The organism is Streptomyces diversicolor (genome assembly GCF_057537855.1).
Genome location: NZ_BAAJXA010000008.1, coordinates 169,275 through 284,617, shown reverse-complemented (window position 1 = coordinate 284,617; position 115,343 = coordinate 169,275). Strand labels below are relative to the sequence as shown.

General features: G+C 71.2%; 99 protein-coding genes, 3 tRNA genes and 2 pseudogenes (1 of these 104 only partly in view). 50 read left to right on the top strand and 54 right to left on the bottom strand.

The annotated features are described in order from the left end of the window. From AC27LF_RS12405 to pdhA, 5 genes are all read right to left on the bottom strand, one after another. Window positions 1-175, bottom strand: the start of a protein-coding gene (locus AC27LF_RS12405) for a molybdopterin molybdotransferase MoeA (RefSeq protein ID WP_479656999.1). Its footprint begins 1,196 nt before the window's first position; the window shows 175 of its 1,371 coding nt (coding positions 1-175); the start codon lies at window positions 173-175; the stop codon falls past the left edge of the window. Next, window positions 172-1,092, bottom strand: coding sequence for an NTP transferase domain-containing protein (locus tag AC27LF_RS12400; RefSeq protein ID WP_479656998.1), 921 nt, complete (start codon window positions 1,090-1,092; stop codon window positions 172-174). The genes AC27LF_RS12405 and AC27LF_RS12400 overlap by 4 nt, the downstream gene beginning before the upstream one ends. Window positions 1,093-1,294: 202 nt before the next feature. Beyond that, complete coding sequence (locus AC27LF_RS12395) at window positions 1,295-3,238, bottom strand: dihydrolipoamide acetyltransferase family protein (protein WP_479656996.1); 1,944 nt, start codon at window positions 3,236-3,238, stop codon at window positions 1,295-1,297. After that, window positions 3,238-4,242 (bottom strand): alpha-ketoacid dehydrogenase subunit beta, encoded by a 1,005-nt coding sequence (locus tag AC27LF_RS12390; protein ID WP_479656995.1) that lies wholly within the window; start codon window positions 4,240-4,242, stop codon window positions 3,238-3,240. Before AC27LF_RS12390 ends, AC27LF_RS12395 begins: the two co-directional genes overlap by 1 nt. Further along, the gene (gene pdhA, locus AC27LF_RS12385; RefSeq protein WP_479656994.1) at window positions 4,239-5,375 is read right to left on the bottom strand and encodes a pyruvate dehydrogenase (acetyl-transferring) E1 component subunit alpha; all 1,137 of its coding nucleotides are present in this window, start codon (window positions 5,373-5,375) and stop codon (window positions 4,239-4,241) included. The genes AC27LF_RS12390 and pdhA overlap by 4 nt, the downstream gene beginning before the upstream one ends. 176 nt (window positions 5,376-5,551) lie before the next feature. Here pdhA and AC27LF_RS12380 point away from each other — a divergent pair, with 176 nt between their 5' ends. Then, complete coding sequence (locus tag AC27LF_RS12380) at window positions 5,552-6,052, top strand: Lrp/AsnC family transcriptional regulator (RefSeq protein ID WP_479656993.1); 501 nt, start codon at window positions 5,552-5,554, stop codon at window positions 6,050-6,052. Window positions 6,053-6,054: 2 nt separating this feature from the next. On the opposite strand, the gene AC27LF_RS12375 is transcribed toward AC27LF_RS12380, so the two are convergent. Then, window positions 6,055-6,642, bottom strand: a complete 588-nt coding sequence (locus tag AC27LF_RS12375) for a TetR/AcrR family transcriptional regulator (protein WP_479656991.1) — start codon at window positions 6,640-6,642, stop codon at window positions 6,055-6,057. After that, window positions 6,639-8,156: a 3-hydroxyacyl-CoA dehydrogenase gene (locus AC27LF_RS12370; RefSeq protein ID WP_479656990.1), complete on the bottom strand. Its 1,518-nt coding sequence runs from the start codon at window positions 8,154-8,156 to the stop codon at window positions 6,639-6,641. The genes AC27LF_RS12375 and AC27LF_RS12370 overlap by 4 nt, the downstream gene beginning before the upstream one ends. Before the next feature lie 160 nt (window positions 8,157-8,316). On the opposite strand from AC27LF_RS12370, the gene paaN reads away from it, so the two are divergent. After that, a complete protein-coding gene (paaN, locus tag AC27LF_RS12365) occupies window positions 8,317-10,017 on the top strand; it encodes a phenylacetic acid degradation protein PaaN (RefSeq protein ID WP_479656989.1) in 1,701 nt (566 codons plus the stop codon). Here paaN and AC27LF_RS12360 read toward each other — a convergent pair. The 3 genes from AC27LF_RS12360 to AC27LF_RS12350 all read right to left on the bottom strand — a co-directional run bounded on the left by AC27LF_RS12360 (window position 10,014) and on the right by AC27LF_RS12350 (window position 13,042). Then, the gene (locus AC27LF_RS12360; RefSeq protein ID WP_479656988.1) at window positions 10,014-10,769 is read right to left on the bottom strand and encodes a TrmH family RNA methyltransferase; all 756 of its coding nucleotides are present in this window, start codon (window positions 10,767-10,769) and stop codon (window positions 10,014-10,016) included. The two genes, paaN and AC27LF_RS12360, sit on opposite strands and share 4 nt — an antisense overlap. A gap of 171 nt (window positions 10,770-10,940) precedes the next feature. After that, on the bottom strand, window positions 10,941-12,158 hold the full coding sequence (locus AC27LF_RS12355; protein ID WP_479656987.1) for an HTTM domain-containing protein: 1,218 nt from the start codon (window positions 12,156-12,158) through the stop codon (window positions 10,941-10,943). Next, complete coding sequence (locus AC27LF_RS12350) at window positions 12,155-13,042, bottom strand: DUF5819 family protein (protein ID WP_479657015.1); 888 nt, start codon at window positions 13,040-13,042, stop codon at window positions 12,155-12,157. Before AC27LF_RS12350 ends, AC27LF_RS12355 begins: the two co-directional genes overlap by 4 nt. 727 nt (window positions 13,043-13,769) lie before the next feature. Here AC27LF_RS12350 and paaA point away from each other — a divergent pair. The 6 genes from paaA to AC27LF_RS12320 all read left to right on the top strand — a co-directional run bounded on the left by paaA (window position 13,770) and on the right by AC27LF_RS12320 (window position 19,012). Next, the gene (paaA, locus tag AC27LF_RS12345; RefSeq protein ID WP_479656986.1) at window positions 13,770-14,798 is read left to right on the top strand and encodes a 1,2-phenylacetyl-CoA epoxidase subunit PaaA; all 1,029 of its coding nucleotides are present in this window, start codon (window positions 13,770-13,772) and stop codon (window positions 14,796-14,798) included. Then, the gene (gene paaB / locus AC27LF_RS12340) at window positions 14,795-15,082 is read left to right on the top strand and encodes a 1,2-phenylacetyl-CoA epoxidase subunit PaaB (RefSeq protein ID WP_404025283.1); all 288 of its coding nucleotides are present in this window, start codon (window positions 14,795-14,797) and stop codon (window positions 15,080-15,082) included. The genes paaA and paaB overlap by 4 nt, the downstream gene beginning before the upstream one ends. Beyond that, window positions 15,079-15,798, top strand: coding sequence for a 1,2-phenylacetyl-CoA epoxidase subunit PaaC (gene paaC / locus AC27LF_RS12335; protein WP_479656985.1), 720 nt, complete (start codon window positions 15,079-15,081; stop codon window positions 15,796-15,798). The genes paaB and paaC overlap by 4 nt, the downstream gene beginning before the upstream one ends. After that, window positions 15,792-16,397, top strand: coding sequence for a 1,2-phenylacetyl-CoA epoxidase subunit PaaD (gene paaD, locus AC27LF_RS12330; protein WP_479656984.1), 606 nt, complete (start codon window positions 15,792-15,794; stop codon window positions 16,395-16,397). The genes paaC and paaD overlap by 7 nt, the downstream gene beginning before the upstream one ends. Continuing rightward, a complete protein-coding gene (locus AC27LF_RS12325; protein ID WP_479656982.1) occupies window positions 16,397-17,461 on the top strand; it encodes a 2Fe-2S iron-sulfur cluster-binding protein in 1,065 nt (354 codons plus the stop codon). The genes paaD and AC27LF_RS12325 overlap by 1 nt, the downstream gene beginning before the upstream one ends. A gap of 417 nt (window positions 17,462-17,878) precedes the next feature. Beyond that, complete coding sequence (locus AC27LF_RS12320; RefSeq protein WP_479656981.1) at window positions 17,879-19,012, top strand: acyl-CoA dehydrogenase family protein; 1,134 nt, start codon at window positions 17,879-17,881, stop codon at window positions 19,010-19,012. Window positions 19,013-19,083: 71 nt separating this feature from the next. Here the strand turns inward: AC27LF_RS12320 and AC27LF_RS12315 are convergent, their stop codons facing one another. The 4 genes from AC27LF_RS12315 to AC27LF_RS12300 form a co-directional block, all read right to left on the bottom strand. Next, window positions 19,084-19,413, bottom strand: coding sequence for a rhodanese-like domain-containing protein (locus AC27LF_RS12315; RefSeq protein WP_479657014.1), 330 nt, complete (start codon window positions 19,411-19,413; stop codon window positions 19,084-19,086). Window positions 19,414-19,489: 76 nt separating this feature from the next. After that, window positions 19,490-20,302, bottom strand: coding sequence for a J domain-containing protein (locus AC27LF_RS12310; protein WP_479656980.1), 813 nt, complete (start codon window positions 20,300-20,302; stop codon window positions 19,490-19,492). A gap of 304 nt (window positions 20,303-20,606) precedes the next feature. Continuing rightward, window positions 20,607-22,106, bottom strand: a complete 1,500-nt coding sequence (locus tag AC27LF_RS12305; protein ID WP_479656979.1) for a DUF2252 domain-containing protein — start codon at window positions 22,104-22,106, stop codon at window positions 20,607-20,609. Between the two features lie 182 nt (window positions 22,107-22,288). Then, window positions 22,289-22,501 (bottom strand): type II toxin-antitoxin system RelE/ParE family toxin, encoded by a 213-nt coding sequence (locus AC27LF_RS12300; protein ID WP_479656978.1) that lies wholly within the window; start codon window positions 22,499-22,501, stop codon window positions 22,289-22,291. A gap of 205 nt (window positions 22,502-22,706) precedes the next feature. Between AC27LF_RS12300 and AC27LF_RS12295 the strand changes: the two genes are divergently transcribed. After that, on the top strand, window positions 22,707-23,300 hold the full coding sequence (locus AC27LF_RS12295) for a helix-turn-helix domain-containing protein (protein ID WP_479656977.1): 594 nt from the start codon (window positions 22,707-22,709) through the stop codon (window positions 23,298-23,300). 33 nt (window positions 23,301-23,333) lie between these two features. Beyond that, window positions 23,334-24,605, top strand: coding sequence for an MFS transporter (locus AC27LF_RS12290; protein ID WP_479656976.1), 1,272 nt, complete (start codon window positions 23,334-23,336; stop codon window positions 24,603-24,605). 523 nt (window positions 24,606-25,128) lie between these two features. Here the strand turns inward: AC27LF_RS12290 and AC27LF_RS12285 are convergent. Next, window positions 25,129-25,212: transfer RNA gene (locus tag AC27LF_RS12285), tRNA-Leu, on the bottom strand. 385 nt (window positions 25,213-25,597) lie between these two features. Here AC27LF_RS12285 and AC27LF_RS12280 point away from each other — a divergent pair. From AC27LF_RS12280 to pknB, 6 genes are all read left to right on the top strand, one after another. Further along, window positions 25,598-26,461 (top strand): FHA domain-containing protein, encoded by an 864-nt coding sequence (locus AC27LF_RS12280; protein WP_479656975.1) that lies wholly within the window; start codon window positions 25,598-25,600, stop codon window positions 26,459-26,461. A 10-nt stretch (window positions 26,462-26,471) separates the two neighbouring features. Further along, on the top strand, window positions 26,472-27,005 hold the full coding sequence (locus AC27LF_RS12275) for an FHA domain-containing protein FhaB/FipA (protein ID WP_479656974.1): 534 nt from the start codon (window positions 26,472-26,474) through the stop codon (window positions 27,003-27,005). A gap of 143 nt (window positions 27,006-27,148) precedes the next feature. Next, window positions 27,149-28,699, top strand: a complete 1,551-nt coding sequence (locus AC27LF_RS12270) for a Stp1/IreP family PP2C-type Ser/Thr phosphatase (RefSeq protein WP_479657013.1) — start codon at window positions 27,149-27,151, stop codon at window positions 28,697-28,699. Window positions 28,700-28,726: 27 nt separating this feature from the next. After that, on the top strand, window positions 28,727-30,166 hold the full coding sequence (locus AC27LF_RS12265; RefSeq protein ID WP_479656973.1) for an FtsW/RodA/SpoVE family cell cycle protein: 1,440 nt from the start codon (window positions 28,727-28,729) through the stop codon (window positions 30,164-30,166). Continuing rightward, on the top strand, window positions 30,163-31,653 hold the full coding sequence (locus AC27LF_RS12260; RefSeq protein WP_479656972.1) for a peptidoglycan D,D-transpeptidase FtsI family protein: 1,491 nt from the start codon (window positions 30,163-30,165) through the stop codon (window positions 31,651-31,653). Before AC27LF_RS12265 ends, AC27LF_RS12260 begins: the two co-directional genes overlap by 4 nt. A gap of 170 nt (window positions 31,654-31,823) precedes the next feature. Beyond that, the gene (gene pknB / locus AC27LF_RS12255; RefSeq protein ID WP_479656971.1) at window positions 31,824-33,818 is read left to right on the top strand and encodes a Stk1 family PASTA domain-containing Ser/Thr kinase; all 1,995 of its coding nucleotides are present in this window, start codon (window positions 31,824-31,826) and stop codon (window positions 33,816-33,818) included. A gap of 250 nt (window positions 33,819-34,068) precedes the next feature. Here the strand turns inward: pknB and AC27LF_RS12250 are convergent, their stop codons facing one another. Genes AC27LF_RS12250 through AC27LF_RS12225 form a run of 6 tightly spaced genes read right to left on the bottom strand, consistent with a single transcriptional unit; the run spans window position 34,069 to window position 38,247 of the window. Next, window positions 34,069-34,815 carry a class E sortase gene (locus AC27LF_RS12250; RefSeq protein WP_479656970.1) on the bottom strand — a complete coding sequence of 249 codons (747 nt, stop codon included), beginning with the start codon at window positions 34,813-34,815 and terminating at the stop codon, window positions 34,069-34,071. Window positions 34,816-34,829: 14 nt separating this feature from the next. Continuing rightward, complete coding sequence (locus AC27LF_RS12245) at window positions 34,830-35,897, bottom strand: class E sortase (RefSeq protein WP_479656969.1); 1,068 nt, start codon at window positions 35,895-35,897, stop codon at window positions 34,830-34,832. Continuing rightward, on the bottom strand, window positions 35,894-36,532 hold the full coding sequence (locus tag AC27LF_RS12240) for an aminodeoxychorismate/anthranilate synthase component II (RefSeq protein WP_479656968.1): 639 nt from the start codon (window positions 36,530-36,532) through the stop codon (window positions 35,894-35,896). The genes AC27LF_RS12245 and AC27LF_RS12240 overlap by 4 nt, the downstream gene beginning before the upstream one ends. Then, a complete protein-coding gene (locus AC27LF_RS12235; RefSeq protein ID WP_351731025.1) occupies window positions 36,529-36,690 on the bottom strand; it encodes a hypothetical protein in 162 nt (53 codons plus the stop codon). The genes AC27LF_RS12240 and AC27LF_RS12235 overlap by 4 nt, the downstream gene beginning before the upstream one ends. 51 nt (window positions 36,691-36,741) lie before the next feature. Further along, the gene (locus AC27LF_RS12230; RefSeq protein WP_479656967.1) at window positions 36,742-37,428 is read right to left on the bottom strand and encodes a class E sortase; all 687 of its coding nucleotides are present in this window, start codon (window positions 37,426-37,428) and stop codon (window positions 36,742-36,744) included. 30 nt (window positions 37,429-37,458) lie between these two features. Next, window positions 37,459-38,247, bottom strand: a complete 789-nt coding sequence (locus AC27LF_RS12225) for a DUF881 domain-containing protein (RefSeq protein ID WP_479656966.1) — start codon at window positions 38,245-38,247, stop codon at window positions 37,459-37,461. 141 nt (window positions 38,248-38,388) lie between these two features. Here AC27LF_RS12225 and crgA point away from each other — a divergent pair, with 141 nt between their 5' ends. Then, window positions 38,389-38,643: a cell division protein CrgA gene (gene crgA / locus AC27LF_RS12220; RefSeq protein WP_388705349.1), complete on the top strand. Its 255-nt coding sequence runs from the start codon at window positions 38,389-38,391 to the stop codon at window positions 38,641-38,643. Between the two features lie 295 nt (window positions 38,644-38,938). On the opposite strand, the gene AC27LF_RS12215 is transcribed toward crgA, so the two are convergent. Both AC27LF_RS12215 and AC27LF_RS12210 read right to left on the bottom strand, forming a co-directional pair. Next, window positions 38,939-39,829, bottom strand: a complete 891-nt coding sequence (locus AC27LF_RS12215) for a rhomboid family intramembrane serine protease (RefSeq protein ID WP_479656964.1) — start codon at window positions 39,827-39,829, stop codon at window positions 38,939-38,941. A 206-nt stretch (window positions 39,830-40,035) separates the two neighbouring features. Further along, a complete protein-coding gene (locus AC27LF_RS12210; protein WP_479656963.1) occupies window positions 40,036-40,569 on the bottom strand; it encodes a peptidylprolyl isomerase in 534 nt (177 codons plus the stop codon). Between the two features lie 345 nt (window positions 40,570-40,914). Between AC27LF_RS12210 and AC27LF_RS12205 the strand changes: the two genes are divergently transcribed. Next, on the top strand, window positions 40,915-41,619 hold the full coding sequence (locus tag AC27LF_RS12205; protein WP_479656962.1) for a DUF5324 family protein: 705 nt from the start codon (window positions 40,915-40,917) through the stop codon (window positions 41,617-41,619). A gap of 97 nt (window positions 41,620-41,716) precedes the next feature. Here the strand turns inward: AC27LF_RS12205 and AC27LF_RS12200 are convergent, their stop codons facing one another. Both AC27LF_RS12200 and AC27LF_RS12195 read right to left on the bottom strand, forming a co-directional pair. Further along, the gene (locus AC27LF_RS12200) at window positions 41,717-42,376 is read right to left on the bottom strand and encodes a response regulator transcription factor (protein ID WP_479656961.1); all 660 of its coding nucleotides are present in this window, start codon (window positions 42,374-42,376) and stop codon (window positions 41,717-41,719) included. A 143-nt stretch (window positions 42,377-42,519) separates the two neighbouring features. After that, window positions 42,520-43,914, bottom strand: a complete 1,395-nt coding sequence (locus AC27LF_RS12195) for a sensor histidine kinase (RefSeq protein ID WP_479656960.1) — start codon at window positions 43,912-43,914, stop codon at window positions 42,520-42,522. 176 nt (window positions 43,915-44,090) lie between these two features. Here AC27LF_RS12195 and AC27LF_RS12190 point away from each other — a divergent pair, with 176 nt between their 5' ends. The 3 genes from AC27LF_RS12190 to AC27LF_RS12180 are packed head-to-tail and all read left to right on the top strand — an operon-like array spanning window position 44,091 to window position 47,643. Continuing rightward, window positions 44,091-44,366 (top strand): hypothetical protein, encoded by a 276-nt coding sequence (locus AC27LF_RS12190; protein ID WP_479656959.1) that lies wholly within the window; start codon window positions 44,091-44,093, stop codon window positions 44,364-44,366. Beyond that, entirely contained in the window at window positions 44,363-45,121 is a 759-nt protein-coding gene (locus AC27LF_RS12185; RefSeq protein WP_479656958.1) for an ABC transporter ATP-binding protein, read from the top strand. Before AC27LF_RS12190 ends, AC27LF_RS12185 begins: the two co-directional genes overlap by 4 nt. A gap of 2 nt (window positions 45,122-45,123) precedes the next feature. Beyond that, the gene (locus AC27LF_RS12180) at window positions 45,124-47,643 is read left to right on the top strand and encodes an ABC transporter permease (protein WP_479656957.1); all 2,520 of its coding nucleotides are present in this window, start codon (window positions 45,124-45,126) and stop codon (window positions 47,641-47,643) included. A 540-nt stretch (window positions 47,644-48,183) separates the two neighbouring features. On the opposite strand, the gene AC27LF_RS12175 is transcribed toward AC27LF_RS12180, so the two are convergent. Continuing rightward, the gene (locus AC27LF_RS12175) at window positions 48,184-48,885 is read right to left on the bottom strand and encodes a collagen-like domain-containing protein (RefSeq protein WP_479656956.1); all 702 of its coding nucleotides are present in this window, start codon (window positions 48,883-48,885) and stop codon (window positions 48,184-48,186) included. A gap of 67 nt (window positions 48,886-48,952) precedes the next feature. Between AC27LF_RS12175 and AC27LF_RS12170 the strand changes: the two genes are divergently transcribed. Beyond that, on the top strand, window positions 48,953-49,363 hold the full coding sequence (locus AC27LF_RS12170) for an ArsR/SmtB family transcription factor (RefSeq protein ID WP_479656955.1): 411 nt from the start codon (window positions 48,953-48,955) through the stop codon (window positions 49,361-49,363). 118 nt (window positions 49,364-49,481) lie between these two features. Here AC27LF_RS12170 and AC27LF_RS12165 read toward each other — a convergent pair whose 3' ends face one another. Together AC27LF_RS12165 and AC27LF_RS12160 are read right to left on the bottom strand one after the other, a co-directional pair. Next, window positions 49,482-50,474, bottom strand: coding sequence for a PP2C family protein-serine/threonine phosphatase (locus AC27LF_RS12165; RefSeq protein ID WP_479657012.1), 993 nt, complete (start codon window positions 50,472-50,474; stop codon window positions 49,482-49,484). A gap of 151 nt (window positions 50,475-50,625) precedes the next feature. Next, complete coding sequence (locus tag AC27LF_RS12160) at window positions 50,626-52,068, bottom strand: hypothetical protein (protein ID WP_479656954.1); 1,443 nt, start codon at window positions 52,066-52,068, stop codon at window positions 50,626-50,628. A 336-nt stretch (window positions 52,069-52,404) separates the two neighbouring features. Between AC27LF_RS12160 and AC27LF_RS12155 the strand changes: the two genes are divergently transcribed. The 8 genes from AC27LF_RS12155 to AC27LF_RS12120 all read left to right on the top strand — a co-directional run bounded on the left by AC27LF_RS12155 (window position 52,405) and on the right by AC27LF_RS12120 (window position 57,998). After that, complete coding sequence (locus AC27LF_RS12155; protein ID WP_479656953.1) at window positions 52,405-53,952, top strand: serine/threonine-protein kinase; 1,548 nt, start codon at window positions 52,405-52,407, stop codon at window positions 53,950-53,952. A gap of 158 nt (window positions 53,953-54,110) precedes the next feature. Next, window positions 54,111-54,440, top strand: coding sequence for a hypothetical protein (locus tag AC27LF_RS12150; RefSeq protein WP_479656952.1), 330 nt, complete (start codon window positions 54,111-54,113; stop codon window positions 54,438-54,440). Window positions 54,441-54,766: 326 nt separating this feature from the next. Continuing rightward, window positions 54,767-54,982: a hypothetical protein gene (locus AC27LF_RS12145; protein WP_479656951.1), complete on the top strand. Its 216-nt coding sequence runs from the start codon at window positions 54,767-54,769 to the stop codon at window positions 54,980-54,982. A 166-nt stretch (window positions 54,983-55,148) separates the two neighbouring features. Next, entirely contained in the window at window positions 55,149-55,889 is a 741-nt protein-coding gene (locus AC27LF_RS12140) for a DUF6879 family protein (protein WP_479656950.1), read from the top strand. After that, window positions 55,886-56,734: a helix-turn-helix domain-containing protein gene (locus AC27LF_RS12135; protein WP_479656949.1), complete on the top strand. Its 849-nt coding sequence runs from the start codon at window positions 55,886-55,888 to the stop codon at window positions 56,732-56,734. The genes AC27LF_RS12140 and AC27LF_RS12135 overlap by 4 nt, the downstream gene beginning before the upstream one ends. Window positions 56,735-56,819: 85 nt before the next feature. Continuing rightward, a complete protein-coding gene (locus tag AC27LF_RS12130; protein WP_479656948.1) occupies window positions 56,820-57,284 on the top strand; it encodes a hypothetical protein in 465 nt (154 codons plus the stop codon). Next, the gene (locus AC27LF_RS12125) at window positions 57,281-57,610 is read left to right on the top strand and encodes a hypothetical protein (RefSeq protein ID WP_479656947.1); all 330 of its coding nucleotides are present in this window, start codon (window positions 57,281-57,283) and stop codon (window positions 57,608-57,610) included. The genes AC27LF_RS12130 and AC27LF_RS12125 overlap by 4 nt, the downstream gene beginning before the upstream one ends. 190 nt (window positions 57,611-57,800) lie before the next feature. Beyond that, a complete protein-coding gene (locus tag AC27LF_RS12120) occupies window positions 57,801-57,998 on the top strand; it encodes a hypothetical protein (protein ID WP_479656946.1) in 198 nt (65 codons plus the stop codon). Between the two features lie 502 nt (window positions 57,999-58,500). Here AC27LF_RS12120 and AC27LF_RS12115 read toward each other — a convergent pair. After that, a tRNA-Ala gene (locus AC27LF_RS12115) sits at window positions 58,501-58,573 on the bottom strand. Window positions 58,574-58,755: 182 nt separating this feature from the next. Here AC27LF_RS12115 and AC27LF_RS12110 point away from each other — a divergent pair. Next, window positions 58,756-59,304 (top strand): helix-turn-helix domain-containing protein, encoded by a 549-nt coding sequence (locus AC27LF_RS12110; RefSeq protein WP_404023661.1) that lies wholly within the window; start codon window positions 58,756-58,758, stop codon window positions 59,302-59,304. 174 nt (window positions 59,305-59,478) lie between these two features. After that, entirely contained in the window at window positions 59,479-61,782 is a 2,304-nt protein-coding gene (locus tag AC27LF_RS12105; RefSeq protein ID WP_479656945.1) for a serine/threonine protein kinase, read from the top strand. 103 nt (window positions 61,783-61,885) lie between these two features. Here AC27LF_RS12105 and AC27LF_RS12100 read toward each other — a convergent pair whose 3' ends face one another. Both AC27LF_RS12100 and AC27LF_RS12095 read right to left on the bottom strand, forming a co-directional pair. Beyond that, entirely contained in the window at window positions 61,886-63,190 is a 1,305-nt protein-coding gene (locus tag AC27LF_RS12100) for a hypothetical protein (protein ID WP_479656944.1), read from the bottom strand. A gap of 668 nt (window positions 63,191-63,858) precedes the next feature. Continuing rightward, on the bottom strand, window positions 63,859-63,987 hold the full coding sequence (locus tag AC27LF_RS12095) for a DLW-39 family protein (RefSeq protein WP_003999697.1): 129 nt from the start codon (window positions 63,985-63,987) through the stop codon (window positions 63,859-63,861). A gap of 349 nt (window positions 63,988-64,336) precedes the next feature. Between AC27LF_RS12095 and AC27LF_RS12090 the strand changes: the two genes are divergently transcribed. From AC27LF_RS12090 to AC27LF_RS12080, 3 genes are all read left to right on the top strand, one after another. Beyond that, window positions 64,337-64,681 (top strand): DUF6344 domain-containing protein, encoded by a 345-nt coding sequence (locus AC27LF_RS12090; protein ID WP_479656943.1) that lies wholly within the window; start codon window positions 64,337-64,339, stop codon window positions 64,679-64,681. Between the two features lie 364 nt (window positions 64,682-65,045). Then, window positions 65,046-65,834, top strand: a complete 789-nt coding sequence (locus AC27LF_RS12085; protein ID WP_479657011.1) for a GntR family transcriptional regulator — start codon at window positions 65,046-65,048, stop codon at window positions 65,832-65,834. Window positions 65,835-65,842: 8 nt separating this feature from the next. Next, window positions 65,843-66,631: a glycosyltransferase family 2 protein gene (locus AC27LF_RS12080; protein WP_479656942.1), complete on the top strand. Its 789-nt coding sequence runs from the start codon at window positions 65,843-65,845 to the stop codon at window positions 66,629-66,631. 131 nt (window positions 66,632-66,762) lie between these two features. Here the strand turns inward: AC27LF_RS12080 and AC27LF_RS12075 are convergent, their stop codons facing one another. Together AC27LF_RS12075 and AC27LF_RS12070 are read right to left on the bottom strand one after the other, a co-directional pair. After that, on the bottom strand, window positions 66,763-67,686 hold the full coding sequence (locus tag AC27LF_RS12075; RefSeq protein ID WP_479656941.1) for an FkbM family methyltransferase: 924 nt from the start codon (window positions 67,684-67,686) through the stop codon (window positions 66,763-66,765). Window positions 67,687-67,834: 148 nt separating this feature from the next. After that, window positions 67,835-68,347, bottom strand: a complete 513-nt coding sequence (locus tag AC27LF_RS12070; protein ID WP_479656940.1) for a hypothetical protein — start codon at window positions 68,345-68,347, stop codon at window positions 67,835-67,837. 595 nt (window positions 68,348-68,942) lie between these two features. On the opposite strand from AC27LF_RS12070, the pseudogene AC27LF_RS12065 reads away from it, so the two are divergent. Both AC27LF_RS12065 and AC27LF_RS12060 read left to right on the top strand, forming a co-directional pair. After that, a pseudogene (locus AC27LF_RS12065) lies at window positions 68,943-69,546 on the top strand (nSTAND1 domain-containing NTPase); the annotation flags it as partial. A 629-nt stretch (window positions 69,547-70,175) separates the two neighbouring features. After that, window positions 70,176-73,556, top strand: a pseudogene (locus AC27LF_RS12060) (WD40 repeat domain-containing protein); the annotation flags it as partial. A 260-nt stretch (window positions 73,557-73,816) separates the two neighbouring features. Here AC27LF_RS12060 and AC27LF_RS12055 read toward each other — a convergent pair. From AC27LF_RS12055 to dnaN, 9 genes are all read right to left on the bottom strand, one after another. After that, window positions 73,817-74,134: a hypothetical protein gene (locus AC27LF_RS12055; RefSeq protein ID WP_479656939.1), complete on the bottom strand. Its 318-nt coding sequence runs from the start codon at window positions 74,132-74,134 to the stop codon at window positions 73,817-73,819. A gap of 152 nt (window positions 74,135-74,286) precedes the next feature. Next, a tRNA-Ile gene (locus AC27LF_RS12050) sits at window positions 74,287-74,363 on the bottom strand. 134 nt (window positions 74,364-74,497) lie between these two features. Further along, window positions 74,498-75,316, bottom strand: coding sequence for a DUF3566 domain-containing protein (locus tag AC27LF_RS12045; protein WP_479656938.1), 819 nt, complete (start codon window positions 75,314-75,316; stop codon window positions 74,498-74,500). Window positions 75,317-75,334: 18 nt separating this feature from the next. Beyond that, window positions 75,335-77,932, bottom strand: coding sequence for a DNA gyrase subunit A (gyrA, locus tag AC27LF_RS12040; protein WP_479656937.1), 2,598 nt, complete (start codon window positions 77,930-77,932; stop codon window positions 75,335-75,337). Between the two features lie 42 nt (window positions 77,933-77,974). Then, window positions 77,975-80,038: a DNA topoisomerase (ATP-hydrolyzing) subunit B gene (gene gyrB / locus AC27LF_RS12035; protein ID WP_479656936.1), complete on the bottom strand. Its 2,064-nt coding sequence runs from the start codon at window positions 80,036-80,038 to the stop codon at window positions 77,975-77,977. Window positions 80,039-80,502: 464 nt separating this feature from the next. Next, the gene (locus tag AC27LF_RS12030; RefSeq protein ID WP_479656935.1) at window positions 80,503-81,045 is read right to left on the bottom strand and encodes a DciA family protein; all 543 of its coding nucleotides are present in this window, start codon (window positions 81,043-81,045) and stop codon (window positions 80,503-80,505) included. After that, window positions 81,042-82,199: a DNA replication/repair protein RecF gene (recF, locus tag AC27LF_RS12025; protein ID WP_479656934.1), complete on the bottom strand. Its 1,158-nt coding sequence runs from the start codon at window positions 82,197-82,199 to the stop codon at window positions 81,042-81,044. The genes AC27LF_RS12030 and recF overlap by 4 nt, the downstream gene beginning before the upstream one ends. Window positions 82,200-82,251: 52 nt before the next feature. Beyond that, the gene (gene gnd / locus AC27LF_RS12020) at window positions 82,252-83,127 is read right to left on the bottom strand and encodes a phosphogluconate dehydrogenase (NAD(+)-dependent, decarboxylating) (protein WP_479656933.1); all 876 of its coding nucleotides are present in this window, start codon (window positions 83,125-83,127) and stop codon (window positions 82,252-82,254) included. A gap of 143 nt (window positions 83,128-83,270) precedes the next feature. Then, window positions 83,271-84,401 (bottom strand): DNA polymerase III subunit beta, encoded by a 1,131-nt coding sequence (gene dnaN, locus AC27LF_RS12015; protein ID WP_479656932.1) that lies wholly within the window; start codon window positions 84,399-84,401, stop codon window positions 83,271-83,273. An 840-nt stretch (window positions 84,402-85,241) separates the two neighbouring features. Between dnaN and AC27LF_RS12010 the strand changes: the two genes are divergently transcribed. Continuing rightward, complete coding sequence (locus AC27LF_RS12010; RefSeq protein WP_479656931.1) at window positions 85,242-85,427, top strand: hypothetical protein; 186 nt, start codon at window positions 85,242-85,244, stop codon at window positions 85,425-85,427. A gap of 164 nt (window positions 85,428-85,591) precedes the next feature. Here AC27LF_RS12010 and dnaA read toward each other — a convergent pair whose 3' ends face one another. Next, window positions 85,592-87,532 carry a chromosomal replication initiator protein DnaA gene (dnaA, locus tag AC27LF_RS12005; protein WP_479656930.1) on the bottom strand — a complete coding sequence of 647 codons (1,941 nt, stop codon included), beginning with the start codon at window positions 87,530-87,532 and terminating at the stop codon, window positions 85,592-85,594. A gap of 375 nt (window positions 87,533-87,907) precedes the next feature. Between dnaA and rpmH the strand changes: the two genes are divergently transcribed. The 9 genes from rpmH to AC27LF_RS11960 all read left to right on the top strand — a co-directional run bounded on the left by rpmH (window position 87,908) and on the right by AC27LF_RS11960 (window position 94,860). Continuing rightward, window positions 87,908-88,045, top strand: coding sequence for a 50S ribosomal protein L34 (rpmH, locus tag AC27LF_RS12000; RefSeq protein ID WP_003956500.1), 138 nt, complete (start codon window positions 87,908-87,910; stop codon window positions 88,043-88,045). Between the two features lie 21 nt (window positions 88,046-88,066). Then, entirely contained in the window at window positions 88,067-88,438 is a 372-nt protein-coding gene (gene rnpA / locus AC27LF_RS11995) for a ribonuclease P protein component (RefSeq protein ID WP_479656929.1), read from the top strand. Next, a complete protein-coding gene (gene yidD, locus AC27LF_RS11990; protein WP_388705432.1) occupies window positions 88,435-88,800 on the top strand; it encodes a membrane protein insertion efficiency factor YidD in 366 nt (121 codons plus the stop codon). Before rnpA ends, yidD begins: the two co-directional genes overlap by 4 nt. A 3-nt stretch (window positions 88,801-88,803) precedes the next feature. After that, window positions 88,804-90,066, top strand: a complete 1,263-nt coding sequence (gene yidC / locus AC27LF_RS11985; protein WP_479656928.1) for a membrane protein insertase YidC — start codon at window positions 88,804-88,806, stop codon at window positions 90,064-90,066. A gap of 15 nt (window positions 90,067-90,081) precedes the next feature. After that, window positions 90,082-90,594: a Jag family protein gene (locus tag AC27LF_RS11980; RefSeq protein WP_479656927.1), complete on the top strand. Its 513-nt coding sequence runs from the start codon at window positions 90,082-90,084 to the stop codon at window positions 90,592-90,594. A gap of 114 nt (window positions 90,595-90,708) precedes the next feature. Beyond that, window positions 90,709-91,425 carry a 16S rRNA (guanine(527)-N(7))-methyltransferase RsmG gene (gene rsmG / locus AC27LF_RS11975; RefSeq protein WP_479656926.1) on the top strand — a complete coding sequence of 239 codons (717 nt, stop codon included), beginning with the start codon at window positions 90,709-90,711 and terminating at the stop codon, window positions 91,423-91,425. Between the two features lie 329 nt (window positions 91,426-91,754). Continuing rightward, window positions 91,755-92,828, top strand: a complete 1,074-nt coding sequence (locus AC27LF_RS11970) for a ParA family protein (RefSeq protein ID WP_404023907.1) — start codon at window positions 91,755-91,757, stop codon at window positions 92,826-92,828. Further along, window positions 92,825-93,925 (top strand): ParB/RepB/Spo0J family partition protein, encoded by a 1,101-nt coding sequence (locus AC27LF_RS11965; protein WP_479656925.1) that lies wholly within the window; start codon window positions 92,825-92,827, stop codon window positions 93,923-93,925. The genes AC27LF_RS11970 and AC27LF_RS11965 overlap by 4 nt, the downstream gene beginning before the upstream one ends. 317 nt (window positions 93,926-94,242) lie before the next feature. Continuing rightward, a complete protein-coding gene (locus AC27LF_RS11960) occupies window positions 94,243-94,860 on the top strand; it encodes a GNAT family N-acetyltransferase (RefSeq protein WP_479656924.1) in 618 nt (205 codons plus the stop codon). 156 nt (window positions 94,861-95,016) lie between these two features. Here AC27LF_RS11960 and trxA read toward each other — a convergent pair whose 3' ends face one another. From trxA to AC27LF_RS11925, 7 genes are all read right to left on the bottom strand, one after another. After that, on the bottom strand, window positions 95,017-95,349 hold the full coding sequence (gene trxA / locus AC27LF_RS11955; RefSeq protein ID WP_479656923.1) for a thioredoxin: 333 nt from the start codon (window positions 95,347-95,349) through the stop codon (window positions 95,017-95,019). A gap of 41 nt (window positions 95,350-95,390) precedes the next feature. Continuing rightward, a complete protein-coding gene (trxB, locus tag AC27LF_RS11950) occupies window positions 95,391-96,359 on the bottom strand; it encodes a thioredoxin-disulfide reductase (RefSeq protein ID WP_479656922.1) in 969 nt (322 codons plus the stop codon). Between the two features lie 191 nt (window positions 96,360-96,550). Beyond that, window positions 96,551-97,492, bottom strand: a complete 942-nt coding sequence (locus tag AC27LF_RS11945; protein WP_479656921.1) for an anti-sigma factor family protein — start codon at window positions 97,490-97,492, stop codon at window positions 96,551-96,553. Continuing rightward, window positions 97,489-98,214: an RNA polymerase sigma factor SigM gene (gene sigM / locus AC27LF_RS11940; RefSeq protein WP_479656920.1), complete on the bottom strand. Its 726-nt coding sequence runs from the start codon at window positions 98,212-98,214 to the stop codon at window positions 97,489-97,491. Before sigM ends, AC27LF_RS11945 begins: the two co-directional genes overlap by 4 nt. Before the next feature lie 26 nt (window positions 98,215-98,240). Next, window positions 98,241-99,965 carry a protein kinase family protein gene (locus AC27LF_RS11935; protein WP_479656919.1) on the bottom strand — a complete coding sequence of 575 codons (1,725 nt, stop codon included), beginning with the start codon at window positions 99,963-99,965 and terminating at the stop codon, window positions 98,241-98,243. A gap of 118 nt (window positions 99,966-100,083) precedes the next feature. Beyond that, window positions 100,084-102,564, bottom strand: a complete 2,481-nt coding sequence (gene murJ / locus AC27LF_RS11930) for a murein biosynthesis integral membrane protein MurJ (RefSeq protein WP_479656918.1) — start codon at window positions 102,562-102,564, stop codon at window positions 100,084-100,086. Window positions 102,565-102,610: 46 nt separating this feature from the next. Continuing rightward, complete coding sequence (locus AC27LF_RS11925; RefSeq protein ID WP_479656917.1) at window positions 102,611-104,995, bottom strand: DUF6049 family protein; 2,385 nt, start codon at window positions 104,993-104,995, stop codon at window positions 102,611-102,613. A 256-nt stretch (window positions 104,996-105,251) separates the two neighbouring features. On the opposite strand from AC27LF_RS11925, the gene AC27LF_RS11920 reads away from it, so the two are divergent. Then, entirely contained in the window at window positions 105,252-106,694 is a 1,443-nt protein-coding gene (locus AC27LF_RS11920) for a CCA tRNA nucleotidyltransferase (protein WP_479656916.1), read from the top strand. Between the two features lie 108 nt (window positions 106,695-106,802). On the opposite strand, the gene AC27LF_RS11915 is transcribed toward AC27LF_RS11920, so the two are convergent. The 4 genes from AC27LF_RS11915 to AC27LF_RS11900 all read right to left on the bottom strand — a co-directional run bounded on the left by AC27LF_RS11915 (window position 106,803) and on the right by AC27LF_RS11900 (window position 110,584). Further along, window positions 106,803-107,312 carry an LppU/SCO3897 family protein gene (locus tag AC27LF_RS11915; RefSeq protein WP_479656915.1) on the bottom strand — a complete coding sequence of 170 codons (510 nt, stop codon included), beginning with the start codon at window positions 107,310-107,312 and terminating at the stop codon, window positions 106,803-106,805. 97 nt (window positions 107,313-107,409) lie between these two features. Next, entirely contained in the window at window positions 107,410-108,687 is a 1,278-nt protein-coding gene (locus AC27LF_RS11910; RefSeq protein WP_479656914.1) for an MFS transporter, read from the bottom strand. Between the two features lie 87 nt (window positions 108,688-108,774). After that, window positions 108,775-109,857, bottom strand: a complete 1,083-nt coding sequence (locus AC27LF_RS11905) for an inositol-3-phosphate synthase (RefSeq protein WP_479656913.1) — start codon at window positions 109,855-109,857, stop codon at window positions 108,775-108,777. A 43-nt stretch (window positions 109,858-109,900) separates the two neighbouring features. Further along, window positions 109,901-110,584: a PadR family transcriptional regulator gene (locus tag AC27LF_RS11900; RefSeq protein ID WP_479656912.1), complete on the bottom strand. Its 684-nt coding sequence runs from the start codon at window positions 110,582-110,584 to the stop codon at window positions 109,901-109,903. A 364-nt stretch (window positions 110,585-110,948) separates the two neighbouring features. Between AC27LF_RS11900 and AC27LF_RS11895 the strand changes: the two genes are divergently transcribed. Together AC27LF_RS11895 and AC27LF_RS11890 are read left to right on the top strand one after the other, a co-directional pair. Then, window positions 110,949-113,609 carry a transglycosylase domain-containing protein gene (locus AC27LF_RS11895; protein ID WP_479656911.1) on the top strand — a complete coding sequence of 887 codons (2,661 nt, stop codon included), beginning with the start codon at window positions 110,949-110,951 and terminating at the stop codon, window positions 113,607-113,609. A gap of 129 nt (window positions 113,610-113,738) precedes the next feature. Then, window positions 113,739-115,247, top strand: a complete 1,509-nt coding sequence (locus tag AC27LF_RS11890; protein ID WP_479656910.1) for a glycosyltransferase family 87 protein — start codon at window positions 113,739-113,741, stop codon at window positions 115,245-115,247. Window positions 115,248-115,343: the final 96 nt, after the last annotated feature.

The following is a 115,343-nucleotide window of genomic DNA, read 5'->3' as shown; positions in this document are numbered from 1 at the left end:
CCCGGTGCCCGTCCGTCGGTGCGGGCGCGGGCGCCCGGCCCGCGGGGGTGGAGCCGCGGTCGCCGCCGGGCTCTCCGAGTGGCCTGTGCTCCCTCACGAGGGCAAGCGCCTCCTCGACGTCGAGGTCGTCGGTGTCCGCCGCGGGCCCGCCGGCCCGGATGCCATGGGCGGTCATCCGGCGTCGGGGCCCGGATCGGGCCGATCGGCGGGGCCCGCGTCCCCGGCCCGGGCGGCGTCGTCCTCTTGCTCCCAGCGCAGCGCCAGCGCGGCGGCCTTGCGGGCGGCGTCGGCGACCGCCTCGGGTCCGCCCTTGCCCTGCGCGGCGGCGTAGCCGACGAGGAAGGTGGTCAGCGGTGCGGCGGGGCGTGCCACCCCGTGGGCGGCGTCGCGGGCGAGATCGAGCAGGACGCCGGTGTCGACGTCCAGGTCGATGCCCAGCTCGTCCTTGACTGCGGAGATCCATTCATCCAACACGTGCTCATGCTCCCTGATCCGTGCCCTGGCCGTGGCGATGTCGTCCCAGGTGTCGCAGTCGAAGGACGCGAGCGGGTCCGGAACGCGGGTGAGGTCGAGCGCGCCGGTGAGCCGGCGCAGCGGCAGCCCGGCGAGACCGCCGTGGGCGGCGCCGAGCGCCGTCAGTTCGCGGCGCAGCGCGGCCGTGCGGTACGCGGCCACGAGCGGCTGGTCGCGGCCGTCCGCGTCGGTGAGCAGCGCGCCCTCGGCGCCGGTGCTGCGCAGAGCCGTCAACAGCCCGCTCACCGTGGTGACTTCGAGGAACGGCAGGTCGGCGGAGAGTACGACCGCGTGCTCCGCGTCGGTGTGCCGCAGCCCGGCGTCGAGCGCGGCGACCGGTCCGGCGCCGGCGGGCTCCTCGCGCGCCCAGCGCACCGGGCGCCCGGTGGGGCGGGGGTCGGCGACGACGACGGTCGTACGGGCCGTGACGCAGGCGGCGAGCACCCGGTCGAGCAGGGGCCGCCCGCCGACCCGCAGGCCGGGTTTGTCGGCCCCGCCGAGCCGCCGGGCGGCGCCGCCGGCCAGGACGACGGCGTCGTACGGCTCGGTCGTCCCGGCGGCGGGAGCGTTCTCGGTCACCCTCCGAGTATGCGTGCCGAGCTGATCACAGGGAACCGACGGGGGTTGGTCGCGGTCTCGGGGGTACGGGGGGTGGCCGTGGTCTCCGGGGGACGAAGGTGGTCGTGGTTGCAGGGGGTACCGGGGGTGGTCGTGGTCTCCGGCGAGTGCGGTCGTGCTCTCCGGGGGGCGCCCGTGTGGGCCCCGGTGGCCGCCCGCCCGGTCACAGCGTCCGCAGCAGTACCACGGGCTGCTCGACGCAGTCCGCCACCAGGCGCAGGAAGCCGCCCGCGGTGCCGCCGTCGCAGACCCGGTGGTCGAAGGTGAGCGAGAGCTGGACGACCTGCCGCACCGCCAGCTCGCCCTGGTGCACCCAGGGCTTGGCGGCGATGCGGCCGACGCCGAGCATGGCGGCCTCGGGGTGGTTGATGATCGGTGTGGAGCCGTCGACGCCGAACACTCCGTAGTTGTTCAACGTGAAGGTGCCGCCCGTGAGTTCCCGGGGGGTCAGCGTGCCGGACCGGGCGGCCTCGGTCAGCCGGGCGAACTCCGCGGTCAGCCCCTCGGCGTCCCGTTCATGCGCGTCGCGTACGACGGGTACGACCAGTCCGCGCTCGGTCTGCGCGGCGAACCCGAGGTGGACGCGGTCTAGGCGGACGATCTCCCGGGCCTCGGTGTCGATGGTGGAGTTCAGCTCGGGGAACCGGGCCAGGGCGGCGGTGCAGATCCGGGCGAGGAGCGCGAGCAGGGAGACCTTCGGGCCGCCCGCCGCGTTGATCGCCGCCCGCGCGGTCAGGAGTTCGGTCGCGTCGGCGTCCACCCAGCAGGTGGCGTCCGGGATCTCCCGGCGGCTGCGGGAGAGCTTGTCGGCGACGGCGCCGCGGACCCCCTTGAGCGGGATGCGGACGGCCGTGCCGGCCGATGCGGGAGCCGGTTCGGCGACGGGGGCGAACGGGGTGGCCGCTACGGCGGCCGACGCGACGGGTGCCCCAGCGGGCGCGGCGGGTCCAGCGGGCCCGGCAGGCGCGGCGGGTCCGGCGGGTCCGGCGGTGGGCATGGCGGGTCCAGCGGGCGCGGCAGGCGCGGCGGTGGGCACGGTTGCGGCGCGTCCGCCGGCCGTCGCGGCGGCCCGGAGTGCCCGCTCGACGTCCGCGCGCAGGATCAGCCCGTCGGGTCCCGAGCCGGTCAGCTCCCGCAGATCCACGCCGCCCTCCCGGGCGAGCCGGCGGACCAGGGGGGAGATCACGGGAACGGGGCCCTCGGCGGCACGCGCGGTTCCGCGCAGGCGAGCCGCGGCAGGACCGCCGCCCCCGGAACCGGCACCGGCACCGGATACCACCGGACCGACTCCCGTGACCCCACTCTGCTCCCGGGCCGCATCCTGATCCCGAGCCGGTTCCTGTGCACGGCCGGGCTCCTGAGGCCCGGCCTGGCCCTGAGATCGGAATGCGGTCGGCGCCGGGTCCTGCCCCGGGGCCGCGACCGGGGACGGACCCTGCACCTGGGCCGGACCGTGAGCCGGGGCCAGACCCTGCACCTCGACCGGACCCTGTGCCTGAACCGGACCGTGCTCCTCGGACTGGCCCTGCGCCTGGGCCAGGTCCTGCGCCGCGGCCGGACCGTGCTCCTGGGGCGGACCTTGTGTCTGCGCCGGACCCTGTGCCTGAACCGGACCGTGCGCCTGCGCAGGGGCCTGAGCCGGGGCCGGTCCTTGCGCCTGCCCCGGCGCGGGAGAGCCGTTCGCGGGGAGGCCCGTCCGGGCGCCCGCCGAACCGCGCGGCGCCTCGTCGCGCGCCGCCGCGCGGCCCGCCGTGGCCCCGCCGGGCGTCGGCCGTACCCGGCGCCGGCGCGCCGGGGGCGCCCCCGTGCCGTAGCCGACGAGCACGTTGCCCGAGCCCTCGGGCTCGCCGTCCGAGGAGTCGGGGCCCACGGCGACCGTCAACAGCGGCGCTCCCACGGGCAGTTCGGTGCCCTCCTCGCCGAAGCGGGCCGTGACCACACCGCCGTACGGGCACGGCACCTCGACCATCGCCTTGGCCGTCTCCACCTCGACGACCGGCTGGTCGACGGCGACCACGTCACCGACCTCGACGAGCCAGCGGACGATCTCGGCCTCGGTCAGCCCCTCCCCGAGGTCGGGGAGCTTGAACTCCAGCACCTGAGCCATCAGCCCTCGGCCTCCCACTGCAGCCGCGCCACCGCGTCCAGGATCCGGTCGACACCGGGCAGATGGTGCCGCTCCAGCATCGGCGGCGGATAGGGGATGTCGAATCCGGCCACGCGCAGCACCGGTGCCTCCAGATGGTGGAAGCACCGCTCCGTGACGCGCGCCGCGATCTCCCCGCCCGGTCCGCCGTACCCGCCCGACTCGTGCACCACCACCGCGCGCCCGGTCCGCCGGACCGACGCACAGACCGTCTCGTCGTCGAACGGCACCAGGGAGCGCAGGTCGACGACTTCGAGGTCCCAGCCCTCCGCCCGTGCCGCCTCGGCGGCCTCCAGGCAGACCGGCACGGACGGCCCGTACGTGATGAGCGTGGCGCTCCGGCCCGGACGGCGCACCACCGCGCGGCCGATCGGTTCGACGGCCGCCGGACGCTCCGGGTCCCAGGTGTCCTTCGCCCAGTAAAGCCGCTTGGGTTCGAGGAAGACGACCGGATCGTCGCAGGCGATGGCGGCGCGCAGCAGACCGTAGGCGTCGGCGACCGTCGCGGGCGTGACGACATGGAGCCCCGGAGTCGCCATGTAGTACGCCTCGGAGGAGTCGCTGTGGTGCTCGACGCCGCCGATGCCGCCGCCGTAGGGGATGCGCACGGTGATCGGCAGGGGCATCGCACCGCGGGTGCGGTTGCGCATCCGGGCCACGTGGCTGACCAGTTGCTCGAACGCCGGGTAGGCGAACGCGTCGAACTGCATCTCCACGACCGGACGCAGCCCGTACATCGCCATGCCGACGGCCGTGCCGAGGATGCCGGCCTCGGCCAGCGGGGTGTCGGTGCAGCGGTCCTCGCCGAACTCCCGGGCGAGCCCGTCGGTGACCCGGAAGACACCGCCGAGCGTGCCGACGTCCTCGCCCATGACGTGCACCGACGGGTCGGCGGCCAGCGCGTCGCGCAACGCGCGCGTGAGTGCCTGCGCCATGGTGGCGGGCTTGACGGCGACGGTGGTCATCGGTCACCGCCTTCCTGCCCGGCCGCAAGCTCCGCCGCCAACATGGCCTGCTGCTCGCGCAGTTGCCCGGTGGGTTCGGCGTAGACGTGGGCGAACAGGTCCATGGGGTCGAGTGCGGCGTCCTGGTTCATGCGGTCGCGCAGTCGCGCCGCCATCGCCTCGGCGTCTTCCCGGGCGGCCGCGATGCCGTCTTCGCCGAGCAGTCCGCGGCCGGTCAGCTCCCGTTCCAGCAGTAGTACGGGATCGTGGTCGCGCCAGGCCGCGACATCGGCGTCGGTGCGGTAGCGCGTCGCGTCGTCGGCGTTGGTGTGGGCGTCCATGCGGTAGGTGACCGCCTCGACGAGTGTCGGACCGCCGCCCTCGCGCGCGTGCCGTACGGCGTCGGCAAGGACCTCGTGCAGGGCGGCGGCGTCGTTGCCGTCGACCAGTCGGCCCGGCATGCCGTAGCCGACGGCCTTGTGGGCCAGGGAGGGCGCGGCGGTCTGCTTGGCGAGCGGTACGGAGATCGCGAAGCCGTTGTTCTGCACCAGGAAGACGACCGGTGCCTGCCAGACGGCGGCGAAGTTCAGGGCCTCGTGGAAGTCGCCCTCGCTGGTGCCGCCGTCGCCGACCATGGCGAGGGCGACCACGTCGTCGCCCTTGAGGCGGGCGGCGTGGGCGAGGCCGACGGCGTGCGGGAGCTGGGTGGCGAGCGGGGTGCTCAGCGGGGCCACACGGTGCTCGTAGGGGTCGTAGCCGGTGTGCCAGTCGCCGCGCAGCAGGGTGAGTGCTTCGACGGGGTCGACACCGCGGGCGACGACGGCGAGGGTGTCGCGGTAGCTGGGGAAGAGCCAGTCACGGTCCTTCAGGACCAGCGCGGCGGCGACCTCGCATGCCTCCTGGCCGGTGCTGGAGGGGTAGACCGCGAGCCGGCCCTGCTTGGTGAGGGCGGTGGCCTGGATGTTGTAGCGACGGCCGCGCACCAGCTGGGCGTACAGCCGCAGGAGCAGTTCGGGGTCGGCCTGCGCCGCCGCGTCGGTGCCGAGGACGCGGTAGGGCTCGGCGTCGGGCAGCAGCGGCGCGGGGTCCGTACGGGGCTGCCAGGCGGGCGGCGGCGATGGCCGGTACGCGCCCCGCTGCTCCATGACCGTCATGACGGCACCTCCTGGTGGGAAGCGGCTACGGGAGGCGTGTCGGCTGTGACCCGCCTCACCTACCGATTGTTCGGTCGTCGGCACATTTTGGCTACAGGCACCTCCAGGCTGTGGACAAACGGTTCTCCACAGCTTCAAATGAACGCACTGCGTCCATGCTGGGAAGGCAGGAGGACATGACACCTGAACAAATGGCCGAGGGCCCGGAGGCCGGTGCCGTACTGCCGCCCCCGCGCCCGCTGGACGCCATTGATCAGGACATCCTCCAGATCCTCCAGTCGGACGGCCGCGCGTCCATACGGTCCGTCGCCGAGCGCGTCCACGTCTCACGCGCCAACGCCTACGCCCGCATCAACCGTCTCGTCGAGGACGGCGTCATCCGCGGCTTCGGGGCCCGCGTCGACCACGAACGCGCCGGCCAGGGCACATCGGCCTACATCACCCTGAAGATCGTGCAGAACTCGTGGCGCACGGTGCGCGAGCAGCTGCGGGAGCTGCCCGGGGCCTCCCACATCGCGCTGGTGGGCGGCGACTTCGACGTGCTGCTTCTGGTGCACACGCCGGACAACAGGGCCCTGCGCGAGCTGGTGCTCACCCGGCTCCAGGCGATCCCGGAAGTGCTCAGCACGCGCACGCTGCTGGTGTTCGAGGAGGAGGATTTGGAGCCGAACGGCTGACGTCAGTCCCGGCGCAGCCCGGAGAACACCAGGCGCACCACCGCGTCGGCCACATCACGCTCCGTGGTGCCGCGCCCGTCGGGCCGGTACCACTCCGCGATCGAGTTGATCATCCCGAAGACCAGCCGGGTCGCGAGCCGCACCTCCACGTCCTCGCGCACGTCGCCGTCGGCGGCGGCGTCCTTCAGCAGTTCGGCCACCCGGTGGTCGAAGTCGCGGCGCCGCTCCAGGGCCCAGCGCTCGGTGGCGGTGTTGCCGCGCACCCGCAGCAGCAGCGTCACATAGGGCAGCTCGGCTATGAGGACCTCGACCATGCGCCGCACGACGTACTCCAGGCGGTCCGCGGCCCGTCCCACGCGCGCGTGCTCCTCGTCCAGGATGCCGAAGAGCCCGTCCAGGGCCCGGCTGACCGCGCGGCGCAGCAGCTCCTCCTTGCCGGCGACATGGTGGTAGATGGACGACTTGGAGATGCCGGCCGCCTTGGACAGGTGCTCCATCGACGTGCCGTCGTAGCCGCGCTCGTTGAACACCTGGACGGCCACCGAGAGCAGCGTCTCGGGGGTGTACGTGTCGCGCCTGGCGGTGGTCATGAGGTGCTGCCCTCCCGCTTGTCGGTGGCGTACGCATGGCGGTAGAGCGCGAGAGAGGGCGCGTAGCGGCCGGAGGGGTCGCGCAGATGCAGGTCGTCCAGCAGGTCGTAGGCCCAGCTGCGGCCGAGTCTGCGGCTCCATTCGAAGGGGCCGAGGGGGTAGTTGACGCCCAGGCGCATCGCGGTGTCGATGTCCTCCTCGGTGGCGACGCCCTTGGCCACGGCGTCGTGCGCCAGGTCGATGATGCGCGCCACCGTGCGGGCGACGATCATGCCCGGCACGTCACCGATGACGCTGACGTCCTTGCCGAGCGCCTGGAAGAGGCCGATGGCCTCGGCGAGGGTCTGCGGGGAGGTGTCCTGTGAGGCGGACAGCGCGATGCGGGTGGCCCTGCGGTAGTCGAGCGCGAGGTCGAAGTAGACGACGTCCCGGAACTCCACCGAGGTCTGCCCGTCGGCGAGGACCAGCTGACCGCCGCCGGGCAGCACCAGGCGGCTGCCGTGGTCCTCTTCCTCCTGGCGGACCTGGATGCCCGCCTCGCTGATCAGGGCGAGCAGGTCGGCCGCCGGTCCCAGGTCGCCCTCGGCGACGACGTACGCGGGCGCCTGCCGCGGCTCGGCGGTGTGCGGTTCGGGACGCTCGGCGTCCTCGGCGTAGTCGTACCAGCCGTGCCCCGACTTGCGGCCGAGCCGGCCGGACTCGACGAGGCGGCGCTGGGCCTGCGAGGGCGTGAAGCGCACGTCCTGGAAGAACGACTGCCACACGGAGTGCGTGACCGACTCGTTGACGTCCTGTCCGATGAGGTCGGTCAGTTCGAAGGCGCCCATCCGGAAGCCACCGCACTCGCGCAGGACGGCGTCGATGGTGGCGGGGTCGGCGGCCTGTGCCTCGTAGACCGCGAATGCCTCGGCGTAGAAGGGCCTGGCTATCCGGTTCACGATGAAACCCGGGGTGTCCGCTGAGGCCACCGGCGTCTTGCCCCAGGCGCGTGCGGTCTCGTACGCGCGCGTGGCCGAGGTGACGTCGGTGGCGAACCCGGAGACGACCTCGACCAGCGGCAGCAGCGGCGCCGGGTTGAAGAAGTGCAGACCCACGAGGCGCCCCGGGCTGCGCAGGGCGCCGGCGACGGCCGTCACCGACAGGGACGAGGTGTTGGTGGCGAGCAGGCAGTCGTCGGCGACGATGCCCTCCAGTTCGCGGAACAGGTCCTGCTTGGCGTCCAGCCGCTCCGGCACGGCCTCCACGACCAGCGTGCAGTCGGCGAGTGCGGCGAGGTCGTCGGCGGGCAGGAGGCGGGCGCGGGCCGCGTCCCGGTCGGCCCCGGTCAGCCGGTCCTTCGCCACGAGCCGGTCGAGCCGGGCGCCGATCGCCGCGGCCGCTTCCGCGGCCCGCCCGGGTACGGCGTCGTACAGCCGCACGGGGTGGCCCGCGACCAGCGCGACCTGGGCGATGCCCTGGCCCATGGTGCCGGTGCCGACGACGGCCACGGGGCTGCTGAGGTCGAGTGCTGTCATGTGCGCGATCCTCCCGCACGACGTTTTCCACAGATGCGGCGGACCCCCTTGTCCCGACCGATCGTTCGGTTACTCTAACTCTGACCGAGCGTCGCTGCCCACGTTTCCGCACAGGTCATGAGCTCGACGAGGAGTTCTTGAGACGAGGAGTTGGTCCCGCATGGCCGCCCAACCCACCGAGCACACACTGATCGCCAAGCACCGGCCCACCCTCGACCGGGCGCTGGAGGCGATCCGCACGCGCGCGTACTGGTCGCCGCACCCCGAACACCCCAAGGCGTACGGGGAAGGCGCCAGCCTGGGCGCCGCGGCGGGCAAGGCCGCCTTCGACGCCGTACGCGGCACCCGCCTCGACCTCGGCCAGCCCGGTACCGACGACTGGGTCGGCGGCGAAGTCTCCCCGTACGGCATCGAGTTGGGCGTGACCTACCCGCACCCCGACCTCGACACACTGCTGCCCGCGATGAAGGCCGGTCAGCGCGCCTGGCGGGACGCGGGCCCCGAGACGCGGGCCGCGGTCTGTCTGGAGATCCTGCAACGCATCAGCGACCGGACGCACGAGTTCGCGCACGCGGTGATGCACACCAGCGGCCAGGCGTTCATGATGGCGTTCCAGGCGGGCGGCCCGCACGCCCAGGACCGCGGCCTGGAGGCGGTGGCGTACGCGTACGCGGAACAGGTCCGCACGCCCGGCACGGCACAGTGGACCAAGCCCCAGGGCAAGCGCGACCCGCTGGAGCTGACCAAGCGGTTCACCGCGGTCCCGCGCGGCATCGCACTGGTCATCGGCTGCAACACCTTCCCCACCTGGAACGGCTACCCGGGTCTGTTCGCCTCCCTCGCCACCGGCAACGCGGTCCTGGTGAAGCCGCACCCGCGCGCGGTGCTGCCGCTCGCGCTCACCGTGGGGATCGCCCGCGACGTGCTGACGGAGGCGGGCTTCGACGCGAACCTGGTGGCACTGGCCGCCGAGCTGCCCGGCGAGGGCATCGCGAAGACCCTGGCCACCCGCCCGGAGATCAGGATCATCGACTACACGGGCTCCACCTCCTTCGGCGACTGGCTGGAGGCCAACGCCCGCCAGGCGCAGGTCTACACGGAGAAGGCGGGCGTCAACACGGTCATCGTGGAGTCGACCGACGCCTACAAGGGGATGCTGTCCAACCTGGCCTTCTCGCTGTCCCTGTACAGCGGCCAGATGTGCACCACCCCGCAGAACCTGCTCATCCCCCGGGACGGAATCCGCACCGACGAGGGCCCCAAGACCTTCGACGAGGTGGTCGCCGACCTCGCCCGCGCGGTCGACGGCCTGCTCGGGGACGACGCGCGCGCGAACGGCCTGCTCGGCGCCATCGTCAACCCGGACGTCAAGGCACGTCTGGAGGCCGCCGCCGGCCTCGGCGAGGTCGCCCTGGCCGCACGCGAGATCACCAACCCGGACTTTCCGAACGCGGTCGTGCGCACACCGGTGATCGTCAAACTGGACGGCGCCAAGCCGGACGACGAGGCCGCCTACATGAGCGAGTGCTTCGGGCCGGTCTCCTTCGCCGTCGCCGTCGACTCGCCGGCCGGCGCGGTCGAGCTACTGCGCCGCACGATCCGTGAGAAGGGCGCGATGACCGTCGGCGCGTACACGACCGACTCGCAGATCGAGGAGGCCGTCCAGGAGGTCTGTCTGGAGGAGGCGGCCCAGCTGTCCTTCAACCTCACCGGCGGGGTGTACGTCAACCAGACCGCCGCCTTCTCCGACTTCCACGGCTCGGGCGGCAACCCGGCGGCCAACGCGGCCCTGTGCGACGGCGCGTTCGTCGCGAACCGCTTCCGGATGGTGGAGGTGCGCCGGGAGGCCCGGGACCGCTAGGCGGAGCGGGGCGCGCCCCCGGTGGCGCTCCAGTGGTACAGCGTCATCGCCACGCTGGTGGCGAGGTTGTAGCTGGAGACCTGGGGGCGCATCGGCAGGGCCAGCAGCTGGTCGGCACGCGCGCGTACCGCGGCGGACAGCCCGCTGCGCTCCGACCCGAAGGCCAGCAGGGCGTCGTCCGGCAGCTTCGTACCCCGGATGTCCTCGCCCTCCGGGTCGAGGGCGAACAGCGGTCCGGGCGGCAGCTCCTCGACGGCCAGCCGCTCCACCACGGTCGCGAAGTGCAGGCCCGCCCCGCCGCGCACGACCGTGGGATGCCAGGGGTCGAGCGTGCCGGTGGTGACGACCCCGGTGGCCCCGAAACCGGCGGCGAGCCGGATCACGGCCCCCGCGTTGCCCAGGTTGCGCGGGTTGTCGAGCACCACGACGGGAGCCCGCCGGGGCGTGCGGGCGAGCGCCCGCAGACCGGCCTGCCGGGACGGCCGTACGGCCAGGGCGGCGACCGCGGTCGGATGCGGCCGGGCCACCAGGGACGCGTACGCCGGCCCCGGCACCTCGGCCAGCAGGGCGTCCAGGGCGTCCCGCACGTCCGGGGCCAGCTCCTGCGCCAGACCCAGCGCCGCCGCTCGGTCGGTGGTGACGGCCACCGGGACCTCGGCCCCGAAGCGGACGGCGTGCTTGAGGGCGTGGAAGCCGTCGAGCAGCACCGCGGAGCCGGCGTGCGCGCGCCACAGGGTCACGGGGTCGGTCATGCCGGAAGCCTACGCGGCACGACGCGACGCCTTCCGCGGCGCGGAACGCCGGCGCAAGCCCTCCGGTGTGCGCGGGCCCGCGAAGGGCAGGTCCCGCCCCCGGGACCGCCGAGAGGCGACCTCCCGCGCGTCCGGCCGCCGTGCCTGCGGCGGCCGGGGGTCGCCGAGGGCTCAGGGGTGCCGCACCCCGGCGGCAGGCTCCGGCTCGGGTTCCCGTTCCGTTCCGGTCGCCCGCGCGGCGGCACCGCCGCCGCTTCGGAGCCGGACCGGCCACACGCGTGCCACCCTGCCGCCGAGCCGGCGCAGGAACGGCGTCGGCAGGAAGACGGCGTCCGTCGCGATCATCGCCAGCGAGAAGAACGGCAGCCCCAGCACCACCGCGATCACCGCGTGCTCCGTCATCATCGCGGCCAGCAAGACGTTCTTGACCCGCCGGTTGAACAGCGTGAACGGGAAGGCGACCTGCACGATGACCGTGCCGTACGTCACCAGCATCACCACGGTGCCGTTCGCGGACAGCAGGTCGGCGAGCGCGGGCCAGGGCGAGAAGGAGTCGAGATGCAGCGGGTAGTAGACGGCGGTGCCGTCCTGCCAGCGCGAACCCTGGACCTTGTACCAGCCGGCCGTGGCGTAGATCAGACACGCCTCCGCCATGATCACGAACAGCGCGCCGTTGTGCACGACGTTGGCGATCACATCCAGCAGGATCCGCGACTCGCCGTCCGCCGCGAACCGCCCGACCAGCCACCACAGTGCCAGCGCCGCCCACACCGTCCACAGGAGGGCGGGCACCAGCCAGCCGCCGCCGAGCCGGCCGGCCAGGGTCACCGCGCCGAGCACCAGGCCGAACCCCGCCCACAGGACCGGTCCCGTACGGTCGTGGAACCGCTCCCCACGCGCGCGTGCCGCCTCGACGCGCGCCGCCCGCCGCGCGTCGAGGGACCACACCCGGCCGCAGCGCGTGAACACCAGGTATATCGACATCAGGTGCAGCACGTTGTCGCCGCCGTCGCCCATGAAGACGCTGCGGTTCTGCAGCGAGAGCACGCCGACCATGAACAGCACCGACGACGTGCGCGAGCGCCAGCCCAGCAGCAGCAGAACGCAGGACAGGACGGCGAGCAGATAGCAGATCTCGAACCAGATCCGCCCGTCCGACCACAGCAGCACCGTGAACGCCTCGTTGACCGAGGTCAGCTGCTGGGCGAGGTCCCAGCTCCAGGGGCCGTCGGGCCCGTACAACTCCTGGCGGTGCGGGAACTCGCGCAGCAGGAACAGCAGCCAGGTCGTGGAGAAGCCGATGCGGATGACGGCGGACTGATAGGGGCCGAGCGGGGATTCGGTGACACGGGCGATACCGCGCGAGACCGACAGGGCGAGACCGTTCACCGCACGCCTCCCGCGGCCTCGTCGGCCGTGACCGTCCACCACGGCAGCACCCGGTGGACCGGCGTGCCGGAGACCTTCTCGTCGCTCCACGCGGGCGGCGGCACATTGGTGGCGCGCGAGCGGACCTGGACGCGCTGGACGGTGCCCGCCCGGCCGGCCGCGTCCTCCCGGTACAGCCGCATCACCGCGATCCGCCGCACGTACTGCTCGGAGAGCGCGCCGCGCAGTCCCACGGGGCGGTTCTCACCGTCGTGCGTGGCGACGTAGAAGTCCCAGGCCCGGCGCAGTTCGTTCTGCTCGGTGTGGCTGGGCAGCAGGCTGCCATCGATGGCCGCGCCGTCCCGCGCGGACAGGTCGTACCAGCCGGTCGTCTCGATGTCGCCGTCGGCCGTGCGGACCTGCGCCCTGACCTGGACGGCGATGTTCTGCTGCAACGGGTCGGGCGCGAACAGCTTCCAGTTCTGCTCGAACTCCGGGTAGATCCATTCCTCGATCGCCTTGCCGTGCTGCTTCGTGACCGTGTTGGCGGGCGCGACGCTCAGGAACACCATGGCGAGGTGCACGCAGGCGGCGACGGCGACGACCGCCAGCGCCAGGGCGGCGCCGATCTGGTACGGCGGGGACAGCGCCCCGACACCGGTACGGCGCGCGACGGGCGCCGCGGGGCCGTCTCCGGCGGAGTGACCGACCCCCTGCCCGCCCGCCCCCGCCCGCGGCCGAACGACCACGGCGGCGGCCACGGGCCCGGACCCTTCCCCGGGTCCGGGTCGAGGCCCAGATTCGGGGGTCGGTCCGGGCCCGGGTTCGCGTTGGGGTCCGGAGGTTGGCTCAGGTCCAGGCCCGGCGTCAGGCCCGGGACCGGGGACGGGTTCGGGACCGGGGATGGGAACAGGGGCGGGCCCGGCGTCGGGTTCAGGCCCGGGGATGGGTTCGCGTTCGGGGATGGGTTCAGGTTCGGGAACAGGGGTGGGCCCGGCGTCGAGTTCAGGCCCAGGGCCGGATTCGGGCAGGGACTCGGATCCGGCCTCCGTCGTCACAGCAGACGCGGGCCGCGGCGGCTCGGCGGCAGAAGGTCCGGGCACGGACGGTGCGGGCAGCGCCGATCCGGGCGGCGCGGGCAGCGCGGATGCGGGCGGTGCGGATGCGGGCGGCGCGGCTCCCGGGCCGTTTGTCGCGGGGCCGCCGGGGCCGCGAGGCGCCTCAGGCGGTGGCGTCTCGTCCGACCCGTCCGGCCCCTGCGGGGCGTGCGAGTCCGTGTCGTACGCGTCCATTCCGCCCCGTTCCCGTACCGCTCCGTCGTCCGGCCGCCGGCGCGGCCCGCATGGCCCGCGAACCCTACTCGTCGGCGCCCGCACGGAACGGTACTCAGCCCCGCCCGCCGAGCGCAGCCCACAAGCACCGCTCGCGGACGTGGCCGTCACCACTCCCGCGCCCGGCGGGCGACCCGAGCGGCCCCGCCCGTGCCCGGGTCGCCCGGGTTGTCCACAGGCCGTCGCCGGGGTTGTCCACAGCGGTTGACACCTCACGGCGGCTCGCCCACCATGGAATCGCACGAACCGAACGATCGGTCGGTACCGGATTTCCGAAAGACGCCGAGGTCAGGGGGACCGCATGGCCACAGCAGCCGCGCACCGCACGGCCGGCACGGCGGCGTACGACGCCGAGGACACCGCCGGCACGGCCGCGTACGAGCGCGCCTTCGACGCCGCCGTGGCCGCGGACGAACGCATCGAACCCCGCGACTGGATGCCCGACGCCTACCGCGCGACGCTGGTCCGGCAGATCGCCCAGCACGCCCACTCCGAGATCATCGGCATGCAGCCCGAGGCCAACTGGATCACCCGCGCCCCCTCGCTGCGCCGCAAGGCCATCCTGATGGCCAAGGTCCAGGACGAGGCGGGCCACGGTCTGTACCTGTACAGCGCCGCGGAAACACTCGGCACCGGCCGCGAGGAACTGCTCGACAAGCTGCACAGCGGTCGCCAGAAGTACTCGTCCATCTTCAACTACCCCACGCTGACCTGGGCCGACGTCGGCGCCATCGGCTGGCTGGTGGACGGCGCGGCGATCACCAACCAGGTCCCCCTGTGCCGCTGCTCCTACGGTCCGTACGCGCGCGCGATGGTCCGCATCTGCAAGGAGGAGTCCTTCCACCAGCGCCAGGGGTACGAACTGCTGCTCGCCCTCAGCAACGGCACCCCTCAGCAGCACGCGATGGCCCAGGACGCGGTGGACCGCTGGTGGTGGCCGTCCCTGATGATGTTCGGACCGCCCGACGACGCGTCCCAGCACTCGGCGCAGTCGATGGCCTGGAAGATCAAGCGCCACTCGAACGACGAGCTGCGCCAGCGCTTCGTCGACATCTGCGTGCCCCAGGCGGCGTCCCTCGGCCTCACCCTCCCCGACCCGGACCTGCGCTGGAACGAGGAGCGGGGGCACCACGACTTCGGCGCGATCGACTGGACGGAGTTCTGGGAGGTCCTCAAGGGCAACGGCCCGTGCAACGAGCAGCGGATCACCCAGCGCCGCCGAGCCCATGACGAGGGCGCCTGGGTACGGGAGGCGGCAGCGGCCCACGCCGCCAAGCACAACGGCGCGGCGGCCGAGCACAACGGCGGAACAAGAGGAGCGCGGGCATGACCGACACCGACTGGCCCCTGTGGGAGGTCTTCGTGCGCTCCCGCCGCGGCCTCTCCCACACCCACGCCGGCAGCCTGCACGCCCCGGACGCGGAGCTGGCCCTGCGCAACGCCCGCGACCTGTACACCCGGCGCGGCGAGGGCGTCTCGATCTGGGTCGTCCCGGCGGCCGCGATCACCGCGTCCTCGCCCGACGAGAAGGACCCCTTCTTCGAGCCCGCCGCGGACAAGCCCTACCGGCACCCGACCTTCTACGACATCCCGGAAGGGGTGAAGCACCTGTGACCGCCACCGTGCCCACGGCCGCCGCGCTCGCGCTCGGCGACGACGCCCTGGTGCTCTCGCACCGCCTGGGGGAGTGGGCCGGCCATGCGCCCGTCCTGGAGGAGGAGGTCGCGCTCGCCAACATCGCGCTGGATCTGCTCGGCCAGGCCCGCGCGCTGCTGTCGATGGTCGGCGACGAGGACGAACTGGCGTACCTGCGCGAGGAACGCGCCTTCCGCAACCTCCAGTTGGTCGAGCAGCCGAACGGCGACTTCGCCCACACCATCGTCCGCCAGCTGTACTTCTCCACCTACCAGCACCTGCTGTACGCCGAACTGGCCACCGGCCAGGGCCCGTTCGCACCGCTCGCCGCCAAGGCCGTCAAGGAGGTCGCCTACCACCGCGACCACGCCGAACAGTGGACGCTGCGGCTCGGCGACGGCACTCAGGTCAGCCATGAGCGGATGACACGGGCCTGTGCGGCCCTGTGGCGGTTCACCGGCGAGATGTTCCAGCCGGTGCCGGGCCTGGACACCGATGGGGCGGTCATGGAGGCGGCCTGGCTGGAGTCGGTCGGTGACGTGCTGCGCCGGGCCACCCTGACGCTCCCCGAGGGGCCGCGCACCGGTGCCTGGTCGGCGGGCGCGGGCCGGCAGGGCCTGCACACCGAGCCGTTCGGGCGGATGCTCGCCGAGATGCAGCATCTGCACCGCAGCCATCCGGGGGCGTCATGGTGACGACGACGGCCACGCCGCTGGAGGCGGAACTCCTCGACCTCGCGGGCTCGGTGCCGGACCCCGAACTGCCGGTGCTCACCCTCCGGGAGCTGGGCGTGGTGCGCGCGGTGCATCTGCGGGGCGCGGACGCCGTCGAGGTGGAGCTGACCCCCACCTACACCGGCTGCCCGGCCATCGAGGCGATGTCCGTGGACATCGAGCGGGTGCTGCGCGGCCACGGCATGCGCCGGGTCACCGTGCGCACGGTACTCGCACCCGCCTGGTCGACCGACGACATCACGGACGAAGGACGGCGCAAACTGCGGGAGTTCGGCATCGCTCCCCCGCGTGTGCGACGCGACGCGGGTCCGGTCCCGCTCGCCCTCGGCCCGACCCGGACGCACGCCACCACATCCGAGGCACCGGCGGCACCGGCGGCGTCAGAGGCGCCAGCGGCGTCAGAGGTGCCGGCGGCGTCCGGTGTGCCCGAACCCGTCCGCTGCCCGCACTGCGGATCGGCCGACACCGAGCTGCTGAGCCGGTTCTCCTCGACCGCGTGCAAGGCACTGCGGCGCTGCCGGGCCTGCCGTGAACCGTTCGACCACTTCAAGGAGTTGTGATGGCCCGCTTCCACCCGCTCCCGGTGGCCGCGGTCGACCGCCTCACCGACGACTCCGTGGCCCTCACCCTCGCCGTCCCGCCCGGGCTGCGCGAGGAGTACCGGCACGCGCCCGGTCAGCATCTCGCCCTGCGCCGCCGGACCGACGGGCTGGACATCCGGCGGACCTACTCGATCTGCTCCCCCGCGCCCGCGCCCGACGACGAGGGCCCGTCCACCCTGCGGGTCGGCGTACGGCTCGTGGAGGGCGGCGCCTTCTCGACGTACGCGTTCAAGGAGATCGACGTCGGCGACGAGCTGGAGGTGATGACCCCGGCCGGGCGCTTCACCCTGGAGCCGGCCCCGGGGCGGTACGCGGCGATCGTCGGCGGCAGCGGCATCACCCCGGTGCTGTCGATCGTCTCGACGCTCCTGGCCCGCGAGCCGGAGGCCCGGTTCTGTCTGATACGCAGCGACCGCACGGCCGCCTCGACGATGTTCCTGGAGGAGGTCGCCGACCTGAAGGACCGCCATCCGCAGCGGCTGCACCTGGTGACGGTGCTCTCACGGGAGGAGCAGCAGGCGGGCCTGCCCTCCGGGCGGCTGGACCGGGAGCGGCTGAAGGGGCTGCTGCCCGCGCTGCTGCCGGTGGACGCGGTGGCCGGTTGGTTCCTGTGCGGGCCGTTCGGTCTGGTGCAGGGCGCCGAGCGGGCGCTGCGGGATCTCGGGGTGGACCGGGCGCGGATCCACGAGGAGATCTTCCATGTGGACGCGGGTGCGGCCCCGGCGGTGCCCGTCACGACCCCCGCGCACAGCACGGTCACCGCCCGGCTCGACGGTCGCGGCGGGACCTGGCCGGTCCGGGACGGGGAGTCGCTGCTGGAGACGGTCCTGCGCAACCGGCCCGACGCGCCCTACGCCTGCAAGGGCGGGGTGTGCGGGACCTGCCGGGCCTTCCTGGTCTCGGGCGAGGTCCGCATGGACCGCAACTTCGCCCTGGAGGCCGAGGAGACGACGGCCGGATACGTACTGGCCTGCCAGTCGCACCCGGTGACAGAGAAGGTGGAACTCGACTTCGACCGCTGAGCCCTCCGGGTCACCCCACCGGCACCAACCGCCTCAACCAGACGCACCCCAGGCACACGCCCCCGCCCAGACGCCAACCGACCAAGCACCGATACCGACCGGCCGCCGCCCCCAACCGAGCGCCGGTGCCCCGGGGCGCGGCCAGACCAACCCAACCGAACGCCCATCCCGACCGAGCGCGGCCCCCGACCGAGCACCCAACCCGGCCAGACGCCGACCCGGCCGAGCGCCGACCCCGACCGAGCACCAGCGCCTCGGGGTGCGGCCCTCGCCCGGCCCAACCGAGCCCCCACCCCGACCGGGCGCCCCTCCCCGTCAGGCGCCGCTCGCCGGGCCCGTTCCCTTATTCTAGAACCTGTTCTATGTTGACGGTCCGTCAGGAACGCGGGCGAGCGGAGCCGTCGGGAGGACAGGACCGTGGACTTCACCTTCACCGAGGAGCAGTTGGCGGCGGCCGAGGCGGCCGAGGGGGTGCTCGCCGGGGTGGCACCGGACGCCGTGCCGAGCCCCGCGCTCACCACGGGCGCCGTCGCCGAGGACTTCGACCGGCCGCTGTGGACCAGGCTGGCCGAGGCGGACCTGCTCAGCCTGCTGCTCGACGCGGAGTACGGCGGGGCGGGCCTGGACGCCATCGCCCTGTGCCTGGTGCTGCGGGAGTCCGCCAAGGTGCTGGCGCGAGTGCCCCTGCTGGAGCACAGCGCCGCCGCCGCGGCCGTACAGACCTACGGCGAAAGGGAGTTGGCGGCCGAGCTGCTGCCCCGCGCGGGGCGGGGCACCCTCGTGCTCACCGTCGCCGCGAGCGGGCGCAGCGGTCACGACCCGGCCGAACTGGCCGTCACCGCACGGCCGGACGGCGACGCCTGGGTGCTGGACGGGGTGCAGACGGCGGTGCCCTGGGCGTACGGCGCCGACCTCGTGGTGGTGCCCGCGCGCACCGAGGGCGGCCGGACCGTGCTCGCCCTGGTTCCCCGCGGCCATGCGGGCGTGGCCCTCGCCGAGCAGGTCTCCACCAGCGGGGAGCGGCTGGGCGAGCTGCGTCTGGAGTCCGCGCGGCTCGCCGCGGGCCACGTCATCGACGCCGACGGGGCGTGGGAGTGGCTGCGCGGGCTGCTGACCACCGGGACGTGCGCGCTGGCGCTGGGGCTGGGAGAGCGGGTCCTCGCGATGACGAGCGCGTACGCGAGCAAGCGGGAGCAGTTCGGGCACCCGATCGCGAGTTTCCAGGCCGTCGCCGTCCAGGCCGCCGACCGCTATATCGACCTGCGCGCCATGGAGGCCACGCTGTGGCAGGCCGCCTGGCGGATCGGCTCGGGGACACAGGGGCCGCTGCCCGCCGAGGGCGATATCGCCGTGGCCAAGATCTGGGCCTCGGAGGGCGTCCGCCGGGTGGTGCAGACGGCACAGCATCTGCACGGCGGCTTCGGCGCCGACACCGACTACGCCCTGCACCGCTACCACGCCTGGGCCAAGCAGCTGGAACTCTCGCTCGGCCCGGCCGCGGCGCACGAGGAGGCGCTGGGCGACCTGCTCGCCGCACACCCCCTGGGCTGAGACGCGCCACTGAGACGCGCCACTGAGACGCGGCGCTGAGACCCGCCGCGGGCCGGCCGGTGCGGCGCCGGCTACAGAACGTGCCCCGGCCGGCCCTCATCGGTGACGACAGGGCGGCCTGCGGCCTGCCAGACCTGCATGCCGCCGTCGACGTTCACGGCGTCGATGCCCTGCTGGACCAGATACATCGTGACCTGGGCAGAGCGGCCGCCGGAGCGGCAGATCACATGGATCCGGCCGTCCTGCGGGGCGGCCTCGGCCAGTTCCCCGTACCGGGCCACGAACTCGCTGATGGGGATGTGCAGCGCCCCCGCGGCGTGGCCCGCCTGCCACTCGTCGTCCTCGCGGACGTCCAGCAGGAAGTCGCCGTCCTTGAGGTCCGCGACCCCGACCGTGGGCACACCAGCTCCAAAACTCATGGCCTCGACGCTACCCGAAGGATGCCCGGCGCCGGGCAGCGCACCGGGGCGGACGGGGCTACCCCTGCGCCAGGAGTTCCGCCAGCTCCGCCTCCCGCCGGGCCACATCGCCCCGAAGCCGCTCGGCGATCTCGTCCAGCAGGGCGTCGGGGTCGTCGGGGGCCAGGCGGAGCATGGACGCGATCGCGCCGTCCTCCAGTTCGCGGGCGACCAGGGTGAGGAGTTCCTTGCGCTGGGCCAGCCACTCCAGGCGGGCGTAAAGCTCCTCGCTGCGGCTCGGGGGCCGCTCGGCGGGTGCCGGGCCCGCCGCCCACTCCGCGGCCAGCTCGCGCAGCAGCGCCTCGTCACCGCGGGCGTAGGCGGCGTTGACGCGGGTGATGAACTCCTCGCGCCGAGCCCGCTCGTCCTCCTGCTGCGCCAGATCGGGGTGGGCCTTGCGGGCCAGCTCGCGGTAGAGCTTGCGGGCCTCATCGCTGGGGCGCACCCGCTCGGGGGGCCGCACCGCCTGGTCGGTGAGCATCGCGGCGGCCTCCGGGAACAGGCCGTGCCCGTCCATCCAGCCGTGCAGCAGTTCCTCCACGCCGGGGATGGGCGTGACGCGGGCGCGCGCCTCCTGTGCGGCGCGCAGGTCCTCGGGGTCGCCGGTCCGGGCGGCCCTGGCCTCGGCGATCTGGGCGTCCAGCTCTTCCAGCCGGGCGTACATGGGGCCCAGCTTCTGCTCGTGCAGCCGGGAGAAGTTCTCGACCTCGACGCGGAAGGTCTCCACCGCGATCTCGAACTCGATCAGCGCTTGTTCGGCGGCCCGCACGGCCCGCTCCAACCGTTCCTCCGGCCGGGGCGCCTGGGACTGCTCAGCTTCCGGGGTCGTCACCGGGCCAGCCTAAGCGCTCCGCTGGATGCGCCGCGATGTGCCGTCGGTCGTCTGCGGCACCGTTGTGGCTGGTCGCGCAGTTCCCCGCGCCCCTTCGGGCGCTGTCGAACCGCAGCGGACTTCGCTGGACCTGCTCAGGCCACACCCCGAGCCCCTACGGGACCCGTGCACCGATCCCCCACGCACACCTCCCGCCCCGCTTCGTAACTCTGCGCTCCCACAGGCCCACTTACCGCGCGCACCCCGAAGGGCCCACCGCCTCCCGCGACGCATCCTGAACCGCCGCCCGTACGACCGCCGCCCGTCACACCCCGCTCTCCGCCGCGATCCGGCCCGACCGCACCGCCGTCACCAGTGCCGCGTGGTCCGCCTCGGTGCGGTCGGCGTAGGCGATCGCGAACTCGGCCACCGCCTCGTCCAGTTCCTCGCTCTTGCCGCAGTAGCCGGCGATCAGGCGCGGGTCGGCGCTGTGGGAGTGGGCACGGGCCAGCAGGGCGCCGGTCATCCGGCCGTAGTCGTCGATCTGGTCGGCGGCGAGCGCGGCCGGATCGACGCTGCCCTTGCGATTGCGGAACTGACGCACCTGGAAGGGGCGGCCGTCCACCGTCGTCCAGCCCAGCAGGATGTCGCTGACCACCTGCATCCGCTTCTGGCCGAGCACCACCCGGCGGCCCTCGTGGTCGACGGGCGGTGTCTCGAAGCCGGCCGTGGCCAGGTGCGGGACCAGCGCCGAGGGGCGGGCCTCCTTCACCTGGAGGACCAGCGGCTCACCGCGGTGGTCCAGCAGCAGGACGACATAGGAGCGGGTGCCCACGCTGCCCGTGCCGACCACCCGGAACGCCACGTCGTGCACCGCGTACCGGGCCAGCAGCGGCAGCCGGTCCTCGGAGAGAGTCGTCACATACGTCTCCAGGGACGCCGCCACCGCCGCCGCCTCGGCGTCCGGTATGCGCTGCAGCACCGGCGGCGCGTCCACGAACCGGCGCCCGCCCTCGTCGACGGCCTCGGTGGACCGCGCCGCGAACCGGCCGCTGGTGTTGGCGCGGGCCTTCTCCGAGACCCGCTCCAGGGTGCCCAGCAGATCGTGGGCGTCGGTGTGCGAGACCAGTTCCTCGTCCGCGATGGCGTTCCAGGCGTCCAGGACCGGCAGCTTGGCCAGCAGCCGCATGGTGCGCCGGTAGGCCCCCGCCGTGTCGTGCGCCGCCGCACGACAGGTGTCCTCATCCGCGCCCGCCTCCCGGCCGGCCAGCACCAGCGAGGCCGCGAGCCGCTTCAGATCCCACTCCCAGGGTCCGTGCACCGTCTCGTCGAAGTCGTTCAGGTCGATGACGAGGCCGCCGCGGGCGTCGCCGTAGAGCCCGAAATTGGCCGCGTGCGCGTCGCCGCAGAGCTGGGCGGCGATCCTGGTCATGGGCGTGCGCGCCAGGTCGTAGGCCATGAGGCCGGCCGAACCGCGCAGGAAGGCGAAGGGCGAGGCCACCATCCTGCCCACCCGTATCGGAACGAGGCCCGCGATGCGGTCCCGGTTGGACTCCTCGACCGCGCTCACCGCGTCCGGGCGGGCGCCGTCCAGGTCCAGGGCGCCGTGCGCGCGGCGCGGGACGCTCGCCCGCAGCGCCTTGCCCTCGGCCTTGGGCGACCCCTGCGCCGGCCAGCCGGCGAAGCCGCGCACCCGCGGAAGCCTGCGCCCGACCCCGACCGCCGTATCCGCCGGTTCGACCCCAACCCGGGCCGCCGCCGTACTCGCCGTCTCGCCCTCCGCCCCGGCCGCCGTACCCGCCGTTTCCACCCCTGCCTCGGTCATCGCGACCGCCTCCCCCGAGCACACACGAACATCAATTCGTGCCGACCGTACCGCCGGTGACCGCGACGCGTCAGACCCTGTGGACAACCGCCCGGCTGTGGACAACCGGCACAGCCTGTGGACAACGGACCCCCACGGCCCGCTGAGAGACTCATCACACCGCGAAGCCCCGCGCGGGACCTTCACAGAGCCCCGCACGGGGCACGACAGAAGACGCGTCCACGCACGACAAAGGGCCCATCGTGATCACGATGAACCCGGGGATACCAGGCTGCCCCCTGCCGCCCCGCCGCCTTGTTGCCGGCCACCAGGAAGATGGCCCGTCGCTCGGGGTCGAAGACGAAGAGCATCCGGATGCTCACCGTCCCGCCGCTACGCGGCCGCAGTTCCCGCATGTGCCGGTAGACGACTTCTCTCGATCGCTCCGACCGTCGGGCGGCGGAGAGCGGGGCCCACCTCCTGGAGCCGTTCCAGAGCGGCTGTCACGTGCAGGTGGCTGTCCGGGTCCTCCTTGGAACGACGCCTCAGCCGGTCCGCCTTCCGCCGCGCAACTCTGAAGGCATTATTGCGAAATTTCTGCTTCATATCTAGGGTGCGGGCATGCGACCGAAGCGCGAGCCTGAGCAGATCACCGACCTGTCGCGGTTGAGGGCATTCATGAACCCGCTCCGGATGCGGCTCTACCGGCTGCTGTACGCCGCGGGCACCGCGACCGCCTCTCAGCTCGCCGAGCATGTCGACGAGACGCCGTCACTGGTCAGCTACCACTTGCGCAAGCTGGCCGAGCACGGCTTCGTGACCCAGGCGAGCGGCCAGGGCTCCGACGGCCGCGAGCGGTGGTGGCAGGTGGCGTCCGAGGAGGGCTGGGGCTTCCGTGATTCGGACTTCGCTGACACGCCCGAGGGCGCCGCCGCCGTCGGGGCAGTGACCCGAGGGATCTTCGACACGCGCGTCGCCCAGTACCGCACGTATCTCGACCAGAAGTCCGCCTGGGGGAAGGCGTGGACCGATGCGGCCTTCAGCTCCGAGTGGCTGCTCGACCTCACCCCGGCGGAACTCGCCGAGATGAGCAATGAACTTGAGGCGCTGGCCCGGCGCTGGCGGGAGCGGGGCAAGGCCGCCAAGGCGACCGGTGACACCGAGGACCGCGAGCACGTGTCCGTGCACCTCTACGGCTTTCCCTTCCGGCCCTGACGCAGCCGGATTCCCGACGTACTGGAGCCCTCCATGGCCACCCCGGAGACAGTCCTGCCCGATCGCGCCACCACACCGGCTCACCGCGACGGCAACGTGCTGCGCTGGCTCACTGCGTACACCTCCTCCCTCATCGGCGACAGCGTGTACTTCGTCGCCCTGGGCTGGTCCGCCCAGAAAGCCGCCGGCCCTGCCGAAGTCGGCCTCGTCATGGCCTCCGGGGCGTTACCGCGAGCGTTGCTCATGCTCGGCGGGGGTGTTGTGGCCGACCGGTTCGACCCCCGCCGGGTGATTCTCGGCAGTGACGCACTGCGCTGCCTCCTCATCCTGGCGGTGGCCGCCGGAATCGCGCTGACGGCACCGGCTTTGTGGATCCTGGTCGCGGTGGCGCTCGTTTTCGGCGCCGTCGACGCGCTGTTCGTACCCGCTGTCGGTGCACTCCCGCCACGGATCACCAGCCCTGACCAGCTGGCCCGTGTCACGGGCATGCGCTCGCTGTCGATGCGCCTCAGCCAGATTGCGGGCCCGCCGATCGGCGGCCTGGCCATGGGACTCGGTGGACCCGCCGCCGCGTTCACTGTCGCCGGCCTCTTCATCGCGCTGTCCCTGCCGCTCCTGCTGACCATACGGATACGGTCCCTTGGGTCGCACGACGCCGTGCAGCCGGAGACCGGCACCGCGCGGCATGAACTGCTCGACGGCCTGCGCTACATCCGCCGCCACCGGCTCATCGGCCCGCTCGTCGCCGCCGGCGCCATCTGCGAACTGGGCCTCACCGGCACCCTCAACGTCGGCATGGTGCTCCTCAACGCCGAACGCGGCTGGGGTCCTTCCGGCTACGGCTGGATCGTCAGCAGCTTCAGTGCAGGAGCCGCGGCCAGCGCCGCGCTGCTCGCCATCGCCGGATGGCTGCCCCGTGCCGGTCTCATGCTGGCCGGGACACTGCTCGTGGGCTGCGCGGGCGCGGCAACCATTGCGCTGGTGCCGGCCCTTTGGCTCGCTGCGGTGCTGGCCGCAGTCATCGGGCTGTGTGCGGGGGTCTTCGGCAGCCTGGACAACGCCCTCATACAGACCGCGGCGGACCCGGCCTATCTCGGCCGAGTGACCTCCGTCGTCATGCTCACCATGGTCGGTCTCGCACCACTCAGCTACCCGCTGGTCGGCGCCGCCATCGGAGCCTGGGGATCCGCCCCCGTGTTCGTCGGCTGCGGCACCTTCGCCGGCCTGGGCGTGGTCATCGCCCTGGCCTCCGACGCGGTGCGGCACGCCGAATTGCCCCGACAGCAGCCGGGCATGAGCCTTTAAAGGTGCCGACCCGAACACTCTTCCCTATGGCGGCGAAGACTGGCAGCGCGTCTCCTTCCGGCTCCGTAACGGCGTCGAAGGCTTCAACGGCTTCGCCGAGGACGCACTCCACGACGCGATCGAGCAGCCCGGCACCCGCCGCATCCGCGGCATCCCCGCACAGACGATCCTGCTGGCTTTCCAGCTCGCCCACGCCAGCCGCCGCAAGATCGACCGCAGGCTCGCGACCCTTCCGCCCGACGGACACCCACCCCGCCGACGGCCCACCCGCCGGCGACCGACCAGAGCACAGGGCAGCTGGACCCCCACAGGCCACCTCACCACCAAGTGAGAGAGACCTCACACCGCCAGAAACATCACACAGAAATCAGCCCGGGGCCCCACCGTCCCGGGCCCGACCAGGCACGCCACCGCACCGCCGGATCCCTTGCACCACGACAACAAAGCGGAAGGCTCGTCATCGTGATCACGATGACGAGCCTTCCGTCAATGCTCGGCAGCACCTGACATCGGTGCTCCACTGTGCGCGAGGGGGGAGTTGAACCCCCACGCCCTTGCGGGCACTGGAACCTGAATCCAGCGCGTCTGCCTATTCCGCCACCCGCGCATTGGGTGTGTCCTCCGGCTCCGCCCCTTGGGGCCCGGCGCCGTCCGACATGCAGAAGATTAGCACGCCGGACAGGGTGGGTTCACATCACTTGTCGTCGGCCCTCCGCCGGCCCGCCACGCGTCCCACGGTGTGCCGGTTCGCGTATCAACCTCGTACCGGTCCAGGCCATCTCCCCAAGAGGTGGGCCGGGTCCGCAGCCGGGTGCGGGACACTTGTCTTCGCCCGCCTCTACGATCCTTGGCGGGAGGAGTTCGAAGGGTGGCCGCCCAGGGAACCGGCTCAGTGCCGGGGGGCGTGGATACGATCAGTAAGCAGTACCAGGCAGAGCAGTACGCGCAAGCAGTACGGCAGGGCAGTACGGCAACGAAGGAGGAGGTGCCCCATGGGAGTCCTGAAGAAGTTCGAGCAGCGTCTCGAAGGTCTGGTCAACGGCACCTTCGCCAAGGTGTTCAAGTCCGAGGTCCAGCCCGTGGAGATCGCCGGAGCACTCCAGCGCGAGTGCGACAACAACGCCACCATCTGGAACCGCGACCGGACCGTCGTCCCCAACGACTTCATCGTGGAACTGAGCGCCCCGGACTACGAGCGCCTGAGCCCCTACTCGGGCCAGCTCGGGGACGAGCTGGCCGGCATGGTGCGCGACTACGCCAAGCAGCAGCGTTACACGTTCATGGGACCGATCAAGGTCAACCTGGAGAAGGCGGACGACCTGGACACCGGCCTGTACCGGGTCCGCAGCCGTACGCTCGCCTCCTCCAGCAACCAGCAGGCCCCCGGGCCCGCCGCCCCGGCCGCCCGGCCCGGCACCGGCCCCGCGCCGGGCGGATACGGGTACCCGCAGCCCGCCCCGCCCGCTGGCGCGCCCCCCATGCCCAGCGCGCCGCCGCCCGGCGCCCGGCCCGGGGGCTACGGCTACCCGCAGCCCGCGGGCCAGCGGCCCCCGGCCGCCCCGGCGGGCAGCGGACGCACCCGCTACTGGATCGAGATCAACGGCACCCGCCATCAGATCTCCCGCCCGACGCTGGTGCTGGGCCGCAGCACCGACGCCGACGTGCGGATCGACGACCCCGGCGTCTCCCGCCGGCACTGTGAGATCCGGACCGGAACGCCCTCGACGATCCAGGATCTCGGCTCCACCAACGGCATCGTGGTGGACGGGCAGCACACCACCCGCGCTACGCTCCGCGACGGCTCGCGGATCGTCGTGGGCAGCACCACCATCATTTACCGGCAAGCCGAAGGGTGAAGCGGGGGCAATGTCAGAGCTGACCCTCACGGTCATGCGGCTGGGTTTCCTGGCCGTACTGTGGCTGTTCGTGATCGTGGCCGTGCAGGTCATCCGCAGCGACCTGTTCGGCACGCGCGTCACCCAGCGAGGATCGCGCAGGGACTCCGGACGCCCCCAGCAGGCCGCCCGGCAGCAGGCCCCCCGGCAGCAGACCGCGCCCCCGCAGCCGCGCGGCCAGCAGGGTGGCGGCGGCCGGCAGCGTCGCAACGCCCCCACGAAGCTGGTGGTGACCGAGGGCACGCTGACCGGCACCACCGTCGCGCTACAGGGCCAGACGATCACCCTGGGCCGTGCGCACGACTCCACGATCGTGCTGGACGACGACTACGCCTCCAGCCGCCATGCCAGGATCTACCCCGACCGCGACGGCCAGTGGATCGTCGAGGACCTCGGCTCCACCAACGGCACCTACCTGGACCGGTCCCGGCTGACGACTCCCACACCGATCCCGCTGGGCGCGCCGATCCGCATCGGCAAGACCGTCATCGAGCTGCGGAAGTAGTGCTACATCATGAGTGAGCGCGAGCGGAGCGAGCACGCGACGGCGGACCGCAGGGCGGCCTCCGGCGCGCTCCCGACCGGAGGGTGGGCAGTGTGGCTCGACACGACCGGCTGTACCCGGAGCAGCCGACGGGCGAGGTGCGCATGAGTCTGTCACTGCGCTTCGCCGCCGGATCGCACAAGGGCATGATCCGGGAGGGCAACGAGGACTCCGGTTACGCCGGTCCCCGGCTGCTCGCCATCGCCGACGGCATGGGCGGCCAGGCGGCCGGCGAGGTCGCCTCCTCCGAGGTGATCTCCACGCTGGTCACGCTCGACGACGACGTGCCCGGCTCCGACATCCTCACCTCCCTCGGCGCCGCCGTGCAGCGCGCCAACGACCAGCTGCGCGCCCTGGTCGAGGAGGACCCGCAGCTGGAGGGCATGGGCACCACGCTCACCGCCCTGCTGTGGACCGGCCAGCGCCTCGGCCTCGTACACGTCGGCGACTCCCGCGCCTATCTGCTGCGGGACGGGGTCCTCACCCAGATCACCCAGGACCACACCTGGGTGCAGCGGCTCGTCGACGAGGGCCGGATCACCGAGGAAGAGGCGACCACCCACCCGCAGCGCTCGCTGCTCATGCGCGCGCTCGGCAGCGGCGACCACGTCGAACCGGACCTGTCCATCCGCGAGGTCCGGGCCGGCGACCGCTATCTGATCTGCTCCGACGGCCTGTCCGGCGTCGTCTCCCACCAGACGATGGAGGAGACCCTCGCCAGCTACCAGGGCCCGCAGGAGACCGTGCAGGAACTGATCCAGCTCGCGCTGCGCGGCGGCGGCCCCGACAACATCACCGTCATCATCGCCGACGTACTCGACCTGGACACCGGGGACACCCTGGCCGGCCAGCTGTCCGACACCCCCGTGGTGGTCGGCGCGGTCGCCGAGAACCAGCACCACCTGCACGACAACGGCATCATGCAGACCCCGGCCGGCCGCGCCTCGCACCTCGGCCGCCAGGTGCCGGGCCAGGGCGGCGGCGAGTTCGGCCCGCCCGGCAGCGGCGACACCACCGGCTACGTCCCGGCCGGCGGCTTCGGCGACTACGGCGACGACGACTTCGTCAAGCCGCACAAGGGCCGCAGATGGCTCAAGCGCTCCCTGTACGGCGGTCTCGCCCTGGCCGTCATCGGCGGCGGCCTGTACGGCGGTTACCGCTGGACGCAGACCCAGTACTACGTCGGCGTCAAGGGCGAGCACGTCGCGCTGTACCAGGGCATCAGCCAGGACCTGGCCTGGGTGTCGCTGTCCAAGGTGGAGCAGGACCACCCCGAGATCGAACTCAAGTACCTGCCGCCCTACCAGCAGAAGCAGGTCAAGGCGACGATCGCCGAGGGCGGCCTGACGGACGCCCGGTCGAAGGTCCAGGAACTCGCCGTGCAGGCATCCGCCTGCAAGAAGGAGGCGCAGCGACAAGCCGCCGACAGCGAGAGCAACGCCAAGACGGGCCAGGGCGAGGCCGGGGGCACCACGGGAACCACGCGTGCCTCCCTCACGTCCAAGGCCTCGCAGACACCCGACCCGTCGGCTTCGGCCGGTACGACAGCGTCCCCGTCGAAGCCCCCGTCCACGACCCCGTCCGCGACCCCCAGCCCCGGCCCCACCCTCTCGGAGGATGAGCAGAAGGTCGTCTCGCTGTGCGGTAAGCAGTAGGCAAGCCGTGAGAGGCCCCGTCACACGATGAGCAGTACTTCCCACACGTCGACGCACCACACGTCCACGATCGGCTCCATCGGCGCGCCGAGCCGGCGCAACACCGAGCTGGCGCTGCTGGTGTTCGCCGTCGCCATCCCGGTGTTCGCCTACGCCAACGTGGGCCTGGCCATCAACGACCAGGTGCCGCCGGGCCTGCTCAGCTACGGCTGCGGGCTCGGCCTGCTCGCCGGCGTCGGCCACCTCGCCGTACGGAAGTTCGCGCCGTACGCCGACCCGCTGCTGCTGCCCCTGGCCACGCTCCTCAACGGCCTCGGCCTCGTCGTCATCTGGCGGCTCGACCAGTCGAAACTGCTCCAGTCGCTGCCCAACTACGTGACGGCCGCGCCCCGCCAGCTGCTGTACACCGCGATGGGCATCGCGCTGTTCATCGTCGTGCTGATCTTCCTCAAGGACCACCGCGTCCTGCAGCGCTACACCTACATCTCGATGTTCTGCGCGCTGGTCCTGCTGCTGCTGCCGCTGGTGCCCGGCCTCGGGGCCAACATCTACGGCGCCAAGATCTGGATCAGGGTCCCCGGCCTCGGCTCCCTCCAGCCCGGCGAGTTCGCGAAGATCGTCCTCGCTGTCTTCTTCGCCGGCTATCTGATGGTCAAGCGCGACGCCCTGGCCCTCGCCAGCCGCCGCTTCATGGGCCTGTACCTGCCGCGCGGCCGCGACCTCGGACCCATCCTGGTCGTCTGGGGGATCTCCATCCTCATCCTGGTCTTCGAGACCGACCTCGGCACCTCGCTGCTGTTCTTCGGAATGTTCGTCATCATGCTGTACGTCGCCACCGAGCGGACCAGCTGGATCGTCTTCGGTCTGCTGATGTCCGCGGCCGGCGCCGTCGGCGTGGCGAGCTTCGAACCGCACGTCCAGCAGCGCGTCCAGGCCTGGCTCGACCCGCTGAACGAGTACAAGCTCAGCCAGCAGGGCGTGGCCGGCCACTCCGAGCAGTCCATGCAGGCGCTGTGGGCCTTCGGTTCCGGCGGCACCCTCGGCAGCGGCCTCGGCCAGGGCCACTCCGACCTCATCCGGTTCGCCGCCAACTCCGACTTCATCCTCGCCACCTTCGGCGAGGAACTGGGCCTGGCCGGCGTCATGGCGATCCTGCTGCTGTACGGCCTGATCGTGGAGCGCGGCGTACGCACCGCCCTCGCCGCGCGCGACCCCTTCGGCAAGCTGCTCGCCGTCGGCCTCTCCGGCGCCTTCGCCCTCCAGGTCTTCGTCGTCGCCGGCGGCGTCATGGGCCTGATCCCGCTGACCGGTATGACCATGCCGTTCCTGGCGTACGGCGGCTCCTCCGTGATCGCCAACTGGGCCCTCATCGGCATCCTGATCCGGATCAGCGACACCGCGCGCCGCCCGGCCCCGACCCCCGCCAGCAACCCCGACGCCGAGATGACCCAGGTGGTCCGCCCGTGAACAAGCCCCTGCGCCGGATCGCGATCTTCTGCGGCCTTCTGGTCCTGACGCTGCTCATCCGGGACAACTGGCTCCAGTACGTCCAGGCCGACAGCCTGAAGAACGACACGTTGAACCGCCGGGTCACCATCGCCCGCTACTCCACGCCGCGCGGCGACATCATCGTCGACGGCAACCCCATCACCGGGTCCACCGCGACCAGCACGAGCGGTCTGAACGACCTGAAGTACAAGCGCACCTACAAGAACGGCCCGATGTGGGCGCCGGTCACCGGGTTCGCCTCGCAGGCCTTCGGCGCCAACCAGCTGGAGTCCATCGAGGACGGCATCCTCACCGGCAACGACGACCGGCTCTTCTTCCGCAACACCCTCGACATGATCACGGGCAAGCCGAAGCAGGGCGGCAACGTCGTCACCACGCTCAGCGGGGCCGCGCAGAAGGCCGCGTACGACGGTCTGAAGGCCCAGGGCGGCAAGGGCGCGGTCGCCGCCCTCGACCCGTCCACCGGCAAGATCCTGGCGCTGGCGTCCTACCCGTCGTACGACCCGTCGTCGTTCGCCGGGAACTCCACGGACACCGACACCAAGGCGTGGAACAAGCTGCTGAAGAAGAACAACGCGGACGACCCGATGCTGAACCGGGCGCTGCGCGAGACCTACCCGCCGGGCTCCACCTTCAAGGTGGTCACCGCCGCGGCCGCCCTGGAGAACGGGCTGTACACCTCGGCCGACGAGAAGACCAAGTCGCCGCTGCCGTGGATCATGCCGGGTACGACCACGCCGCTGAAGAACGAGGGCAACCTCCCCTGCAAGGACGCCACGATGCGCGAGGCGCTGCGGGTGTCCTGCAACACCGTCTTCGGCAAGATCGGCTCCGATCTCGGCAACGACAAGATGCTGGAGGAGGCGAAGAAGTTCGGCTTCGACGCCGAGCAGTTCACCCCGGTCCGCTCCAGCGCCTCCGTGTTCTCCGACAACATGGACCAGTCGCAGACCGCGCAGTCCTCGATCGGCCAGTTCAACACCGCGGCCACCCCGCTGCAGATGGCCATGGTCGCCTCGGCGGTCGCCAACGACGGCAAGCTGATGAAGCCGTACATGGTCGACAAGCTCCAGTCGTCGAACCTGGACACCATCGAGCAGACCGACCCCGAACAGCTGAGCCAGCCGCTGTCCTCCAAGAACGCACAGATCCTGCAATCGATGATGGAAACGGTCGTCAAGGACGGCACCGGTCGGAACGCGCAGATCGGCGGCGGGATCACCGTGGGCGGCAAGACCGGTACCGCCCAGCACGGCGTGGGCAACAGCGAGAACCCCTACGCCTGGTTCATCTCGTATGCCAAGCTCAGCGACGGCAGCTCGCCGGTCGCCGTGGCCGTGGTCATCGAGGACGAGAACGCCAACCGCGACGACATCTCCGGCGGCGGCCTCGCGGCGCCGATCGCGAAGAGCGTGATGGAGGCGGTCATCAACGCCAAGCAGTGACCCCGCTCACGTCCCCTTCACATCGGTGCACGTTGCGATACCGGTCCTGTATCGGGTCACGGGCTTGGCCAGGTCACACAGAGCGAGCCGGGTACGGTAGGCCCGGACGGCAGCCTCCGGCCGCACACACCGTGCCGGCCGGGACCGACGGAGAGGGCTGGTAGGTAGCTATGGAAGAGCCGCGTCGCCTCGGCGGCCGGTACGAGCTGGGCCAGGTGCTCGGCCGTGGTGGCATGGCGGAGGTCTACCTCGCGCATGACACCCGCCTCGGCCGCACCGTGGCGGTGAAGACGCTGCGCGCGGACCTCGCGCGCGATCCGTCCTTCCAGGCCCGGTTCCGCCGGGAGGCCCAGTCCGCCGCCTCGCTCAACCATCCCGCGATCGTCGCGGTCTACGACACGGGCGAGGACTACATCGACGGGGTCTCGATCCCGTACATCGTCATGGAGTACGTCGACGGCTCCACGCTCCGTGAGCTGCTGCACTCCGGCCGCAAGCTGCTGCCCGAGCGTGCCATGGAGATGACCATCGGCATCCTCCAGGGACTGGAGTACGCGCACCGCAACGGCATCGTCCACCGTGACATCAAGCCCGCCAACGTGATGCTGACCCGCAACGGTCAGGTCAAGGTCATGGACTTCGGCATCGCCCGTGCGATGGGGGACGCCGGCATGACGATGACGCAGACCGCGGCGGTCATCGGCACGGCGCAGTACCTGTCGCCCGAGCAGGCGAAGGGCGAGCAGGTGGACGCCCGGTCCGACCTGTATTCGACGGGCTGCCTGCTGTACGAGCTGCTGACGGTACGGCCGCCCTTCGTCGGGGACTCTCCGGTGGCCGTGGCCTACCAGCACGTGCGGGAGGAACCGCAGCCGCCGAGCGTCTTCGACCCCGAGATCACGCCCGAGATGGACGCGATCGTGCTGAAGGCGCTGGTCAAGGACCCGAACTACCGCTACCAGTCCGCGGACGAGATGCGTGCCGACATCGAGGCGTGCCTCGACGGCCAGCCGGTCGCTGCGACGGCGGCGATGGGTGCCGTCGGCTACGGCGGCTACCCGGACGACCAGCCGACGACGGCACTGCGCGCGGACGCCGGGGCGGGCGCCACGACGATGCTGCCGCCGATGAACCCGGACGACGGCGGCTACGGCTACGACGACCGTCCCGACCGGCGCCGGCAGCAGAAGAAGAACAACACCTCGACGATCCTCCTCGTGATCGCGGGCATCCTGGTCCTGATCGGCGCGATCCTGATCGGGATGTGGGCGTTCCCAGGGAACAAGGCGGGTGACGGCAAGGTCCCCACGCCGAACTTCGTCGGACAGAGCCAGCAGACCGCGCAGAAGATGGCGGAGAACGTCGGTCTGACGGTGACCACGTCCAAGAAGCCCTGCGAGGACCAGCCCAAGGGCAAGGTCTGCTCGCAGAACCCGGACCCCGAGACGAAGGTCGACAAGGGTTCCGAGGTCAGCCTGGTCATCTCGACGGGCGCGCCGAAGGTCGCGGTGCCCAACGTCATCAACAAGGACGTCGACACGGCCACGCAGCAGCTCGAAGACAAGGGCTTCAAGGTCAAGACGACGGAGACGGAATCGCAGCAGACCGAGGGAACGGTCCTCAGCCAGAACCCCGACCCCGGTACGGAACTGGAGAAGGCTTCCACGGTGACCCTTGAGGTCGCCAAGGCAGTGGCGAAGTCGACCGTGCCCGATGTCGTCGGCAAGACCTGCGACGAGGCGAAGGCCGAGATGACGGGCAACGACCTGGTCGGCAACTGCGTCGAGACGCCCGTGACGGACGCCTCCCAGGACGGCAAGGTCATCTCGACCAACCCGCAGGCCAACCAGCAGGTCGACAAGAACTCGCAGGTGACGATCACCGTCGGCAAGCTGCAGCAGCAGAAGACGGCGGTGCCGGACGTCCGCGGGCGGACCGTGGCCGAGGCCCGGCAGATACTGAACGCGCAGGGCTTCACCAACATCCAGTTCGCGGGCGGCAGCGACCAGAGCGACAACGCGCGGGTCGTCGCACAGGACCCCAAGGAGAACCAGCAGGTCGACGACCCCGCGGGCACGCAGATCACGCTGACCACCCTGGGCGCCGGCGGCAACAACAACAACGGCGGCGGCAACGGCGGCATCTTCGGCGGCCGCAACGGCTGACCCGCCCCGGCAACGAGTGGGCCCCTACCGGAAACCCCCGGCAGGGGCCCACTCGTTCGTGCCCCGACCCGCCCCGCTTCCTGCCGACTCCCCATCCACGGGCTCGCTCCTGCACGGCGCGCGCCGCGGGCCGACCCGGCTCTTTCGGGCCGCCCCGGGCTTCGGCGACGCACCCTCGCGCGGCACGTGGCCGGGCGGCTCATGCCGCCGCAGACGACCGACGGCACAACGCGGCACATCCGGCAGAGCGCTAGCGGAGTTCCTTCGGCGGCGTGCGCTTGCTGTCGACCTTGTCCACGCGGACCAGTTCGCCCCAGACCACGTAGCGGTAGCGGCTTGTGTAGACGGGGGTGCAGGTGGTCAGGGTGATGTAGCGGCCCGGCTTCTTCTTGCCGGATTCCTCGGGGGCCTTGTCGAGGACCTCGACGTTGTACTTCGACGTCTCCGGGAGGACGGCGTAGGTCTTGTATACGTACCACCGGTCCTTCGTCTCGAAGACGATCGGGTCGCCCTTCTTCACCTTGTCGATGTTGTGGAACTTGGCGCCGTGGCCGTCGCGGTGGGCGGCGAGGGTGAAGTTGCCCTCCTTGCCGGACATGGGGAGCGTGGCCTTGACGGGATCGGTGTAGTAGCCGGCCACACCGTCGTTGAGGACCTTCTCCGAGGTGCCCTTCTCGACCAGCACCTCGCCGTTCTTCATCGCGGGCACATGCAGGAAGCCGATGCCGTCCTTGGTGTCCAGCGCCCCGGGCCCGGTGTCCTCGGCCCAGTGGTCGCGGACCTTGTCGGACTGCCGGTGGGCCGCGCGGTCGGCGACGACGTTCGTCCACCACAGGGAGTAGACGACGAACAAGGCGAGCACCAGACCCGCCGTGATGAGGAGTTCACCGAGGACGCTGATCGCGCCGGCGATCAGGCCCGACGTCCGTCGCCGCGGTCCCGGCGCCGAGCCGGGCGCGGACGTCTGCCCTTCGATGTCGTCTGCGGTCGCTGACACTGTTTCATCTGCCCTTACTGGACGAGTGCATCCGGCTTGCCCTTGCTGCGCGGCCGTTCCTCGACCATCTTGCCCCAGACGATCAACCGGTACTTGCTGGTGAACTCCGGTGTACAGGTGGTCAGCGTGATGTAGCGGCCCGGCTCGGTGAACCCCGAGTCCTTCGGGACCGCATCGAGCACGCCCGTGTTCGACGGCGGCGTCACCGGCAGGATCGACGCGACCTTGTACACGAAGTACTCCTCCTGCGTCTCGACCACGACCGCGTCGCCGGACTTCAGCTTGTTGATGTACCGGAACGGTTCCCCGTGCGTGTTGCGGTGGCCCGCGAGCCCGAAGTTGCCCGTCTTGGCGGACGGCATCGCGGTCTTCAGCGGCTCCTGGCCGTAGTGCCCGACCATGCCCTTGTCGAGGACCTTCTTGTTGCTGACGCCCTCGGCGATCGGCACGACCACGTCCAGTTCGGGGATGTGCAGGATGGCGAAGCCCTGCCCCGGCTCGAACTCGCCCGGTGCGCGCTTTCCGTTCGCCCAGTCCTGTTGCAGGTCGCTGGCCTCCTTGCCGGCCTGCGCATGCGCCCGCACGTTCGTCCACCACAGCTGGTAGGTGACGAACAGCAGCATCAGCACCCCGGTGGTGATGAACACCTCGCCTATCGCCCGGCTCGCGACGACCGCCGGGCCGGGCCTGCGCAGCCGCGCCTGCCGCCGTGCCTCGACCCGGGACAGCGGCGCCCTGGGTTCGCTCCCCTCGGTCGCCGGCTCGGTCACCCTGCCGCCGCCGCCATGACGCCCGCCACGCCGCTTGGCGGCCTTTCTGCGGGCCGCACGGCCGCCCGGCGCGGGTCCAGGTGGGGATGAGGCCGAAGAGGCGCCAGAGGCCGGTCCAGCGACGGTCGTGGAGGCGTCGGCGGCCGGCGGCGGATCCGGGATCCGCAGGGCGACCGTCTCCTCGTCGATGGGGGGAAGGTAGGCCGTCTCGTCCGTTGTCGGCCCTGGCCGGTCCCCGAGCGCGCCGGAAGCCCCGTACGACTGGTCCTCGTACGAGGCGCCGGACTCGCGTTCCGGGCGCAGCGCGGTCACGCCGTGGCCCTGCCCACCACCGGGGCGAGCCCCGCCGACCTCGCCACCGCCGCCTGGTCCCCGCACTCCGCCAGCCAGTTGGCCAGCATCCGGTGGCCGTGCTCGGTCAGCACCGACTCGGGGTGGAACTGCACGCCCTCGACGGGCAGTTCCCGGTGGCGCAGGCCCATGATGATGCCATCGTGCGTGCGGGCCGTGACCTCCAGCTCCGGCGGGACGGTGGCCGGCTCGGCGGCCAGCGAGTGGTAGCGGGTCGCCGTGAAGGGCGAGGGCAGCCCGGCGAAGACGCCCTTGCCGTCGTGCTCGACCGGGGAGGTCTTGCCGTGCAGCAGCTCGGGGGCGCGGTCCACGACGCCGCCGTACGCCACCTGCATCGACTGCATGCCGAGGCAGACGCCGAAGACCGGGACGCCGGTGGCGGCGCAGTGGCGCACCATCTCGACGCAGACCCCGGCCTCTTCGGGGGTGCCGGGACCCGGTGACAGCAGGACGCCGTCGAAACGGTCCTGGGCGTGCGCCGTCGACACCTCGTCGTTGCGCAGCACCTCGCACTCGGCGCCCAGCTGGTACAGGTACTGGACGAGGTTGAAGACGAAGCTGTCGTAGTTGTCGACGACGAGAATCCGCGCACTCACTGGTTGTCCACCGTCACATCGTTGAAGGGCAGCAGCGGTTCGGCCCAGGGAAAGACGTACTGGAACAGGATGTAGACCACGGCCAGGACCAGCACGAGGGAGACCAGCGCCTTCACCCACGTGTTGCCCGGCAGATGCCGCCAGATCCAGCCGTACATGCCGTCCCTTCCGTAGCGCCACGGCACCTACTCACGCCGTACGGCACCAGACTAACGGCGCAGTGCCCTCGGTTTGCCTGCCTCCACAGGCTGGGTGGAATCGAGGTGCGCCCAGACGATCAGCCGGTGGCTGTGGCCCCATTCCGGTTCGCAGGTGGTCAGCGTCAGATAGCGGCCCGGACGCGTGTACCCGGACATACGTGGCACAGGATCGATCACCTCAACGGCCGTCGGGACGGTTTTGTAGGGCCCTTTGTCGATCCGATACGTGAACCAGGTGGTTCCGTCCGTGAGCACCACCGCGTCGCCGGGCCGCAGCGCGGGAAAGTCCTTGAACGGATCGCCGTAGGTGCGCCGATGGCCCGCGACCGAGAAATTGCCCCGCTGGCCCAGCCGGGCGGTGCGCGCGTAGTGGCCCAGCCCCTTCTTCAGCAGGTCGGTGCCGGTGCCCTCAAGCACCGGCTTGTTCCACGTGAAACCGAACCGCGGGATGTACATGATCGCGAAGGCCCTGCCGGGCCGGTACGGCGTGGGCGTGGCGGGGCCGCCGGCGGCGCCGGCGCCGGGCGGCTCGCGCACGCTCCCCCGCGACCACTGCTGCTGAAGCCGCTCGACCTGGTCGCTCATGAGGCCGTCGGCCTTCACCCCGGTCCAGAACAGCACATACGCGACGAACAGTACGATCAGGGCGCCGATGGTGATGCACAGCTCACTGACGGTCCTCACGATCACGCGCACCGGCAGCTCCTGTACGGACGCCCCTACGTGCTAGTCGACGGGTTTCGCGTAGTGCAGGTCCACTGTGCCCGAGTAACCCGGCAGCGTCACCGTGCCGTCGTCGGTGACTTTCCACCCGAGGCCGTACACGTTCACGTACACCATGTAGTTCTGGATGGCCGGCGAATCCGCGAGCGCCTTCTGCAGCTTCTCCGGGTCGCCGACCGCGGTGATCGTGTACGGCGGCGAGTAGACGCGGCCCTGGAGGATCAGCGTGTTGCCCACACAGCGCACGGCGCTGGTGGAGATCAGCCGCTGGTCCATCACCTTGATGCCCTCGGCCCCGCCCTGCCACAGGGCGTTCACCACGGCTTGCAGGTCCTGCTGGTGGATGACCAGGTAGTCGGGCTGCGGCTCAGGGTAGCCGGGGAGCTTCGCGGTGGCGTTGGGCGGGGCGTCGTTGAGCGTCACCGTGACCGCCTTGCCGGTGAGCTTGTGGGTGCCCGTGCTCTTCTCCAGCCCGGACAGCTTCTCGTCCTGCGCCCTGCTGCTGCCGTCGTCGCGCTCGGCCAGCGCCTCGATCTCGTCGCGCGCGCCCGCGTTGCCCTCGTCCAGCTCCTTGTTCTTGCGGCTGCGCTCCTGGATCAGGTCGGACAGCTTCAGCAAGGAGGCGTCGGTGCGGATGTCGGTGCCCTTGGCCGTGTCGAAGCTGGTGAAGAAGATGAGCCCGGCGAGGGCGAAGACGCCCACCGTGAGGATCCGCACCGGCCGGAAGGAAGCGTGGCGAACCGGCGGGGAACCCGTTGATCCCGTCCCGGGGGAGTCGGCAGAATTGCTCAACGTACCCTTATCTCCTTCGGCGCCGCGGAAGCACTACGCTAACGGACGCCCGGGGGAGCGCTCAGTGTCCCCTTGTACGCTGCCCTGAGCCCGATCCAGTTCCCTGCGCGGCCACGCAGCGCATCGACAGGAGAGACCCTCGTGCCGAAGTCACGTATCCGCAAGAAGGCCGACTACACGCCGCCGCCGGCGAAGCAGGCGGCCGCCATCAAGCTGAACAGCCGCGCCTGGGTCGCACCCGTGATGCTGGCCATGTTCCTGATCGGCCTGGCCTGGATCGTCGTCTTCTACGTGACCGACGGCTCACTGCCCGTCGATTCCCTGGACAACTGGAACATCGTGGTCGGTTTCGGCTTTATCGCCGCCGGGTTCGGTGTCTCCACCCAGTGGAAGTAGCGGCCGCTTTCCGGTGAACACGGCTCTGCCCAGAGCTATCCGCTGAGTTATCCACAGGCCTGGGGTCGTTTCCACATCCCCCTGGGGAAAAGACGACGATCTGTGGATAACTCATCGAGTGTTGACGCCGGTGTGACTGGCCTACTGGTCGCCGCAAACCTGTTCGCCCCCTGTCCGACCTGGGAAAACACACCCGAGCGACAGGGGGAACAGCTGTTCCCGCACACTGTGCACAAGATCCGGCACGCGCTGTGGACAACGGTTCGGTATCGGCCGAGCGGAAGGTCCCTCCCGATCAGGTCAGCTGGGCCGTTCTGATCACCGTCAGGACCACGACCACCACCAGCACCAGGGCGCAGGTGCCGTACTGGATCAGCGCCCGGTTCTTCCGGGGGGCGTGGATCATGGCGTAACCGGTGACGACGCCGGCGACCAGGCCGCCGATGTGCGCCTGCCAGGCGATGTTGAAGCCCGGGCTGAAGGTGAAGATCAGGTTGATCACCAGCAGGGCGATGACCGGGCGCATGTCGTAGTTGAGCCGGCGCAGCAGCACGGCCGTGGCGCCGAACAGCCCGAAGATCGCTCCGGAGGCGCCCACCACGGCCTTGTTGGGCGCGGTGAGGAGATAGCAGAGCGCGCTGCCGGCCAGCCCGGAGACGAAGTAGAGCGCCAGATAGCGGGCACGGCCGAGGGCCGCCTCCAGAGGGCCGCCGATCCACCACAGGCTGAGCATGTTGAACAGGATGTGGATGACGCTGCCGTGCAGGAACATCGAGGTCAGCAGGCGGTAGTACTGGCCTTCCGCGACGCCCTCGACCGGCCCGAAGAACTGGTAGGAGGCCTGGCCGATCAGCTCGAACTGGTTGGTGAACCGATTGCCGACGGCCTGCTGGACCAGGAAGGCGGCCAGGTTGAGGCCGATCAGGACCTTGGTGACCAGCCGGGGATCGGCCGTCAGGGTGCCGCCCGCGAGGGTGCGGGGCTGGGCGGCGGCCGGGGGGTGCCCGGTGCCGGAACCGCCGCGCACGCAGTCGGGGCACTGGAAGCCCACGGACGCGCTGACCATGCACTCCGGGCAGATCGGGCGCTCACAGCGGGTGCAGCGGATGCCGGTCTCGCGGTCCGGGTGCCGGTAGCACACGGGCACGCTCCGGGCGTCCTGCGCGCGGCCTGTGGCCTGGTCCATGGGGTCCCCTCGGTCGATCCTGGGCACTACACCGCCCCGCCCATCCTTACGGACGAGCGGGGCGTTTGGTTCCCTGCGGGAGGAACCGCCGAGCTCCCGGGAAGCGCGGCGCCGCCGGGAAGCTCGCGAAGCCGCCGGGCGGCGCGGGTCCGCCGGGGCGCGGGGCGCGACCGGGGAGCGCGGGGCTCCCGGGAAGCGGGGCGGTCTCAGCCCTCGCGCTTGTCGATGACGACCGACTCCAGCACGACGTCGTTGACCGGCCGGTCGTTCGGCCGGCTGGTCGGGACACCGGCGATGGCGTCCACGACCTTCTGGCTGGCCGGGTCGGTGACCTCGCCGAAGATGGTGTGCTTGCGGTTCAGCCAGGTGGTCGGGCCGACCGTGATGAAGAACTGCGAGCCGTTGGTGTTCGGGCCGGCGTTGGCCATGGCCAGCAGGTACGGCTTGTTGAAGGACAGGTCCGGGTGGAACTCGTCCTCGAACTCATAACCGGGGCCGCCGATGCCGGTGCCCAGCGGGTCGCCGCCCTGGATCATGAAGCCGCTGATGACCCGGTGGAAGATCGTGCCGTCGTAGAGCTTGTCCTGGCTCGTGGCGCCGGTCTCCGGGTGCTTCCACGCCCGCTCGCCCTGTGCGAGTTCGACGAAGTTCTTGACCGTCTTGGGCGCGTGGTTCGGAAAGAGCCGGACCTCGATGTCGCCGTGGTTGGTCTTCAGGGTGGCGTAAAGCTGCTCGGCCACGATCTGCCTTCCGTTGTCTGCTTGTGACTCCCCCGATCCTCGCACGGCACGGCCCCCGCGTCGCCCGACGGCCGTGGGCGGGTCCGCATCCGCACGGAATCGCTTGCGAGAAATGCGGAAAAATCAGCCGTCTCCCCCCGGGCCGGAAGCGTTCGACGGCGATCCATGGCATTGTCGACGGAAAGCCCCCATTGACCGGAATCCGCGATTCGCCCGCTCTTGTCCGTTGATCGGGTGGATCGGCACCCGTATGCCCGCCCCGCATGCCACACGACGCGCGGGCAGGCATGATCCTGAAAAGGGTGGAAAGTCGAAATACCGTACGCCACCGAGGAGGAGGATCCCGTGACCCGCATCGACAGCGTGCGCGCCGCGACCGGCTCGGCGAAGGACAGCGTGCTGCACGCCGCGGAAGTGGTGGCGCCCTACGCCGACACGGCCAAGGAGCGTGCCGCGTACTACGCACAAGAGGCACGCGTACGGCTCGCGCCCGTGATGTCGCAGGCCGCCGAACAGGCCCGCGTCCAGTACGACGCCCGGCTGGTTCCGCGCCTGGAACAGGCGCGTTCCCATGTGCCGCCGAGGGTGGACCAGGCGGCGCACGACGCGGCCGCCCGTACCCGCAGGGCGGCCCGGCAGGCCGCCGCATACTCGCGGCCGAAGATCGAGCATGCCGCCGCCGTGGCGGGGCCGGTCCGTGAAGAGGCCGCCGCACGCAGCGCCGCCGCGCTGGCCGCGCTGCGCGGCCAGGTCTCGCCCCAGGAGATCCAGCAGCTGATCCGCAGGCATGAGCGCCGGGCGAAGGCGGGCCGGGTGGCGAAGGCGCTGGCCGTGGTCGGCGTCCTGGCCGGTGGCGCCTTCGCCGTCTGGAAGTGGTGGGACAAGCAGGCCAACCCCGACTGGCTGGTGGAGCCGCCCGCCGCGACCGACGTCCCCGAGCCGGACCGGCTGAGTTCGGTGGACGGCAGTCCCGATGCCTCGGTCCTGGACCCCGAGGTACAGGCCAAGGAGGCCGAGGGGCGCGCCACCAGGGACGACGAGCAGCCCTGACGCCCGGCATCAAGCCGTTCGGCCGTCGTGGGCGGGAGACCTCCGTGGGTCTCCCGCCCACGCCCGTGTTTCACGTGAAACATCCGAATGGGGGCGGTCAGGCCCGCCGACGGGATTCCTCCAGATAGTGCAGTACGGCGGCCACCCGCCGGTCGACCCGGTCGGTGGGGGCGAGATCGAGCTTCGCGAAGATGCTGCGGATGTGCTTGTGGACGGCGCCCTCGGTGACGACGAGCCGCTCGGCGATGGCACCATTGCCCAGCCCTTCCGCCATCAGGGCCAGCACCTCCCGCTCGCGGGGGCTCAGCCGCTCCAGCCGGGTGTCCTGACGGGAGCGGGTGAAGAGCTGGGCGACCACCTCGGGGTCGATGGCGGTGCCGCCGCCGGCCACCCGTCCCAGCGCGTCCAGGAACTCCTCGACCCGTCCGACCCGCTCCTTCAGCAGATAGCCGAGACCGCCCACCCCGCCGGTGAGCAGTTCGGTGGCGAAGGACTGCTCGACATAGGCGGACAGCACGAGGACGGCCAGGTCGGGCCGTCTGCGCCGGGCCTCGACGGCCGCCCGGATGCCCTCGTCGGTGTGCGTGGGCGGCATCCGTACGTCGAGGATCGCGACGTCGGGCTTGTGCCGGTCGATGGCGTCGAGCACGCCGTCGGGGGTGTCAGCGGTGGCCACCACGTCCAGGGACTCCGCGCGCAGCAGGAGGGCCAGCCCCTCGCGCAGCAGCGGGTCATCCTCGGCTATCACGATCCGCATGTCACGATCCGCCCGTCACGATCCACAGGTCACTGTCCGGCCGGCCCGGTCCACGGCGTTACGCCCCCGCCTCACGAGCCACCGCCCCGAGCCGGCGGTCCGTCCTGCACGGTCCGCGCGTCGTCCATGGGCGGGACCGGCGGTCAGGCGCCGGCGGGCAGGTCCACTTCGAGGACGGTGGGTCCGCCCGGCGGGCTGGCCACGGTGAGCGTACCGTCATGCGCGGCGACGCGGCGCCGGATGCCGCTGAGTCCTGAGCCGCCGTCCTCGTCCGCGCCGCCCCGGCCGTCGTCCTCGATCCGCAGGACCAGCCGTCCGCCCCGGCCGCGCACCGTCACCGCCGCCGACGCGGCTCCGCTGTGCTTGGCGATGTTGGTCAGCGCCTCGGCCACGACGAAGTAGGCGGTGGCCTCCACGGACGCGGCGCAGCGCTGCGGCGCCTCGACATCGATGCGGCAGGGCACGGCGCAGTTCGCGGCGAGACCGGACAGTGCCCCGGCGAGACCGCGGTCGGCGAGCACGGGCGGCAGGATGCTCCGGGAGACCGTGCGCAGCTCCGCCAGCGCCTGCTCGGCGGCGGACTGCGCGCGTTCCAGAAGCTCCTCGGCGCCGGACGGGTCGCGGGCGACCATGCGGCGGGCGGCCCCCAGCAGCACGGTCACGGTGACGATCCGGTTCTGGGTGCCGTCGTGCAACGAGCGCTCGATGCGGCGCAGTTCGGTGGCGTGGGCGTCGAGCGCGGCGGCGCGCGTCGCGGTCAGTTCGGCGACGCGCAGGGACAGGTCGGTGTCCGGGCCGACGGCGAGCAGGCTCCGGCCGGGCCGGGCCTGCAGCCGGGCCATGCCGGGTGTCAGACCCACGATGACGGCGACCCAGGCCACGCCGAGGAGGGCCACGGAGGCGGCCGCCGTCCAGGAGTGCGCGACCCCGAACCCCAGCGACGTACTCGTCACGCCGTCCGGGACCAGACGCCACCACAGCGGAAAGGTGGCGTCCCGCACGGCGGCGAGGGGCAGCAGGATCGCGAACCAGCCCAGCAGCAGGCCGAGGGTGCCGTGCCGGACGAGCCAGCGCAGCTCACGGCGCGTGGTGGGATCGCCGAGCGCCGCGCGCAGCCCGCCCGGGGGTGCGTCGGGGGCCATGACCTCGGGACCCCAGCGGCCCAGCCGCTCGCGTTCCCGGCCGGCGAGGCGGTGCAGCGCGCGCAGCGCACCGGTGCCGAGGAGCAGCCCCACGCCGACCGGCGCGGTGACCGCGCTGAGCACGAGCCACAGCAGCACGCCCAGCGCGAGCACGGCCGTGCCGAACCCGCCGACGAGCTGTTCGAGCGCGCCGAGCGCGGCCCGGACGGTCCGTACGGCGTCTTCTTTCAGCCCGGTCCCGCCGGTGTCGCCGCCCGGGGCCGTGTCGCCGGAGTCGCCGCCCGGAGCCGTCCCGGCGGTGCCGCCGCCTGCGCCGCCCGGGGTCGTGTCCCCTCGTGGGCCGCCCGGGGGCATGTCACCGCGGGCACCGCCCGGGGGCGTGTCACCGCCAGGCATGGCATTCGCTGTGGTGGTGCGGTCCGTTCCCATCCCTGCCTCCCCGCTCGCCGCCGACCCTACGACGCCACCGGGCGGGACGGCGGGCCCGCGGGCGGAAAGTACAGCCTGCTGTACCCGCGACCGGGCGGCTCACGGGATCGGCCCGGGGTGCCCTCGCTCCGTAGCGTCCCGGAGTGACGGAAACCGATGAGCGCGTCCACCCGGAGGAGCCCCGCATGCCGGACAACGACCCCTACCGCCTCACCCAGGCCCCGGCCCACGAGGGCGGCCCGCGCCCCGTGTCGCCCCGGGTCGGCCGGACCCTGCTGTGGTTGCTGCTGGTGCTGAGCGCCGCCGCCAACACGGTGACCTCGATGGCCGGTGTCACCGTCGTGAGCCTGGCCTGCGGCCTGGTCACCGCGGCCTGTGTGATCGGCCTCGTCGTGCTGCGGCTGCGGGGCCGGCGATGACCACCGCCGCCGGTCCGGCCGCCCGCGCCACACTGGGCACCCCCGCCATCGCACTGGAGCACGTGACGAAGACGTACGACGGTGGCGTCCGCGCCCTCGACGACGTCTCGCTCACCGTCGGCCACGGCACCTTCCTCGCCGTGATGGGACCGTCCGGCTCCGGCAAGAGCACCCTCATGCACTGCGCCGCCGGGCTCGACACCCCGACCACGGGCAGCGTCCGCATCGACGGCCGGGAGACGGCCGGTCTGAACGAGACCCGCCGCACCGAACTGCGCCGAGACCGCGTCGGCTTCGTCTTCCAGGCATACAACCTGATCCCGTCGCTGAGCATCGAGGACAACATCACGCTGCCGCTGCGGCTGGCCGGCCGGCGCCCCGACCGGGACTGGCTGCGGATCCTGGTCGAGCGGGTCGGGCTGACCGACCGGCTCGGTCACCGCCCGGCGGAGCTCTCCGGCGGCCAGCAGCAGCGGGCCGCCGTGGTGCGGGCGCTCGCGGCCCGGCCCGCCGTCGTCTTCGCCGACGAACCGACCGGGGCGCTGGACCTGCGCAGCGCCCACCAGGTGCTGGACCTGCTGCGCGAACTGGTCGACGAACTGGGCCAGACGGTCGTGATGGTCACCCACGACCCGGCCGCCGCGGCCCGCGCGCACCGGGCGCTGGTGATGGCCGACGGCCGGGTCGTGGACGCCCTGGAGGCCCCCGCCGCACCCGAACTCGCCGACCGCCTCGTCACGTTGGGAGAGCGGTAGCCATGCTGCACCTCGCGGTCCGTATGGCCGCCCACCGGATCGCCGCCCTGCTGGCCGTGGCGTGCGCCGTGCTGGGCGGCGGGGCGCTGGTCACCGCCACGGGGGTGCTGGCCGAGACCGGTCTGCGCTCGCATCTGCCCCCGGGCCGGCTCGCCGGCGCGGACCTGGTGGTCGGCGCCGACCAGGAGTTCCACCCGCAGGGCGACCTGCCGATCGCCCTGCCGGAGCGGGCCAGGGTCCCGTCGGCGCTCGTGGACCGGCTGGCCGGGCTGCCGGGTGTCACGAAGACGGTCGGTGACATCGCCTTCCCCGTCTCGCTCGTCGACACCCACGGCGGGGTCCTGCCGGCCGCGGACCCCGGACCCGCGGGGCACGGCTGGTCCTCGACCGGGCTGCTCGCGAACGCGCGGGTCGAGGGCAGGGCGCCGACCGGCCCCACCGAGGTCGCCGTCTCCGCCGGACTCGCCACGGCGGCCGGGGTCGGCGTCGGTGACCGGGTGCGGGTCCTCGCGGCCGACCGGCCCGCCGCCGCCTACCGGGTCTCGGCGGTGGTGACCGCGCCGGGCGCCGGGGTCTACGTCGCCGACGCCACGGCCGTACGCCTGTCGGGCCGTACGGGAAGCGTGGACCTGGTCGGGCTGACCACCGAGCCGGGTGCGCGCGACCGAGTCGCCGACGCCGTGCGCGAGCGGGTCGCGGGCAGCGGGCTGAAGGTCCGTACCGGAGCGGACGTGGGCGCCGCCGTGTCGCCGGGCGCGGACGCCTCACGCTCGCTGCTGATCCTGCTCGCCGGCTCGCTCTCCGGGATCGTTCTCCTTGTCACCGGGTTCGTCACCGCGGGCGCGCTGGGCGTGTGCGTCGCCGGGCAGCGCCGCGACCTGGCGCTGATGCGGGCGGTGGGAGCCACCCCGAAACAGATCCGCAGGCTGGCCGCCGCCCAGTCGACGGTGGTCGCCGCGGTGGCCCTGGCGCCCGGAGTGGGCCTCGGCTATCTGCTCGCCGGGCGGTTCCGGGACCTGCTGACCGACCGCGGCGTGCTGGCCGCGGACCTCCCGCTCGCCATCGGCCCGCTGCCCGCACTCGCCACGGTGCTGCTGATGCTCGCCGTGGTCCGGCTGTCCGCCCGAGCGGCGGCCTGGCGGACCTCGCGGATGGCGGCCACGGAGGCGGTCGCCGAGTCGCGCAGCGAGCCGCGCCGGCCCTCCCGGGCGCGGACCCACACCGGTCTGCTGCTGATCGCCGCCGCGTGCGTGATGTCGGCGCTGCCGCTGCTGTCGCGGACCGTGCTCGGCGCCGGCGCGACCTCCCTCGCCGGCATCGTCTCGGCGATCGGCCTGGCGCTCGCCGGTCCCGCCCTGGTCACCCGCGCCGGGTCGGCGGCGGTACGGCTGCTGCGGCCGGGCACCGCCGCGCCGACCTGGCTGGCGCTGGCCAACATCCGCGCCTACGCCCAGCGGGTCGCCGGCGTGGTCAGCCCGCTCGCCATGGCGGTCGTGTTCGTGCTGACGTACACCCTGACGCAGACCACCGTGCTCGCCGCCACCGACGCCGACACCCGCGACGGCACCCTCGGCCAGTACCGGCTGAGCGCGCCGGGCCAGGGTCCGGTGGCGGCCGGAACGCTCGACGCCGTACGGCGGCTGCCGGGGGTGCGGGCGGCGGCGCCGGTCGGCTCGACCACGGCGGTGTGGCAGTTCCAGCAGTTCGGCGAACCGGCGGCGGAAGCCGAGCCGGCACTGGTCCTGGCCCCGGACGCGGCCGGCGTGCTGGATCTCGACGTGACCGAGGGCGACCTGTCCGCGCTCACCGGGCGGACCGTCGCCGTCAGCTCCGAGGCAGCCCGCTCCCGCGGGGCCGGGCGCGGCGAGCGGGTGCGGCTGGTCCTCGGTGACGGCACGCCGGTCGACGCCCGGGTGGTCGCCGTGTACGACCGCGGGCTCGGCTTCGGCTCGGTGGTCCTCTCCCGGGACCTGGCCGCCGGGCACACCACGACGGGGCCGCAGCAGAGCGTCCTGGTGCGCACCGACGGCACGGCCGAGGCCGACCGCACCCTCGCGGCGTTCGCCGCGTCCCGGCCCGGGCTGATGCTCACCGGGAGCGGCGCGGCGGACGGCGGCGACGACACCCCGCCCGAGGTGTGGATCAACCTGGCGACCATCGTCGTCCTGCTCGGCTATCTGCTGCTCAGCATCGCGAACAAGCTCGTCGCCGCCACCGCGCAGCGGCGCACCGAGATCGCCGCGCTGCGCCTGGTCGGTACGACGCCCCGGCAGATCCGGGCGATGATGCGCCGTGAGGCCGCGGTGATCGCCGCGGCGGCGATCACCGCCGGTGTGCTGCTCTCGGTGGTTCCGCTCGCCCTGCTGGGCCAGGGCTTCCTCGGCCGCCCCTGGCCGGCGGGCCCTCTGTGGCTGCTGCCCGCGGCCGCGGTCACGGTCGCGGCGACGGCCTTCCTCACCGTAGAACTCCCCACCCGCCGCACCCTCCACCACGCCCCCGCCGAAACACTCCGCACGGCGTGACGACGACCGGGGACGGCGCGCGGCGGCGGCACGCGCCGACCGCCGCGCGGTACCGGGGCGACAGCCGCGGAGGTGATCAGCGCGGCAGCCGCGGGGGAGTCGGGGTGGCTGCCGCGGGGGGGGTTGGTGGGGCTGGCGCGCGGAAACCACGGGCGCGGGGCCAGGGGGCGGCGGGGGTGGCAGGCGCGGGGAGGAGGGTGCCGACGCGCACGACGCACGGAACTTCCGTGGGGTGGACGGGAGCACGGGTTCGGGTCGACAGCGGCAGGGGGCGGCGGGGAGGGGTGGCTGTAGAGGCAGGGAAGCGCGGTACGGCAGTTGTGGCGACGGAGGCGGGGACGAACGGCGCCGACGCTTCCGACGCGCGGCACCCCACCGAGTGGGCAGGAGCACGGGCGGCAGCGGCCGGAGCGGCGGGGCCGAGGCCGCAAAGGCAGCAGGCACGGGGGCGGAGGGGCCTGGCGCGCAGGCGCAGGGACGCGGGGCGGCAGGGGCCGGGGCCGAGGAGGCGCGGGGGCGGCGAGGCGCGGGGCGGGGCGGTCAGATGTCTTGTGCGGTGCGGAGGTACGGGCCTGGCTCGCCGTCCAGGCCCGCCACGCGCCGCGGACCCACCTCACCGTCGGGGCCCATCTCACGTCGCGGACCCACCTCGCCGTCGGGGTACGTCGCGCCGTCGGGGCCCGTTTCGCGTCGCGGGGCCACCTCGCCGTCGGGGTACGTCGCGCCGTCGGGGCCCGTTTCGCGTCGCGGGGCCACCTCGCCGTCGGGGGTTTCCTCGTTGGTCGGGGGTGGTGAGGTAGGGCTGCTGGTGGCCGAGGGGAGTTCGTCCGGGAGGTCGACCGACTGCTCCACCGTCGTTCCCGACTCGCCGGACGGGCCGCCCGCGGCGCCGGGGCGAACCGCCACCAGGATCAGCGCGGTCACCGCGACGGCGCCGAGCACGCGGCCGACCCGGTGGGCCCTGGCCCGTCCGTTCAACTCGTGCCAGGCCGGACGGGGACGCGGCTCGTCCCGCTGCCACAGCTCACCGACCGCCGACGCCGACGCGGACTCCCGGAACGGCGCCGGTGCCGGTGCCGACACGGTCATCCGCTCCCGCGCGGACGGCTCCCTGGGCGCACCGGAGACATGGATCGCGCCCTCGCTGTCCCGGAGGAACTTGTCCCACACCTCGTCCGGAACGGACGGCAGGCCGGCGGAATCCTCGGACGACCCCTCGCCGCCCGGCTGCTCAGTGGTCACGTGTCGGCTCCGATGTGCGGGTACCTCTCCAACGCCGTCGATGCGCGGCAGCGGTTAGCATACTTGCATGAGAGCGCAAGTAGCGTCCTGGGACGAGGAGCGGGCCGAACGGTCGGTGGCCGTGCTCAAGGCCGTCGCCGACCCGTCCCGCCACCGGCTGCTGTGGGCGCTGACCGAGCGGGAACTGCCGGTCGGCCGTCTCGCCGAGCTGATCGGCGCTCAGGTCGCGGCCACCTCCCAGCACCTGGCGAAGCTGCGCACGCTGGGCCTGGTGGCCTCCCGGCGCGAGGGCACGCGCATCTACTACCGGGCCGCGGGGCCACGGGTACGGGCGCTCCTGGAGAGCGCGGTCCTGGCGGCCGACGAGGCCGCCCTCGCGGACCCCGCCGCGTTCCCGGAGCCCGCCCGGCCCCCGGAGCCGGCCCGCCGGAAGTCCCGCGCCACAGCCCGAGCCCACCGCCCCGCCACAGAACACTGACCACCACAGACACAGCCCCGCCACAGAACACCGCCCCACCCGCGAGCCGTACCCGCTCCCCGGCCTGGCCCGCCGCCCCCGACCGCCGGTTCGCCACCGCGGCCGGCCCGCGACCGCGTCACCGGTAGCGCAGCAGCAGCATGGCGGCGTCGTCCTGGAGGGGACCGCTGACATGCTGCAACAGGTCCTGCCGCAGGGTCTCCAGGGCCGCCTCGGCATCCCGCTCCTTGAGCAGGTGGGCCCGGTCAGGCAGCGGATAGAAGCGCCCGTCCGCATCCCGTGCCTCGGTCACCCCGTCGGTGTACAGCAGCAGTTGGTCCCCCGGTAGAAAGTCCGCGTGGAAGGGCTCCGGCGGCTCCGCACCGTGCGCGCCGAGGCCCAGCGGCAGCGCGTACGCGGGCGGCTCAGGAAGGTCCACCGTGCCCTCGACGCGGATCAGCATGGGAGCCGGGTGCCCGAAGTTCAGGAACGTGACCCGCTCGTCGCTCACCTCGGCCAGGATCGCGGTGACGAACTTCTCACCGTCCAACTGCCGGTCGACGGCCCGCTCCAGCCGTCGTCCCACCCGCACCAGGTCCGCCTCGTCCGGCGCCGCCTCACGGAACGCGCCCAGGACCACGGCGGCGGTCTCCACCGCCTCCAGCCCCTTGCCCTGCACGTCCCCCACGATCACCCGGACCCCGCCGGGGAAGGCGACCACCTCGTACAGATCGCCGCCGATACGGGCCTCGGCGACCGCGGACATGTACGAGACCGCCACCCGCAGATGCCCGGCCAGCCGCGGCACCGGCTTGAGCAGCACCCGCTGGGCCGCCTCCGCGATCGAACGGAAGCTGTCCAGCTGCGCCTCGCGCCGCTCCCGCATGGACACGGCGACCAGCCCGGCCACCGTGACCCCGACGACGGAGGCGATGGCCATATAGCCGCGCCGGGCGTCGATCAGGTCGTTGTACCAGCCAAGGCCGGCGGAGAGGAGCAGGGCTATCACGCCGATGCAGGCGGTGCGCCGCCAGCCGCCCACGAGCGGAGCGAAGGCGGGCCCCACCGAGATCAGCGGCAGGAACCCCAGTGACGGGCTGGTGGCGAGGTCGGCGACGGCGACCGCCGCCATCGTGGCGAACGGCAGCACGGCCAGCACCGTCAGACCGCGGCTCTGGGCGGGCTCGTCCTTCTCCGGCACCGGGCGCTCCCTCCCCCTCCACGCTTGACGCCGAGCAGGATCATCGTGACAGACCTGTGCATCCGCCTCCAGGGTGCAGAACTCAATTCAGGATCGGCCCGCACCGCCCGTCGTGCACGGAGCCGGAAGCTCCGGGAGGTTCCACTGACGCGGCGGGGGCCGACGGGGAGGCAGGGGGCGGGGGTGCGCTTGTGGGGGACATCGCAGGGGGCGCATCAGTGTCCGCTGGGGGCGCGGAGACTGCGGATGGATTCAACTCGGGGGCAGACGGGGGCGTAGGAGAGCCGTCGGAGGCGCACAAGCCATCGGAGTTGCGCGAGCGGTCGGAGTTGCGCGAGCGGTCGGAGGCGCGCGAGCCCTCCGGGATGCGCGAGCCGTCCGGGATGCGCGAGCCCTCCGGCGTACGCGAGCGCGGCTCGCCACTGCCGACGCACGCTGCCGCATCCGCGAACGCGCCCCCGCCGCCGGACGCCTCGGCGCTCACCCCGACAGCCCCACTGGACGCCTGCGCCTCCGCCCCGGCAGCCCCGCCGGGAGACGCGACGGGCCGGTCCCCAGCGGCCACTTCACCCCCGACAACCCCGGCCTCAACGACCCCTCCCTCAGCGGCCACATCCTCGAACGCACCCCCGCCACCGGACGCCTCCACACCCACCCCGACAGCCCCGCCGGGGGGCACGACGGGCCCGTCCCCAGCAGCCACATCACCCCCATCGCCACTGGCCCCAACGACCCCGGTCCCAACGCCCTCGCCCCCAGCGGTCGTATCCGGCCCGTCGGGCCCGCGTCGGCCCGACGGGCGCCGGAAGGGGAAGCGGGGGACGAGCCAGTGGGGCCGGTGGCCGTGCAGGAGGCCGAGGACGATCGCCGCGGCGACGGCGATCAGATGCTCGCGGCCCGCCAGGTTGGGTACGGCGATCGACTCCCACACCATCGACCCGCCGGTCAGCGTGAACACCACGGGGGCGCGCCGGACGACCGAGAGGTAGGTGAACAGGCCCACCACCGCGGCGGACGGCCCGGTGTCGAGCACCTGCCCGGCCTCGGGCGGCAGCCCCAGCCCCCACCAGCCCGGCCCGAGCGCGATCATCACCCGTACGGTCAGGGTGCCGGCCAGCGTCGTCGCGTACGCCACCGCCAGGGTGCGGGCCCGCCCCAGCGCCAGTTCGGCCAGTGCGAACGCGAGGAACAGCTGGGTGATGCCCGCCCAGACCGGCAGGTCCAGGGCCGGTACGTACAGGGACACCGGCGTACGCAGCAGGGCCAGCCACAGCGGCAGGTCGGCGGTGACGCCGCCCACCCGCCACACCACCAGCGCACCCGCCGGCCGCTGCGCGAGGTCATGGAAGAAGATCACGCCGAACGCGGCCAGGAACGCCAGCGAGAGCGCGAACGGCCCGCGCCGCCGAAGCTGCCGCAGCGGTTCGACGACGATGCCCTGCCACTCGCCGCGCAGCGTACGGCCCGCGAACACCACCGCGCGCAGCAGCAGGCCCCGCGGTCGCCGGTGCCCGTCCTCGCTCACGAAGGCCCGCGGTGCGTCATGATCGGTTCGCCCCCACCCGTAATGACCCCCCGTCACCCATTCCAGACGCCATCGTATAGATCGTCCGAGCCGTACGGCCGGTTCGGGCCCCAGGCGGCCCCGAAGCGGTCCGCCGGATGCCGCCGGCGACGGAGCCGGGACCGGACGGCCGGCACCGCCAAGTAGGCTGAAGCCGCTGCGGCACCCCCACCAACACCGCCCCACGCACAGGGTGTTGGCCTGCGGCGATCAGGAGTCGGCCAACGGCGTGAGGATGAAGCACAGGTGCTGATAGCGGGTCGGTATCGACCGCACACCGCCCTCGGGCGGGGAGCGATGGGCGAGGTCTGGCGGGCACGGGACGAGATGCTCGGTACGGACGTGGCGATCAAGTTCCTGCTGGCCCAGAGCTCCGACGCCACCGCCACCGCCCGTTTCCGGCTGGAGGCACAGACCGCGGGCCGGCTCGACCACCCCCATGTGGTGGGCGTCCTGGACTTCGGCGCTCATGAGGGACGGCTGTTCCTGGTGATGGAACTGGTCGACGGCGACAGCCTCGCGCACGTGCTGTCCACCGAGGGCACGCTGCCCCCGGAGCGGGTGGCCCGTATCGCCGCCGAGGCCGCGGCCGGGCTCGCCGCCGCCCATCAACAGGGCATCGTGCACCGGGACATCAAGCCGGGGAACCTGCTGCTCGCCGCCGACGGCAGCCTGAAGATCGGCGACTTCGGCATCGCCCGCTTCATGGACGACCCGGCGGCCGGGCTCACCGCGACCGGCCAGATCGTCGGCACCAGCCTGTACCTGGCCCCGGAGCGCGCCCTCGGCCGGCCCGCCGGGCCGCCGTCGGACGTGTACTCGCTGGGCTGTGTGCTCTACCAACTCCTCATCGGACGGCCGCCGTTCGAGGCCGACACGGCGGTCGCGATCCTGCACCACCACCTCGACAGCGCGCCCACCCCGCCCCGTGAGCTCGGCGTCGACATGCCGCCCGCGCTGGAGAACTACCTGCTCGGCATGCTCGCCAAGCAGCCGGAGGCACGGCCGGCCGCGCCCCAGGTCGCCGAGTGGTTCGCCGTCGACTCCTGGCGCGGCCACCGCGAACCGCTCCCGCCCGCCGCGCCCGGGAGCGCCGGCGGGCACGCGTCCGGCCGGAGCGGGCCGGCACCCGGTTTCGGTTCCGGCACCGGTGCCGGCGCCGGCGCCGCGGCCGGGTCGAGGCCCCCGTCCGCGGCCGGCCGAGGGCCCGCGGGCGCGGTAGGCCAGCCGGCGCCCGGCCGGGCCGGACGCGGCGACACAGGGGCAGGTGGACGAACCGGCGCCGGCGCGGCCGGACGCGACGGCCCTGGTGCGGCCGGACGCGGCGGCGCCGATTCGATCGGACGCGGAGCCGGTGCGGCCGGACGGGCGGGCGCCCGCGGCGCGGACCAGGCGCGGTATCTGCCCGGCGAGCCGGGCCCGGCGACCACCTACGCGCTGCCGAACTCCGGCGCACACGCCTCCGCGCCGCACCGGGGACGCGCCCGCCGCCAACCCGCACTGCGCCACGTCGTAGCACGCAGCCCGAAACTGGTGGGCGCGATCGCCGCGACGGTGCTCTTCGTGGCCGCCCTGCTGATCGGCATGACCTTGTTCGCACCGGACTCCGGATCGGCGGAGACCTCGGGTCCCGACGCACCGCACAGCTCGGCTCCCGCCCCGTCGTCCGCCACCGAGTCCACCCCCGCCGACTCGATATCCACCGACATGGGCGCCTCCGATCCCGTCTCCGCCGGCACCCCGGACGGCGACGGCGGCCCCGACGGACAGCCCGAGAAGAAGCCGGAACCGAAGAAGCCGGAGCAGAAGGACCCGAAGAAGAAGCACGACGAGGACGAAGACTGACCCGGCGGCCACGCGCCGCCATATCGTCACACTTGACCCCATCGGCACCCAAGATTCACATCTCCGCCGCAATACGGGCACGCGACGGCTAGGATCCCCCACGGGGTGAGCCCGGACGTCCGTCTGGCGCGCTGCCGCCACGCCTACGGAGTGCCCGTATGAACACCACCATCGGCTGCGCCCTGCTCGGGATGTGCACCGTGCTCGTATGGCCGCCCGCGCTGGCCACGCTGCTGGGCTGGGAACCGCCCCTGCCGCACCGCGGTGACGGTTCGGCCAGGCTGCTGGCCATGGCCGCCTCGACCGGCCACGCCGCCCTGCTGGCCGGTGTCGCACCCCGCCTGGCCGCGGCACCCGCCACCGTCACCACGGCCTGCTCCTACACCGCGGCCTTCCTGACGATCACCGCGGCGACCCTGTGCGTCGCCTACGAACGAACCCCCGCCAAGCAACCCCAAGAAGACCCTCCGCCGCCCACCACCTCCTAGTAAGCCCCTACCGAAGACGCCACCCTCAGGCGTCCGCCGCACAACCGACTGCAAGGCGTTCTGCACATCACGGAATCGCTTCAGCACGCGCAAGGAGCAACCGCCCAGCGTCTGCGGTCCAAGGCGCCGCCATTGCGGCACCGGCAAGAGCGGAGCCCGGCACCAGAGCGGGTTGACACCAGCGACCGCGCGTGGGCCCAAGCCGTGGGCAATCCGTCGCGGCTGTCCGGCGAGAACGAGGGACAAGACGGGCGACACCCTCACCGACGACCAGCTCGACCGCGACGCCGAGGCACCTACTGCGCGGCACGGTCACGACCAGGTTCGTGAGGGTCGAGGGCTCGCTGGCCGTGCTAGTCGAGCAGTCGAACCGCAACAAGGAAGACGTCCGCCAGCTGCGCGCCGACACGGACCGGGACATCGGCGAACTGCGCACGGACGTCGAGGCGTTGAAGCGGTACCGGTGGCCGCTGACGGCGGTCGGCGCGCTGACCGGGGTGGTCGGTGCGGCGACGGGCGCCGCCGCACTGTTCCTCCGCTGACCTCTTGCCTGAACCCCGGCCTGTGCCTCCCGACTAGGGAAGGCACGGGCCGATTGCGCGCAATCCACAGCCGCGCCACTCCTCGCGCAATCTGCTGCAATCCACGAGCGCACTCAGACCAGGAGCGCGCATCCTGGACGTCCAACCCGGCGACACGGAGGGCGACATGACGCTCAGGTTCCTCGGCACCACCAGCGACGATGGTGACTGCCCGACCCTGTACGAGATCCCCGAGACGGACGAGATCCTTGTCCAAGGCGACCGAGAGACCGACCCCGAGCACGTCGCCCAGCTGCGGGACGTGAAGCCGACCGAGACCTTCGTCCGCGTGCCCCGCAGCCTCTTGACCCGTTACGCCCCCACCACCGAGGCCCCGACGCTCCAGCCGTTCGCATCGATCAGCCACCTGTTCCAGGAGTTCCGGCACACCGCATGGCGGCTGGAGACCCGCCGCGGCTACGCCTCCGACCGGCACAGCCCCAAGTGGGCACGCTGGAAGGCAGGGGAGGACATCGCCGCCGAGCCGGCCAACACGTGGCGCGCGAACGTCGCCGAGCAGACAGCGGTCGGAAAGCGGTTCGAGCGCGTTCGGATCGTCGATGACCCGGCCACGGAGGGGCAGCAGTTTCTACTCGCGAGCGCCCCGGGGAACGTCTCGGCGGGCGAGGACATCCGGAACCTGACCCGCGCTGAGGCCGAGCAGCTGCGTCTGCCGGACTTCGACTTCTGGCTCTTCGACTCGAAGATCCTCGCGCGGTTCGCGTTCGACGAGGACGACACCACCCTTGGCGTGTACGTGAGCGAGGACCCCGCCGAGGTGCTTGCCGCTTGTCAGGCCCGGGACGCCGCGTGGCACCACGCCGTACCTACTGCGGGGTTCGCCGAGCGGGTACGTTCCACCATGTGACCACCGACTTCCAGACCGCCCGGGAAGCCCTCGGCGCGCGTCTGCGCACACTGCGCGCCGAGGCTGGCTTGGAAGGGAAAGACCTCGCAGCCGTACTGGGTTGGCAGACGTCGAAGGTGTCCCGTCTCCAGAACGGGAAGCAGACTCCGACGCGCGAGGACCTGACGGCGTGGGCGCATGGCGTCGGGCGCCCGAACGTCGTGACCGAGCTGCACGGCCTGCTGGCCGGGCTCGGCATGAAGGACCGGCACCGATCCTGGCAGCGGCAGTTGGCCGGCGGGCACCGCGGCCGACAGGAGATCGCTGTCCGGCAGACGGAGAGCACGAGAGAGATCCGCGGCTTGGAGGTGTCGCGGGTCCCCGGCTTGTTCCAGACACCCGAGTACGCGCGGGCGATCTTCGATGCCAACGCCGCTTTCCGGCAGATCCGGCCCACGACGGACGCCGCGGTCGAGGCACGGATGCGCCGCCAAGCAGCTCTCTACGATCCAGAGAAGTCGTTCCGCTTCCTGCTGTGCGAGGCCGCCCTGTACCACCGGCCGTGCCCCACGGACGTGATGGCCGCACAGCTCGATCGCCTCTACAACCTGGTAGGGCAGAAGCGCATCGAGCTGGGTGTCATCCCCTTCACTGCGCAACTGCGCCGGACGCCGGCGCACGGGTTCTGGATCTACGATCGCCGCCTCGTCATCGTCGAGACGATCAGCGAGGAACTGTGGCTGACCGGCGACGAGGACGTTCACTTGTATGAACGGGCGTGGGAATGGCTCGCTGAGGCGGCCGAAGAAGGGCCGTCGGCACGGCGGTTGATCGGGCGAGCAAGGGCGTCTCTGGACCTCACCTGAGCAATTCCCGCAACCCGAGTATGGGCTTGCGCAATTGCGCGCAATCGGCAAGCAGCGCTGCAATCGCCCTGCATACGGTGCGGTCATGGCCCAACCGATGCGCTTCGCCGCACTGTACGGGGCCGGGGATGCGTGGCTCGCCGACTGCTCCACGCGACCGGACCTCGTCCATCAGGCATGGGAGATCGGTGCCCTTGCGCCGATACGGTCCGGCCGCGGATGGCTCGCCGCGGAATGCCGCCTCGTGACCGGCTTGCAGGCCCTCAGCCGCATCCGCGAGGAGCACCGCGGCCCGGTCCTCGCCGACCCCGGGGTGGACCGGACATGGTGGCTGCTGCCCCTGGACGCAGCCGACGAACTGGCGGACGTACGGCAGGTGACCGTGCATCCGCCCCGTACCCCGCTGCACTGCCCGCCGGCAGGCCGGCAGGTCTGCGGCCGGTTCTGGCTCACCCACCCGGACGGGTCGGGGCGGCTGACCAGTCCCGACGTGCTCGCCGCCGCGCTCGGGCCGGGCGGCCGACAGATCCCGGCAGAGGTGCTGAGATGACCGCACGGACAACGCTGCTGGGGGCGGTCCACCTGCTGCCGCTCCCTCCGATCCGCAAGCTCACCGAGGCGCAGGTGTGCGGGCGGGCGTGCATCTGGTGCGCTACCGGCCTGACGGCCGGCACTGTGGTGGGGCTCGGCGCCCGACGACGGCCCGGCACCGAGAGCGGCGCCAGCTGGTACCCGCGCGGCTGCCCGCCGTGCGTGCGCGCCGAGGGCCGCCGGGTCGCCACCCTCCACACCCGCACCTGCTCCGCATGCCGGGCCGGCCGCGGATGCTCGGCCCGTGCCGAGTTACTGAGTCTTGCCAACTGGGGCCAGCGATGACCGCGCAGGCAGCCGCTGGCAGGCGGGGCCTGTGCTCGTGGTGCCGCCGGTTCGTCGGCGACATCCGGCTGATCCAGATTGACGACGCAGGCTCGGGCTCGGCCACGCGTGGTCTGTACGCCTGCGGCCCGTGCCGGGAAGTCCACCGCCTGATCCCGCTCGCCGAGCGTGACCCACAGGGAGAACCTTGATGCCGCAGAGGAGCACGGCTGAGCGGAAGGCCGAAGCGCAGCAGTCGGGCGGCCGGGCCGCGGGCTACTGCTGGCTGGAGCACCCCAGGGGCCGCCGGTTCTGCACCCGGCGCCCGCACGCCGACCAACAACACATCGACCACTACCGCGGCCGGAGATCGAGCACAGACACCCAGGGCACCTCGTGGGTGGAGTAGAGCCTCCAGCGTCGGCGAGGGCGAACCGCCGGCGCTGGAGATGTGAACGGGCCGCCTCCGTCCCTCGCGGGGGCGGCTCCGCTGTGCTGAGCGCCGTGAGCCGTGCTCGGCCCGTGTGCGGATGACGGCCGGCGTACCTGTGTCCGCCGGCGGTCATCCTCCGCTCTGACTCGGTCAGAGCGAGCCGCCCCACCCCCTGGCCGGGGTGGGGCGGTCTACGTTTGTCGGACGACCCCCGTCGGCGGATGCGGCGGGGGTCGCCGCCTGCGGGCCGGGTCTCCCCACCCGGGGGCCGCAGGAAGTGACGAGCCTGTGTCTGGCGCGAGTGTGGGAGTCACGCCGCCCTCGTCTCGCTTGCACCCTAGGACGATGAGCGCACTGATCACGTCCCCCCAGACAGGTGATGGACAAACCATGATCGTTGGGGGTTGTGGACCCTATGCGGACTCTGATCATGGAAATGCCCTCCGAGAACTGGCCTCGGAGGGCATCTGACCTGCGGTGGAGCCTAGGGGAGTCGAACCCCTGACATCTGCCATGCAAAGACAGCGCTCTACCAACTGAGCTAAGGCCCCTTGCGAGTGGCGGCCGGCCCGAGTGGTGCACTCGGGTGGGCGCCGCAGACCAGAGTACCGGGTCATCCCGGGGATCTCGCAAAAAAGCTGGGGGTCCCTCCAAACGACCACGCTCCGTAAGATGCTCGGCGTGGTTCGCGACAGCGAACCACGTTCTTGGGGAAGCGATGGGGAGACGCAACATGGACGCCGCACAGCAGGAAGCCACCGCAAGAGCGCGGGAGCTGCAGCGGAACTGGTACGGGGAGCCGTTGGGGGCGCTCTTCCGTAAGCTCATAGATGATCTCGGGCTCAACCAGGCCCGGCTCGCGGCGGTACTGGGACTGTCCGCGCCGATGCTGTCGCAGCTGATGAGCGGCCAGCGCGCGAAGATCGGCAATCCCGCGGTGGTCCAGCGGGTGCAGTTGCTGCAGGACCTGGCGGCACAGGTCGCGGACGGCAGTGTCAGCGCGGCCGAGGCGACCGACCGCATGGACGAGATCAAGAAGTCGCAGGGGGGCTCCGTGCTCAACAACACCACGCAGACGACGAGCAGTTCGGGCGCGCCGACGGTCAAGCGGGTGGTCCGCGAGATCCAGTCGCTGCTGCGCTCGGTGGCCGCCGCCGGGGACATCATCGAGGCCGCCGACACCCTCGCCCCGACCCACCCGGAACTGGCAGAGTTCCTGCGGGTGTACGGCGCGGGCCGCACCTCCGACGCCGTCGCGCACTACCAGTCCCACCAGAGCTGACCCCCCGGCCCGTCCGACGGAGGGGGTCCGACGGACGGGCCGACGCCTGAGGGGGAGCGCCCAAGGGCACGACAAGGGGTCGTATCACTCATCTCGGGGGTAGCAAGGGGGCAGGGGGACAAGGGGTAAGGGGGGCCGACGGGTCAGGCGCAGGGGGAGGAGCGACGGACAGCCATGGGTGAGGTCTTCGCCGGCCGGTACGAACTGGCCGACCCGATCGGACGCGGAGGCGTCGGCGCCGTCTGGCGCGCGTGGGATCACCGTCGTCGCCGTTATGTCGCCGCCAAGGTGCTCCAGCAACGCGACGCCCACTCACTCCTGCGGTTCGTACGGGAACAGGCCCTGCGGATCGATCACCCCCATGTGCTCGCGCCGGCCAGTTGGGCCGCGGACGACGACAAGGTCCTGTTCACCATGGACCTGGTCGCCGGCGGCTCGCTGGTCCATCTGGTCGGTGACTACGGCCCCTTGCCGCCCTCGTTCGTGTGCACGCTGCTCGACCAACTCCTGTCCGGACTCGCCGCGGTGCACGAGGAGGGAGTCGTGCACCGTGACATCAAGCCCGCCAACATCCTGCTGGAGGCCACCGGCACCGGTCGTCCGCGGCTGCGCCTGTCCGATTTCGGCATCGCGATGCGGCTGGGCGAACCGCGCCTGACCGAGACCAATCTCGTGGTGGGAACGCCGGGTTATCTCGCGCCCGAGCAGATGCTGGGCGCGGAACCCGACTTCCCGGCCGACCTGTTCGCCGTGGGTCTGGTCGCCCTGTATCTGCTGGAGGGAGCCAAACCCGACGCGAAGGCCCTCGTCCAGCACTTCGCCGAACACGGGACACCCGGGGCGCCCAAAGGCATCCCCGATCCGCTCTGGCAGGTGGTGGCCACGCTGCTGCAACCGGATCCGGAGGCCCGTTTCCGCACGGCCACGGGGGCCCGCAAAGCGCTCTTCTCGGCCACGGAACTCCTGCCTGAGCCCGGCCTCGACGACGAGGTGATCGAGGTCTTCGACCAACTCGGCCCGCTCCCGCCGGGGTTCGGTCCCGATGGACCTTTACGAACGGCCTCGGGCGTGGACACCCAGGTGGATTCGGGGGCGCGACCCGGCCCGCCGGGGCCCGCCGAAACGGGCACCGTGTCCGGAGGGTGGGTGACCGGGGTCGCGGGGGCAGGGGTTGCGCGGCCGGGCGCTGCCGGGTCCGACGGCGCGTCGGGCGCGCAGGACGTCTCTTCGCCGGCGAACGGCTTCCCCGAGCAGGTTCCACCCAAGGTCTCCGCTCGGCCCGACCCGAGCGACACGGATTCCGTCCCCGGCACACCGGCCGCCCCCACAGGCCCGCCCTACCTCGCCTCCGACTTCATCCCCTCCGATTACCTCCCTTCTGACGCCGGTCCCAGCGATTCCGACCTTGGCAATTCCCGCCCCGGAAACGCCGACCCTCGCGACCCCGGTCCCAGCGGCTCCGGTCCCGGCAACACCGGCCCCGACAACTCCGGCCCTGGCAACACCGGCCCCGACAACTCCGGCCCTGACAAAACCGGTCCCGGCAACTCCGGCCCTCGCGATTCCGGCTCTGGCGGCTCCGGTCTCGGCGGCTCCCGCTCTGGCGACCCGGGCTCTGGCGATTCCCGTCGGGCCTTCCCCGGTCCCACGGCCTCCGTCCCCCGCCCGTCCGACAACTTCCCTACCGGTACGCCACCTTCCGACACCCCTCCTTCCGGTAGCTCTCCTTCCGGCAACTCCCCTTCCGGCCCCGGCCTCTCCGCCAACTCCCCCTCCAACAGCTCCCCTTCCGCCCCTGCCCGTTCCACAACGCCCGCTTCCGCCAGCTCTCGCGCTCCCGAAGCCGTCGTGCCCGTGGATCCCCAAGCGGGCAGCGGTCCGCAGCCGTTCACCATGTCGGACACGGGGAGCTTCCATCTGCCGCCTCCGCAGCCCGCGGGGCCGCACGGCACGGGGACGGACACAGCCGGAACACCGATCTCCCAGACCCACCCCCCACACCAGACCCACCAGGCCGACCAGTCCCGAAACGACCCTCAACGCGAGCGGCACCAAGCGCACGACCGGCACCAGCCACTGCATGCTCCCCAGCCCCACCACTCCGACGAACCCCCCACCGCGACCGCGCCCACCCACGGGCATGTCTCCCCCCACGACCCCGCCCACAGCCCCACCCATGCCCTGTCCTCCCCCCGTCCACAGGCCCCCTGGAACCCCGCACAGGCGCCGCTGCCTCCGATACGGCCGCGGCGCGTCGACGCCTCTACTGCTTCATACACCGCTCAGAGCCCGCAGGTTCCGCATCCCGCACAGGCGAATTCACCGTCGGCGCCGCCCGCACCCCGCCGGACCGCCCGTCGCACCCACCGCGCCCACCGCACCCGCCGCCCCGGCCCCCCGGCGAAGGCCGCGCTACCGATCCTGCTCCTGGCGCTGGCCTGCTACGCCGTGGGTTTCTGGGCGCTGACCCGCATCTGAGCGCCGACCCGCCGCCGAGCGGCCACCGCCCATACCCCGTGCGCCGACCCGCCGTCGAGCCGCTACCGCCCATACCCCCGTGCCCCGACCCGCCGCCGAGCCGCTACCGCCCATACCCCCGTGCCCCGACCCGCCGCCGAGCGACCACCGTCCATACCCCGAGCGCCAGCAGCAGCGCGCTCCCCGCGCCGATGCCGCCCACCGCCAGGACTCGCATCCCGGTGTCCTCGCCCCCGGCGCTCCGCCCCGTCACGGCCGCCTCCCGGTCCTGTGCCGTGACCTCGAACAGATCGCGCGGCTCGGACTGCCCGGCGTACCCGGGCCCGGCGTGCGGGGTGCCGGTGACGCGCACCCGCAGCGTCACCCCGAAGGGCCCCTGGCCGAATGTGCCGGCCATCCCCTCGCTGAGGTGCACGACGAGGTAGTACGCCCCGGCGAAACGCATGCCGCGCACCGCGTCGAGCACGGCGTACCGGTTGCGGTACTCCACGGGCGGCAGGGGGCTGAGTACGGCCGCCTTCTGGCTGCCGTTGTAGCTGAGGGCCGCGTCGTCGACGTAACCGCGGACGGGATTGTGCAGCGCCAGGTCGAGGGCTCCGCTGACATAGCCGCCGGCCCCGTTCGAACTGCCCAGTTCCGCGGTGGCGTGCACCTGCTGGCCCCAGTCGACCGGCACCTTGTAGTAGAGGGTCTGCCCGGGCCTCATGTCCGTCTGCCAGACGCCTTGTCCGAGCGCGCGTGCCGTGACGAAGCCCGCTCCGCCGGCGCGGCGCCGGGGCTCACCGGTGACCGGCTCGGGCGAGGCGGAGTCCCAGACCTCGGGCGCGCTCGTGGCCCCGGCCCGCCGAGGACGCGGCTCGGCGACCGGTGCCAGCTCCAGGTCCCAGGCACCCGACGCGGACACGCCACCCGAACCCGGTACGCCCGCCGTGCCCGCCGGTTCGAGGCGCTCGACCAGTACGTAATACGTGCCCGCTCCCTGGCACAGGGAGCCGCCCACCTGGCGCATCCCCAGGGCCGTGACCGGCCGCGGGCTCAGTCCCGCCCCGAACCGCGCGGACGCATAGGAACAGGAGCCGCCGTTGGCGTCCTGCACCGACACCCTGATGCCGTCGCTGGCGGAGACGGCGGCACCTGCGGGGGGTACGGCGGTCACGGGGACGTACGCGGTCGTCGTCGCCCGGAGCTCCACGCGGTAGTAGAGCCTGCCGTCGCGGGGGAGGGAACTCCGGTACGTCTCGCCCGGCTTCAGCCCCGGGGCGTCCACGGTGCCCGCCGCTCCGGCGACGGTCCTGGCCCCTTCCGCGAAGGCGTACCCGCCAGAGGCCCCGGCCACCGAGCCGGCGGCCCCGGCCTGTGAGCCCGCGGCCACCGCCGACCGGCCCGGCACCAGCAAGGCGCCCAGCATCACCGCCGTCCCCGCGACCGCGACCGCGACGGGCAGCCGACGGCTCCGCCGGGCCGCCCCGGGCCACCACCCCGCCGTACACCAGCTCGCGATACGCCACCTCGCCGTACGCCACCGCCCGGAGCGCGCCGAGAACACCGCACGCCCTTCTCTACGCCACCCCGTGCGCCGCCCCATCCCGTGTCACCCCTCCTCGTCCCACGCGCGGCGGGGCACCCCCTGCAGATTCCCCACCAAGGCACCTCACGGAAAACCGCGCAGCCGCCTCACGCAGACGCCCTGCGCAGCCACCCGGCGCAAGCGCCCCGCGCAGGCACTCCGTACAGGCACTCCGTACAGGCACCCACAAAGAAGTCCGCCACCGCCCTATACAGCCCGAAACCGCGTTCCGCTCGCCGAGAACCACCGACAGCCGCCTGCGCCAACGGTGGCCGCGCCCCCCACGGCCGTGCGCCGCATGTCGTCGGGCCATGTCGTCGCGCCATACCGGACCGTGGCCCATCCTGCCCCGCGCACGCCCGGGTCATCCCGGCAATCCGTGCGGCCGTCCGAAACACCCCGCTCGACGCCCCGCTCGCGAGTGGCCCTACCGCCTCAGCGGCGCCCCAGCAACACAAAACCCCGACCGCAGGGGCGGTCGGGGCCTGATCGGTTTCCGTTGTCTGTACTCACGAACCCGTGGGCACGGAGTCAGTCGCCTCCGTCCACAGATCCTGCTCGGCGCGATCCGCCTGGATCTGGCGGTACACGAGGAGCCCGCCGATGGCGGCCAGTGCGACCAGGAGCAGCTTCTTCACCGCGCGACCTCGTCTTTCCTTGACGTAGGGGACCTCTGGCGCCCGACTATACACACCGCCCGATATCGGTCGGTGACCTGCGCCGGGCCCCCAACTCCCGCCCTCAAGAGCGCATTGGCCACGGGCGGTGGCGTCCCGACCGGAGGGTCGTCACACCCCCACACACGGTTACTTTGCTCCCTCTTCACCAATCAAGATCCGCGTTTGGGAGATTTTCTTCCGCTTTGCACCCATCCGAGTGGTGTTCATCTGAACATCGCCGCGCCATGTGCGTGGGTCCACCACTTCGCGACGCTCATACACATCATGAGGAAAGTACGCAAATCGCCCAACCCGAAAGTGAGGGGTCATGGCCAGGAACAACAAGGTCATGAATCTGTGGACCGTCATCGTCACCGCCTTCCTCGCCCTGTTCGCGGCGCTCGGACTCGCCTCCCCGGCCACGGCCGCGGCCGCCCCGCGGACCGAGACCCCGCAGAAGAGCAGCGCGCCTGCTCCGAGGCCGGCGACGCACCCCTGGTCCTGGTCCCGCTCCTGGTCCTGGTCCGAAGCCAGAGCGCTGCCCCCCACGATGAAGCAACGGATCCGGGCCGAGGCCCACGGCACATCTCCCAGTTGCCGCCACAGCCCCCTCGAAGACACCACGGCGGAGATCCTGAACGGCCTGGGAGCCCCGGCACCGCTCACCTGCTGACCCGGCGCCCCTCCACCGCTGCCGCCGGAACCTGACGGGATCCGACGGAACCCGACGGAACCCGACCAAAACAGACCGGAATCCGACCGGCGCGCCCGACCGGAACCCGGCACCCAGCGGCACAGCGGCACAGCGGCAGCAGCACGCAGGACGTGCGGCACCGAAGACCCAGCGTGAGCACCACAGCAAGACAGCAACACAGCAACACAGCAACACCTGATGGCGAACTTGCGTACAGCTCCACATCAGCGCGAGTCCCCCGGCCTCCCCCGGCCGGGGGCCTTCGCATGCCTGTTTCCCACCGCCCGGCCCCAAGTCGTAAGGACCTCTTCAGGAGTCGTAGCCTGGTGACGAGGTGACTCCTGTGCCCAAGGCGTACGAAGTGATCGCGGACGACATCCGCCGGTCCATCCGCGAGGGCGGGCGCGAGCCCGGCGAGCGCCTGCCGTCCGAGGCGGACCTGGCGCGGCACTACAGACGCAGCGTGCCCACGATCCAGAACGCGCTGCGGGTTCTGAACGAGGAAGGTCTCATCGACAAGCGGCACGGCAGCGGCACCTTCGTCCGGTGTCCGCGCACCCGGGCGGTCCGTGACAACCGCCGGCACCAGTGGGAGAAGCGCCGGGTTCGCGCACCGGAGGCCGAGCGGGCACAGACCGGCGCGACCGAGCACGACACCGGTCTTGACCTGCGGGATCTCGTCTTCTACGCCAGATACCGGGAGATCAAGGCGCCCCAGTACCTCGCGGACGCGTTCGGCGTCCCCGAGCACACCGTCCTGCTGGAACGCACCTACCGGACCCGCCACGCCGCCGAGACCGCCCCGTTCAACCTGGTCACCTCCTATCTCGTGCGCGACATGATCGCCGTGAACCCGGATCTGCTGGACGACCGCAACGAGCCGTGGCCGGGCGGCACGCAGCACCAGCTGTACACCGCGGGCATCGAGGTGGGCCGGGTCGAGGAGCGCTTCACCGCCCGCCCGCCGACGCCGGAGGAGGCCGAGGAGCTGGAGCTGCCGCCGGGTACGTCGGTGATCCTGCTGCGGAAGACGTCGTACGACATCGAGGACCGCGTCGTGGACATCACCCATGTCACCCTTCCCGGCGACCGCACGGAGCTACGCTTCACCACGTCCCTGGAAAGGTGGTGAGGGCCGCCGTGCGCCGGCGCGTCAGCATCGTCACCGCGGTTCACGCGCCGTCGGCCCCGTTCCTGGCGGAGGCCCACGAGTCGCTGTGCGCGCAGCACCTGCCCGACGGCTGGACCTGGCAGTGGGTGATCCAGCAGGACGGGGAGACGGACGACGTCCGTCCGTACGTCCCCGACGACGCGCGGGTGACCTTCCGGCAGGGGCGGCCGGGCGGCCCCGGAGTGGCCCGCACGATGGCGCTCGCGCACGCCGACGGCGCGTACGTGAAGGTCCTGGACGCCGACGACCAGCTCACCCCGGGCGCCCTCGCCCGCGACCTGGCCGTCCTCGAAGGAGACCGGGGCATCGGCTGGACGACCTCCCGGGTGCTGGACCTCATGCCGGACGGCTCCACGGTGGGCTTCCCCGCAGACCCCGACGACGGGCCGATCGAGCGCGGTGTCGTGACGGAGTACTGGGCGCGCAACGATTTCCGTGCCCAGGTCCACCCGGCGACGCTGTGCGTACGGCGTGACCTCCTGGTCGCGCTGGGCGGCTGGATGGCGCTGCCGGCCTCCGAGGACACCGGGCTGCTGCTCGCCCTGAACTCGGTGAGCCGCGGCTGGTTCTCCCGGCAGGTGGGGCTTCTCTACCGCAAGTGGGAGGGCCAGGTCACGGGCCAGGCCCCGCACGTCGACCCGGCCGAGCGGGACGCGCGGACGGCCGTTGTCGCGGCCAGGGCGCGGGCGCTGGCACGCTTCGGATGGCACGCTCCGCTGACCGGCTCGACCGGCTCACCCGCTCCGGCGGCCGACTGACATCCCCCTGGGCCCGCGCCCCTCGACCGCCGGCCCTCAGCCCCCGGCCCGCCACGCATCGGGCCTGCACATCGCCACCGCAAGGGTCAGGGCAGCGCCACCGCAAGGTCAGAGCAGCGTCACCGCAAGGGTCACGGCAGCGTCTCCGCGTCCACCCGGGAGAAGATCAGATCGCATTCGGCCCGCACGGGCCCGCGCCAGCGAACGGGCACGCCCGCCGTGCCGCTCAGCGCGGACGGGTAGCTCCCGGGCGCGTAGTCGTTGGCCAGCCGATAGACGTGAAAGCCCGCGTCGGTCATCGTCCCGAGCAGTTCGCCGGCCGAGTCACCGAGCCGGGCCATGCGCTCGGGGGTCACCTCGACGCTGATCTCCGCGTCGGGCCGCAGCCTGTCCAGCAGGGGCGCGAGGCCGCGGACGACGCCGCCTTCCGCGCCCTCGACATCGATCTTGATCACCCGGGCGCTCGCGATCTCCGCCGGTTCGAGCAGTTCCGGCAGCGGCCGGGCCTCGATCTCGAAGGTGGACTCCGCGGGTCCGTCGTAGGGAACGATGCTGTTCGCCCCCATGTTGCGGGAACTGGCCAGCACGAAGGTCAGGGTCTTGTGGCCGTCGGAGACCGCGGAGTTGACGGCACGGATGTTCCGGCAGTCGTTCAGCGCGCGCTGGTGCAGCAGGCGGCGGTGGAACGCGGGCGACGCCTCGATCGCCACGACCCTCCCCCGGTCGCCGACGAGCCGTGACGCCAGGACGCTGAAGACGCCCACGTTCGCCCCTACGTCGACGAAGCCGTCCCCCGGCTTCAGCCGGCGCCGCAGCCAGCTCGTCATGTGCGGCTCCCACACCCCGAACAGATACACATAGCGCTGGATGAGGTCCTGGGTGTCCACCGCGAACCGTGCGCCGGAACGGGTCGTCACGACGCGCCAGCGTGGATGGTCCCGCAGATACGGGTTCAGCCAGCGTGCGGCGAGGGCCGCCTTGCCGAACGAGCCCGGTGCGTCGCGCACATACCGGCGGCCGAGCGTGACCAGCAGCTCCGACAGGGGATGACTCACACGACGTCACTGCCCCGCGAACGGCACGGCGAACCGGCCTCGGGGCGTGCGGCCCATGCGGCCTGTGCGACCCATGCGGCCCCTTCGGTACCCGATGCCGCGGCTGCCCCTGTGCTCCCCGGCTGCCTCTCGCCCTGTGCCGCGGCGGCTACCTCCCGGCGCCCGCGGTCGCGAGCCAGTGGGCGACCCTGCGCAGGGTGGTCTCGTCAACTCGCTCCACCAGGGCCTGGACGGCGGTCAGATCGTCCGGCGTGAGGTCGTAGAGGCCCGCTCGGCCCAGTCCCGCCATGAGCACCTGGTGCCGCCGGTCGTCCATGCGCTCGGCGAGCTTGCTCGGCTCCGAGGGCTTGCTCGGCTCCAAGGACGCGGCCGGCTGCTCCTCGGCGGTTGCGGCGGGCTGCTGTGCGGCCCGACCGGATGTCGTCGGGGCGGCGGAGCGTTCGAAGCGGTGCCAGGCGCCGTCCCGCGGCCCCCACAGGGCGACGGTCGGCTCGCCCCCGCGCGCCCGTACGGTCTGCGTCATCTCGCCCACGGCGTGCACCACGGGGGAGCGGTGGGACGACTCGGCGCCGACCCGCCATGACGCCGAGTCCGGCTCGTAGAACATCGCGACCCAGCGTGGCGTACCCGGCGGCTCCGGGCTCCGCAGACGTGTGTCCACCGCACTCACCCCTTCGGAAGCGACCCGACGGCGACCATAACTGACGTACCGTCAGATTCACAGGGGTGTGGCGAGGTCGCACCGGGGCGTTCCCGCCGCCGGGCCCGGGACCCGCCGCCCGGCACTGGTCCCTCCCCACGTGGAGACCAGTGCCGGACGTCGCGGGCGGTGTCGATCCGCACCGCATCGGCGTCGCGGTGCGGATCGAGGAAGAGGCGTCGCGGCCCCGAGGTCACCGCGACGGCTGCCGGAAGAAGGCTCGCGAAGCGCGTCCTCCGGGCGTTCGGGTCCGGACGTCGCGGCTGCCCGTCCGGGCGTACGCCATCGTTTCCTGACTCCGACGGAAGCTGACCGAGAACTCTGACGGAAGCTGACCGAGAACATGCGGCGCCATGAGCCGACTCTCCGAAGCTCTGGGGTGCTGACCTGTCCGGACGACGCGCGGACGGCCTGTAACGGGTCCGCTACTGCGTCGCGATCCTGCCATCTGCGGCGCCCAGCCACGAGGCTACGGCGCCCGACGCACGGCATCGCCGCAGGTCAGCCATATAGGGTGAGTTTTCCGGTCCGGACGTTCACAGGCGGGGAGTAAGGGGTGGAGACCTTGAGTTCCGACTCAGGGGCACGCACGGCCTTCGCGGAACGTCTCGCGCTGCTGTACAAGGAAGCGGGCAATCCTCCCCTCAAGCGCGTCGCCGAGGCCGTCGTCCGGTTGCAGCGGGTCGACGAGCGCGGCCGGCCCGTCCGGGTGTCCGCGCAGCGCATCAGCGACTGGCGACGGGCCAAGAACGTGCCCGCCCAGTTCGGTGCCCTCGCCGCGGTGCTGCATGTGCTGGTACCCGACGCCCGGCGCGCACGGCCGGCTCCGGTCTACCCCGGCCTGTACGACCTGGTCGAGTGGCAGCGCCTGTGGGAGCGCGCGGTGGCCGACCCGGTCGCCGACCGCCCGGCGTCCCCGGACGAGACGGACGGCGCCTCCGGGGAGGCCGCGGCCGTGCCCGGAGTATGCCCGTACCGGGGGCTCGCCGCCTACCGGGGGGAGGACGCCCGCTGGTTCTTCGGCCGGGAGCGGAGCACGCGGGCCCTCATCGACCAGCTCCGCGCTGCGGAACGGACCGGCGGCCTGGTCATGCTCGTCGGCGCCTCGGGAGCGGGAAAGTCCTCCCTCCTGAACGCGGGCCTCACCCCGGCCCTGCGCGAGACCCCACCAAACGAAAGCGACCGGACCGCAAGCGGCCCACTCGGAACCGACTCGGGCGCAAGCGGCACGGTCCGAAGTATGGCGGGCGCAAACGCCCCAGGGACGGGCGGCTCGGGCGCAAGCACCGCGGCCGTAAGCGGCGCGGGCGCAAGCGGCGCGGGCGCAAGCGGCGCGGGCGGAGCCGCTGTGGGCGCAAGGGCCTCCGATGGAAGCGGCTCGGACGTGGGCACTGCGGGCACGAGCGACCCGGGCGACGCACACGTCCGGCCGCGCGGGGAAGGCCACCCCCGCGACCCCGGCCAACCGCATGCGAAGACTCCGACGACCCCGACGCTCGGCGAAGACCACCCCCACGCGGACACCCAACCCCCAAGGAGCGCGGGGAACTGGGCGATCGACCACCAACAACCCGCACCCGGCCAACCACCGCCCCCACCTCAAGGGGCGCGGGGAACTGCGCGACCGGTCACAAACAACCCGCACCCGACCCCACCGAGCCCCCACCCCCATCCCCACCCCCCTGCCCAAGACCAACCCAACGGCCAGACCCGACCCCCCGCTCAAGACCAACCCCTCACGGAACCCCGACCCCCCGCCCAAGACCCACACCCAGCCGACCGCCCCCGGCGGCTGGTGCTCTCGCTCGTGCCGGGAAGCGACCCCCTCGCGGAACTGACCCGCCGCATCCCCGAGCTGACCCCGCTCCTGCCGGCCGCGGCGCACCCCGCGCGGGCGCCCGAGGAGCCCGGTGACCCAAGGTTCGCCCAGGCGGTCGGCGAGGCCGTCGCCGCCTGGGCGGAGCGCGAGGCACCCGGCACCGCCCGCCCGGTGGTCGTCGTGGACCAGTTCGAGGAGGCGTTCACCCTCTGCGCCCACGAGACGGACCGGCGCGCCTTCATCCGCGTCCTGCACGCCGCCTGCACCCCCGCCGGACCGGACGCCCCGGCCCCCGTACTCGTCGTCCTCGGCATACGCGCCGACTTCTACGAGCAGTGCCTCGGCTATCCCGAACTGGCCGACGCGCTCCAGCACCGGCACATGGTGCTCGGCCCGCTGACCGCCACCGAGCTGCGCGAGGCCGTGACCGGCCCGGCCAAGGCGGTGGGCCTGGAACTCGAACCGGGCCTCGCCGAGCTGATCCTCCGCGAGGTCAGCGCGGACGGCCCCCGCGGCGCGCACGACGCGGGCGTCCTCCCGCTCCTCTCCCACGCGCTGCTCGCCACCTGGCAGCGGCGCAAGGCGGGCAGGCTCACGCTGGCCGGCTACCGCGCGGCGGGCGGCATCCAGGGCGCGGTGGCGGCGACCGCCGAGCGCGCCTGGTCCGGCCTCGACCCGGAGGCGCGTACGGCGGCCCGGCTGCTGCTGCTCAGGCTGGTCCGGCTGGGCGAGGACACCCAGGCCACCCGCAGGCGGGGCACGCGGCGCCAGCTGGCCGAGGAGTCGACGGACCCGGACGGTACGGAGGAATCGCTCGAAGCGCTCGTCCGCGCCCGGCTGGTGACGCTCGACGCGGACACCGTCGAGATCACCCATGAGGCGCTGCTGCACGCCTGGCCGCGGCTGCGTGACTGGATCGACGAGGACCGGCAGGGCAATCTGCTGCGCCAGCGCCTGGAGGAGGACGGCCGGGCCTGGGAGGGCTCGAACCGCGACGCGTCGCTGCTCTACCGGGGTTCCCGGCTGGAGCAGGCCCGCGCCTGGGCGGCGTCCGCCGGTGACACCTCCCTGACCCGGAGCGCGGCGGAGTTCCTGGCCGCCTCGGTCAGGCTGCGCAAGCGCACGGTGCGGATCAGCAGGGGCGCGGTGTCGGCCCTGGTGGTCCTCGCGGTCCTGGCGGTCGGCTCGGCGGTGATCGCCTGGCAGCAGCGCAACGACGCGGTGTTCGAGCAGGTGGTCGCCGAGGCCGATCGCGTCCAGTACACGGATCCGTCGCTGTCCGCCCAGCTCGATCTCGTGGCGCACCGCCTCCGGCCGGGCGACGAGGGCGCCAACAACCGGCTGATCTCGATCGTGAACGCCCCGCTGGCCACGCCGCTGCTCGGCCACACCGGCGCCGTCTACCTCACCTCGTTCAGCCCGAAGGGCGATGTCCTGGCCACCGCCAGCTACGACCGGACCGTACGGCTGTGGGACGTGACGGACCGGACCCGCCCCAGGCCGCTCGGCAAGCCCCTCACCGGCCACTCCAGCTGGGTGAGCAGCGCCGTCTTCAGCCCGGACGGCCGCACGCTCGCCAGCGCCTCCGACGACGGCACCGTACGCCTGTGGAACGTCACCTCCCCGCGCCGCCCGCGGGCGCTCGGCACCCCGCTGAACGGGCACGACGGCACCGTCTACCTGGTCGCCTTCAGCCCGGACGGCCGGACCCTGGCCGCGGCCACCGACCGGCACGTCGTACGGCTGTGGGACGTACGCGACCCGGGCCGGCCGAAGCCGCTGGGCGCCCTGACGGGGCACACCCACGCCGTCCGTTCCGTGGCCTTCGGCCCCGGCGGACGGACGCTGGCCGCGGGCGCGGACGACGGCTCGATCAGGCTGTGGGACATGACCGATCCGCGCCGGCCGGCCCGGCTCGGCACGCCGCTGACGGGGCACACCACGACGGTGCACTCCGTGGCGTTCAGCCCGGACGGGCGCACCCTCGCCAGCGGCAGCGCGGACGACACCGTACGCCTTTGGGACGTGGCCGATCCGCGCCGCGCGGCGCCGCTCGGCACCCCGCTCACCGGGCACACCGGCCCCGTGTGGTCGGTGGCCTTCAGCCCGGACGGCACCGTGCTCGCCGCGGCCAGCGCGGACAGCACCGCAACCCTGTGGAACGTCAGTGACCCGGCCTATCCGTCCCAGGTCGGCGAGCCCCTGTCCGGCGGCAGCGGCGAGATGTACGCGCTGGGGTTCAGCCCCGACGGGCGGACCCTCGCCACCGGCAGCGGCGACAGCAAGGTCCGGCTGTGGGCGCTGCCGACCTCGGACATGATCGGCCGCATCGGCGCGTTCCGGCGGGACGGGCATGTGCTGGCCACGGCCGCACGCGACGGAAAGGTCCGGCTGTGGAACATCGCCGACCCGGGCCGGCCCACGCTGCTGTCCGAGCCCTTCATGCCGGGCGACGGCGACGTGCGCACCCTGGCGTTCTCCTCCGACGGCCGTGTCCTCGCGGTGCGGATGGGAAACCGCTCGCTACAGCTGTGGAACGTCTCCGACCCCTACCGGCCCGTCCCCTACGGCGCGCCGCTCACCCTGCGGACCCGCTTCACCGGCCCCAACGCCCTGGGCTTCACGCCGGACGGACGCACCTTGGCCACGGCCTACGACGACCGCACCATCCGCCTGTGGGACGTCAGCGACCCGGCCGACCCGGTGCCGCTCGGCAAGCCCCTCACCGGCCACAAGGGCTACGTCAACTCCCTCGTGTTCGCCCCCGACGGCCGCACCCTGGCCAGCGGCAGCGCGGACGGCACCGTACGGCTGTGGAACGTGGCCGACCCGCGTCGCGCCGCGCCCGTCGGCGGCCCCCTGGCGGGGCACCTCGGCCCGGTCAACACGCTCGCCTACAGCCCCGACGGCCGGACCCTGGCCAGCGGCAGCGACGACGACACGGTACGGCTGTGGGACATCGGCGACCCCGGCGGGCCCACCGCGCTGGACACGCCGCTCACCGGCCACACCGAGGCGGTCGTCTCGCTGACGTTCAGCCAGAACGGCGACACCCTGGCCAGCGGCGGCAACGACAACACCGTACGGCTGTGGGACGTCGCGCACCCGTCCCAGGCGTCCCCGATCGGCCAGTCGCTGAGCCCGAACGCCAAGACCGGCAACTTCCTCGCGTTCAGCCCCAACAGCCGCATGCTGGGAGTGTCGAGCGGCGCCGACACCGTACGGCTGTGGAACCTGGACGTCGACCGGGCCATCCGCCACATCTGCGCGACGACCCGGGGGGTGCTGACCCGGGAGAAGTGGCACGAGTACCTGCCGCGGCTCTCGTACGACCCCCCGTGCGACCGCTGACGACCCCACAGGGGCGCGTGATACAGATCACAGCTCCCGCCCGCTGTCCAACAGTTGGCTCCCGCGGACCGACCACCCTTGTTACCCTTGGCCATAGCTCGACCGCTGACGCATCCCCCGTCGCCAGCGGTCGAGCCCTCCCGAACCCCCACCGCCCAAAGCCGCCCAGCGTGACGGCACCGCAAGGACGCCCCCTCGGCGAGCGGGGCCGGCAAAGGGTCCGGTCGGCAGCGGAGTCCTCCCGGGGCCCGCTGGGCGGGTCATGCTTCTTCCAGGGCCTGGCCGAATTCGCGCAGCACTTTGCCATGGCGGCTGCGGGCCAGTTCATGCCCGACCCCTATGGCGAGCGCGACCGGCCACTCGATGAGTTCGAGCGCCGTGAGGAAGCCGAGCCCCGCGAGGAAAGCGAGCTGGTCCTTGGGCGGCAGTTCGACCCGCAGGTCGCCCACGCGGACGGACACCGAATTGTCCGAGACGACGTGCTCGGCTGCGGCGCGCGCCCCATGGGACCTCTTGATCGGAACCGGCGCGCCGGCCCGCGCGGCGCCGGGATCTGTCCTGCTTGCTTGCGCGGTCATGTCTCGTTCCGTTTCATCGGCCGGTGCCGGGCATCCGCTCGATGTCCCTCTTCGCCCCTCTTCCACGCTAGCCCCATACGCCCCGCTGCCCCACTCCGGGAATTCACCCAACACAAAGACCCCCAACCATGATCGGTTGAGGGTCTTCTCACTGGTGGGGCTAACAGGATTTGAACCTGTGGCCTCATCCTTATCAGGGATGCGCTCTAACCAACTGAGCTATAGCCCCGCCGCGCTCTGCGGTGTGTGTCCCGCGCGCTGACTCCTGAAGATTAGCGCACGACCGGGGCAGTCCCAAAATCGGTTGTCGCAGGCCGCACGGCAGAGGTTTGGCAGGCGTCACGGCGCGGTAGGCCACCCGCCCTACTCGTCCTCCGCCAGCGTCAGCTCCACACCCCCGACGAAGCCGGCGGAGAGGTTGTAGATGAACGCGCCGAGCGTGGCCAGCGCCGTCGCGAGGACGACGTCGATGACCGCGATGATCGTCGTGAACATCAGCACATGCGGAAGCGACAGGAAGGCTTGCAGGTCAAAGCCGTTCGCCTCGTTCGATCCCGTCGCCTCCGAGATGGTGCCGCCGACGGTCGAGAAGACGCCCATCGCGTCCAGGACCATCCACAGCACCGCGGACGCGACGATCGTGCAGATGCCGAGTGCGATGGAGAGCAGAAAGCTGACCTTCATCACCGACCACGGGTCGGCCTTGGCCACGCGCAGCCGCGCCTTGCGGGTGCGGGGCGTGGTGCGCGCGCCGGTGCGCGGCCGGCGCACGGCTCCGGCTCCCGACCCGGACGCGGTCTGCGCCGGGTAGGCCTGCGGCGGGTGGTAGGGCCCGGCGGGCTGCTGCTGCCGTCGCTCGCCCGGCAGCGGCGAGGCACCGTGCGCCTCCCCTGCCGGGGGCTGGGCCGACTGCTGGGCGCCGGGAGCGGCCGGGCCCGCTCCAGCGCCGTAGTGCTGGGTCTGCGGGCCTCGGGTGTCCGTCACAGTTCCCCCCTGGGATCCATGAGAGTCGGGCGAGTGCGGGTCGGTCGCGGGCGACTTGACCGGCTTCAGATTGGTCGTGTGCGGATCCGTCGCGTTCGCGCCGCCCGCGGCGGAGCCACGGCCGCCGTCGCCCGTCCCCTTACCGGAATCGTTGCCGGTCGGGGTACCGACCGAACCGGCGCCCGTGGCTCCGCTCACGATGACACACTCCTCGTGCTACTCGGCCGAGGGCGCCTCACCCTCGTCCGTGCCGGCGGTCGCGGCGTCCTCGGCGATCTCGTCCACGGCCACGTCACCGTCGACTTCCTCCGCCTCGCGCCCCGCCTCGGCGTTACGTGCGATACCGACGACGGCATCGCGCTTGCCCAGGTTGATCAGTTGGACGCCCATGGTGTCACGGCCCGTCTCCCTGACCTCGCTGACTCGCGTACGAATCACACCGCCGGACAGGGTGATGGCGAGGATCTCGTCACTCTCCTCGACGATCAGCGCGCCGACGAGCGAGCCGCGGTCCTCCACGATCTTGGCGGCCTTGATGCCGAGGCCACCGCGGCCCTGGACGCGGTACTCGTCGACGGCGGTCCGCTTCGCGTACCCACCGTCCGTGGCAGTGAACACGAACGTACCGGGTCGAACAACATTCATCGACAGAAGCTCGTCGCCCTCGCGGAAGCTCATGCCCTTGACGCCCGAGGTGGCCCGGCCCATCGGCCGCAGGGTGTCGTCCGAGGCGGTGAACCTGATCGATTGCGCCTTCTTGCTGATCAGAAGCAGATCGTCGTCCGACGACACCAGCTCGGCCCCGATCAGTTCGTCGTCGGACCCGTCCTCCCGCTCCCGCAGGTTGATCGCGATGACACCGCCGGAGCGGGGCGAATCGTAATCCTTCAGAGGCGTCTTCTTGACCAGACCCGCCTTGGTGGCGAGGACCAGATACGGCGCCGCCTCGTAGTCGCGGATCGCCAGGATCTCGGCGATCGACTCGTCCGGCTGGAACGCCAGCAGGTTCGCGACATGCTGCCCGCGCGCGTCCCGGCCGGCGTCCGGCAGTTCGTACGCCTTGGCCCGGTACACCCGGCCCTTGTTGGTGAAGAACAGCAGCCAGTGGTGCGTGGTGGAGACGAAGAAGTGGTCGACGATGTCGTCTTCCTTCAGCTTCGTGCCGCGCACGCCCTTGCCGCCGCGCTTCTGCGCCCGGTAGTCGTCCGTCTTCGTGCGCTTGACATAGCCGCCGCGCGAGACGGTGACGACGATGTCCTCCTCGGCGATCAGGTCCTCGATGGACATGTCGCCGTCGTAGGGCACCAGCATGGTCTTGCGGTCGTCGCCGTACTTCTCGACGATCGCCGCCAGTTCCTCGCTGACGATGCCGCGCTGGCGGACCGGCGAGGCAAGGATCTCGTTGTACTCGTTGATCTTCGCCTGGAGTTCGTCGTGCTCCTGGACGATCTTCTGGCGCTCCAGGGCGGCCAGTCGGCGCAGCTGCATCTCAAGGATGGCGTTCGCCTGGATCTCGTCGATCTCCAGGAGATCCATCAGGCCGCTGCGGGCCACCTCGACGGTCGCACTGCGCCGGATCAGCGCGATGACCTCGTCGATGGCGTCCAGGGCCTTCAGCAGGCCACGCAGGATGTGCGCCCGCTCCTCCGCCTTGCGCAGCCGGAAGCGGGTACGGCGGACGACGACCTCGATCTGGTGCGTCACCCAGTGCCGGATGAACGCGTCCAGGGACAGGGTCCGCGGCACGCCGTCGACCAGCGCCAGCATGTTGGCGCCGAAGTTCGTCTGCAGGTCGGTGTGCTTGTACAGGTTGTTCAGGACGACCTTGGCGACCGCGTCCCGCTTGAGGACGATCACCAGGCGCTGGCCGGTGCGCGAGGACGTCTCGTCACGCACGTCCGCGATGCCGCCGACCTTGCCGTCCTTCACCAGGTCGGCGATCTTCTGCGCCAGGTTGTCCGGGTTGACCTGGTACGGCAGCTCGGTGACCACCAGGCACTGGCGGTTCTGGATCTCCTCGACCTCGACGACCGCGCGCATGGTGATCGAGCCGCGCCCGGTGCGGTACGCCTCCTCGATGCCCTTGCGGCCCACCACCAGGGCGCCGGTCGGGAAGTCCGGGCCCTTGATGCGCTCGATGAGCGCGTCGAGCAGTTCCTCGTGCGAGGCGTCCGGGTTCTCCAGGCACCACTGGGCGCCGGCCGCGACCTCGCGCAGGTTGTGCGGCGGGATGTTGGTCGCCATGCCGACCGCGATGCCCGCCGAGCCGTTGATCAGCAGGTTCGGGAAGCGCGAGGGCAGGACGGTGGGCTCCTGGGAGCGGCCGTCGTAGTTGTCCGTGAAGTCGACGGTCTCCTCGTCGATGTCGCGGACCATCTCCATCGACAGCGGCGCCATCTTGCACTCGGTGTAGCGCATGGCGGCCGCCGGGTCGTTGCCCGGGGAGCCGAAGTTGCCGTTGGAGTCGACGAGCGGCATGCGCATCGCCCACGGCTGGGCCAGGCGGACCAGCGCGTCGTAGATCGAACTGTCGCCGTGGGGGTGGTAGTTGCCCATGACGTCGCCGACGACGCGGGCGCACTTGTAGAAGCCGCGTTCGGGCCGGTAGCCGCCGTCGTACATGGCGTACAGGACGCGGCGGTGGACGGGCTTGAGACCGTCGCGGACGTCGGGCAGCGCGCGGGACACGATGACGGACATCGCGTAGTCCAGGTACGAGCGCTGCATCTCCGTCTCAAGCCCGACGGGCTCGATGCGCATGGTGGTGTCGCCGCCCTCGGCCTCGGGCGTGACTGGGGTGTTCTCGTCGGCCATTGCTGGTGAAGATCCTTCCCGGTGCGGTCAGCTGAGACCGACTCAGATGTCGAGGAAGCGGACGTCCTTGGCGTTGCGCTGGATGAACTGGCGGCGGGCCTCGACGTCCTCGCCCATCAGGACCGAGAACAGGTCGTCGGCCTGGGCGGCGTCGTCGAGGGTGACCTTGCCGAGGACCCGGTGGTCGATGTCCATCGTCGTCACGCGCAGTTCCTCGGCGTTCATCTCGCCGAGGCCCTTGAAGCGCTGGATCGAGTCCTCCTTGATGCGCTTGCCGCGCTGGCGGCCCAGCTCGATGAGGGCGTCGCGCTCGCGGTCGGAGTACGCGTACTCGGCGTCCTCACGGCCCCACTTGATCTTGTAGAGCGGGGGCCGGGAGAGATACACATGGCCGCGCTCCACGAGGTCCCGCATGAAGCGGAAGAGGAAGGTCAGCAGCAGGGTGTTGATGTGCTGGCCGTCGACGTCGGCGTCCGCCATCAGGATGATCTTGTGATAGCGGAGCTTGTCGATGTCGAAGTCCTCGTGCACGCCCGTGCCGAAGGCGGAGATCAGCGCCTGGATCTCCTGGTTCTGAAGGATCTTGTCGATCCTGGCCTTCTCGACGTTGAGGATCTTGCCGCGGATCGGAAGGATCGCCTGGTACTGCGGGTTGCGGCCGGACTTGGCCGAACCGCCGGCGGAGTCGCCCTCGACGATGAAGATCTCGCACTTGGCCGGGTCGTTCGACTGGCAGTCCGCCAGTTTACCCGGCAGGGACGCGGTCTCCAGCAGGCCCTTGCGGCGGGTCAGGTCGCGGGCCTTGCGGGCCGCCACGCGCGCGGTGGCCGCCTGGATGCCCTTGCGGATGATGTCCGAGGCTTCGTTGGGGTTGCGGTCCAGCCAGTCGTTGAGGTGTTCGTAGACGGCCTTCTGCACGAAGGTCTTGGCCTCCGTGTTGCCCAGCTTGGTCTTCGTCTGTCCCTCGAACTGCGGCTCGCTCAGCTTGACCGAGATGATCGCGGTCAGGCCCTCGCGGATGTCGTCGCCCGTGAGGTTGTCGTCCTTCTCGCGCAGCAGCTTCTTGTCGCGCGCGTACTTGTTGATCAGCGAGGTCAGGGCCGCCCGGAAGCCCTCCTCGTGGGTGCCGCCCTCATGGGTGTGGATGATGTTGGCGAAGGAGTACACGCCCTCGCTGTAGCCGCTGTTCCACTGCATCGCGACCTCAAGGGACAGGCTCTTGTCCTTGTCCTCGGCCTCCAGGTCGATGACGGTGGGGTGCACCACGTCTCCCTTGCGGGAGTTGAGGTACTTCACGAAGTCGACGATGCCGCCCTCGTAGTGGTACGTGACCGACTTGACCTCGTCCTTCTCGTCGGCGCCCGCCTCGTCGGCGCCCGAGGTGGCCTTCGCCGACTCGCGCTCGTCGGTGAGCCGGATGGTCAGGCCCTTGTTGAGGAACGCCATCTCCTGGAAGCGCCGCGAGAGCGTCTCGAAGGAGTAGTCGGTGGTCTCGAAGATGTCCGGGTCGGCCCAGAAGGTGACCGAGGTGCCGGTCTCGTCGGTCTGCTCGTGCTCGGCGAGCGGGGCCGTCGGCACGCCCATCTTGTAGTCCTGCGTCCACCGCCGGCCGTCGGTCCTGACCTCGACCGACACCTTGCTCGACAGGGCGTTGACGACGGAGACGCCGACGCCGTGCAGACCGCCGGAGACCGCGTAGCCGCCGCCGCCGAACTTGCCGCCCGCGTGCAGCACGGTCAGCACGACCTCGACGGCCGGCTTGCCCTCGGAGGGGACGATGCCGACCGGGATGCCACGGCCGTTGTCGACGACGCGGACGCCGCCGTCGGCCAGGATCGTCACGTCGATCGTGTCCGCGTGCCCGGCCAGCGCCTCGTCGACCGAGTTGTCGACGACCTCGTACACCAGGTGGTGCAGACCGCGCTCGCCGGTCGAGCCGATGTACATACCGGGTCGCTTGCGAACCGCGTCCAGACCCTCAAGCACGGTGATCGCGCTGGCGTCGTACGAGGCGGTGACCTCGCCGTTCGCGCCGGCGTCGGTGGACGGGATGTTCTCGTTGGGGTTGCCGGAATCGGCCACGAAGCGCCCTTTCTGGCACAGCACGAGCCAGGCTCCTGGGGGTGCCCCCTCCGGGGGAGGGTTGCCGGAGCGGCTGCGGCATGTTGCGTTGGTAAGCCTTGATTCAGCGTTGCTCAGCTTTTTCCCGGACGGTCCCCACGTTCGGGGGCGGGATCGGCTCCAGTCTACCGGTAGCGCCGACAGTGATGGGGGTTTGCCGGTACCTGAGTCCCCATGTGCCGCCCTCAACCGGTCTCGGCCGGGTCCCGATATACGGAAGGGGGCTCCAAGAGGCTCACAGCGCCACTCAGCGCTTCCGGCTGTCAACCCCTGGCTACTCCAGGGTCAGCTCGCCACACACGTCCGCGCGCGATACCCCGTCGGACCTCCTCACGGGAGCCCGACACAGGCTCCCCACCAGCAAAGATGTGAGGTCGGTCACCTGATCGGCCCGCCCGTCGCGGCCCCGCCCGACGGGCCTGTGAGCGTCCCCCTCGGTGAGGAGCCGGTCACCCATAGGTGTCGCCGGGGCCCGTGCTGCCCGGGGCGCGCAGGGGGCCGTAGCGACGGGCGGTGCCGCCCGGACCGTGCACCTTGATCAGCTTCACGGTGCCGTGCCCCAGGTCTTCGTTGAGGCGGGCGACCAGCGTCGGCGCGAGCAGCCGCAGCTGCGTCGCCCACGCCGTGGAGTCGCACTGCACGGACAGGACGCGCTCGTCCTCGTCGTAGCGCTGCGGCACGCAGTGCTTGGCGAGGTCGTCGCCGACGATCTGCGGCCAGCGGCCCATGACCCCGCCCACCGCGGCGGGCGCCTCCCAGCCGCGCTCGGTGATCAACCGCTTGATGGCGGCGCCCAGCGCCATCGGGTCGCGGCCGTCGGCGCGCGCGCCGGAGCGCAGCCCCCCGCGCCGCGCCTGCTTCTTCTGCCGCGCCGCGTCCCCACGCGCGCGTGCCGCCTCCTTCGCCGCGCGCAGCGCCACGCGCGCGAGGTCGACGCCCGAGGGCTCGGGGGACCGCTGGGGCCGCGCCGGGGCCGGCTCGTCGGTGCTCATACGCGCTCCACCCTCCCGTCGGACACCGCGTACCGGGCCCCGGACAGGACGTCCGGTACGTCGTCGTCGACCGCGGCGGTCACCAGGACCTGCTCGCCGGGCGCGACCAGTTCGGCCAGCCGCTCCCGCCGCCGGGCGTCCAGCTCGGCGAAGACGTCGTCCAGGACCAGCACCGGTTCGTTGCCCTCCGAGCGGAGCAGGTCGTACGAGGCCAGACGCAGCGCCAGCGCACAGGACCAGGACTCGCCGTGCGAGGCGTAGCCCTTGGCGGGCAGCCGGCCGAGTTTGAGGATCACGTCGTCCCGGTGCGGCCCGACGAGGGTCACGCCCCGCTCGATCTCCTGCTTGCGCGCCTCGGCGAGCGCGGCCGTCAACTGCCCGTACAGCTCCTCGCGCGTGTGGGCCTCGCCGGGCGCGGACGGCTTGTACTCCAGGGCCACGGGACCGCCCCCGGGGGCCAGTTGCTCGTACGCCTTGTCGGCCAGCGGCTCGATCGCGGCGATCAGGTCGAGGCGCTGGGCGAGCAGTTCGGCGCCCGCGCGCGCGAGGTGCTGGTCCCAGACGTCGAGCGTGGACAGGTCCGCCCCCAGGCTCGAATTCGCTCGCCCGGGAGGTGCCCCCACCCGGCCGCCGTGCCTGCGGGCCAGCGCGGCCGATTTCAACAGGGTGTTGCGCTGCTTGAGGACCCGCTCGTAGTCGGAGCGCACGCCGGCCATGCGCGGCGCGCGGGCGGTGATCAGCTCGTCCAGGAAGCGGCGCCGCTCCCCGGGGTCGCCCTTGACCAGCGCCAGGTCCTCGGGCGCGAACAGCACGGTCCGTACGATGCCCAGCACGTCCCGGGGCCGGACCTGCGCGGACCGGTTGACGCGGGCGCGGTTGGCCTTGCCGGGGTTCAGCTCCAGCTCGACCAGTTGCTGCCGCTCGCCCTGTCTGACCTGGGCCCGGATGATCGCGCGCTCGGCCCCCACGCGGACCAGGGGGGCGTCCGAGGCGACGCGGTGGCTGCCGAGGGTGGCGAGATAGCCGATCGCCTCGACGAGGTTCGTCTTGCCCTGCCCGTTGGGGCCGACGAAGGCGGTGACGCCCGGGTCCAGCGGGACCTCGACCCGGGCGTACGAGCGGAAGTCGGCCAGCGAGAGATGCGTGACGTGCATGGTCGTTCGCCGACCTCCCCCAATGTTGTGGACCGAAGGACGGCCCTGTGGATCACTTCTTCTCGACCGCGTGGCCGCCGAACTGGTTCCGCAGCGCCGCGATCATCTTCATCTGCGGCGAGTCGTCCTGCCGCGAGGCGAACCGGGCGAACAGCGACGCGGTGATCGCGGGCAGCGGCACCGCGTGGTCTATGGCGGCTTCCACGGTCCACCGGCCCTCGCCGGAGTCCTGTGCATAACCCTTGAGCCCGGCCAGGTGCTCGTCCTCGTCGAGGGCGTTCACCGCGAGGTCCAGGAGCCAGGAACGGATGACCGTCCCCTGCTGCCAGGAGCGGAAGACCTCACGCACGTCCGTGACGGAGTCGACCTTCTCAAGAAGCTCCCAGCCCTCCGCGTACGCCTGCATCATCGCGTATTCGATGCCGTTGTGGACCATCTTCGCGAAGTGGCCCGCGCCGACCCGGCCGGCGTGCACCGAACCGAAGTCGCCCTCCGGCTTGAGCGCGTCGAAGACCGGCTGCGCCCTGGCGACATGCTCCGGGTCGCCGCCGTACATCAGCGCATAGCCGTTCTCCAGGCCCCAGACGCCGCCGGAGACACCGCAGTCGACGAAGCCTATGCCCTTGGCGGCCAGTTCCTCGGCGTGCTTCTCGTCGTCCGTCCAGCGGGAGTTGCCGCCGTCCACGACGACGTCACCGGGCTCCAGCAGACCGGCCAGCTCGTCGATGGTGGACTGGGTGGGCTCGCCGGCCGGGACCATCACCCAGACCACCCGCGGGCCGGAGAGTTTGCCCACAAGTTCTTCCAGGCTGTGGACATCCGCGAGGTCCGCGTTGCGGTCGTATCCGATGACGGTGTGGCCCGCGCGGCGGATCCGCTCGCGCATGTTGCCGCCCATCTTGCCGAGGCCGACGAGACCGAGCTCCATCAGTTGCTGTCCTTCGGTTGCTGTGTGACGTAAGGGGCACGTGCGTACCCGCGTCCGAGCCTAAACCCGGGCCGTCATGCACAGCTGTGGGCCTACGCGCTCATGCGTACGCCCCTCACCTGGGGCTTTGCCGGTACGGACGGTCAGCCGCTGAGGCGCACCGGCATGATCAGGTACTTGTAGGCATCGTCCGCCTCGGCGTCCACCGCGGGCCTGCCGCTGAGCAGCGCGGGCTTCGTGGACGTCGTGAACGACAGCTGCGCCACCGGCGAGTCGATGGCGCTCAGACCGTCGAGCAGGAACGTCGGGTTGAAGGCGATGGAGATGTCGTCGCCCTCCAGTTGCGCGTCGACCCTTTCCACAGCCTGTGCGTCGTCGCTGGAGCCGGCCTCCAGGATGAGCACGCCCTGCTCGAAGCTGAGCCGCACCGGGGTGTTGCGCTCGGCGACCAGGGCGACGCGCTTGACGGCCTCCACGAAGGGGGCGGTCTCGATCACGGCGACCGAGTTGAACTCCGTCGGGAACAGCGTGCGGTACTTCGGGAGGTCGCCCTCCAGCAGGCGGGTGGTCGTCCGCCGGCCCGCGCCCTCGAAACCGATCAGGCCCTCGCCGGAACCGGAGCCGGACAGGGCGAGCGTCACGCTGTCGCCGCTGGTCAGCGCCTTCGCGGTGTCCAGGAGGGTCTTGGCGGGCACCAGGGCGACCGCGGAGGCGTCCGGGTTCTCGGGCTTCCACAGGAACTCGCGGACCGCGAAGCGGTAGCGGTCGGTGGAGGCCAGCGTGACGGTGTCGCCCTCGATCTCGATGCGCACACCGGTCAGGACGGGCAGCGTGTCGTCGCGTCCGGCCGCGATGGCGACCTGTGCGGCGGCGGAGGCGAAGACCTCGCCGGGGACCGTGCCCGTGGCGTTCGGCATCTGCGGCAGGGCCGGGTACTCCTCCACAGGCAGGGTGTGGAGGGTGAACCGGGAGGAGCCGCAGACCACCGTCGCCCGTACACCGTCTGTGGAAATCTCCACCGGGCGGTTGGGCAGGGCGCGGCAGATGTCGGCGAGCAGGCGGCCGGAGACGAGGACCGTGCCCTCCTCCTCGACCTCCGTCTCGACGCTCACGCGCGCGGAGACCTCGTAGTCGAAGCTGGACAGGCTCAGCTGGCCGTCCTCGGCCTTCAGGAGGAGGCCGGCGAGGACAGGCGCCGGCGGACGGGCCGGGAGGCTGCGTGCCGCCCAGGCCACTGCCTCCGCGAGTACGTCGCGTTCCACCCGGATCTTCACCGTAAGCCGCCTCCTGCTGTTGCTACTGAGTCCTACGACCCGGTGTCACTGCCCCATGGGTGGGGAAGAACACCGACGACCAGTCTGACGCACCGCACTGACAGTAGGTGCCCGTCGGGGTCAAGTCGTGCCGGGGGGCGGTCGGGCACGAGAGGCCGAGTTGTGCACAGGCCCCGCTTCGAAACGGATTCCGCTCTCTCTCTGGTTGGGAGTAGTAGTAGGGCCTGTGGATACCGTGGATAACCACGTTTGCCCTGCTCAGCGCGGAAATTTTGTCCACGGGCCCTGTGGGCGGAGGCGGTGGACAACCAGGGGTCTCTGTGGAGAACAAGAAGTTCTGCACACCCCACCCACAGCCTGAGGCCACTTCTCCCCAGCTGCGTCCCCAGGTTTACCCAGGTTTCCCACACCCCAATCCGGCACCTTGGTGTGACGCCTTTCACTCGACGCGGTGATCGGGTGCGTCGTGTTGCCGAACAGTGGACAGGGATGTGGAGAAGCCCGGGATCGCTGGGGACAACCGGCCCCAGCCTGTGGGCCGACGGTGGACAACTCCGTGCACAGCCTGTGGATCTCGGCTTTGTCCACAGTCTGTGGAGATCTTTTGTCCACTAATCCACAGCCGGGTGACCTGCCTCGATGCTCCTTCACCGGGCCGGGCTGTGGATACGTTCTGGACAACTCGGCTCTCCCCAGGATGTGGATGGAAGAAAGTCACCGAATCTGTGGAGAGCGGCCGTAACCCGGCGGGTAATCGAACACGCGGTGACCGGCGGGCATCGGCTGCCCGACTCCGCCCACTGCCGAGCCGGACCTGTGGACGGCCACCGTCGCCGCCCGGTGCCACGGCCGACCTCCTGCACCGGCCCGCCGCCGACCCCCCCCACCGCCAACGCCGACCAGCGACCGGGCCGCCTCGTGCCGGGCGGCAACGGCAGGCAGATGCCGTGCGTCCAGCTCGCCCTCGCCGCTGATGGAGCGGGACATCGGCCCGTCGAACTCCTCGAAGCAGCGACGGTGTTCTGACGGCCTGCGGCCGTGGGCCGGCCGTGTCCCGAGCCCAGAGGCCCAGCCACGTCCCGGCCGCGTGCCAGTCGCGCCCTGGCCGCGGTCCGGTCGTGTGCCGGAGACATGGAAAGGCGCCCCCGGGGTCTGTCCCGAGGGCGCCGAGTGCCGCGCTGGGGCCCGTGTCAGCCGTTTTTGATGCGGTTGGTCAGCTCGGTGACCTGGTTGTAGATGGAGCGGCGCTCCGCCATCAGCGCGCGGATCTTGCGGTCGGCGTGCATCACCGTCGTGTGGTCGCGCCCGCCGAACTGGGCGCCGATCTTCGGCAGTGACAGATCGGTCAGCTCCCGGCACAGATACATGGCGATCTGCCGGGCGGTGACCAGGGCACGACCGCGCGAGGTGCCGCACAGATCCTCGACCGTGAGACCGAAGTAGTCGGCGGTCGCCGCCATGATGGCCGTCGCGGTGATCTCGGGGGCGGTGTCCTCCCCGCCGGGAATCAGATCCTTGAGGACGATCTCCGTCAGGCCCAGATCGACCGGCTGCCGGTTGAGCGAGGCGAACGCCGTCACCCGGATGAGAGCGCCCTCCAGCTCGCGGATGTTGCGGGAGATCCGGGAGGCGATGAACTCCAGCACCTCGGGCGGCGCGTTCAGCTGCTCCTGCACCGCCTTCTTGCGCAGGATCGCGATGCGGGTCTCCAGCTCCGGCGGCTGGACGTCGGTGATCAGACCCCACTCGAAGCGGTTGCGCAGCCGGTCCTCCAGGGTGACCAACTGCTTGGGCGGCCGGTCACTGGAGAGCACGATCTGCTTGTTCGCGTTGTGGAGCGTGTTGAAGGTGTGGAAGAACTCCTCCTGCGTCGACTCCTTGTCCGCGAGGAACTGGATGTCGTCCACAAGAAGGATGTCCATCTCGCGGTAGCGCTTGCGGAAGCTGTCGCCCTTGCCGTCGCGGATGGAGTTGATGAACTCGTTGGTGAACTCCTCGGAGCTGACGTACCGCACGCGCGTGCCCGGGTAGAGGCTGCGCGCGTAGTGCCCGATGGCATGCAGCAGATGCGTCTTGCCGAGCCCCGACTCCCCGTAGATGAAAAGGGGGTTGTACGCCTTCGCCGGCGCCTCGGCGACCGCGACCGCGGCCGCGTGCGCGAAGCGGTTGGACGCGCCGATGACGAACGTGTCGAAGAGGTACTTCGGGTTCAGCCGTGCCGTCGGCTCGCCCGGACCGGTCGCCGGCGCGGGCTGGGCGGCCAGCGGCCCGGGGGCACCCGTCGTCGGCAGGTTCGGGCCCACGGGACCGCCGCGGTGCACCTGGCCGGTGCCGGCCGACGGGTCCGGCAGCTCGCGCCGGGCCGGGTCCCGCTGGTCGTAGTCGGGGCGTGATCCTTCGTAACCGGAGCGCTGCCGCTCGTACGGCGGGCGCTCCATGCCCTGCGGGCGGTAGTCCTGCCCGGCGCCGTACGCGTCCTGCCCCGAGGCGTAGGAGTCCGGCGACGCATAGGCGTCACGCGCCGACGAACCGTAGGAGTCCTGCGGCGGCGACGCGTACGGGTCACGCTCCGGGAAGCCGAGCCGCGGCTGCTGCCAGCCGTACTCGTCCTGGCCGGACCGCGGCCAGGCGCCGGGCTCGGGCCGCTGGTACTCGGACGGATAGGCGGGACGGGGGGCGGGGAGCCGGTCCGGCCTGGTGGCGGTCTCGGTGCCCGGCAACTGTTCGGCCCGGTGCCGGCCGTACCCCTCGTACGGGGCCGACGGCAGTTCGGGCTCCTCGTAGCGGGACTTCGGCACCGTCGCCGCGGTCTCCTCGGCCGCGCGCCGAGGCGCGGGGGGCCCCGGCGGCTCGCCCGCGGACTCGTCGACGGTGATGGCGATGCGGATCGGGCGGCCGCACTCCCGGCTCAGGGTCTCGCTGACGATCGGCGCCAGCCGGCCCTCCAGCACGCCTTTGGCGAATTCGTTCGGCACGGCGAGCAGCGCGGTGTCCGCGACCAGGGCGAGCGGCTGGCACCGCCGGATCCAGTGCTCGTCCTTCGCCTCCACACCCTGGCCGCGGCCCTCCCCGAGGAGTTGCTCCAGTACGCGTGGCCACACTGCGGCAAGATCGGCAGGTACGTCAGCCACAGGGCACGCTCTCTCGCAGGTCCCACGAACGTGTGGTTGTGGGACGGGTCGGGATCTAAAAGGGGTGGTGCGGGGGACAAGGGAACGAATCGGAGTCCAGTCACGGTAGTCAGCGCGGCGGGTGCGGTTCAAGTTGTTGTCCCCAGCCTGTGGATAGTGTCTCTGCGTGACCCCGGGTTTGACCGGATGGCGTAGCCGCGCGTACCGTAACCAGGTCGAGTTGTCGATGGCTGCTGCCGCCTGCCTCCGATGGGCACAGGTCACGTCAGGTGACCGGTAAGCGGTGCACTCGGGCGTCACTGCGAGCTACTCGTGGGCGCACGGTGACAGCCAGGACGGCACCCCGCCACTACCGATTCTTTCTGGAGCCCCCGAGTGAGCAAGCGCACCTTCCAGCCGAACAACCGTCGTCGCGCGAAGACCCACGGCTTCCGGCTGCGTATGCGCACCCGTGCCGGCCGCGCGATTCTCGCGTCCCGCCGTAGCAAGGGTCGCGCCCGTCTGTCCGCCTGATCCCGGTCAGGTCATGACGTCGTGCTGCCCACCGAGAACCGGCTGAGGCGGCGCGAGGACTTCGCGACCGCGGTACGACGGGGGCGCCGGGCCGGACGCCCGCTCCTCGTCGTCCATCTTCGTAGCGGTGCCACGGACCCGCACGCGCCTGGGGAGAGCGCTCCCCCGACGCGTGCGGGTTTCGTCGTCAGCAAGGCCGTGGGCGGTGCCGTCGTGCGCAACAAAGTGAAGCGCAGACTTCGCCATCTGATGCGTGATCGAGTCGCCCTGTTCCCCCCCGGTAGCCTGGTAGTCGTACGAGCGCTACCCGGATCGGGTGACGCAGACCATGCACAGCTGGCCCGAGACCTGGATGCCGCCGTGGGGCGGCTGCTGGGAGGGGGCGCGCGATGAAGTACCCGCTACTGGCTCTGATCAAGCTCTACCAGTGGACCATCAGTCCGCTGCTCGGGCCGGTGTGCAAGTACTACCCGTCGTGTTCCCACTACGGCTACACGGCCATCGACCGGCACGGTGCGATCAAGGGCACGGCACTGACTGCCTGGCGCATCCTCCGGTGCAATCCGTGGTCGCTCGGCGGTGTGGACCATGTCCCGCCGCGCAAGCGCCCGCGGTGGCACGAAATGCTGCGCAGCGCCTGGCGCGCACGCAAGGGCGGGCCCTCCGCCGCCGAACCGGCCACCGAGGCGAAGCTCCCCTCCGGTCTTCCCTCAAGCCCGGCCGCAGAGACCTCGTCCCATGCCCAAGGAGCATGATTAGTGGACACGATTGCCAGCCTCTTCAGCTTTATCACCACACCCGTTTCCTGGGTCATCGTCCAGTTCCACACGGTGTACGGCGCCATCTTCGGCCCTGACACCGGGTGGGCCTGGGGCCTGTCGATCGTGTCCTTGGTGATTCTGATCCGCATCTGCCTGATCCCGCTCTTCGTGAAGCAGATCAAGGCGACCCGGGCCATGCAGACGCTCCAGCCCGAGATGAAGAAGATCCAGGAGCGCTACAAGAACGACAAGCAGCGTCAGTCCGAAGAGATGATGAAGCTGTACAAGGAGTCGGGCACCAACCCGCTCTCCTCGTGCCTTCCCATCCTGGCGCAGTCCCCGTTCTTCTTCGCCCTGTACCACGTGCTCAACGGCATCGCGTCGGGCAAGACCATCGGCGTCATCAACGACCAGCTGCTCGCCAGCGCCCAGAAGGCGCACATCGTCGGCGCCCCGCTGGCCGCGAAGTTCACCGACAGCTCGGACAAGGTCGCCGCGCTCGGTGCCTCGCTGACCGACGTCCGTGTCGTCACCGCGATCATGATCGTCCTCATGTCGGCGTCGCAGTTCTACACGCAGCGCCAGCTGATGACGAAGAACGTCGACACCACGGTGAAGACGCCGTTCATGCAGCAGCAGAAGATGCTGATGTACATCTTCCCGGTCATGTTCGCCGTCTTCGGCATCAACTTCCCCGTCGGTGTCCTCGTCTACTGGCTGACCACCAACGTGTGGACCATGGGCCAGCAGATGTACGTGATCCACAACAACCCGACCCCGGGTTCCAAGGCCCAGGCCGCCTACCTGGAGCGCCTGACCAAGCACGTCACGCACCACGGCAAGGTCCGCCGGCGCAGCGAGAAGGCCATCGTCAAGGCGATCGTCACCAAGGGCCGCGACCGCAACGAGCACGAGCGCAAGTTCATCAACGGCCTGACCAAGGCGGGCCTCGCCGCACAGAGCGACGGCTCCGTCATCAAGAGCGAGAGCCAGGCCGTCGCCGAGGCCGAGGGCGGCGTGGCCACCACCGCTCCCAAGCGCCAGCAGCCCAAGCGGCAGACCAAGGCCCAGCGCCAGTCCGGCACCTCGAAGCAGGCCGACGACGCCGCGCCGACCACGTCGCTGAACAAGTCCGAACAGCCGCAGGACGCCAAGCCCGCAGCCAAGCAGGCCCGGCAGCCGGGCGCCGGCACCCGCAGCAAGGCCCAGTCCGGTCAGCGCAAGGGTTCACAGCGGCCCAAGTCCCCGTCCAAGAAGTAAGAAGGAGTCCATCCCGTGACGGAAGGCACCACCTCCGCCGCTGCCGAGGGTGCAGACACCCTGACCCGCCTGGAGCAGGAGGGTGAGATCGCGGCGGACTATCTTGAGGGTCTGCTCGACATCGCCGACCTCGACGGCGACATCGACATGGACGTCGAAGCGGACCGCGCCTCCGTGTCGATCATCAGCGACACGGGCAGCCGCGATCTGCAGAAGCTGGTCGGCCGTGACGGCGAGGTGCTGGAAGCCCTGCAGGAGCTGACCCGCCTGGCCGTGCACCGGGAGACCGGGGACCGCAGCCGGCTGATGCTGGACATCGCGGGCTACCGCGCCAAGAAGCGCGCCGAGCTCTCCGAGCTGGGCGCCAAGGCCGCCGCCGACGTCAAGAACACCGGCGAGCCCGTCAAGCTCAAGCCGATGACCCCCTTCGAGCGCAAGGTCGTGCACGACGCGGTCAAGGCCGCGGGGCTGCGCAGCGAGTCCGAGGGCGAGGAACCACAGCGGTTCGTCGTCGTGCTGCCCGCCTGATCGGCCCCTACGTTTCACCGGCCCCGTCTGTCGCCCAGACGGGGCCGAACTTTGTCAGCCTGGTGGTTCTGTGGTCGGCGCACGGCGTCGGCGCTGTACGGAAGGACGGTCCCCGTGACGGAGGCAGCGGATCTCCCCCCTGCGCCCGAACAGGCGCGGGAAGTGTTTGGCGATCGCTTCGCCGATGCGGTCCGCTACGCGGAGCTGCTGGCCGAGGCCGGCGTGCAGCGTGGTCTGATCGGCCCACGGGAAGTGCCCCGCCTGTGGGAGCGACACCTGCTCAACTGTGCGGTGCTCTCCGAGGTCGTCCCCGAAGGGGTCACGGTGTGCGACGTGGGCTCGGGTGCCGGTCTGCCCGGCATTCCCCTGGCGCTCGTCCGGGAAGACCTGAAGATCACCCTGCTGGAGCCGCTGCTCCGCCGCACCAACTTCCTCGCCGAGGTCGTCGAACTGCTGGGGCTGGATCATGTGACCGTTGTCCGCGGCCGGGCCGAGGAGGTCATGGGGAACCTGCCGCCGGTCCATGTGGTGACGGCCCGGGCAGTCGCCCCGCTGGACCGGCTCGCCACCTGGGGAATCCCCCTGCTGCGTCCGTACGGCCAGATGCTCGCCCTGAAGGGGGACACGGCCGAGGAGGAGCTGAAGGCCACAGGAGCCGCGCTGAGCAAGCTCGGAGCGGTGTCGACCTCCATCCTGCGCGTGGGCGAGGGCATCGTGGACCCGCTGTCCACCGTTGTACGGGTCGAGGTCGGGGAGAGCCCGGGCGGTGTGCGTTTCGCGGCCAAGCGAGCCAAGGCGGCCCGTACCGGAAGGGCCCGCCGACGTCGTTGAGGATGTCAGAACGGATGAGTGATGCTGATCCGTCCTGACGACCACCCGTACTCCACACAAGCCTCCAAACCTACGCAACCCGGAGTGTCGCGAAGATACGGCCGCAGCGGCTGTGCATCGTGTTTCACGTGAAACGTCGCTCACTCCTGCACGGCATCATCAGTCGCGGCCGGGCCGCGGCCGAACCCCGCGATCGCAAGCCTCTGGGATCACTCGGGGAAACGCCTCCCTCGAATGACGCTCCGCCCCCCTGTGGGGGCACGGAGTTGTCCACAGAGGTGGATTTCTCCACAGAACACCAGGCCTCACTGGTTCGCGACCCCGAAGGCATGGGAGGCTCTGTTCATCGCGAGCCTGAAGTCGAGGAGAGTGAATCCTTGCGGTCCGACGCCAACATCGCGGGACCGATGACCGATCCGGTCCCCGGTCCCCGTACCGAGTCGATGGGGGTGGATGTTTCACGTGAAACACCGCCCCCGATGGACGACACTCCCATCGGTCGTGCTGCCCAATTGGCGGTGGAGGCTCTGGGCCGTGCCGGCGAAGGGCTGCCACGGCCCGAGCAGACCCGAGTCATCGTGGTCGCCAACCAGAAGGGTGGCGTCGGCAAGACGACGACGACGGTCAACCTTGCCGCTTCGCTCGCTCTGCACGGCGCCCGTGTCCTGGTGGTCGACCTCGACCCACAGGGCAATGCCTCGACCGCGCTGGGCATCGACCATCACGCCGAAGTCCCTTCCATCTACGATGTGTTGGTCGAGAGCAAGCCGCTGGCCGAGGTGGTGCAGCCGGTCCCCGATGTCGAGGGCCTCTTCTGTGCCCCCGCCACGATCGATCTCGCCGGTGCGGAGATCGAGCTGGTGTCGCTGGTGGCCCGGGAGAGCCGGCTCCAGCGAGCCATCCAGGCGTACGAGCAGCCGCTGGACTACATCCTCATCGACTGCCCGCCGTCCCTCGGCCTGTTGACCGTCAACGCCTTGGTGGCCGGGGCCGAAGTCCTCATCCCCATCCAGTGCGAGTACTACGCGTTGGAGGGCCTGGGGCAACTGCTGCGCAACGTCGACCTGGTGCGAGGCCACCTCAACCCCGCTCTGCATGTGTCGACCATCCTGCTCACCATGTACGACGGCCGGACGCGTCTTGCCTCCCAGGTCGCGGAAGAGGTGCGCAGCCACTTCGGCGACGAGGTACTGCGGACGAGCATTCCCCGCTCGGTCCGTATCTCCGAGGCGCCGAGCTATGGGCAGACGGTGCTGACCTACGATCCTGGATCGAGCGGCGCCCTCTCCTATCTTGAGGCGGCACGAGAGATCGCGCTGAAGGGCGTCGGCGTCACCTACGACCCGACGCAGGCCCATATCGGGCCGCAGAGCAACCCGAACATGGTGGAGGGGATCCAGTGAGCGAGCGACGGAGGGGGCTGGGCCGCGGACTGGGCGCACTGATTCCTGCTGCCCCGACCGAGAAGAACCCGGCCTCGGCCGCGGTGGGGGGAGCGCCATCGCCGTCCCCCGCCCCGGTCCCGGTGCTGACGACGGACCGGGGGGTGGCCGCGGCGAAGGTGACCACGCTGCCGCCTGTTTCACAGGAAACCGAGGAGCCGTCGGTCTTCAGTGTCACGGAGACGCCCGCACCGCCGATGGGCGCTCACTTCGCCGAGATCCCCCTCGACTCCATCACGCCGAACCCACGCCAGCCGCGTGAGGTCTTCGACGAGGACGCGCTGCAAGAACTGGTCACCTCCATCAAGGAGGTCGGTCTCCTCCAGCCTGTCGTCGTACGGCAGCTGGGACCCGCCCGCTACGAACTCATCATGGGTGAGCGGCGTTGGCGTGCCTGCCGGGAGGCAGGGCTTGAGGCGATCCCCGCGATCGTGCGGGCGACGGAGGACGAGAAGCTTCTCCTGGACGCCCTCCTTGAGAACCTGCACCGTGCCCAGCTGAACCCCCTGGAAGAGGCCGCCGCCTACGACCAGTTGCTCAAGGACTTCAACTGCACCCATGACCAACTGGCGGACCGCATCGGGCGTTCCCGCCCCCAGGTCTCCAACACGCTACGGCTGCTGAAGCTGTCGCCGGCCGTCCAGCGACGGGTCGCCGCCGGTGTGCTCTCCGCCGGACACGCCCGGGCGCTGCTGTCCGTAGAGGACTCCGAGGAGCAGGACCGACTCGCCCACCGGATCGTGGCCGAGGGGCTTTCCGTACGGGCCGTCGAGGAGATCGTGACCCTGATGGGCTCTCGTCCTCAGACGGCTCCGCGGTCGAAGGGGCCCCGGGCCGGAGCCCGTGTCTCCCCGGCGCTGAACGAGCTGGCCACCCGTCTCTCGGACCGCTTCGAGACCCGGGTGAAGGTCGACCTCGGTCAGAAGAAGGGCAAGATCACGGTCGAGTTCGCCTCCATGGAAGACCTTGAGCGGATCCTCGGCACGCTCGCTCCGGGTGAGGGGCCGGTCTTCCAGCAGGGTCTCCACGACGGGGACTCCGACGCTGCGGAGGACTGACAGCACGGGCGTCCTGCCCTTGTCGGACGACGGAGCGGATCGTGTCCGGTGTGTACCGGAACACGGTCCGCTCTTTGCTTTTTGTCGGTATCGATACAAACGCATCGTGGATACGATGCGTTCGGGTATGGCGCATTCACCTGGCAGCACCTCTCGGTGGGAGGCGGGGCCATGCGAACGGTGAGCCGGACGGGACTGGTGAGCGCGGGCCTGGGACTGGGCGTGCTCGGCGGCTTCGTCGGCAGTCTGCTCAGGGAACGGAGCGCTTTGACAGCCGCTCGCGACGCGGCGGGCGAAGGAAGCGAGGAACAGCCTTCATGGGGCGCCGGCTCGTACCGCTCACGCTGGACAATCTTCAGGATCTTCCCAAGCGCTGCCGCTCGTGTGTCTTCTGGGAACTCGACCCGGTCAGCGGCGAGGCCGCGGTAAGCGCGGGCAGGGCCACGGCGGAGAAGGAGGGCTGGATCTCCGCCGTCCTTTTGGACTGGGGATCGTGTGGCCGGGTGGTCTATGTCGACGAGGTGCCGGTCGGCTTCGTGCTCTATGCGCCTCCGGCCTATGTCCCCCGCTCCACGGCGTTCCCGACGAGTCCCGTCTCCCCCGACGCGGTGCAGCTGATGACCGCGTTCATCATGCCCGGCTATCAAGGGCAGGGACTGGGCCGAGTGATGGTGCAGACGGTCGCCAAGGATCTGCTGCGCCGAGGGTTCAAGGCGATCGAGGCATTCGGGGACGCCCGCTGGAAGGAACCCGCCTGCGTCCTGCCCGCCGATCATCTGCTGGCGGTGGGTTTCAAGACCGTACGGCCCCACCCCGCCTACCCGCGAATGCGTCTGGAGCTGCGTACGACGCTGTCGTGGAAGGAAGACGTGGAGATGGCCATCGACCGGCTCCTGGGGGCCGTACAGAAGGAACCAGCGCTTCGGCCGCTCTAGCCGCTCCCAGCCGCTCTCCGCATGCCGTTCTCCGCATGCTTTTCTCTACGGGCTGTCGCTGATGGCGGTGCGCTCAAGCGAATGGGCCAACCCTTCCGGGTTGGCCCATTCGTGTTTCACGTGAAACATGCCCCGTCGGCGCGAGGGCTCAGCCGACTACTCGGTGATGAAGTCCTCAAGGTCGCGGACGATCGCGGCCTTCGGCTTGGCGCCGACGATGGTCTTGGCGACCTCGCCGCCCTGGTAGACGTTCAGGGTCGGGATCGACATGACGCCGTACTTGGCGGCCGTAGCCGGGTTCTCGTCGATGTTGAGCTTGACGACCTCGATCTTGTCGCCGTACTCGGCGGCAATGGCCTCAAGGGACGGGGCGATCTGACGGCACGGACCGCACCAGGCGGCCCAGAAGTCCACCAGAACGGGCTTGTCGCTCTTGAGGACGTCCTCATCGAAGGAGGAGTCGGTCACATTCTTCAGGGTGCCGGCCACGGCGGGCTCCTTAACTTGATCGTGCGGTGGGGCGGAAGGGGTCAGACGGAGGTCTTCTCGGGCTCGGCCTTCTCGGTGTCCGCGAGGGCGGCGAGGAAGCGCTCGGCGTCGAGAGCGGCGGAGCAGCCGGTGCCGGCCGCGGTGATCGCCTGTCGGTAGGTGTGGTCGACGACGTCGCCGGCGCCGAAGACACCGGTCAGGTTGGTCCGGGTGGAGGGGGCATCGACCTTCAGATAGCCCTCTGCGTCCAGGTCGAGCTGGCCCTTGAACAGTTCCGTGCGCGGGTCATGTCCGATCGCGATGAACAGACCCGTCACCGGGAGGTCGGACAGCTCACCCGTCTTGACGTTGCGCAGCTTCAGACCGGAGAGTTTCTGGCCGCCCTGGATCTCGGCGACCTCGCTGTCCCAGACGAACTTGATCTTCGAGTCGGCGAAGGCGCGCTCCTGCATCGCCTTGGAGGCGCGCAGCGTGTCCCGGCGGTGGACGATCGTCACCGACCTGGCGAACCGGGAGAGGAAGGTGGCCTCCTCCATCGCGGTGTCACCGCCGCCGATCACGGCGATGTCCTGGTCCTTGAAGAAGAACCCGTCACAGGTGGCGCACCAGGAGACACCACGGCCGGAGAGCGCGTCCTCGTTCGGCAGGCCCAGCTTGCGGTGCTGGGAGCCGGTGGTGACGATGACGGCCTTCGCCCGGTGGACGGTGCCCGCGGTGTCCGTGACGGTCTTGATCTCACCCGTGAGGTCGACGGAGACGACGTCGTCCGGCACCAGCTCGGCGCCGAAGCGCTCCGCCTGCGCCCGCATGTTGTCCATCAGGTCCGGGCCCATGATGCCGTCGCGAAATCCAGGGAAGTTCTCCACGTCGGTGGTGTTCATCAGCGCGCCACCGGCGGTGACGGCGCCCTCGAACACCAGGGGCTTCAGCGACGCGCGCGCGGTGTAAAGCGCCGCCGTGTAGCCGGCGGGCCCGGAGCCGATGATGATCACGTTACGGACGTCGCTCACGGCTGCATTCCTCGTCTCTGGTCTACGTCAGTTCGACCGGTGGGAGCCCCTTTCAGAACTCTCACCCCACCCAACGGATCCTACGGGGCCCGCATTCCCGCTGTGTCCGGGCACACGGGAAGTCCCACAGGAGGGTTGCCACGGTGGAGCGGGGCGAACCCCGGCCGCCGAGGAAGGCGAACCGCAGGCGCTCAGGAACGGGCGAAGGACTGCTTCCACAGGACGGTGCCCGGTGCCATGGGCTCCCGGCCGACACAGGCCGCCTCGACGACATACGCGTTCACCCGTGAGCTGTCGCCGAGGTCGGGCAGCACGACGAGATAGGCGTCCTTCCCGTCGTATGTCCCCTGCTTGGCGCCGAGGATGTCCGCGTTGCTGTTGATGCCCTGCCGGATGCAGTCCGGGACCGGGGTCGACGTGTGGAGCAGGGTGTCCGCGCTTTCGCCGGCACCCGGGCTACGGGACTCCGGCCCGAGCTCCAGCCGTGGCCGCTGGCTGCCGGAGTCGTGCGGGGAGCGCCGCTGCGTGGTGAGCAGGTCGGTCACCTGGCTCTGAAGACTCTTCTCGGAGAAGGCGCCGGCTGTAGGGGGCTGCCCGCCCTGCGCGGTCGTATCGGGCTTGTCGGTGCCGTGGGTCTGGAACAGCAACGACCCGGCGCCCAGGACGGCAGCCGTGAGGACGGCGCCCATGACGACGGTCCCACGGCGTCCCCGGCGGCGAGCCTTGCGCCCCGGACCGGTCGCCCCCGGGAAGCGCCCGGCGGGCCGGTCCGCGGGAGCCGATGTTTCACGTGAAACATGCGTCCCGGTGTTCTCGTCGGACTCGCCCGGGGATGCGCTCTCCGGGACCGGCTCGGGCGTGGGGTCGCCGGGGGTCGTGGCGGCGAGCAGTGCCTCCGCGGCGAGGGCGGCGTCGATCCGGCCGGCCACATCGGCGGGCATCTGCGGCGGGCCCGGCAGGGTGCCCAGCAGTCCGCGGATCTCCTCCAGGGAACGATGGACATCCGCGCACAGGTCGCAGGTGTCCAGGTGCCGCCGTACCTCCATGGTCCGGGACGGTGGGAGCAGACCTTCGGTGAGGTCGGAGATCTCGGCGACGTCCGGGTGCCCGGTCGTATCCGTCAAGGACGTCATGCTCGCCCACCTCCGCCCTTCACTGCGGTCGAATCACTGGATCCCGCCGGCTGTGGACCGCTGTCCCTAGGGCCCGCTGCCGGTGGGACGGATGTCCTCTCCGACCGGTTCCGTGCCGGATCCGGTTCCCTGTCGTCCCCGGCCTCTTCCGCCCGTAGATGGGAGACCAGGGGAAGGAGTCTCGCTCTGCCGCGGGCGCAGCGGCTCTTCACGGTCCCGATGGGCACATCCAGGATGCGGGCGGCCTCGGCGACCGGGTAGCCCTGCATGTCCACCAGGACGAGGGCGGCACGCTGGTCCTGCGGAAGCGTCCCCAGGGCCTCCAGGAGCTGTCGGTGCAGATCGTTGCGCTCGGCGGGCGCCGAGGCCGATTCATGCGGTTCGAGCAGCTGCTCCAGCCGCTCGGTGTCGTCGACCGGCGCGGTCTTCCTGGAGGCCGCCTTACGGGCACGGTCCAGGCAGGCGTTCACGGTGATCCGGTGCAGCCAGGTGGTGACGGCCGACTGCCCACGGAAGGTGTGGGCGGCCCGATAGGCGGAGACGAGGGCGTCCTGGACGGCGTCGGCGGCCTCCTCGCGGTCCCCCAGGGTGCGCAGGGCGACCGCCCACAGCCGGTCGCGGTGCCGGCGGACCAGCTCACCGAAGGCATCGGGATCACTCTTGACGTGCCGGGCGAGCAGATCCTGATCGCTCGCCCCGTCGAATCCGCTGTCGTCCGCCATCTGACCCCCTCCGCCGCCGGTGAACGTCAGCCCGCGAACTTCACCTCGGTGATGGCCTGCTTGTATCCGGCGCCGCTGTACTCGGTGGGGTCCGGGCCCGAGTGCGGCACCGCGGTGAGCCACACGAGGACGTACTGGGTCTTCACCGGCTTGCCGAGCTTCACCGTGGCGTTGGTGCCGTTCGTACTGACGCTGCCGATCTTGTCCATGGCGTCGAGCGACGACGGCGTCGGAGAGTCGGACGCGTACAGCTCGACGGTGGTGTGATCGCCAGCGTAGCGAAGCCCGATGGACGCCGTGGAGAGTTCCTTCACCGAGCCGAGGTCGTAGACGATGCCCACGCCCGGCTTGAACGGCGCGATGGGCGGACCCCCGGCGAAGGTCTTGGTCCGCCAGGTCGTGGAGGGGTCGCCGTCGTATGTCTTGCCGACGTCACCGGGGTGCTGGGCGTCCCCCTTGGCGACGAACTCCTGGGCGCCCCGGATCGTGAGCGCCGTGGGGGGCTTGGGCTTGTCCTTGCCCTTGTCGCCCTCGCCCGTCGTCTGGGTGTTGTTGGTGTCGTCGGACTGGTTGCCCTGGTCCATCAGGGCCTCCGCGAGCTGCCAGCTGCCCAGCCCCAGGGCGGCGATCAGGAGTGCGGAGACCGCCCACTTGAGGGCCTTGCCGGTGCGGCTCTGCAGCGGGGGCGGCGGGGGCTGGACGGGCTGGGTGACACCGGGGTGCGACGCGGGACGGCCGTAGGTGCCCTGTTGGTACGTCGTGCGCTGGTACTCGGGCGGCGCGGTGAACGCCGGCTCCGGCGGGCGGATGCGGGGCATCTCGCCGATCGCCTTCACCAGCTCCTCCGGCGTGGTGCACGGCGCCTCGTGCCGGGAGGCGGTGGCGCCGTCGTTGACGAGCGCCCGCATGGCCAGCTCGGACAGGCCGCGGTGGACGCCCGCCCGCACCTGGTCCGGGGCGATCGGACCGATGTGCTTGGGCAGTCCGGACAGACCGTAGGCATCGCTCTCGTACGGCCATCGCTGGGTGAGCGCGGCATACAGCAGGGCACCGATCGACTCGGTGTCCGTGCGCTGCGGGGTGTCGGAGTCGATGCCGCGCAGCGCGGCGTTCACGGCCAGGCCCCGGATGCGCCATTGGCCGGTGGAGGTGCGCAGCACGGCGTTCGGGTTGAGCCGCAGATGGGCAAGGCCCTCGCGATGGGCCGCGGCCATGGCGGAGGCGACCTGGCTGACCATCTGGTAGGCGTCATGCGGATCCAGCGGCGCGGCGGACAGCAGCGTGGTCAGCTCGGTGGCGTCCGGCAGCCACTCGTGCACGACGTAGACGAGGTCGTTCTCCTCGACGGCGTCCAGGACCTGCACAAAGCGGGGGTCGCCCAGTAGCGCCGAGGAACGGGCGGCCGCCAGCACATTACGGGCCCGCGGATGCTCGGCCGGCAGGATGTGCACGCCGACGGCCCGGCGTAGCTTCTCGTCGACCGCGCGCCAACTGCTGAATCCGTCCAGACGGGTGACGCACTCTTCGAGGCGGTAGCGTCTGGCGAGCTTGTGGCCGCTGTGCAACTCGGGAGGCGCGGCCTTCTTCCCGGGGCCCTCGGCCCCGTCGCTCCCCTGCGCCTCGTCGTTGTCCGTGTCCCGCTCCGGGTTCTGGGCCACCCCGTCGGCCGTGGACTGGTCCGCCTTGGCGGTCAGCGGCTCGTCGCCGCTGTTGTCTGCCACGTCGACGGCAGCCGTGCTCCGTTCCGCCACCGTCGTTCCTGCCTCCCCATCCGTTGCACGCTGTCCGACGCCGAAACCAATTGTGCCCACAGTCTGCCGCTATGCACGACACACGGGGGCGCGTGATGGTTGTGCGCGTACCCCCGCCTCAGCGTCCCAGACGCCCGCGCACCATGCCCGTGAGGGAGTTGATTTCCTCGATGCGCATGCGGCGGGCCGCGACGAAGAAGACACCGAGCAGCAGGGCCCCGCCGACCACGAGCGCGAGGAAGGAGCCGACGACGCCCTGGCCGAGGGAGTGGCCGATGCCGTAGCAGGCCGCACCGCTGAGCGCGGCGGCCGGTACGGAGGCGATGCACAGCCGCGCGTACGTCCGCAGGACACGGGCCCCGTCCAGGTCGCCGCCGAGCCGGTTGCGCAGCCGCTTCCAGGCGACGCCCACGCCGATCGCGTACGCGAGGCCGTAGGAGGCGGCCATGCCGGCCACGGCCCAGCGGGCGGGCAGCAGGAAGTAACAGGCGGCCGAGGCGCCCGCGTTGACCGCGGCCACGATGACCGTGTTGTAGAAGGGGGTGCGGGTGTCCTCGTAGGCGTAGAAGGCGCGCAGGACGACGTACTGCACGGAGTAGGGGATCAGGCCGAGGCCGAAGGCCATCAGCATGTAGCCCATGTTGGTGGCTTCACCGGTGCCCGAGGAGCCGAAGATCAACGTGCACATCGGGATGCCGAGGGCCAGGAAGCCGAACGCGACGGGCACGATCGCCACGGCCGTCGTCCGCAGCCCCTGGGAGATGTCGTCGCGGACGGCGCCCGCGTCGTTCTCGGCGGCCGAGCGCGAGATCCGCGGCAGCAGGGCAGCCATCAGCGAGACGGTGATGATGGCCTGTGGCAGGCCCCAGATCAGCTGGGCGTTGGCGTAGGCGGCGAAGCCGGTGCCGTCGACGGGCGAGTGCTTGCCGGCCGCGGTGGACAGCTGGGAGACGACGAGCGCGCCCGCCTGGTTGGCGAGGACGAACAGGATGGTCCACTTGGCGAGGGTGGCGGCCTTGCCGAGGCCGTGGCCGCGCCAGTCGAACCGCAGCCGCAGCCGGAAACCGGTCTCCCGCAGGTACGGGATCATCGCCAGGGCCTGGACGACCAGGCCGAGCACCACACCGATGCCGAGCAGACGCTCGCCCTCCGGCGGGATGCTGGTGACCTTCATCCCGGAGTTCGCGGCGGTGCCGTACACCCAGATGAACATGCCGAGCGTCACGATGATGACGATGTTGTTCAGGACCGGGGTCCACATCATCGCGCCGAACTTGCCGCGTGCGTTGAGGATCTGACCCATCACCACGTGGATGCCCATGAAGAAGATCGAGGGCAGGAAGTAGCGGACGAAGGTGACGCCGACCTCGTTGGCGGCCGGGTCGCTCGCGACCGAGTCCGACAGCAGGCGGATCAGGATCGGAGCGGCGACGACCGCGAGTACCGTGAGCGCGCCGAGCACCACCATCACCAGGGTCAGCAGACGGTTGGCGTAGGACTCGCCGCCGTCCTCGTCCTCCTTCATGGCGCGCACGAGCTGCGGCACGAACACGGAGTTGAGGCCGCCGCCGACGGTCAGGATGTAGATCATCGTCGGCAGCTGGTAGGCGACCTGGAAGGTGTCGCCGAGCAGGCCGACGCCCAGCGCCGACACGATCAGCGCGGAGCGGATGAATCCGGTGAGGCGGGAGACCATGGTGCCCGCCGCCATCACGGCGCTCGACTTCAGCAGACCGGAGGCGCGACCGCCCTTCTTCGCGGCGGGTGCGGCGGCGGGTTCGGGCGCCGGGGCCGTGGCGGGAGCGGACGCGGCCGGAGCAGCGGGAGCGGCATCCGTCGGCGCGGGCGCGCCGGCCGCGGGCGGCGCCGTCTGGTAGTGCGCCTGTTGATACTGCGTCTGCTGGTACTGCGCCGCCTGGTGGGGATCCGCGGGGGACTGGGCCCCCTGGTACTGGTTCTGCTGGTACTGGGTCCCTTGGTACGCGTTCCCCTGGTACGGGCCCGCCGGGTACTGCGCGGCGGGGTGCGGGGGGCCGGGATTCAGGTTCCCGGGGTGCGGGGCCGCCGGGTACTGCCCCACCGGGGCCTGCCCGCCGGCCGCGCCGGGCCCGGCCGAGGACCCGGCGGGCGGCTGTCCGCCGCCCTGCTGCTGGTCCCGGAAGAGGTGGGCGAAGGCGTCCGGCTCGTGACGCTCCTCGCCGGAGTGGGTGACGAGGTCGTCCACGCCCACGTACTGGGTCGTGCGCGGGTCGTCGCCGTACGGCAGGTGCTGGGTGGGTCCGGCCGGCTCGGGCGGCGGGGTCTGGGCCCACACGCGCGGGTCGGGGGCGTAGGGCGACTGGGCCGGCGGGCCGTACAGCGGCTGCTGCGGATAGGCCCCCGGGGGCGGCGGGGGGTGTGCGGCCCGGTCGTAGAGCGCCTCGCCGACCGGGTCCTGGGCGGCGAGGTCCTGCGCGCGGTAGGGGTCCTGTTCGTAGGCGTCCTGGAGATACATGTCCGCCGGGTGCTGCGGCGGTACCTGGCCGGGCCCGGGCGGCGGTTCGGGGTAGCCCGAGCCGGCCGCGCCCTGGCCGCGGTCACCGTCGTACGGCGCGTTCATGGTTACCCCACCTCATCGTCCCCGGGCCGACCGGCCACGACATCGCTCAACGGTCCACTCTCTCACCCGTCGCGGACGGGTCGACGCTTTCCGATGCGGTGTCCGGTGTCGGGTCACTCGGCTGCTCCGGCTCGGATGCCCCGGATCGGGCCTCGGACTCCTTCTGGAGACGACGCTCCGCGGGGCCCCCGGGGTTCTCAGGTCCTTCGGGGGTCTCCGGCCCCTCGGCGTGCTCCCCCGCGGTGTCCGGGCCGTCCTCCTCGGCCTGCCGGGCGGCAGCCCGCTTGCGCTGCGTGTACATCCGGAAGCCTGCGAGGACGAGGAGCAGCACGCCGCCGCCGATGACCAGCATCACGGTGGGCGTGACCTCGGTGACCTTCACGTCGAAACTGACCGGGGTGCCGTACTCCTGGCCGTCCTCCGTGTACAGCTGGGCGATGACGGTCACCCGGCCGTTGGCATTGGCCGAGGTGGTGAACTTCACGGACTGGCTGTGCCCGCCGGAGATGTCGACGGGCTGCTCCGCGTAGGCCTTGCCGCCGACGCTGAGACGGGTCGGCATGGTCGAGGTGAGCCGCAGCATCAGGTGGTCGACGCCCTGCACCAGGTTGTTCTGGACGGTGACCGGGATGGTGGCGCTGCGGCCGGAGAGCTTCGTCTCCGACTTGTCGATCAGTTTGACCTGGTCGGTCAGGTGGTTGAGCCAGCCCTCGACGCCCTGCCGGAAGCCGTTCGCCGAGCGGGCCTTGCCCCGCCAGGACGTGGCCATCTCGCGGTTTATGGCCCGCCCGAAGGGGGTCACCACGCGGGACTCGTCGGAGAGGACCACCTGGAAGTTGTCGAGCTTGTCCTGCGTCCGCGCGATCTGCTCGAAGACCGTCCGCGGCAGCTCCTTCTTGCGCAGCGAGGAGGGATACCCGGACCTCGAAGGGATCTTCGTGGTGGCGGCGGGGTCGGGCTTGGCCTTGGCGGCGGCGGTGAGGTCCTGCGACTGGGACCAGTTCCCGCCCTCCAGCGCCGTGATCGCCTGGGCCATCGCCCGGGCCTGGCTCGCGGTCGGCATGCGCTGCGGGGCGACGACGATGCTGCGCTGCTGGTTGGTCTGGGTGTTGAGCGCGAGGCTCTGCGCGAGGAACTTCTGCACGGCGAGGGTGGTCGGGCCCGCCGCCGTCAGGTCGCCCTCGAACGCCGTGGACAGCCGTGTGTCGGCCACGACGGCCGTGGTGCCGCCGCCGACCGGGCGGGCCGCGGAGGGCGTGTAGGGCAGCCCGCCGGTTTCCTGGAGGCTGTCGCTGCGGGCGATCACCTTGTCCGCGCCCGCGGAGGTGGCGACCTTGATGATCGACGGGTCCACGGCGCCTTCCACCGGCCAGGCGAAGTCGGTGCTCGGCGTGATGTGGAGCACCGTCTGGACCGTGGTGGTGGCGACGTCCGTGGCGTCCTTGAGGTGGCTGAGCGAGCCCGTGACGCTGGTGCCGTTGTGGGCGAGGGAGGCGAGGTCAGGGTCGGCGAAGGGCAGGGCGACGACCTGCTTGCCGGCCACCGCCTTCTGCAGGTCCGCGAGGAACTGCTTGGCCAGCGCCTGATGCGTGCCGGCCGTCGTGGTGTCGCCCTCGCCCTGGATCTGGTAGTTGCGGGTCATCGCGTCCACCGTGGCCAGCAGGTCCGGGTCGATCACCCAGGTGACGTCGAGGCCCGTGCCGAGCGCCAGCATCTGGGACAGCCGGCCCCCGGGGGCGATCTCCTTGGCGAGGTCGTCATTGAGGAAGACCGGCGTCTGGTGTTCTCCGGGGCCGGTCTGCGCCGTCATGCGGACGGTGGAGATCAGCGGCCACAGGAACGTCGTCTTGGTGCGAGTGCCGGCCTCCGCCGGCTGCCAGGGCAGGAAGGTCCGGCGGACGCCCAGCACCTGCTCCCAGGGCTGGGCGGAGGTCTGACCCGAGAGCGAGACGTCGAACTCGTAGACGCCGTCCTGACCGAGGTCGAGCTGGTCGACCGGTAGGGAGATGCTGAAGCGCTCGGAGACCCCCGGAGAGAGCTTGGCGAAGGTCTCCACGTATTTGCCGCCCACCTCGGCGGCGAAGAGGCCCTGGGTGTCGGAGGACCGCCGGGCAGTGCTGTCGACGGCCGAGCGGGTGGTCAGCAGCGGGCCCACCCGGACTCCCACATGGGCGTCGGTGACCGCCTGCTTGCCCTTGTTGGTCACCGTGCCCGACACGGTCAGCGTGTCCCCTTCGGTGGGGGCGCTGGGGGTGAGGGAGTCCACAGAGACGGACACGGTGCCGGAGCCAGCGGCCTGTGCCGGCGCCGCCGTGGGCAGCAGGTACGCACCCGCCAGCAGGGGCACACCGGCGAGCAGCGCCCCGGTGCGCCGCAGCCACCGGCGGGCAGGTGAGGGAGTCGTCCCCTGGAAGTCTGCCGCCTCGGCCACGCGCTCGCCCGTCCCTCGTCGTCGTCAGTGGTCGTCCCAATGTGCGTCCACGCATGGTAACGATGCCCGCTGAGGGGAAGTGCCGCGGTCCGCCTCACAAGATCGGGGACGGGGGCGGTCCGTCCGGCATGATCGGTATCGGGCGGAAAGCGCGAGTGCACCGTGATGGCAGCGCTTGCACGAGTACGGACGGAGATGTTCGCGTGTGCTTAATGGAGGCGCTTCCGGTGGTCAGGGCCACGTACCCTCTTCTGTTGTGCCGAACGCCAACGAAGACTCTCCCACTGCCCTGAGCCAGGCGCAGCAGCGCGCGGTGAGCGAACTGCTGCGGGTGGCCCCCGTCGCCGACGATCTCGCCCGCCGTTTCCAGGAGGCCGGGTTCTCGCTCGCCCTGGTCGGCGGCTCGGTGCGGGACGCGCTGCTCGGCCGGCTGGGCAACGATCTGGACTTCACCACCGACGCCCGTCCCGAGGACGTGCTCAAGATCGTGCGGCGCTGGGCGGACGCCGTCTGGGAAGTCGGGATCGCCTTCGGCACGGTCGGTGCGCAGAAGGACGGCTACCAGATCGAGGTGACCACCTACCGGTCGGAGGCGTACGACCGCACCTCGCGCAAGCCGGAGGTGTCCTACGGCGACTCCATCGAGGCGGATCTCGTCCGGCGTGATTTCACGGTCAACGCGATGGCCGTGGCCCTGCCGGAGAAGGAGTTCATCGACCCGTACGGCGGACTCGCGGATCTCGCGGCCCGCGTACTGCGCACGCCGGGTACCCCCGAGGAGTCCTTCTCCGACGACCCGCTGCGGATGATGCGGGCCGCCCGCTTCGCCGCCCAGCTCGACTTCGAGGTGGCCCCCGAGGTCGTCAGGGCGATGAAGGAGATGTCCGGCCGTATCGAGATCGTCTCGGCCGAGCGGGTCCGGGACGAACTGAACAAGCTGATCCTGTCCCCGCACCCGCGCACGGGCCTGTCGCTGCTGGTCGACTCCCGCCTTGCCGGCCATGTGCTGCCCGAGTTGCCGGCTCTTCGGCTGGAGCGCGACGAGCACCACCGGCACAAGGACGTCTACGACCACACGCTGATCGTCCTGGAGCAGGCGATGGCGCTGGAGGAGGACGGGCCCGACCTGACCCTCCGGCTGGCCGCGCTGCTCCACGACATCGGCAAGCCCCGCACCCGTCGGTTCGAGAAGGACGGCCGGGTCTCGTTCCATCACCACGAGGTGGTCGGGGCGAAGATGACCAAGAAGCGGATGACGGCGCTGAAGTACTCCAACGACCTGGTGAAGGACGTCTCCCGTCTGGTCGAGCTGCATCTGCGCTTCCATGGCTACGGCACCGGGGAGTGGACCGACTCGGCGGTCCGCCGCTATGTGCGCGACGCGGGGCCCCTGCTCGATCGTCTGCACAAGCTGACCCGTTCCGACTGCACCACCCGGAACAAGCGGAAGGCGGTGGCGCTGTCGCGGGCGTACGACGGTCTGGAGGAGCGCATCGCGCAGCTTCAGGAGCAGGAACAGCTCGATGCGATTCGGCCGGACCTGGATGGCAACCAGATCATGGAGATCCTGGGAGTCGCGCCCGGCCCGGTCGTCGGCAAGGCATACAAGCACCTGCTGGAGCTTCGGCTGGAGAACGGACCGATGGAGTACGACGCGGCCGTGGCGGCACTCAAGGAGTGGTGGGCCGAGCAAGGCTGAGGCCGTGGAACGAGGTCATGTTTCACGTGAAACATGACCGGGCCAGCAACCGCCGAGGGGCGATGTTTCACGTGAAACATCGCCCCTCGGTCGTCGGATCGCCCGCTGTTACCTGGTCTCCTTCAGGCAGAGCACCACATCATGGCCGCCGCCCGACTGCACGTAGTAGATCGTGGACTCCTTGACGGTCTCGCACTTGTTCTCGTCGCTGGTTCCGTCGAACTTCTCGACGACCTGGTACTGGGAGTCGCTGGAGGAGCAGTCGACCTCATTGAGGTCGGGGCTGCTGTACGACCCCTTGTTGTGCATGCAGGCGCCCACCGAGGTGGTCTCCGCGTCGTCGCGGCTGAAGAACCAGCCGGCGCCGAACTTCAACGCGATCACGACGACGGCGACGACGATGCCGCCGATGACGCGTATCGCCTTCTTGCCGATCCGTTGGTGCGCGGCGGGCTGCGGCGGGGGAACGGGGACACCCTGCGTGGGGAACGGGGCGTAAGGCTGCTGTGGAGGATTCGGAGCCTGGCCCTGCTGCGGGTGACCGCCCTGGGGTGGGTGAGGAGCCTGACCCTGAGGCGGGTAGGGAGCCTGGCCCTGGGGCGGCGGTGGAGTTGACACGGGGTCCCCCTGGAACGTTTGTGCGCATGGCGCGAAATAAGACTCACGTAAGTTAGCGGCTGCCACTGACACCCCCCTCATCCAGGGGGACTCTGTGTCACTGATGTGACACTCTCCGGCGCTCAAAGCGGCCCATAGCCGCCGCAACCGCCGCGTAGACAAGGGCGACCACGACCACCAGTGCGATCGACCGGCCGTCCGGCGGGAGCATCAGGGCGGCCACCCCCGCGGCACCCACGAAGGCGATGTTGAACAGGACGTCGTACACGGAGAAGATCCGTCCCCGGAAGCCGTCGTCCACGGACGACTGGACGATCGTGTCCGTGGCGATCTTCGCGCCCTGGGTGGTCAGCCCCAGCGTGAACGCCGCCACCAGCATGGGCGCCGTGGCGAACGGCAGACCGAGCGCGGGCTCAAGGACCGCGGCGCTCCCGGCGCACACGACGATCCAGTGGCCCGGTCCGATGCGTCCCACCACGGCGGGGGTCACCACGGCCGCGGCGAAGAAGCCGGCGCCGGACACCCCGACCGCGAGCCCCAGCAGCCGGAGCCCTTCGTCGGGGGTGGCGGCGAGGGAGTACCGGCACAGCATCAGCACCAGGACCAGCAGCGCGCCGTAGCAGAAGCGCATCAGCATCATCGAGGACAGCGCCCACACCGCCTCCCGGCGCCGCGGCTCGGCGAGGTGCCGCACGGCCGCCGGCAGATCCCGCGCGGTGTCCGCGAGGGCCTTGCCGAGGTGCGGTTGCAGCGATCCCCGGTCGGGCCCGAGCAGTTCGGGTGCCATGGTGAGCGACACGAGGGCCGAGCACAGATAGAGCGTGGCGCCCAGCAGCACCACCGCGGCGTCGGAGTCCGACACCAGCAGCCGTACCGCGAAGGCGAGACCGCCGCCCGCGGTGGCGGCGAGCGTTCCGGCGGTCGGCGACAGGGAGTTGGCCATCACCAGCCGCTCGGCGTCCACCACGCGGGGCAGCGACGCGGACAGGCCGGCGAGGACGAAGCGGTTGACGGCGGTGACGCACAGCGCGGAGACGTAGAACAGCCAGTCCGGAACCTGGCTGACCATCAGAACGGCGGTGGCCGCCGCGAGAACGGCACGCAGCAGATTGCCGTGGACGAAGACCTGGCGGCGCCGCCAGCGGTCCAGCAGGACGCCCGCGAACGGGCCGACCAGGGAGTAAGGGAGCAGGAGCACGGCCATCGCGGAGGCGATCGCGGCGGGCGAGGTCTGCTTCTCCGGGGAGAAGACGACGTACGTGGCGAGCGCGACCTGGTAGACGCCGTCGGCGCCCTGGGAGAGCAGGCGCACGGAGAGCAGGCGGCGGAAGTTCCGCAGGCGCAGCAGGACGCGCAGGTCACGGACGACGGGCATGGGGCACAGCCTCACACACGGCAGGGTCCCCGGGTCGGGCGACCCGGGGACCCCTCACAGCCCTGGCAGGAGCGATTTCGGCGTGGTCTAGCGCTCGACGTCGCCGCGGATGAACTTCTCCACGTTCTCGCGGGCCTCGTCGTCGAAGTACTGGACCGGCGGGGACTTCATGAAGTAGGAGGACGCCGAGAGGATCGGGCCGCCGATGCCGCGGTCCTTGGCGATCTTCGCGGCGCGCAGGGCGTCGATGATGACACCGGCGGAGTTCGGGGAGTCCCAGACCTCCAGCTTGTATTCGAGGTTCAGCGGGACGTCGCCGAAGGCGCGGCCCTCCAGGCGGACATAGGCCCACTTGCGGTCGTCGAGCCAGGCGACGTAGTCGGACGGGCCGATGTGCACGTTCTTCTCGCCGAGGTCCCGGTCGGGGATCTGCGAGGTGACGGCCTGCGTCTTGGAGATCTTCTTGGACTCCAGACGCTCGCGCTCCAGCATGTTCTTGAAGTCCATGTTGCCGCCGACGTTCAGCTGCATCGTGCGGTCGAGGATGACGCCGCGGTCCTCGAACAGCTTCGCCATGACCCGGTGCGTGATGGTCGCGCCGACCTGGGACTTGATGTCGTCACCGACGATCGGGACGCCCGCCTCGGTGAACCTGTCCGCCCACTCCTTGGTGCCGGCGATGAAGACCGGGAGGGCGTTGACGAAGGCGACCTTGGCGTCGATGGCGCACTGGGCGTAGAACTTCGCCGCGTCCTCGGAGCCGACGGGCAGGTAGCAGACGAGGACGTCGACCTGCCGGTCCTTGAGGATCTGGACGACGTCGACGGGCTCGGCGTCGGACTCCTCGATGGTGGCCCGGTAGTACTTGCCGAGGCCATCGAGGGTGTGGCCGCGCTGCACGGTGACACCGGTGGTGGGCACGTCGCAGATCTTGATGGTGTTGTTCTCGGAGGCGCCGATGGCGTCCGCGAGGTCGAGGCCGACCTTCTTGGCGTCGACGTCGAAGGCGGCGACGAACTCGATGTCGCGCACGTGGTAGTCACCGAACTGCACATGCATCAGTCCGGGGACCTTGGACGCCGGGTCGGCGTCCTTGTAGTACTCGACTCCCTGCACCAGCGACGCGGCGCAGTTGCCCACGCCGACGATGGCTACGCGAACCGAACCCATTCCGGTTGCTCCCTGTGTGTACGAGTGAGGCCCTGAGTGGGCTTCACATGGCGGTGTCGTCGGGCGTATCCGTCCCGGGGGTGTCCCCGGGACGGGGCAGGCCGCCCGTCGCTCCAGATGTGGTGTTCCGCTGAGCGGACCCTCCGGAGGCGGAACCCTTCAGGTCCCGTCCGGCCCGCTCGCTCTCGATGAGCTCGTTCAGCCAGCGCACTTCGCGCTCCACGGACTCCATCCCGTGGCGCTGGAGCTCAAGCGTGTAGTCGTCGAGGCGCTCCCGGGTGCGGGCCAGCGAGGCGCGCATCTTCTCCAGGCGCTCCTCCAGCCGGCTGCGGCGCCCCTCCAGGACGCGCATGCGCACGTCCCGTGACGTCTGTCCGAAAAAGGCGAAGCGGGCAGCGAAGTGCTCGTCCTCGTACGCGTCCGGACCTGTCTGCGAGAGCAGTTCCTCGAAGTGTTCCTTGCCCTCCGCCGTCAGCCGGTAGACGATCTTGGCGCGCCGGCCCGCGAGGGGCGCGGCGAGGGCGTCCTCATGGGTGCTCCCCGGTTCCTCGATCAACCAGCCGTTGGCGACCAACGTCTTCAGGCAGGGATAGAGCGTCCCGTAGCTGAACGCTCGGAACACCCCCAGTGACGTATTGAGTCGTTTGCGCAGCTCATAGCCGTGCATGGGAGATTCGCGGAGCAGGCCGAGCACGGCGAACTCAAGGATGCCGGAACGCCGGCTCATCATCGCCTCCTCTCGTCCGTCTCACACGCTTATCTCGCTCTGATGTATCGACTCGATACATCACGACGATAGAACGGCGCCCGGGATGGGACAAGAGGGATGACGGTGAACGGGATCACATCACCGATTCGTAGGAAGCAACTTGCCTGATTTGGGGTGAACTTCAGCGCTAGGCGGGTTTTGACGGTGCGTAGTCTGTGCGGCATGTACGCCACCGGGAACCACGTGACGCCTGGGGGCGTCCTCGTCCCTGGTGCAGTACGGGTGAGTGCGGGAACGACCACATCCGTACTTCGGGGGGACCGGAAACCAGCCGCCGTTTCCAGGCGCGCAAGGGTGCGCCTGCCCGAGGAGTAATCGTTCGATGAGCGAGCACCGTCGCAAACCGCCGCCGCCGCAGGGAGGCGGACGTGCCGCGGCCCGACGCGGCCAGTCCGGCTCGTCATCCGGCCGCCGCGCGGCACCGCGAGGCGCCACCGGGTCTCCTTCCGACTCCTATGGGTCCAGTTCCTATGGGTCGGGTTCCCAGGACCCCGGAGGCCAGGAGCGCCCCTACGGCGGGCGGGCCGAGGCCCGCCGGGCAGCCCAGAGAAGCGGAGGCGGCCGACGCAGAGCGGCCGACAACACGGGTCCGGGCAGCCGGCGCGACGGCCCTGCCGGGCGCGGCAGGGGCCGGGCGACCACGCCCGCCAAGAAGCGGTTCATCGACTACCCCCGGGCGGGGAAGTACGGATGGCAGCGCTGGGTGCCCTCCTGGAAGCTCGTCTCCGGGCTGTGCATCGGCTTCTTCGGCAGCCTGGTGGCCATGGTCGGCGTCGGCTACGCCATGGTCGGCATCCCCAACGAGAACGTCGCGGCCAAGTCGCAGAACAACGTCTACTACTGGGCCGACGGCACCCAGATGGTCGCCACGGGCTCGGGTGCCAACCGGCAGAACGTCACCATCGACCAGATCCCCGAGGCCATGCAGTGGGCCGTGATCTCGGCGGAGAACAAGAGCTTCTACAAGGACTCGGGCCTGGACTACAGGGGCATCGCGCGCGCCCTGGTCAACATGGCCCAGGGCGGCGACACACAGGGTGGTTCGACCATCACCCAGCAGTACGTGAAGAACACCTACCTGACCCAGGACCAGACGGTCACCCGTAAGTTCAAGGAGATGTTCATCTCCATCAAGGTGGGCACGAAGCTGACCAAGCCGCAGATCCTCCAGGGCTATCTGAACACGTCGTACTACGGCCGGGGCGCCTACGGCATCCAGGCCGCCGCGCAGACCTACTACGGCAAGGACGCGGTCGATCTCAAGCCGAGCGAGTGCGCCTTCCTCGCCGCACTGCTCAAGGGCGCCACGTACTACGACCCGGCGGGCAACGAGAACATCGACAAGACGGCGACGGCCGAGGCCAACCTCAAGCGCTCCAAGATCCGCTGGGGCTGGATCCTCGACGAGATGCACAAGGACAAGCGCATCACCGACGCCGAGTACCAAGAGGCGATCAAGAAGTATCCGATGCCCCAGGACCGCAAGGCGATCAAGGGCATGACGGGCCAGATCAGTTATCTGGCCGACACGGCGAAGAAGTACGTCCTGAACCACTCGGACATCACGGAGGCACAGTTCGACCAGGGCGGCTACCAGATCCACACGACCTTCCGGAAGGACAAGGTCGACGCCCTCAGCAAGGCCGTCAAGAAGATCGAGAAGCAGAAGATCGACCCGAAGCACCGCGAGGAGGACAAGCACGTCCAGTTCGGCGCCGCGTCGGTGGTGCCGAACGACGGCGCGATCGTCGCGCTCTACGGCGGCGCGGGCTACGAGAACGGCCACTTCACCAACAACGCCGACACCTCGGGTGTCCCCGTCGGTTCGACGTGGAAGCCGTTCGTGCTGGCCGCGGCCATGGAATACGGCACCTATCGGACCGACGGCGTGGGCCTGTCACCGCTGAGCAAGTACAACGGCAACGACAAGCTCAAGGTCAAGCGGCCGGACGGCAGCTACTTCCTGGACAAGGACAACCAGGTCTTCCTCCAGAAGAACGAGAGCGAAAAGGCCTGGGGCTACATCTCCCTGCGCAAGGCGATGGAGCAGTCCGTCAACACGCCGTTCGTGCAGCTGGGCGTCGACGTGGGGATGACCAAGGTGCGGGACGTCGCCAAGGCGTCCGGCATTCTGCAGGACAGCATGGCGCCGGACCTCAACCCGTCCTTCGCCATCGGTACCTCGACCCCCAGTGCGATCCGCATGGCCGACGCCTACGCGACGTTCGCCGCCTCCGGAAAGCAGACGGACCCCTACTCGGTCACCGAGGTCAAGAAGGACGGCCAGGAGCTGGAGGGCTTCACCAAGCCGAAGCCCTCGCAGGCGATGCCGGCCAAGGTCGCGGACAACGTCACGGACGTCCTGGAGAACGTCATCCAGAACGGTACGGGTTACAACGCCAAGGCCCTCGGTCGCGCGGCGGCGGGCAAGACCGGTACCACCGACAAGAACAAGTCGGCCTGGTTCGTCGGCTACACCCAGCAGCTGTCGACCGCGGTCGCGATGTTCCGTGAGAACCCGAAGGACCACAAGCTGCTCTCCATGAACGGCACGGCGGGTGTGGACTCCATCCACGGTGGTGACATCCCGACGCTGGTGTGGACCGAGTACATGAAGGCGGCGCTGAAGGGGAAGAACGACCCCGGCTTCCCGGACGCCGAGAAGATCGGTGAGGTCCAGGACGAGGAAGGCGCCCCCTCCCCGACCCCGTCGCCCAGCATCACGCCGAGCGAGTCCCCGAGCGATTCGCCCAGCCCGACGCCGAGCGAGACACTCGAAGAGCCCTCGCCGTCGCCCACCGAGTCCTGCCGGTTCAACTGGAACTGCCCGACGGACGGAGGCACCGACACGGGCGGCGGCACCGACGGAGGCGTGACCTCGTCGCCGTCGGCCACGGAATCGGACGGAACGGGCAACAGCAGAGGCAATGGCAATGGCAGCGGCAATGGCAACGGAGGCATCTTCGCCGGACCGACAAGCTAGAGCCGGAGCCTGACCGGTTGGCGGTCATTTCGCCCGCCAAGGGTGTTTCACGTGAAACATGGGCCGCCGCACCCACGAGGTGCGGCGGCCCTCGGCATGTTCCTGGGTGCGTACGGCAGGATGTGCCCCATGCCCAGTGCAGAAACGACGCCCACACGCGTGCACGAGCCGGAGCCGGTGCGGCCGACCAGGCAGGACGAGGTCGCCGCGGCCGGCAGTGAGCTGATCGGCGGCCCCATCGGACGGCGTGCCCTGCTCGGCACGTCCTGGTGGACCCCCGTACGGGTGGTCGCGCTGGTGGCGATCGGCATGTTCGCCCTCGGCCTGGTCCAGAAGGCACCCTGCTACAACGGCGCCTGGTTCTTCGGTGCCAGTTCCCAGTACACGCATGCGTGCTACTCGGACATTCCGCACCTCTACCAGGGGCGCGGCTTCGCCGACGGGCTCGTGCCCTACTTCGACAAGCTCCCGGGCGACATGGACTACCTGGAGTACCCGGTGCTCACCGGTGTGTTCATGGAGGTGGCCTCCTGGCTCACGCCCGGCAGCGGCAGCATCCAGCATCAGGAGCAGTGGTACTGGTTCGTCAACGCCGGGATGCTGATGGTGTGTGCGGCCGTCATCGCCGTCTGTGTGAGCCGCACCCACGCCCGGCGCCCCTGGGACGGACTGCTGGTCGCCCTGGCGCCCGCCTTCGCGCTGACCGCCACCATCAACTGGGACCTGCTGGCCGTCGCTCTGACGGCCGCGGCGATGCTGATGTGGTCCCGGGGCCGCTCCCTCGCCTTCGGCGTCCTCCTGGGGCTCGCCACGGCCGCGAAGCTCTATCCCGTGCTGTTGCTCGGCCCGCTGTTCCTGCTGTGCTGGCGCGCGGGCAAATGGCGGGACTTCGGCAAGGCCCTGGGCGGCGCGGCGGTCGCCTGGCTCGTCGTGAACCTGCCGGTGATGCTCTTCGCCTTCGAGGGCTGGTCGAAGTTCTACACGTTCAGCCAGGAACGGGGCGTGGACTTCGGCTCCTTCTGGCTGATCTGGGCCCAGAACTCGACCCACCCGCCCACCACCGAGACGGTCAACACGCTCGCCATGGTGCTGATGCTGCTGTGCTGCGGCGGCATCGCGGCGCTCACCTTCGTCGCCCCGCGCCGGCCCCGTTTCGCGCAGTTCGCCTTCCTGATCGTGGCCGCGTTCATCCTCACCAACAAGGTCTACTCGCCGCAGTATGTCCTGTGGCTGGTGCCGCTCGCCGTGCTGGCCCGGCCCAAGTGGCGGGACTTCCTGATCTGGCAGGCGTGCGAGGTGGCGTACTTCCTGGGGATCTGGATGTACCTCGCCTACACGACCAGCGGAGACGCCCACAAGGGCCTGCCCACCCAGGGGTACCACTGGGCGATCGCGGTGCATCTGCTGGGCACGTTGTTCCTGTGCGTCATGGTCGTGCGGGACATCCTCATGCCGGAGCGGGACGTGGTGCGCCGGGCCGGTGACGACGACCCCTCGGGCGGGGTGCTCGACGGGGCGGAGGACGTGTTCGTCCTCGGCGGCGCGGCCCGCCCGCCGCGGCACGCCGGCCACGTCGGCGCGCCGCAGGTGGAGTGGGGAAGCCAGGAACCGTCGGCCTCCGCGGACCGTTCGCTCTGAGCGAACACCGTCCCCCGGCCGACGGGCCACGGGACGGCAGCGGGACGTGGCAAGGGCCGTACACGGAAGCGCGTGTACGGCCCTTCGGTCGTCCGG

Excerpts from the sequence above, each read along its gene's own strand:
- AC27LF_RS12100 (WP_479656944.1), bottom strand. The coding sequence starts at position 63,190 with ATGCTGGGCGCCTTGCTGGTGCCGGGCCGGTCGGCGGTGGCCGCGGGC.
- AC27LF_RS12165 (WP_479657012.1), bottom strand. The coding sequence starts at position 50,474 with ATGGCGGCGGTCGCCGTCGCCGACCTCGCCACCAGCCCGTCACTGGGG.
- AC27LF_RS12325 (WP_479656982.1), top strand. The coding sequence starts at position 16,397 with ATGGCCCGCTTCCACCCGCTCCCGGTGGCCGCGGTCGACCGCCTCACC.
- yidD (WP_388705432.1), top strand. The coding sequence starts at position 88,435 with ATGAAGTACCCGCTACTGGCTCTGATCAAGCTCTACCAGTGGACCATC.
- pknB (WP_479656971.1), top strand. The coding sequence starts at position 31,824 with ATGGAAGAGCCGCGTCGCCTCGGCGGCCGGTACGAGCTGGGCCAGGTG.
- AC27LF_RS12130 (WP_479656948.1), top strand. The coding sequence starts at position 56,820 with ATGGCCCAACCGATGCGCTTCGCCGCACTGTACGGGGCCGGGGATGCG.
- paaB (WP_404025283.1), top strand. The coding sequence starts at position 14,795 with ATGACCGACACCGACTGGCCCCTGTGGGAGGTCTTCGTGCGCTCCCGC.
- AC27LF_RS12120 (WP_479656946.1), top strand. The coding sequence starts at position 57,801 with ATGCCGCAGAGGAGCACGGCTGAGCGGAAGGCCGAAGCGCAGCAGTCG.
- AC27LF_RS12215 (WP_479656964.1), bottom strand. The coding sequence starts at position 39,829 with ATGGACCAGGCCACAGGCCGCGCGCAGGACGCCCGGAGCGTGCCCGTG.
- AC27LF_RS12280 (WP_479656975.1), top strand. The coding sequence starts at position 25,598 with ATGGGAGTCCTGAAGAAGTTCGAGCAGCGTCTCGAAGGTCTGGTCAAC.
- AC27LF_RS12155 (WP_479656953.1), top strand. The coding sequence starts at position 52,405 with ATGGGCGAGGTCTGGCGGGCACGGGACGAGATGCTCGGTACGGACGTG.
- AC27LF_RS11905 (WP_479656913.1), bottom strand. The coding sequence starts at position 109,857 with ATGGGTTCGGTTCGCGTAGCCATCGTCGGCGTGGGCAACTGCGCCGCG.
- sigM (WP_479656920.1), bottom strand. The coding sequence starts at position 98,214 with ATGGCGGACGACAGCGGATTCGACGGGGCGAGCGATCAGGATCTGCTC.
- recF (WP_479656934.1), bottom strand. The coding sequence starts at position 82,199 with ATGCACGTCACGCATCTCTCGCTGGCCGACTTCCGCTCGTACGCCCGG.
- AC27LF_RS11910 (WP_479656914.1), bottom strand. The coding sequence starts at position 108,687 with ATGCCCGTCGTCCGTGACCTGCGCGTCCTGCTGCGCCTGCGGAACTTC.
- paaN (WP_479656989.1), top strand. The coding sequence starts at position 8,317 with ATGGCCGCCCAACCCACCGAGCACACACTGATCGCCAAGCACCGGCCC.
- AC27LF_RS12195 (WP_479656960.1), bottom strand. The coding sequence starts at position 43,914 with ATGCCTGGCGGTGACACGCCCCCGGGCGGTGCCCGCGGTGACATGCCC.
- AC27LF_RS11890 (WP_479656910.1), top strand. The coding sequence starts at position 113,739 with ATGCCCAGTGCAGAAACGACGCCCACACGCGTGCACGAGCCGGAGCCG.
- AC27LF_RS11970 (WP_404023907.1), top strand. The coding sequence starts at position 91,755 with ATGGGAGGCTCTGTTCATCGCGAGCCTGAAGTCGAGGAGAGTGAATCC.
- gnd (WP_479656933.1), bottom strand. The coding sequence starts at position 83,127 with ATGGAGCTCGGTCTCGTCGGCCTCGGCAAGATGGGCGGCAACATGCGC.
- AC27LF_RS12200 (WP_479656961.1), bottom strand. The coding sequence starts at position 42,376 with ATGCGGATCGTGATAGCCGAGGATGACCCGCTGCTGCGCGAGGGGCTG.
- AC27LF_RS11900 (WP_479656912.1), bottom strand. The coding sequence starts at position 110,584 with ATGAGCCGGCGTTCCGGCATCCTTGAGTTCGCCGTGCTCGGCCTGCTC.
- AC27LF_RS12030 (WP_479656935.1), bottom strand. The coding sequence starts at position 81,045 with ATGAGCACCGACGAGCCGGCCCCGGCGCGGCCCCAGCGGTCCCCCGAG.
- paaA (WP_479656986.1), top strand. The coding sequence starts at position 13,770 with ATGGCCACAGCAGCCGCGCACCGCACGGCCGGCACGGCGGCGTACGAC.
- AC27LF_RS11945 (WP_479656921.1), bottom strand. The coding sequence starts at position 97,492 with ATGACGTCCTTGACGGATACGACCGGGCACCCGGACGTCGCCGAGATC.
- AC27LF_RS12105 (WP_479656945.1), top strand. The coding sequence starts at position 59,479 with ATGGGTGAGGTCTTCGCCGGCCGGTACGAACTGGCCGACCCGATCGGA.
- AC27LF_RS12370 (WP_479656990.1), bottom strand. The coding sequence starts at position 8,156 with ATGACAGCACTCGACCTCAGCAGCCCCGTGGCCGTCGTCGGCACCGGC.
- murJ (WP_479656918.1), bottom strand. The coding sequence starts at position 102,564 with ATGAACGCGCCGTACGACGGTGACCGCGGCCAGGGCGCGGCCGGCTCG.
- AC27LF_RS12125 (WP_479656947.1), top strand. The coding sequence starts at position 57,281 with ATGACCGCACGGACAACGCTGCTGGGGGCGGTCCACCTGCTGCCGCTC.
- AC27LF_RS12265 (WP_479656973.1), top strand. The coding sequence starts at position 28,727 with ATGAGCAGTACTTCCCACACGTCGACGCACCACACGTCCACGATCGGC.
- AC27LF_RS12235 (WP_351731025.1), bottom strand. The coding sequence starts at position 36,690 with ATGTACGGCTGGATCTGGCGGCATCTGCCGGGCAACACGTGGGTGAAG.
- AC27LF_RS12090 (WP_479656943.1), top strand. The coding sequence starts at position 64,337 with ATGGCCAGGAACAACAAGGTCATGAATCTGTGGACCGTCATCGTCACC.
- paaD (WP_479656984.1), top strand. The coding sequence starts at position 15,792 with ATGGTGACGACGACGGCCACGCCGCTGGAGGCGGAACTCCTCGACCTC.
- AC27LF_RS12380 (WP_479656993.1), top strand. The coding sequence starts at position 5,552 with ATGACACCTGAACAAATGGCCGAGGGCCCGGAGGCCGGTGCCGTACTG.
- AC27LF_RS11960 (WP_479656924.1), top strand. The coding sequence starts at position 94,243 with ATGGGGCGCCGGCTCGTACCGCTCACGCTGGACAATCTTCAGGATCTT.
- AC27LF_RS12275 (WP_479656974.1), top strand. The coding sequence starts at position 26,472 with ATGTCAGAGCTGACCCTCACGGTCATGCGGCTGGGTTTCCTGGCCGTA.
- AC27LF_RS12270 (WP_479657013.1), top strand. The coding sequence starts at position 27,149 with ATGAGTCTGTCACTGCGCTTCGCCGCCGGATCGCACAAGGGCATGATC.
- AC27LF_RS12300 (WP_479656978.1), bottom strand. The coding sequence starts at position 22,501 with ATGCGGGAACTGCGGCCGCGTAGCGGCGGGACGGTGAGCATCCGGATG.
- AC27LF_RS12185 (WP_479656958.1), top strand. The coding sequence starts at position 44,363 with ATGACCACCGCCGCCGGTCCGGCCGCCCGCGCCACACTGGGCACCCCC.
- AC27LF_RS11895 (WP_479656911.1), top strand. The coding sequence starts at position 110,949 with ATGAGCGAGCACCGTCGCAAACCGCCGCCGCCGCAGGGAGGCGGACGT.
- AC27LF_RS12360 (WP_479656988.1), bottom strand. The coding sequence starts at position 10,769 with ATGACCGACCCCGTGACCCTGTGGCGCGCGCACGCCGGCTCCGCGGTG.
- AC27LF_RS12150 (WP_479656952.1), top strand. The coding sequence starts at position 54,111 with ATGAACACCACCATCGGCTGCGCCCTGCTCGGGATGTGCACCGTGCTC.
- AC27LF_RS12170 (WP_479656955.1), top strand. The coding sequence starts at position 48,953 with ATGAGAGCGCAAGTAGCGTCCTGGGACGAGGAGCGGGCCGAACGGTCG.
- AC27LF_RS12055 (WP_479656939.1), bottom strand. The coding sequence starts at position 74,134 with ATGACCGCGCAAGCAAGCAGGACAGATCCCGGCGCCGCGCGGGCCGGC.
- AC27LF_RS12295 (WP_479656977.1), top strand. The coding sequence starts at position 22,707 with ATGCGACCGAAGCGCGAGCCTGAGCAGATCACCGACCTGTCGCGGTTG.
- AC27LF_RS12305 (WP_479656979.1), bottom strand. The coding sequence starts at position 22,106 with ATGACCGAGGCAGGGGTGGAAACGGCGGGTACGGCGGCCGGGGCGGAG.
- AC27LF_RS12140 (WP_479656950.1), top strand. The coding sequence starts at position 55,149 with ATGACGCTCAGGTTCCTCGGCACCACCAGCGACGATGGTGACTGCCCG.
- AC27LF_RS12290 (WP_479656976.1), top strand. The coding sequence starts at position 23,334 with ATGGCCACCCCGGAGACAGTCCTGCCCGATCGCGCCACCACACCGGCT.
- AC27LF_RS12110 (WP_404023661.1), top strand. The coding sequence starts at position 58,756 with ATGGACGCCGCACAGCAGGAAGCCACCGCAAGAGCGCGGGAGCTGCAG.
- gyrA (WP_479656937.1), bottom strand. The coding sequence starts at position 77,932 with ATGGCCGACGAGAACACCCCAGTCACGCCCGAGGCCGAGGGCGGCGAC.
- AC27LF_RS12395 (WP_479656996.1), bottom strand. The coding sequence starts at position 3,238 with ATGGCTCAGGTGCTGGAGTTCAAGCTCCCCGACCTCGGGGAGGGGCTG.
- pdhA (WP_479656994.1), bottom strand. The coding sequence starts at position 5,375 with ATGACGGTCATGGAGCAGCGGGGCGCGTACCGGCCATCGCCGCCGCCC.
- AC27LF_RS12390 (WP_479656995.1), bottom strand. The coding sequence starts at position 4,242 with ATGACCACCGTCGCCGTCAAGCCCGCCACCATGGCGCAGGCACTCACG.
- AC27LF_RS12180 (WP_479656957.1), top strand. The coding sequence starts at position 45,124 with ATGCTGCACCTCGCGGTCCGTATGGCCGCCCACCGGATCGCCGCCCTG.
- AC27LF_RS12375 (WP_479656991.1), bottom strand. The coding sequence starts at position 6,642 with ATGACCACCGCCAGGCGCGACACGTACACCCCCGAGACGCTGCTCTCG.